Origin of the sequence: Streptomyces sp. NPDC053048 (assembly GCF_044547045.1) — a bacterium.
Lineage (GTDB): Bacteria > Actinomycetota > Actinomycetes > Streptomycetales > Streptomycetaceae > Streptomyces.
Genome location: NZ_JBITZS010000003.1, coordinates 464318 through 579660 on the forward strand (window position 1 = coordinate 464318; position 115343 = coordinate 579660).

Below are 115343 nucleotides of genomic sequence, written 5' to 3' on the forward strand. Positions count from 1 at the left end.
GAGCAGACCGGCGGCGACTGCGCCCGCTCCAGCGTCAACTACCCCGCGCTGACCGCCAAGAGCGTGCACCAGACGTCGTTCAAGGACGTCAGCTGCAGCGGAGCCACCACGGACGACATGTGGCGCGCGCAGGGCGAGAACCAGCCGCAGCTCAACGCCCTCGGCAAGCAGACCAGGCTCGTCACCGTCGGTATCGGCGGCAACGACATAGGCTTCGGCAGCATCATCGGCACCTGCGCCCAGCTGTCGGCCGGCGACCCGGCGGGCGCCCCCTGCAAGAAGCAGTACACGGCGCCCGACGGCACCGACCAGCTCACCACCCGCATCAACGAGGCGGCCCCCAAGATCGCCCGGGTGCTCAAGGCCGTGCACGAGCGCGCCCCGTACGCCAAGGTCGTGCTCGTCGGCTACCCGACGATCATGCCGGACAGCGGCGTCGGCTGCTTCCCGGCCGTGCCCATCGCGGCCGGTGACGCCCCCTACCTGCGGGACACCGAGAAGCGGCTGAACGCCATGCTCAAGGAGCAGGCCCGCAAGGCGCACGTGCGCTACGCCGACACCTACACCCCGACCGTCGGCCACGACGTGTGCACGCCCGCCGCGGACCGCTGGGTCGAGGGCGCCAGCCCCGAGAGCCCCGCCGCCCCCTTCCACCCCAACGCCAAGGGCGAGCAGGCCATGGCCGGTTCGGTGCTCGCACAGCTGCGCGCGTCCTGACCCGGGGCCCTGTCGGCGGGCGGGCTCCGCGAGTAGGCTCCGGGGCCCGTTCGTCCGACATGGAGGCACCATGGCGCTCGCGAGACCGACCATCCACCGGAGCCTGCCCGTCCTCGCCGCGACGGCCGCGCTGGTGGCCGGAACGCTGACGGTGCCCGCCGCGGCCGCGGGCCCCGGGCCCGCGGCCGCCCGCGCGCCGGGCAAGGCTCCGGTCGCCGTCGGTCACGGCGGCGCGGTGGCCAGCGTCGACGCCGACGCCTCGGCCGCGGGCATCGAGGTGCTGCGCAAGGGCGGCAACGCCGTGGACGCCGCAGTGGCCACGGCCGCCGCCCTCGGCGTCACCGAGCCCTACTCGGGGGGCATCGGCGGTGGCGGCTACCTGGTGTATTACGACGCGAAGACGCGCAACGTCTCCACGATCGACGGGCGCGAGAGGGCCCCGCTGAGCGCCACGAAGGACCTGTTCCTGGAGAAGGGCCGGCCCGTCCCGTTCGCCGACGCGGTCACCAGCGGCCTGTCCGTCGGCACCCCGGGCGTCCCGGCCACCTGGGACACCGCCCTGCGCGCCTGGGGCAGCCGCTCGCTGGGCGACGTGCTGAAGCCCGCGCAGAAGCTGGCCCGCGACGGCTTCACCGTCGACGCGACCTTCCGCAAGCAGACCGCCGACAACGAGGCGCGCTTCAAGGACTTCCCCGCCACCGCCAAGCTCTTCCTGCCCGGCGGCAAGCCCCCCGCCGTGGGCTCGACCCTGAAGAACCCCGACCTCGCCCGGACCTACGGGCTGCTGGCCCGGCAGGGCGTCGACGCGATCTACCGGGGCGCGGTGGGCCGCGACATCGTCCGCACCGTCCGCAAGCCCCCCGTCGACCCCGCCTCCCACCGGGTGGCCCGGCCCGGCGACCTGACGGAGCGGGACCTGCGCGCCTACGGCGTGCGCAAGCAGGCGCCCACCCGCGTCGCCTACCGCGGTCTGGACGTCTACGGGGTCGCGCCGTCCTCCTCCGGCGGGACCACGGTCGGCGAGGCGCTCAACATCCTGGAGAACTCCGACCTGAAGCGGCTGGACCGCACGACCTACCTCCACCGCTACATCGAGGCGAGCCGGATCGCCTTCGCGGACCGCAACCGCTGGGTCGGCGACCCGGCGTTCGAGAAGGTGCCCGTCGACGGGCTCACCTCGCAGCGCTTCGCCGACTCGCGCGCCTGCCTGATCAAGGACGGCGCCGTGCTGACCAGCCCGCTGCCGCCCGGCGACCCGCGTCATCCGAAGCCCTGCGCCCACCGCGGCGCGGCCGCGCCCACCCCGTACGAGGGCGAGCACACCACTCACCTGACGGTCGCCGACAAGTGGGGCAACGTCGTCGCCTACACCCTGACCATCGAGCAGACCGGCGGCAGCGGCATCACCGTGCCCGGCCGCGGGTTCCTGCTCAACAACGAGCTGACCGACTTCTCCTTCACGCCCGTCAGCCCCGGTGTCCACGACCCCAACCTGCCCGGTCCGGGCAAGCGCCCGCGCTCCTCGCTGTCGCCGACGATCGTCCTCAAGGACGGCAGGCCCGCCTTCGCGCTCGGCTCACCCGGCGGCTCGACGATCATCACCACCGTGCTGCAGACGCTCCTGAACCACGTGGACCGCGGGATGCCGCTCGTCGAGGCCATCGCCGCGCCGCGCGCCAGCCAGCGCAACGCGGCGGCCACGGAGCTGGAGCCGGGACTGTGGGACAGCCCGCTGCGCGGGCGGCTCGAGGCCAAGGGGCACGTCTTCAAGGCGAACCCGGAGATCGGCGCGGCCACGGGCGTCCAGCGGCTGCCGGACGGCCGGTGGGTGGCCGCCGCCGAGACGTCACGGCGCGGCGGCGGCTCGGCGATGGTGGTGCGGCCGGCGGGGAAGCCACCGGTGCGCTGACGCGCGGGTGCGCCGGATCGCCGGTGTGCTGATCGCCCGTGTGCCGGATCGTTCGCGCGGGTGGGGTCCGGGCCGGCGCCGTCGCGTCGGCCCGGCGGCGGTTTTCCACAGGCCGTGCGATGGTCTTGCCACGGGGAGTGACGGGACCTACGGTCGCATGCACACGCGGATCTTCGCGGGTCCGCCGCCTTGCTCACGCCCCGGCAGAGGAGCAGCTCATGGCCAACGTTGTGCGCGCCGCACTGGTCCAGGCGACCTGGACGGGTGACACCGAGTCGATGATCGCCAAGCATGAGGAGCACGCCCGCGCGGCCGCCGCGCAGGGGGCCGAGGTGATCGGCTTCCAGGAGGTCTTCAACGCCCCCTACTTCTGCCAGGTGCAGGAGAACGAGCACTTCCGCTGGGCCGAGCCGGTCCCCGACGGCCCGACCGTGCGCCGGATGCGCGAGCTGGCCCGCGAGACCGGCATGGTGATCGTCGTACCGGTCTTCGAGGTGGAGGCGTCCGGCTTCTACTACAACACCGCTGCCGTCATCGACGCGGACGGCAGCTACCTGGGCAAGTACCGCAAGCACCACATCCCGCAGGTCAGAGGCTTCTGGGAGAAGTACTACTTCAGGCCCGGCAACCTCGGCTGGCCCGTCTTCGACACCGCCGTCGGCAAGGTCGGGGTCTACATCTGCTACGACCGCCACTTCCCCGAGGGCTGGCGCTCGCTCGGCCTCGAGGGCGCCCAGCTCGTCTACAACCCCTCCGCCACCTCGCGCAGCCTCTCCTCCCACCTGTGGCAGCTGGAGCAGCCCGCCGCGGCCGTCGCCAACGAGTACTTCGTGGCCGCCATCAACCGGGTCGGCCGGGAGGAGTACGGCGACAACGACTTCTACGGCACCTCGTACTTCGTCGACCCGCGCGGCAGGTTCGTCGGTGACGTCGCCAGCGACACCAAGGAGGAACTGCTCGTCCGTGACCTGGACTTCGGCCTGATCGAGGAGGTCCGGCAGCAGTGGGCGTTCTACCGGGACCGCAGGCCCGACGCCTACGACGGGCTGGTGCGGCCATGAGCCCCCTGCAGCCCTCCCTGCGCGCCCGCCACCGCGCCGTCATGCCCGAGTGGCTCACCCTCTACTACGACGAGCCGCTCGAGCTCACGCACGGCGAGGGCCGGTACGTGTGGGACGCCGAGGGCCGGCGCTACCTCGACTTCTTCGGCGGCGTCCTCACCACGATGACCGCCCACGCCCTGCCCGAGGTCACCAAGGCCGTCACCGAGCAGGCCGGGCGCATCCTGCACACCTCGACCCTCTACCTCCACCGGCACATGGTGGAGCTGGCCGAGCGCATCGCCGCCCTGTCCGGCATCCCCGACGCCCGGGTCTTCTTCACCACCTCCGGCACCGAGGCCAACGACGCGGCCCTGCTGCTGGCCACGACCCACCGGCGCTCCAACCAGATCCTGGCCATGCGCAACAGTTACCACGGCCGCTCCTTCTCCGCCGTCGCCGTCACCGGCAACTCCGCCTGGTCGCCCACCAGCCTCTCGCCGCTGCAGACGCTCTACGTGCACGGCGCCGTCCGCACCCGGGGCCCCTACGCGCACCTGTCCGACGACCGGTTCATCGAGGCGTGCGTCGCCGACCTGGAGGACACCCTCGGCCAGGCGCACGGCAACGTCGCCGCGCTCATCGCCGAACCGGTGCAGGGCGTCGGCGGGTTCACCGCCCCGCCCGACGGCCTCTACGCGGCCTTCCGCGACGTCCTCGACCGGCACGGCATTCTATGGATCAGCGACGAGGTGCAGACCGGCTGGGGCCGCACCGGCGACCACTTCTGGGGCTGGCAGGCCCACGCCGACAGCGGTCCGCCGGACCTGCTGACCTTCGCCAAGGGCATCGGCAACGGCATGTCCGTCGGCGGCGTCGTCGCCCGCGCCGAGATCATGAACTGTCTCGGCGCCAACTCCATCTCCACCTTCGGCGGCAGCCCCGTCACCATGGCCGCCGGCCTCGCCAACCTCGGCTACCTGCTGGAGCACGACCTGCAGGGCAACGCCCGGCGCGTGGGCGGCCTGCTCATCGAGCGGCTGCGCGCCATCGCCGCCGGACTGCCGGTCGTCCGCGAGGTGCGCGGGCGCGGCCTGATGATCGGCGTCGAGCTCGTCGAGCCCGACGGCTCGCCCTCGGCGCGCGCGGCCGGCCTCGCCCTCGAACACGCCAGGGAACGCGGCCTGCTGGTCGGCAAGGGCGGCCGCGAGGGCAACGTCCTGCGCATCGCCCCGCCCATGACGCTCACCATCGCGGAGGCGGAGGAGGGCGCGGCCGCCCTCGAGGAGGCCCTGCGGCGCGCCCAGCACGCCATCGGCGAGAAGGAGCGGCCATGAGCACCACGATCATCAGCGGCGGCCTGGTCGTCACCGCGGCCGAGGAGGTCATGGCCGACGTCCTCGTCGAGGACGGCAAGGTGGCGGCGCTCGCCGCGTCCGGCAGTTCCTGGGCCCGCTCCTGGACGGCCGACCGCACCATCGACGCCACGGGCAAGTACGTCGTCCCGGGCGGCGTCGACGCCCATACGCACTTCGACTTCCCCTTCGGCGGCACGTCGTCCTCCGACACCTTCGCAACGGGCACCCGCGCCGCCGCGTGGGGAGGCACCACCACCGTCGTCGACTTCGCGGTCCAGTCGCGAGGCGGCGCCCTGCGCGAGGGGCTGGACGCCTGGCACGCCAAGGCCGACGGGCAGTGCGCCGTCGACTACGCCTTCCACATGATCCTCTCCGATGTGAACGAGGGCTCGCTCAAGGAGATGGACCTCCTGGTGGCGGAGGGCGTCACCTCGTTCAAGCTGTTCATGGCCTACCCGGGCGTGCTCTACAGCGACGACGGGCAGATCCTGCGGGCGATGCAGCGGGCCGCCGGAAACGGCGGGTTGATCATGATGCACGCGGAGAACGGCATCGCCATCGACGTGCTCGTCGAACAGGCCCTCGCCGCCGGGAGGACCGACCCCCGCTACCACGGCGAGGTCCGCAAGGCGCTGCTGGAGGCCGAGGCCACCCACCGGGCCGTCCAGCTCGCCCGCGTCGCGGGCAGCCCGCTCTACGTCGTGCACGTCTCCGCCCAGGAGGCCGTCGCCGAGCTGGCCCAAGCCCGTGACCTGGGCCTTCCGGTCTTCGGCGAGACCTGCCCGCAGTATCTGTTCCTGTCCACCGACAACCTCGCCGAGCCGGGCTTCGAGGGCGCCAAGTACGTGTGCTCCACGCCGTTGCGCCCGCGCGAGCACCAGGCCGCGCTGTGGCGCGGGCTGCGCACCGACGACCTGCAGGTGGTCTCCACCGACCACTGCCCGTTCTGCTTCTCCGGCCAGAAGGAGCTGGGCCGGGGCGACTTCTCGAAGATTCCCAACGGCCTGCCGGGCGTGGAGAACCGGATGGACCTGCTCCATCAGGCCGTCGTGGACGGCCACATCTCCCGCCGCCGCTGGATCGAGATCGCCTGCGCCGCCCCCGCCCGGATGTTCGGCCTCGCCCCGCACAAGGGCACCATCACCCCCGGCGGCGACGCCGACATCGTCGTCTACGACCCGCACGCCCAGCAGACGCTCTCCGCCGCGACCCACCACATGAACGTCGACTACTCCGCCTACGAGGGCAAGCGCGTCACCGGCCGGGTCGAGACCGTCCTCTCGCGCGGCGAGACGGTCATCGACCGGGGGACGTTCACCGGACGGGCCGGACACGGCAGGTACGTCCCGCGCGCCACCTGCCAGTACCTCACGTAACTCGAGCACCTGTGCAACCTGTGCACCCCGTGCGACTCGTGTAAGGAGCACCCCGCACCGTGGATTTCGGCCTCGTCCTCCAGACCGACCCGCCCGCCTCGGCCGTCGTCGAGCTGATGCGCCGCGCCGAGCGCGCCGGCTTCCGCTACGGCTGGACCTTCGACTCCGTCGTGCTGTGGCAGGAGCCCTTCGTCATCCACAGCCGCATCCTGGAACACACCGAACGCCTCGTCGTCGGCCCGATGGTCACCAATCCGACCACCCGCAGCCCGGAGGTCACCGCCTCCACCTTCGCCACCCTCAACGACATGTTCGGCAACCGCACCGTGTGCGGCATCGGACGCGGCGACTCGGCGATGCGGGTGGCCGGGCGCAAGCCCAACACCCTCGCCACCCTCAGCGAGGCGATGCGGGTCATCCGCGACCTGGCCGAGGGCCGCGAGACGGACATGGACGGCACCGTGCTCCGGCTGCCCTGGGTGCGCGAGGGCAGGCTGCCCGTCTGGATGGCCGCCTACGGTCCCAAGGCCCTGGCGCTCGCCGGCCGCGAGGCCGACGGCTTCATCCTCCAGCTCGCCGACCCCTACCTGACGGAGTGGATGGTCAAGGCCGTCCGCACCGCCGCCGCCGACGCGGGCCGCGACCCGGCGTCCGTCACCATCTGCGTGGCCGCGCCCGCCTACGTCGGCGACGACCTGGACCACGCCCGCGAACAGTGCCGCTGGTTCGGCGGCATGGTCGGCAACCACGTCGCCGACCTGGTCACCCGCTACGGCGAGCACTCCGGCGTGGTCCCCGAGGCCCTGACCGACTACATCAAGCAGCGCGAGGGCTACGACTACAGCCACCACGGCCGGGCGGACAACCCCTCCACCGGCTTCGTCCCCGACGCGATCGTCGACCGCTTCTGCCTGCTGGGCCCGGCGGCCGCGCACCTCGAGCGGCTGGAGCACCTGCGGGAGCTGGGCGTCGACCAGTTCGCGCTCTACGCCATGCACGACGCGAAGGAGGCGACGATCGACGCCTACGGCGAGCACATCATCCCGGCCCTGGGCGGCTGAGGGAGCACCGGACGGGCCGACGGGCCCGTCCGGCTCCGGCACCCGCGGACACGGCCTACGGAACGCGCGCCGTCCACTCCCGCGACGAGAACTTCGTCGCCGCCAGCTCCTCGGCCCGTGCCATCTCCTCCGGCGTCACCGCGCCCCGCTTCAGCCCGTAGCGCCCCCGGAACGACTCGATCATCTTCTCGATGACCGCCGACCGCGGCAGGCCCGTCTGCCGCCGCAGCGGATCCACCCGCTTCTTGGCGCTCTTCGTGCCCTTGTCGGACAGCTTCTCCTTGCCGATGCGCAGCACCTCGAGCATCTTGTCCGCGTCGATGTCGTAGGCCATGGTCACGTGGTGCAGCACCGCGCCGTCCGTGCCCACCAGCCGCTTCTGCGCCGCACCCGCGATCTTGCCGTGCTCGGTGGCGATGTCGTTCAGCGGCTGGTACCAGGCCTTGACACCCATGCCCTCCAGCGCGCCGAGCACCCAGTCGTCCAGGTAGGCGTAGCTGTCGGCGAACGACAGCCCCTGCACCAGGGCGTCGGGCACGGACAGCGAGTAGGTGATGGTGTTGCCCGGCTCGATGTACATCGCACCGCCGCCGCTGATCCGGCGCACCACCGTCATGCCGTGCCGCTCGGCGCCCTCGGGGTCCACCTCGTTGCGCAGCGACTGGAAGCTGCCGATGACCACCGCGGGCGCACCCCACTCCCACACCCGCAGCGTCGGCGGCCGCCGCCCCGCCGCGACCTCGGCCGTCAGGACCTCGTCCAGGGCCATGTGCAGGGCGGGGGACTGGGGCCCGTCGTGGATCAGCTCCCAGTCGTAGTCGGTCCAGTCGGTGGCGTTCGCCAGCGCCCGGCGCACCGCCACGCCCACGGCCTCGGAGGTGAAGCCGAACATCACCGTGCCCTCGGGCAGCGCCGCCTCGACGCGGGCGGCCAGCTGCGGGGCGGGGGTGTCGGCGGGGGCGCCCTCGAGCGCCCGGTCGATGTCGAGGAGCGCCTCGTCGGGTTCGAGGAAGAAGTCCCCGGCCACCCGCACATCGCGCAGCACCCCGTCCGCGACCTCCAGGTCGACGACGACGAGCTTGCCGCCCGGCACCTTGTATTCACCGTGCACGGCGCATCCTCCAGCGTGTTCTCCTCCCGTCGGCGCACCCGGCCGACGGCGCATCCCACCGTAACTCTGCTCTCCCGCACTCATGTGCCCTTGTGCGACGGCCCGGGGATCTGCCTTCCTGGGCGTCATGTTCACCACGCGTCCCACCCTCCAGGGCACCTTCGGCATGGTCTCCTCCACCCACTGGCTGGCCTCGCAGTCGGCGATGGCCGTGCTGGAGGGCGGGGGCAACGCCTACGACGCCGCCGTGGCCGCCGCCTTCGTGCTGCACGTGGCCGAGCCGCACATGAACGGGCCCGCGGGCGAGGTGCCCGCCCTGATCGCCCCGGCCGGCGGCCCGGTGCGGGTGCTGTGCGGCCAGGGACCGGCGCCCGCCGGGGCGAGCACCGGGCACTACACCTCGCTCGGCCTCGACCTCGTCCCCGGCACGGGCCCGCTGGCCGCCGCCGTGCCCGGCGCGTTCGACGCCTGGATGCTGCTCCTGCGCGACCACGGCACCCGCACGCTCGCCGACGTCCTCTCCTACGCCATCGGCTACGCCGAGCACGGGCACGCCCCCGTCGAGGGCGTCGGCGAGACGGTGCGGGCGGTGCGCGCGCTGTTCGAGAAGGAGCCGGAATGGGCGGCCTCCGCCGCGCTCTACCTGCCCGGTGGCCGCCCGCCCGCGCCCGGACGCCTGATGCGCAACCCCGTGCTCGCCGCCACCTGGCGCCGGCTGCTGGCCGAGGCCGCGGCGGCGGGGCCGGGCCGCGAGACGCGGATCGAGGCCGCCCGCCGGATCTGGCGCGAGGGCTTCATCGCCGAAGCCCTGGTACGCGCCGCCGCCCGCCCCACCCTGGACACCTCCGGGGAACACCACGCCGGCACCCTCACCGGCGACGACCTCGCCCGCTACCGCGCCGGCTACGAGGACCCCGTCACCTACGACTGGAACGGCTGGACCGTCTGCAAGCCGGGCCCCTGGTCCCAGGGCCCGGTCCTCGCGCAGCAGCTCGCCCTCCTGCCGGCCGAGCCGCCCGAGTACGGGACGCCCGACCACGTCCACCTCCTGATCGAGAACAGCAAGCTCGCCATGGCCGACCGCGAGGCCTGGTACGGGGACGCCACCGGCGACGTCCCCGTGCGCACCCTGCTGTCCGACGACTACAACGCGGCCCGGCGCGCCCTCGTCGGCGACGACGCCTCCTACGAGCTGCGCCCCGGCAGCCCGGACGGCCGCACCCCGCGCCTGGCCCGCCACCGCGACGCCAAGCGGGGCGACGGGCGCCGCGAGGGGCCCGGCGAGACCTGGGTGGTCGCGGCGACCGGCGAGCCGACCGTCGCCGCGAACGGCGCCACGGCCGGCGACACCTGCCACATCGACGTCGTCGACCGCTGGGGAAACATGATCTCCGCGATGCCCAGCGGCGGCTGGCTGCAGTCCAACCCCGTCGTCCCCGAGCTCGGCTTCCCCCTCGGCACCCGCCTGCAGATGACCTGGCTCGAGCCCGGCCTGCCCAACTCCCTCACCCCCGGCCGCCGTCCGCGCGCCACCCTGTCCCCCTCCCTCGCCCTGCGCGGCGGCGAGCCCGTCATGGCCTTCGGCACGCCCGGCGGCGACCAGCAGGACCAGTGGCAGCTGCACTTCTTCCTCGCCGTCGCCCTGCGCCCGCCCGTGCGCGGCGGCCTCGACCTGCAGGGCGCGATCGACGCCCCCAACTGGCACCAGGAAGGCTTCCCCGCTTCCTTCCATCCCCGCACCGCGCGCCCCGGCAGCGTGACCGTCGAGTCCCGGATCGGGGAGCGGACGATCGGCGAGCTGCGGCGGCGCGGGCACGACGTGACCGTCGGCGGCCCGTGGACGGAGGGCCGGCTGTGCGCGGTGGCCCGCGACCCGGAGACCGGGCTGCTCTCCGCGGCGGCCAACCCGCGCGGCATGCAGGGGTACGCCGCCGGGCGCTGAGACGCCCCCCACGGGCGTTCACCTGTGCGTCGCCGTGAGGCCATCGCCACACCACCGAATGTCGGTGCGACGTGGTTCGATGTCCATATGGCTCACACGGTGCACACGCTCGACACATTCCTCGCGGGCGATCTGAACGAGGTCGAGGAGGCCGTCCGCAAGGCCGCCGCGGCGGAGATCCTGCCGCGCTTCCGGCAGCTCGCCGCCGACGAGATCGTCGAGAAGAACGGCCCCCACGACCTGGTGACCGTCGCCGACCGCCGCGCCGAGGAGCACCTGACGGCCTCGCTCACCGCCCTGCTGCCCGGCTCGGTCGTGGTCGGCGAGGAGGCCGTGCACGCCGACCCGGCCCTGCTGGGCGCCCTGACCGACGAGGCCCCGGTGTGGATCGTCGACCCCGTCGACGGCACCCGCCAGTTCGTGGCGGGCGACCCCGGCTTCGCCACCCTCGTCTGCCTCGCGCACCGCGGCGAGCTCCTCGCCTCCTGGACGTACGCGCCCGCCCTCGAGCAGATGGCCGTCGCCCGCCGCGGCGCCGGGGCGACGCTCAACGGCGTGCCGCTGCGCTCCGGTTCGCCCGAGCCCGGCCGCGACCTGGACGTGGCGATATCCCACTACGACTTCACCACCGACGAGGAGAAGCGCGTCCTGGCGGCGCTGCTGACCGACGGCGTGACGCCGCGCCCGTGCGGCTCGGCGGGCCTGGAGTACCTGCGGGTGGCCCAGGGCCTCCTCGACGGGCTCGCCTTCTCCTGGGAGAACCCCTGGGACCATGCGGCGGGCCTGCTGCTGGTCGCCGAGGCGGGCGGGGCGAGCGGGACGGTGGCCGGCGAGCCGTTCCGGATCGCCGGAGGCAACGCCCTGCCGTTCAGCGCGGCGCGGGACGAGACGACCTTGCGGCATATCCTGGACCTGCTGGCATCCGCCGGCTGATCCGCGGGCGCCCCTGACGGCCTGACGGTTCATGAGGCGACGAGGGGAGTCCGTCCGGTGGCCGGCATGCTCGACGTGGTTGTCGTGGGAGCGGGGCCCAACGGGCTGACCGCCGCCGTCGAACTCGCCCGCCGGGGCCTGTCCGTCGAGGTGTACGAGGCCGCCGACGCCATCGGCGGGGGCGCCCGCACCGAGGAGCTGACCCTCCCCGGCTTCCGCCACGACCCCTGCTCCGCCGTGCACCCCCTCGCGGTGCGCTCGCCCGCGCTGAGCGCCATGCCGCTCGGCCGGCACGGCCTGGAGTGGCTGCACCCCGACCTGCCGATGGCGCACCCCTTCGACGACGGCACGGCCGCCGTCCTCTCCCGCCGCGTCGGGGAGACGGCGTCCTCGCTCGGCCCCCGTGACGCGGGCGCCTACCGGCGGCTGGTGGCGCCCTTCCACGGCAAGTGGGACACCCTCGCCGCCGACTTCCTGCGCACCCAGTGGGACGGGCTGCCCGCCGACCCCCTCACCTACGCGCGCTTCGGCCTGGTCGCCGCCCAGTCGGCGGCCCTGCTGACGCGCACCCGCTTCCGTGACGCCAAGGCCCGGGGCCTGTTCGCGGGGCTCGCCGCCCACGGCATCGCGCCGCTCAGCGGCTTCGGCATCGGCGGCATGGCCCTGATGTTCGCCCTGGCCGCCCACGAGTGCGGCTGGCCCGTGCCGCGCGGCGGCTCGCAGTCCATCGCCGACGCCCTCGGCTCGTACCTGCGCGAGCTGGGCGGCACCCTCCACACCGGCTTCGAGGTCAAGCACCTCGACGACCTGCCGCCCGCCCGCGCGTTCGTCTTCGACACCTCGCCGACCGCCCTGGCCCGCATCGCCGGACTCGGCAACGCCTACCGGCACTTCCGCTACGGCCCCAGCGTCTTCAAGATCGACTACGCGCTGTCCGGCCCCGTGCCCTGGACCGCCGAGGCCGCCCGCCGGGCCGGCACCGTCCACATCGGCCCCACCTACGAGGAGATCGGCGCCGCCCTGGACGCGGCCACCGCCGGCCACGACCCGAGCGTGCCGTTCCTCATCACCGCCCAGCCCAGCATCGTCGACCCCACCCGCGCCCCGGAGGGCAAGCACACGTTCTGGGTGTACGGGCATGTGCCGAGCGCCTGGGAGGGCGACGCCACCGAGGTGATCGAGCGCCAGATCGAGCGCTTCGCACCCGGCTTCCGCGACCTCGTGCTCGCCCGCGCCACGGCCGGCCCGCCGGAGCTCGCCGCGCGCAACGCCAACTACATCGGGGGCGACATCGCCACCGGCTCGGTGGCGGGCCTGCGCCTGCTCATCCGCCCCCGGCTGGCCCGCGTCCCCTACGCCACGGCGCACCCCGCCGTCTTCCTCTGCTCGTCGGCCACCCCGCCGGGGCCCGGGGTGCACGGGATGTCGGGGCACCACGCCGCCAAGGCGGTGTGGCGGCGGCTGCGCGGCATGTGACGGCCCGCCCGGGGTGACGGCTGCCGGAGGGAAATCACCATGTCCGAAAACTGCCAGTCACCCCGGCCTCGAAGCGTCATCCTTGAACCATGCGCACCGATTCACCCCGCGTCCACACCGTCATCGACAGCCCCTATGGACCCCTGACCCTCGTCGCGACCGACGGCGTCCTGTGCGGCCTCTACATGACCGGCCAGCGCCACCGGCCGCCCGAGGAGAGCTTCGGCGAGCGCGCCGACGACGGGCCGTTCCCCGAGGCCGCCCGTCAGCTGGCTGCCTGGTTCGCGGGCGAGTCCACCGGCTTCGACCTGCCGCTGCGCCTGGAGGGCACGCCGTTCCAGCGCCGCGTCTGGGAGGGCCTGCGGGAGATCCCGTACGGCGAGACGGTCACCTACGGCGAGCTGGCCGAGCGCATCGGCGCCCCCGGCGCCTCCCGCGCGGTGGGCCTGGCGAACGGCAAGAACCCCATCGGCATCATCGTCCCCTGCCACCGCGTCATCGGCGCCAACGGCAGCCTCACCGGCTACGGCGGCGGCCTGGAGCGCAAGCGGCAGCTGCTGGCCTTCGAGAGCGACAGCACCGACCGCCTGTTCTGAGCGCCTGAGCAGGCACTACGGGGCCGACGTCCCCGCCAGCCGCTCCAGCAGGGCCGGCAGGGCGGTGCCGATCGGCTCGCGGACGATCTCGTCGGCGCGGTCGTCGTACGGCGTGGGCTCGGCGTTGACGATGATCAGCCGGGCGCCGTGGTCGGCGGCGAGGCCCACCAGCGAGGCCGCCGGGTGCACCGTCAGGCTCGTACCGACCGCGATGAAGACCTGGCACGCCTTGGTCACGGCCAGCGCCTCGCCCAGCACCACCGGGTCCAGGCCCTCGCCGAACATCACCGTCGCCGACTTCAGGATCCCGCCGCACGCCTCGCACGCGGGATCCGGATCGCCCGCCGCCACACGCTCCAGCGCCCGGTCCATGTCCGAGCGCGCCTTGCAGCGCGTGCAGACGACCCTGCGCGCGGTGCCGTGCAGCTCGAGGACCTTGCGCTCCGGCATCCCGGCCAGCTGGTGCAGCCCGTCGACGTTCTGCGTGATCACGCGCACGGGCGTGCCGGACCGCTCCAGCCGCACCACGGCCTCGTGCGCGGCGTTCGGCCGGGCCCGCAGGGTCGGCGCGTCGCGCCGCATCAGCCAGGAGCGGCGCCGGATGTCGGGGTCGGACATGTAGTACGCGTAGGTGACGAGCTTCTCCGCCTCCGGGTCGCGCCGCCACACCCCGTTGGGGCCGCGGTAGTCGGGGATGCCGGAGTCCGTGGAGATCCCGGCACCGCTGAGGACGGCCACCAGCGGCCGGGCGGAAGTGCTGTCCGTCATGCCGCGAGCGTACGCGCGGCCCGCCGCACGGTCACCGGGATTTCCGGATCGGTCGGACGGGGTTCGCCCGCAGCCAGTCGAGGACCTGCCGGGCGTGCCGGTCCGGCGGGAAGACCGGGTGGAAGACGTGCTCGATCACGCCGCCGCGGACGATCAGCGTCAGCCGCCTGAACAGCGTCCTCCCGCCGGCCTCGAACGTCGGCAGGCCCAGTGCCCCGGCCAGCTCCAGCGCCGGGTCCGAGAGCATCGCGAACGGCAGGCGCAGCCGCTCGACGACCTCCCGCTGGTAGTCCGTGTCCTGGCTGGACAGCCCGAACACCCGCGCCGCCCCCGCCTCGGCCAGCTCCTGGTGGTGATCGCGGAAGTCGCACGCCTCGGCGGTGCAGCCACGCGCCCCCGGGATGGCCTCCCAGCCCTGCGGCAGGTCGGCGTCCGGCCGGCCGGTGAGCGGATACACGTAGAGCACGGTGCGCCCCTCGACCGGCTCGCCGAGGCGCAGCGCACCGCCCGAGGTGTCCGGCAGCTCGAGGGCGGGAAGCCGCAAGCCGGGCAGATGGCGGGCGGCGCCGTCGTCCTCGGGGACGGGCAGGCCGGCGGGCAGTACGGACAGGTCGCTCATCGTTTCCCCCTGGCAGGCGGTGCTGTTGCGGTAGGCGGCGTCGCGCAGCTGCGCGGTCAGCGCGGCACGGCGGGCGGTGAGTTCGGCTATGCGGCGCGACAGATCGTCGATGGCCTCGCGGTAGCCGGCCAGCGAGGCTGGGCAGTCGTCGGCGTGCGCCCGGCCCGCCGTCAGGCAGTCCAGGAACGGCCGGGTCCGTTCCACCGGGATGCCCAGCCGGTTCAGCGCCCTGATCTCGCCGATGAGCCGCACGTCGTGCTCGTCGTAGTCGCGGTAGCCGTTGGCCAGCCGGTCCGGCGCGATCAGGCCCAGCGACTCGTAGTACCGCACGGCCTTCGTCGTCACCCCGGCCCGGCGCGCCACTTCCCCGATCCGCATGACCCTCCCCACCCCCGCTCGTCCTGCGGCGAGGCTAGACCCTGCCCCGGGGGGCAAGGTCAAGCACGTCCTCCGCCGGGCCCGCCGCTCTCGTCCCCCTCCTCGCCGCGCTCGCGCGCGCTCTCCGCCACCCGGCGCAGCCGGGGGTGGCGGACCGGGCCGCGCTCGGTGAGCGCCTCGCCGACCATGGTGCGCAGCGCGTCGCCCAGCCCGTGCAGCGCGTGGTGCCGCGCAGGGCCCGCGCCGGGGTCCTCCCGCAGCTCGGAGATCAGTGACCAGCACAGGGCCAGCATCACCAGCACGAACGGCAGCGCCACCAGGATCGTCGCCGACTGCAGCGACTTCAGCCCGCCCGCCACCAGCAGGACGGCCGCCACCGCGGCCATCAGCACGCCCCACACGACCACCAGCCAGGTGCGCGGGTGCAGGGCGCCCCGGCTGGAGAGGGAGCCCATCACCAGCGAGGCGGAGTCCGCGCTGGTGATGAAGTACGTCATCACCAGCGCCATCGCGATCCACGAGGCGAGCGTGGCCAGCGGCAGGGTGTCCAGCAGGGCGAACAGCGAGGCCTCCGCGCCCTCCTTGACGGTCCCGGCCATGTCGGCGGCACCGGTCATGTCCAGCCGCAGCGCGCTGCCGCCCATCACGCAGAACCACACCACCGTCGCCCCGCTGGGCACCAGCAGGACGCCGATCAGGAACTCGCGGATCGTCCGGCCGTGGGAGATGCGGGCGATGAACGTGCCGACGAACGGGGCCCAGGACAGCCACCACGCCCAGTAGAAGATCGTCCACGCGCCCAGCCACTGGGAGTCGGTGAACGCGCCGGTGCGGGTGGCGAGGGTGAGCAGGTCGTGGAGGTAGCCGCCGGTGGCCGCCGGGATGGTGTTGAGCACGAAGACGGTGGGGCCCAGGAGGAAGACGAAGAGCATCAGGCACCCAGCGAGGGCGATGTTGAGGGTGCTCAGCCATTTGACGCCCTTGTGCAGCCCGGAGAAGGCGGAGAGCACGAAGGCCGCCGACAGCGACGCGATGATGATCAGCTCCAGCGAGGTGGAGTCCTGCACGCCGGTCGTGATGTTCAGCCCCTTGGACACCTGCAGGGCACCCAGGCCCAGGCTCGTCGCGGTGCCGAAGACCGTCGCGAAGACGGCCAGCAGGTCGATGGCCCTGCCCGGCCAGCCCGCCGCCCGCTCGGCGCCGATCAGCGGCACGAAGGCCGAGCTGAGGCGGTTGCCGCGGCCCTTGCGGAAGCCCGCGTAGGCCAGGGCGAGGCCGGCCATGCCGTAGATCGCCCAGGGGTGCAGCGTCCAGTGGAAGAACGAGTACTCGAGCGCCGTGCGGGCAGCGGCCGGCGAGCCCGCCGACACGCCGCTGCCCGGCGGCGGGACGACGAAGTGCTGCAGCGGCTCGCCCACCCCGTAGAACATCAACCCGATGCCCATGCCGGCGCTGAACATCATCGCGATCCAGGCGAGATTGCCGAACTCCGGCTGCGCGTCGTCCGCCCCCAGCCGGATCCGCCCGAACCGGCTGACGGCGATGACCGCGCACAGCACGAGGAACACATCGGCCGCGATCACGAACAACCAGGCGAAGTTGGACAGCACCCAGCTCAGGGCCGCCGTCGACACGCGGTCGAACGAATGCCTGCCCAGGGCCGCCCAGGCCACCACCGCGAGGACGGCCGCCCCGCCGACGGCCACGAGGGGCAGGTCCGGAGGCTCGTCCCCCTGGGTACGCACGTCGGTGCTCTCGGTGCTCATGACGCCCCACTATGGCCGGGAACAACCGGATCGGCCGGGCTGGCACGCCGCCACCGGCCCCTGGGCGGCGCCCATGTCCCCCGGGTAGGGTCACCGCGGCGCGACCGACCCGGAAGCGAGGGGATGCACGGTGACGCAGACGGCACGTGGACGGCGCGGGCGCGCGGCGCGCGTAGTGATCGCGGCGGACAAGTTCAAGGGATCGCTGACGGCCGTCGAGGTCGCTCGGCACGTCGCGGCGGGCCTCCGGCGCGCCGCCCCGGACGTGACGGCCGTCGCGCTGCCGGTCGCGGACGGCGGGGACGGCACGGTGGCCGCCGCGCTGGCGGCGGGCTTCGAGCGGCGCCTGGCACGGGTGACCGGGCCGCTGGGGGAGCCGGTCGACGCCGCGTGGGCCCTGCGGCCGGCCGACGGCACGGCGGTGGTGGAGATGGCCGAGGCTTCCGGGCTGCGGCTGCTGCCCGGCGGCGCCCTCGCCCCGCTGACCGCCACCACCTACGGCACCGGCGAACTGCTGAGGGCCGCGCTGGACGCGGGGGCGCGCGACGTGGTGCTGGGCGTGGGCGGCAGCGCCACGACCGACGGCGGGGCCGGGATGCTGGCCGCGCTGGGGGCGCGGCTGCTGGACGGGCGGGGGCGCCCGGTGGGGCCCGGCGGCGGGGCCCTGGCGGCGCTGCACAGCGCCGATCTGTCCGGCCTGGACGCGCGGCTCGCACGGACGTCCGTCGTGCTCGCCAGTGACGTCGACAACCCGCTGACGGGCCCGCGGGGCGCGGCCGCGGTCTACGGGCCGCAGAAGGGTGCCTCGGCCGACGACGTGGCGGTGCTGGACGCGGCGCTCGCCCACTACGCGCGCGTGCTGGACGGCGGCGCCCTGGCGGCGGCCCCCGGCGCCGGGGCGGCGGGCGGCCTGGGCTACGGCGCCCTGGCCGGGCTGGGCGCCGCCTTCCGGCCGGGCATCGAGGTGATGCTCGAGGTCCTGGGCTTCGAGGCCGCGCTGAAGGACGCCGACCTGGTGATCACGGGGGAGGGCTCGCTGGACGAGCAGACGCTGCACGGCAAGGCACCGGTGGGAGTGGCGCGGGCCGCGCGTGCGCGCGGAGCGCGCGTGGTGGCCGTGTGCGGGCGCGTCTCGCTGGGCCCGGACGCCCTGGCGGCCGCGGGCATCGAGCGCGCGTACGCACTTACGGACCTGGAGCAGGATGCCGCGCGGTGCATGAGGGAAGCCGGCCCGCTCGTGGAGCGCCTCGCCGAGTCCATCGCGCGCGACTGCCTCGCCTGAGGTCAGAGCCTCTCCCACCCACCCGCCCGTTGCCCGGCATCGAACGGGGAGAAAGCCCCGCGCAGCGGGGTCCGCGACGCCGAACGGCGTGGGGCCCCGGGCAAGATGCCCAGGGCCCCACGCCGTCGTTCAGTGCCGCGCTCCGCGCGGCTACGGCAGCTGCGCTGCCCGCGCCTCGCGGCGGTTGTCGCGGAACGTGTTCACCCGCCGCGCCGTCGCGAAGAGCGGGATCACCGCGCCCAGGACGACCTGCAGCGCGCAGCCCGTCTGGAGCAGCAGCTCGCCGCCCGGCGCGTCGAACGCCCACGCCGCCAGCAGGCCCATGCTGAGCATGATCCAGCCGAGCATGGCCACCGCCAGGGGACCGCGCGGCTTGGGGTACTCCACGCGGCTCACCATCAGCCACGCCACACCCATGATCGCCAGCAGGGTCGGCACGAAGGGCAGCTCGAGCAGCACGATCGAGACCACCGTCAGCGCCCCGAAGGGGCTCGGCATGCCCTGGAAGATCCCGTCCCGCAGCTGGACGCACGAGAAGCGCGCCAGCCGCAGCACCACCGCGAGCAGCACCACGATCGCGGCGACCGCCGAGACCCGCTGGTGGGCGTCGTCGGCGACCATGCCCCAGACGACCACGAAGTACGCGGGCGCCAGGCCGAAGCTGATCAGGTCGGAGAGGTTGTCCAGCTCCGCGCCCATCGCCGAGCTGCGCAGCTTGCGCGCCACGAGCCCGTCGAAGAGGTCGAAGACCGACGCGAGCAGCATCAGTATCACGGCCGTGGCCGCGCTGTGCCGGGCCATGCCGCCGTCCTCGTTCCCCGTGAGGTGGGGGATGAGGACGCCGGTGGTGGTGAAGTACACCGCCATGAAGCCGCAGATCGCGTTGCCCAGGGTGAGGGTGTCCGCTATTGACAGCCGGGTGGACAGCGGCATGTCGTCCGTGTCGTCGGTGTCCGCTTCGGGAACCCAGGAGGCCTGTGTGTCCGGCTCAATCACGGTCAAGGCGTGTCACCCCCGCAGTGGTGGCCTGGCCGACCTCGACCGCGACCTCGACGCCCTCGGGGAGGTAGATGTCGACGCGCGAGCCGAAGCGGATCAGGCCGATCCGGTCGCCCTGTTCCACCTTGGTGTCCGCGTCGATGTACGGCACGATGCGGCGGGCGACGGCACCGGCGATCTGGACCATCTCGATGTCACCGAGCTCGGTGTCGAAGTGCCAGACGACGCGCTCGTTGTTCTCGCTCTCCTTGTTGAAGGCGGGAACGAAGCCGCCGGCGATGTGCTCCACCGACGTCACCGTGCCGGACATCGGCGCGCGGTTGACGTGGACGTTCAGCGGGCTCATGAAGATCGCGACGCGGGTGCGTCCGTCCTTCCACGGCATGATGCTCTGCACCACACCGTCGGCCGGGGAGATGACCCGGCCCTTGGCGATCTCACGGTCGGGGTCGCGGAAGAACCACAGCATGCCCGCCGCGAGCGCGGTGGCGGGCACGGCCAGTGCCGCCCAGCGGCCGGAACGGCGGGCCTGGGTGAGACTGACCGCCGCCGTGGCGACGGTCGGCAGGAGCCACGGCGATGCTCCGCGCGCGAGGCGTACGCCGCGGAGGCTGACGCGAGGTGCAGAGGAAGAGCTGTGGGGCATGGGTGACCTTCGTAGCGGAGGGTGCCGCGTAACGATCGGGGGACGGCGGCTTTCCGGGGATGCTATCGGTTGCGGGCGGCAACTGGCTAAGCGCCAGGGCCAGTCGATGGCCGAACAGTGATGACAGTGTGTGATCTTCTTCTCTGTTATATCGCCGTCAAATCGCTCCAAACCGGACAATTACCCCTGGATTCGGTACTCCTCGAGTAGCCGGCGGCCGATGATCATTTTCTGGATCTCGGCCGTACCTTCACCGATCAGGAGCATCGGCGCCTCCCGGTAGAGCCGCTCGATCTCGTACTCCTTGGAGAATCCGTACCCGCCGTGGATGCGGAAGGCGTCCTCGACGACCTCCTTGCAGTACTCGGAGGCCAGATATTTGGCCATTCCGGCCTCGAGGTCGTTGCGCTGACCCGAGTCCTTCTTCCGCGCGGCATTCACCATCATCGCATGCGCCGCTTCGACCTTTGTCCCCATTTCAGCCAGCTTGAACTGAATGGCCTGATGTTGGGCGATGGCTTTTCCGAAGGTGTGACGCTGCTGTGCGTAGGAGACGCCCAGTTCGAACGCACGCTGCGCGACGCCGCAGCCACGCGCCGCGACGTTGACCCGGCCCACCTCGACGCCGTCCATCATCTGGTAGAAGCCGCGGCCGGTGGTCCCGCCGAGCACCCGGTCGGCCGGGACGCGCAGCCCATCCATGATCAACTCGGTGGTGTCGACGCCCTTGTAGCCCATCTTCTCGATCTTGCCGGGGATGGTCAGTCCGGGCTTGACCTGGCCGAATCCCGGCTCCTTCTCGATCAGGAAGGTGGTCATCGACTTGTGCGGGGCGGTGCCCGCCGGGTGGCCCTCGTCCGTCCGGCACAGCACCGCCACCAGGGTGGAGGAGCCGCCGTTGGTCAGCCACATCTTCTGGCCGGTCAGCACGTAGTCGTCGCCGTCCCGTACCCCCTTGGATGTGATGGCCGACACATCGGAGCCCAGCCCCGGCTCCGACATCGAGAACGCGCCCCGGACCTCGCCGGTGGCCATCCGCGGCAGGAAGTACTCCCGCTGCTCGGGCGTGCCGTGCTGCTTGAGCATGTAGGCGACGATGAAATGCGTATTGATGATTCCCGACACACTCATCCAGCCCCGGGCGATCTCCTCGACGCACAGCGCGTATGTGAGAAGGGACTCACCCAGGCCGCCGTACTCCTCCGGGATCATCAGGCCGAACAGCCCGAGTTCCTTCAGGCCCTCGACTATTCGCGTGGGGTACTCGTCGCGGTGCTCCAGCTCGGTCGCGACCGGGATGATCTCCTTGTCGACGAATTCACGAACGGTGGCGAGGATTTCCCGCTGGACGTCCGTCAGCCCGTCCGTCTGCGCCAGGCGGCTCATGCTCACTTCTCCCGGATGATCGGCTCGGGGCGGCCGGGCATCTCCCCGCCGCGCTCCGTGATGTATGTGGCGGTGGGGACCATCACCTTGCGCCGGAAGACGCAGACGACGGTGCCGTCCTGCTTGTAGCCGATGGTCTCCACGTGCACGATCCCGCGGTCGCTCTTCGACTTCGACGGCGTCTTGTCCAGCACCCTGGTCTCGCCGTAGATGGTGTCGCCGTGGAAGGTCGGCGCTATGTGGCGCAGCGACTCGACCTCGAGATTGGCGATCGCCTTGCCGGAGACATCGGGCACGGACATGCCCAGCAGCAACGAGTAGATGTAGTTGCCCACTACCACGTTCCTGCCGAAATCGGTGGTCTTCTCGGCGTAATTGCTGTCCATGTGCAGCGGGTGGTGGTTCATGGTGAGCAGGCAGAAGAGGTGGTCGTCGTATTCCGTGACCGTCTTCCCGGGCCAGTGCTTGTAGACGTCGCCGACGGTGAACTCTTCGTAGGTACGGCCGAACTGCATCTCGCTCACGCCTCCGGAATCTCGAAAGCGGACTTGCGGACCATGCCGGCGGCGCGGCCCTTGCCGGCGATCACCAGGGCCATCTTGCGGCTGGCCTCGTCGATCATCTCGTCGCCGAGCATCGCGGAACCCTTCTTGCCGCCCGCCTCGGAGGTGAAGTAGTCGTACGCGTCCAGGATCAGCTCGGCGCGGTCGTAGTCCTCCTGCGAGGGCGAGAAGACCTCGTTGGCCGCCTCCACCTGGCCGGGGTGCAGCACCCACTTGCCGTCGAAGCCCAGCGCCGCCGCGCGGCCCGCGACCTCGCGGTAGCCGTCCACGTTCTTGATCTGCAGGTAGGGGCCGTCGATGGCCTGCAGGTCGTGGGCGCGGGCGGCCATCAGGATGCGCATGAGGATGTAGTGGTAGGCGTCGGCCGGGTAGCCGGGCGGCTGCTCGCCGACGACCAGGGACTTCATGTTGATCGAGGCCATGAAGTCGGCCGGGCCGAAAATGATCGTCTCCAGGCGCGGCGACGCGGCGGCGATCTCGTCCACGTTGACCAGGCCCTTGGCGTTCTCGATCTGCGCCTCGATGCCGATGCGGCCGACCTCGAAGCCCATGGTCTTCTCGATCTGCGTCAGCAGCAGGTCCAGGGCGATCACCTGCTGGGCGTCCTGCACCTTGGGCAGCATGATGCAGTCGAGGTTGGGGCCGGCGCCCTCGACGACCGTGATCACGTCGCGGTACGTCCAGTGCGTGGTCCAGTCGTTGACCCGCACGACCCGGGTCTTGCCCGTCCAGTCGCCGTTGTTGAGCGCGTCGACGACGGTGTGCCGGGCGCCCTCCTTGGCCAGCGGCGCGCACGCGTCCTCCAGGTCCAGGAAGACCTGGTCGGCGGGGAGGCCCTGGGCCTTCTCCAGGAAGCGGGGGTTGCTGCCGGGGACGGCGAGGCAGGAGCGGCGCGGGCGAAGCCGATTGAAAGGTGCATGCGCGGAGCGCATTCCGGCCGGGGTGGTGGCGGGCGACGGGTGGGCGGGGGTGGAGCCGGTCATGCGGAGACCTCCAGGGGGTCGAGCTGGTTCGCTGTGCGGATCTCGTCGACGATACGGCCGATGATCTCCGTGATACCGAAGTCCTTCGGGGTGAAAACCGCGGCGACGCCGGCCTCCCGCAGGGCGGCCGCGTCGGCGGACGGGATGATGCCACCGACGATGACGGGCACGTCCTGCGCCCCCGTCCCGCGCAGCCGGGCCAGGACGTCCGGCACCAGCTCGGCGTGCGAGCCGGAGAGGATCGACAGGCCCACGCAGTGCACGTCCTCGGCCACGGCTGCCGAGACGATCTGCTCCGGGGTGAGCCGGATGCCCTGGTAGACCACCTCGAAGCCGGCGTCGCGGGCCCGTACGGCGATCTGCTCGGCGCCGTTGGAGTGGCCGTCCAGGCCCGGCTTGCCCACCAGCAGCCGCAGCCTGCCGACGCCCAGCTCCTCGGCGGTACGGGCCGCCTTGGCCCGTACCGCGGCGAGCGGCGTGCCCGCCTCGGCCGCGACGGCCAGCGGGGCGCCGCTGACGCCCGTGGGGGCGCGGAACTCGCCGAAGACGTCGCGCAGCGCCCAGGACCACTCGCCGGTGGTGACGCCGGCCCGTACGCACTCCAGGGTGGCGGCCATCAGGTTCTCCGAGCCCGCCGCGGTCTTCTTCAGGACCGACAGGGCCTCCTGGGCGCGGGTCTCGTCGCGGTTGTCGCGCCAGGAGTGCAGGGCCGCGACGACGCGGGCCTCGTTGGCGGGGTCGACGGTCATGATGGCGGTGTCGAGGTCGGCGGTGAGCGGGTTGGGCTCGGTGGACTCGAAGCAGTTGACGCCGACGATCCGCTCCTCGCCCGCCTCGATTCGCGCCCGCCGCTCGGCGTGCGAGGAGACCAGCTGGGACTTGAGGTAGCCGGACTCGACGGCCGCCATCGCCCCGCCCATCCGCTCGATGCGCCCGATCTCGGCCATGCACTCCTCGACCAGCGCGTCCACCTTGGCCTCGATGACGTGCGAGCCGGCGAAGATGTCCTCGTACTCCAGCAGGTCGCTCTCGTGCGCGAGGACCTGCTGGATGCGCAGCGACCACTGCTGGTCCCAGGGGCGGGGCAGACCCAGCGCCTCGTTCCAGGCGGGCAGCTGCACGGCGCGGGCGCGGGCGTCCTTGGAGAGGGTGACGGCCAGCATCTCCAGGACGATGCGCTGGACGTTGTTCTCCGGCTGGGCCTCGGTCAGGCCGAGCGAGTTGACCTGGACGCCGTAGCGGAAGCGGCGCTGCTTGGGGTTGTCGATGCCGTAGCGCTCGTGGGTGACGCGGTCCCAGATGCGGCCGAAGGCGCGCATCTTGCACATCTCCTCGATGAAGCGGACGCCGGCGTTGACGAAGAACGAGATGCGGGCGACGACGTCGCCCCTGCGGTCCTCGGGGACCTGGCCGGAGGCGAAGACCGCGTCGAGCACGGCGATCGCCGTGGACATCGCGTACGAGATCTCCTGGACCGGGGTGGCCCCCGCCTCCTGCAGGTGGTAGCTGCAGATGTTGATCGGGTTCCACTTGGGGATGTGGTTCACCGTGTAGGTGATCATGTCGGTGGTCAGCCGCAGGCTGGGGCCCGGCGGGAAGACGTGCGTCCCGCGCGAGAGGTACTCCTTGACGATGTCGTTCTGCGTCGTCCCCTGCAGCGCGGCCACGTCGGCGCCCTGCTCCTCCGCGACCACCTGGTACATCGCCAGCAGCCACATGGCGGTGGCGTTGATGGTCATGGAGGTGTTCATCCGCTCCAGCGGGATGTCCTGGAACAGCCGTCGCATGTCACCGAGGTGGGCGACCGGTACCCCGACCCGCCCGACCTCGCCGCGGGCCAGGACGTGGTCGGGGTCGTAGCCGGTCTGCGTCGGGAGGTCGAACGCGACCGAGAGACCGGTCTGGCCCTTGGCGAGATTGCGCCGGTAGAGCTCGTTGGACGCCTCGGCCGTGGAGTGCCCGGCGTAGGTCCGCATCAGCCACGGACGATCCTTCTGACGCTCAGTCATATCAGGTGTTCTCACACATTCCTGAAGCGGTTGATGGCATCGATGTGCTGGTCGCGCAGTTCGTGGTCGCGCACGCCCATGCCCTCCTCCGGCGCCAGGCAGAGCACGCCGACCTTGCCCTGGTGGAGGTTGCGGTGGACGTCGTACGCCGCCTGCCCGGTGTCGGCGAGGGCGTAGGTCTTCGACAGCGTGGGGTGGATCTTCCCCTTGGCGATCAGGCGGTTGGCCTCCCACGCCTCACGGTAGTTGGCGAAGTGCGAGCCCACGATGCGCTTGAGCGACATCCACAGGTAGCGGTTGTCGTACTCGTGGTTGTAGCCGGAGGTCGAGGCGCAGGTGACGATCGTGCCGCCCTTGCGGGTGACGTAGACCGAGGCGCCGAAGGTCTCGCGGCCCGGGTGCTCGAAGACGATGTCCACGTCCTCGCCGCCGGTCAGCTCACGGATGCGCTTGCCGAACCGCTTCCACTCCCGCTGGTCCTGGTGGTGCTCGTCCTTCCAGAACCGGTAGTCCTCGGCGCTGCGGTCGATGATGGCCTCCGCGCCCATCCTCCGGCAGATCTCCGCCTTCCGGTCGCTGGAGACCACGCAGATCGGGTTGGCCCCGCCGGCGAGCGCGAACTGGGTGGCGTACGAACCCAGTCCGCCGCTCGCGCCCCAGATCAGGACGTTGTCGCCCTGCTTCATCCCGGCGCCGTTGCGGGAGACGAGCTGGCGGTAGGCGGTGGAGTTGACCAGCCCGGGGGCCGCGGCCTCCTCCCAGCTCAGGTGCCTGGGCTTGGGCATCAGCTGGTTGGACTTCACCAGCGCGATCTCCGCCAGGCCGCCGAAGTTGGTCTCGAAGCCCCAGATCCGCTGCTCGGGGTCGAGCATGGTGTCGTTGTGCCCGTCGGCGGATTCCAGTTCCACCGACAGGCAGTGCGCGACGACCTCGTCCCCGGGCCGCCAGGCGTTGACGCCGGGCCCGGTGCGCAGCACCACGCCCGCCAGGTCGGAGCCGATGACGTGGTACGGCAGGTCGTGACGCTTGCCGAGCGGGGAGAGCTTGCCGTAGCGCTCGAGGAAGGCGAAGGTCGGCAGGGGCTCGAAGATGGAGGTCCACACCGAGTTGTAGTTCACGGAGCTGGCCATCACGGCCACGAGGGCCTCGCCGGGGCCCAGTTCGGGCACCGGCACCTCCTCCACGTGCAGTGACTTGCGCGGATCCTTCTCCCGGGTGGTGAGGCCGGCGAACATCTCCGCCTCGTCCTTGTGCACGGTGACCGCGCGGTAGGACTCGGGGAGCGGCAGGGCGGCGAAGTCCTGGGGGGTGCTGTCCGAAGCGAGGACGGCGTCGAGTATCTGGTTCACGGATTGCCTCCGGCGAAGCACGTCGTGGAACGGGCTTGAGGGAACGTCGGGGGTGGTGAAGCGGTGGTGCCGTCGGTTCGGCGGGTGGTGCGCGGTGGTGCTCGGCGGCGCGGGTGAGCGCTCGAGTGGCCTGGTGACGCAGGCATCCGGGCGCACAAGTACTTGTGGGGACAGCCGGCGCGCGACGGTTTCGGTCTGCGCGCCGGCCGCCCGGACACCCACAAGGTATGGCACCGCGTGCCACTCGACAAGACACTGGGTGCCAACAATTTCTCTCAGATGTCATCCGGAGGGCACGTATGAGCAACATCGGCCACCCTGGAGGGGTGGCCGATGTCTGTTGATATCCGGTTATGTCCGTGTGTTTGACGCGGTGCTTGAAGCGCTAGCTCTTCTTGAGTGCCTTCTCGATCGCCCGCATGACCTCGTCCAGCGGCGCGTCCGTGCGGGCCACCGTCACCAGCACCTCGCCCTCGGCGCGCGCCGCGGCCGCCGGGCTCTCCCCGGCCTCCGGGCGGCCCGCGCCGATGCCCGCGCCGAACGTCTCCCGCACGATGGCGAACGCGTGGTCGAGCTGTGTCTCGACATCGCCCTGGCCACCGCTGCGCAGCCAGCGCCGCAGCACATGGTTGTGCGCGGTGACCACCGCCGAGGCCGCGACCTCGGCGAGCAGCGGGTCGTCGTCGCCGACGTGGTGCGCCGTCTCGTCGAAGTGCCCCAGCAGGTACCGGGTGAACAGCCGCTCGTAGCGGGCCACCGAGGCGATCTCGCGCTCGCGCAGCGCCGGCACCTCGCGCGTCAGCCGGTAGCGCTCGACGGAGACCGCCGGGGAGGCCGCGTACATCCGCATGACCTCCTTGATGCCCCGGCAGACCGTGTCCAGCGGGTTCTCGTGCGGCGGCGCGGCGTCCAGCACCCCCGCCGCGCGCACGAGCGTGTCGTCGTGGTCGGGGAAGATGGCCTCTTCCTTGGAGCGGAAGTGCCGGAAGAACGTCCGCCGGGCGACCCCCGCCGTGGCCGCGATCTCGTCGACGGTGGTCGCCTCGTACCCCTTCGTCGCGAACAACTCCATCGCGGCCGCGGCGAGTTTGCGGCGCATGGTCAGCCGCTGGGCGGCGGCGCGGCGGGAACCGGCACTCTCGGGGCCGGTCCCCTTCGGGGCGTTCGATGCCTTCGGGCCCTTGGCTCCCCTGGAATCGGTGGTGGCGGCCCCGCGTGACGAGCGGGCGGACTTGGCGGGCTGGGACATGTGGGGAACGTAACACGCGTCCGTATGGGCGTGCCGGGCCGGACGTGGCCCGGCTCCCGGCGGGAGGCCTCCCCCCGCCGGTTCGAGCAGCCCGCCCCAGCCCGCCCGCTCTGCGGGCACGGGCGCTCAGGACTTCGCGTACTCGCGGAACCCGCGCCCGGTCTTGCGCCCCAGGCAGCCCGCCGCCACCAGGTGCTCCAGCAACGGCGCCGGGGCCAGGCCCGGGTCGCGGAACTCCCGGTGCAGCACCCGCTCGATGGCCAGCGAGACGTCGAGCCCGACGACGTCCAGCAGCTCGAAGGGCCCCATCGGATAGCCGCCGCCCAGCTTCATCGCGGCGTCGATCTCGTCCAGCGACGCGTAGTGCTCCTGCACCATCTTCACGGCGTTGTTCAGGTAGGGGAACAACAGCGCGTTGACGATGAAGCCCGCCCGGTCCCCGCAGTCCACCGCGTGCTTGCCGATCCGCCCGCACACCGCGCGGACGGTGGCGTGCACCTCGTCGGCCGTCAGCACCGTGCGGACCACCTCGACGAGCTTCATCGCGGGCGCCGGGTTGAAGAAGTGCATGCCGACGACGTCCTGCGGCCGCGAGGTGGCGCGGGCGCAGGCGACCACGGGCAGCGAGGAGGTGGTGGTCGCCAGCACCGCGCCCGGCCGGCAGACCTTGTCGAGGGTGGCGAACAGCTGCCGCTTGACGTCCAGGTCCTCCGCCACCGCCTCGACGGCCAGGTCCACCTCGGCGAACGCGTCGAGCGTCCCGGAAGGCGTGACGGCCGCCAGTGCGGCGTCCCGCTGCGCCGCCGTCAGCCTGCCCTTGTCCACCGAGCGCGCCAGCGACCTGGCGATGCGCGCCTTGGCGGCCTCCGCCTTCTCCGGCGAACGCGCCGCCAGCACCACCCGGTACCCGGCCTTGGCGAACACCTCCGCTATGCCGCTCGCCATCGTCCCCGAGCCCGCGACCCCCACCGACCGCACCTCACGGACGCCCGCGCCCTCCTCGGCGGGGCGCGGGGTCCGCGCGTCCTCGACCACGGCGGCCGAGCCCGGCGCCCGGTACGTGTAGAAGCCGCGCCCCGCCTTGCGGCCGGTCAGGCCCGCCGCCGCGAGCTGGCCCAGCACCGGCGCGGGCGCGTGCAGCCGGTCGTGCGAGGCGGCGTACATCGCCTCCAGGACCGTGCGCGCCGTGTCGATGCCGATCAGGTCCAGCAGCGCCAGGGGGCCCATCGGCAGGCCGCAGCCCAGCCGCATCGCGGCGTCGATGTCCTCACGGGTGGCGTAGCGCGCCTCGTACATCGCGGCCGCCTGGTTGAGGTAGCCGAACAGCAGTCCGTCGGCCACGAAGCCCGGCCGGTCGCCGACCGCGACGGTCTCCTTGCCCAGTTCGTGGGCGAGCGCGGTGACCGCGCCGACCGCGTCCGGCGCGGTCAGCACGGAGGAGACCACCTCGACGAGCTTCATCGCCGGCGCGGGGTTGAAGAAGTGCAGGCCCAGGACGCGCTCGGGGCGGGCGGAGTCGGCGGCCAGCCGGGTCACCGACAGGGCGTTGGTGCCCGTCGCCAGGATCGCCTCGGGGCGCACCACGGCGTCCAGGGCGGTGAACACCTCGTGCTTGAGGTCGTAGTCCTCGGGCACGACCTCGATCACCAGGTCGGTGTCGGCGGCCGCGCTCAGGTCGCGGGCGGTGCGGAAGCGGGCCAGCGCGGCCCGGCGGTCGGCCTCGGTGATCCGGCCCCGCTCGACGGCGCGGGCGGTGGCGGCCTCCAGCGCGGCGCCGGCCCGCAGCGCGGCGGCGTCACTGATGTCGACGCCGATGACGTCGCGGCCGGACAGGGCGAGCACTTCGGCGATGCCGGTGCCCATGGTGCCGAGGCCGATCACGGCCACGGTGCGCAGGGAGGAGGCGGTGCGGGGAGGGGACGGCTCAGAGGCGGAGGTGCGGTCCATCGCGAGACTCCAGACAATGTCCCCCGGACGGTACGCGCGCGGGGGAGTCGGCGGTTGGCGGCCCCGGGCAGGGGGCGGCGACGATGAGTTTCCGGGGTTTCCGGGGACGGGTAAGGGGCGTCCACGGAGAAGGAGTTGAGCGACCGGCGGGGCCCTGTCCCGGGGCCGTGCCGTACTCGGTGCCGAACCGACGAACCGACGAGGAGCGTCACCACTGCGGCGGCCGCGTCACCGGCCACCGAGCGGGGGTGCCGCTCTTGCCGGGGAGAGTAACCCACGGGTAACCAAGAGCGCCAGAGTCAGGGGGCGTCCTGGTGCGCGCACTTACGATGTGGCCCAGGCCACTCGGGAGGAGAGCGGACGATGGAAGAGGAATTCCGCGCACTGCTGAAGCGGGTACGGGCCGAACTGGTCTCCCCGGCGGAGTTCTCGGCCTACGAGAAGCTGCTCGCACTCGTGCGCGCCGACACCCGCCCAGCCCGCGACGAACTCGCCGGCGTCCTGGTCGCCGCCGAACAACCGCTGTGGGCGCGCGAGATCGCCGCCTTCGCCCTCGGCAGCAAGGGCGACCGCCGCGCCTTCGAGACCCTCGTCCTCCTCCTCAACTACCGCGAACCCGTGCGCTGCGCCACCGCCGCCCACGCCCTGGCCCGGCTCCGCGACCCGCGCACCGCCCGCGCCGCGGCCGCCCTCGCCACCAACCCGCTGCGCACCGCCTACGCCCTGTACCCGGTGCGGCTGCTCAGCGAGCTCCGCGCCCCCGAGTCCGTACCGGCGCTGCTGTCCACCCTGGAGCGGCTGCTGGCCGCCCGCGACCACTGCTGGCCCGTGGCCCGCGCCTGTGTCGAGGGCCTGGGCGTCCTCGGCGACCGCCGCGCCGAGGCCACGCTCGTCGCCGCCCGCGAGCACGAACGGCTGCGCTCCGCCGCCGTCGTGGCCCTGGCCCGGCTGACGGGCCGCGGCCCCCGGAGCGGCGGGCCTCAGGGCCCGGGGAGCGGATCCAGCACGTAGCGCACCTCGGGTACGGGCGTGCCGTCGATGTCGTCGAGGCTCTCGGCCCCGTCGGGCGCCCAGCCGGCGTGCTCGTAGAAGCGGCGGGCGCGGGCGTTGCCCTTCAGCACCCACAGCGTCATGCGCGCGTAGCCGCGCCGCCGCGCACCCCCGAGCGCCGCCTCCCACAGCGCGCGCCCCACACCGGTGCCGATCAGCTCCGGATGCACGTAGAGCGCGTACAACTCGCCCGAGCCGGCGGGCGGGCCGGCGTCGCGGCAGGGTCCGTAGCAGACCCAGCCGACGACCTCCCCGGCTCTCTCGGCGACCTCGTGCACGACCGTGTCGTCCGTGTCGTCGCCGCGCGCCCGCAGTGCGCGGTGGCGGGCCGCGTCGGCGGCGGCGTCCATGGCGTCCAGGTGGCTCCGCGGCACCAGTCCGGCGTAGGCGCTCCGCCAGCCGGCCACCCGGAGCGCGGCCACCGGCTCGAGATCGTCGTCCGTCATCTTCCGGATCCGCACCATGGGTGAACGGTAGCCCGCGCGGTCCGACCGAAAGAAGAACGTATGTATGTACGTAAAAGGTGCGACCCCGGATTTGGGCGGGTGTGCCGATGGTGGTTGGCTTTGCCCGCACACGCAGTTGCGGCAAACAGCACGACGAACCACGACGAACACAGCACAGCGTTTTTTCACAGTCCCGGAGGGCAATGCCATGGGCCAGGTCGAGGCCACCACGGAGCGGATCATCGCGGCGGGCGCGGAGGACGTCTTCGACGCGCTCGCGGACTACAGCGGCACCCGGGCCAAGCTGCTGCCCGAGCACTTCAGCGAGTACGAGGTGCGCGAGGGCGGCGACGGCGAGGGCACGCTCGTGCACTGGAAGCTGCAGGCCACCAGCAAGCGCGTCCGCGACTGCCTGCTCGAGGTCTCCGAGCCGTCCACCGGGCAGCTGGTGGAGAAGGACCGCAACTCCTCCATGGTGACCACCTGGACCGTCACCCCCGCCGGCGAGGGCAGCTCCAAGGTCGTCGTCACCACCACCTGGACGGGCGCCACCGGCATCGGCGGCTTCTTCGAGCGCGCCTTCGCGCCCAAGGGCCTCGCCCGCATCCACGACGCCGTACTGGCCCGCCTCGCCGCCGAGACCGAGGGCGGGCCGAGCGCGGGCTGAGCCGGTGGGCCGCCCGGACCGCACCGGTCCGGGCTCACCGGTTCGAGTGGTTTTCCCGGCGCCGCGGCGCTGTGCCCAAACCGCCTCCCACCGGCAGAAAGTGCCTCGTTCGGCGCTCCCGCACAAATCGTCGCGCTTGCTGGCCGTTGTCGCGTAATGCGAGAAATGGGCGGCAACGCAGGCGCGACGAGGGGAGTTGTACGTGGGCGGGTCCACCTTCGAGACCACCTTGGAGAAGAGCGACAGGACGCTCGACCTGCCCCCGTCAGCACCCGCCCCGGCCGACCGGCGCCCGCCGCCGCCCGGACCGGCCAGAGTGCGGCTGGTCTTCGCCGGCCTGATGCTCACGCTGCTGCTCGCGGCGCTCGACCAGACCGTGGTGGCCACCGCCCTGCCGAAGATCGTGGGCGAACTGCACGGCCTGGAACGGATGTCGTGGACGGTCACCGCCTACCTGCTGACCTCCACCGTGGTCCTGCCGCTCTACGGCAAGCTCGGCGACCTCTCCGGCCGCAAGGCCGTCTTCGTCTTCGCCGTCCTCGTCTTCATCGCCGGCTCCGCGCTGGCCGGCTGGTCCCGCACGATGGACCAGCTCATCGTCTTCCGCGCCGTCCAGGGCATCGGCGCCGGCGGGCTGCTCATCGGCGTCCAGGTCATCATCGGCGACATCGTCCCCGCCCGCGAACGCGGCCGCTACATGGGCGTCATCAGCGCCGCCTACGGGCTCGCCTCCGTCGCCGGGCCGCTGCTCGGCGGCTTCCTCACCGACCACGCCTCCTGGCGCTGGTGCTTCTACCTCAACGTGCCCTTCGGCCTCCTCACGCTCGCCGTCGTCGCCGTCGGCCTCAAGCTGCCCAGGCCGCCGCGCCGGGCCCGCTTCGACGTGCTGGGCGCGCTGCTGCTGACCGCCTCCTCCACCTGCCTGGTGCTGCTGACCACCTGGGGCGGCACCGAGTACGCCTGGACCTCCCGGACCATCCTGGGACTCGGCGCCGGAGCGGTCGGCACGGCACTCCTCTTCATCGTCGTCGAGCACTTCGCCGCAGAACCGATCATCCCTCCGCACCTCTTCCGCGACCCCGTCTTCACCGTCACCGCGCTGGTCGGAGCCGTCGTCGGCGTCGCCCTCTTCGGCGCCGCCAGCTATCTGCCCACCTTCCTGCAGATGGTCGACGGCGTGGACGCCACCGCCTCCGGACTGCTGATGCTGCCGATGATGGGAGGCATCACCGCCGCCTCGCTCGTCGCGGGCAACCTCATCAGCCGGACAGGCCACTACAAGCTCCTGCCCATCCTCGGCGGCGCGCTCTCCGCCGAGGGCATGTACCTGCTGTCCCACCTCGACGCCCAGACCGGCCGGCTGGTCTACAGCCTCTGGATGGCCATCCTCGGCATCGGCATCGGCCTCGCCCTGCCCGTCCTCGTCCTCGCGGTGCAGAACTCGGTGCACCCCTCGGACCTCGGCACCGCCACCAGTGCCCACAACTACTTCCGGCAGATCGGCGGTTCCCTCGGCGCCGCGGTCTTCGGCACCCTCTTCGCCCACCGCCTGACCGCCGCGCTCGCCGCCGAACTGCCGCCCCGCTCGGGGCTCCCGGCCCCCGACTCCATCACCCCGCAGCTGGTGCACGCCCTGCCCGCGACCCTGCGCGACGGCTATGTCCGGGCCTACGCGGACGCCATGCCGCGGATCTTCCTCTATCTCGTACCGGTGCTCATCGTCGGCTTTCTGCTCGCCTTCCTGCTGAAAGAGAAACCACTGGTGTCCCACAACGCCCCCGAAGCCACCGCCATCCCGTCCGTGCGCACCGCACCGCCGGCCGAACCGGCGGCCGGGGCGGTCGCCGCCGCGCCCTTCGTCGCCGGCATCCCCGTGACGGGCGCCGTCCAGCACCACGACGGCACCATCGTCCCGCGCGCCGCCCTGACCCTCATCGACATCCAGGGCCGCCAGATCGGCCGCGGCGCGAGCGGCGACGACGGGCGGTACGCGCTGAGCACGCCCGGCACCGGCTCCTACGTCCTGATTGCCGCCGCCGGCGGGCACCAGCCGCAGGCCGTCACCGTCACCGTCGGCGAGCGGCCCGTCGAGCTCGACGTCATCCTCGGCGGCGCCGGACGGCTGGCCGGGACCGTGCGCACCGCCGACGGCACGCCCGTGCGCGAGGCGCTGGTGACCCTGACCAATGTGCACGGCGAGGTCGTCGCCTCCACCCGCACCGGGCACGAGGGCGGCTACGTCATCGACGAGCTCATCGCCGGCGAGTACACCCTCGCCTCCAGCGCCCCCGCCTTCCGGCCCGCCGCGCTGCCGGTGACCGTCCAGTCGGGCCGCGAGACCCGGCAGGACATCGAGCTGGCGGGCGGCGCGGTGCTGCGGGGGACGGTACGGGCCGGGGGCGGCCGGCCGGTGGAGGACGCCCGGGTGACGCTTCTGGACGCCGCCGGCAACGTCGTGGACTCCGCCATCACCGGGGCCGACGGCACCTTCCGCTTCGTGGACCTGTCGGCGGGGGAGTACACGGTGGTCGCCGCCGGATACCCGCCGGTGGCCACGGTGCTGCAGGTCGCCGGCGGCGGGCGCACGGAACGCGACCTCCAGCTGGGGCACGCGGACTAGGGGGTGCTTGTGTGCCCGTCCGGGCGCATTCGGGGAAGGCCGCACGCAGGGCCCCGCCGGGGCCCTACCGTGGTAACGGTGGCTCAGATCCTGGCGCGAAGGGGCAACCACTCATGGACCGTGGCACGTCCGACCCCGCAGTACCCCGGCAACGGCCCGGCGTCCCCGGCCGGGTTCCCCTCGCCATGGTCGTGGTCGGCCCCACCGGAGCGGTGACCCACTGGAGCAGCGGCGCGCGCCGGCTGTTCGGCCGCACCCCGCAGGAGGCGGTGGGCGCGCCGGCCGCCGATCTGCTGCCGATGGGCGGGGCGTTGAGCGACTACGGCGACGGCGTGGGCGGCGAGGCGGAGTACATCCCGCCCATGGTGGGCTTCGCCCGATCGGGCCGCGCGCGCAGCGCGCGGGACGTGCCCGCCGACGTGCTGTGGTGGGCGTACCCGCTGTCCGGTCCGGGCCCGGCCCGGCTGCTCGTCCTCGCCACCGACGCCACCCGCCTGCCGAGGTCCGCCCGCGAGCGCGTCCTGCCCGCCTTCGCCCCGCACACGGACTCCCCCTGCACCGAGCGCCTGGCCGGCCGCCTCCCCGCCCTCCTCCCCGGCCTGGGCCGGGCCCAGAGCCGCCGCATCGTCGCCCGGGTGGCCGAACTGGGCTACCCGGTCCTGGAAATCAGCGGGCACGCGCGCGTGTCGGGGGCACTGCCTCCGGCTTGATCCGTCCGGAGTTCGCGGAGGACGCGGAGTTCCACCGGCGTTGCCGGCGGGAGGCGCAGCCAGGGGTACTTCCAGGGGCCGCTGGTGCTGTTGAGCCACCCGGGTTGACCTTCGGGGGGACGGTTCTCCGGAGTTATCCACAGGCCTGGTCCGGGGGGCCGTCGGCGCGTAGCGTGACGAGGCATGAAGATCCTGATCTCCGCGGACATGGAAGGTGCCACCGGCGTCACCTGGCCCGGTGATGTGCTGCCCGGCGCGTCGCAGTGGGAGCGGTGCCGTCATCTGTTCACGTCGGACGTGAACGCGGCCGTCGCCGGGTTCTTCGACGGGGGCGCCGATGCCGTGCTCATCAACGAGGCGCACTGGAGCATGCGCAATCTGCTGCTCGAGAAGCTGGACGAGCGGGCCCAGATGCTCACCGGGAAGCACAAGCCGCTGAGCATGGTCGAGGGCGTGCAGCACGGGGACGTGGACGGCATCGCGTTCGTGGGGTACCACGCCGCGGCCGGCGCCGAGGGGGTGCTGGCGCACACGTACCTGGCCAACTCGCTGACGGGCGTGTGGGTGGACGGCACGCGAGCGAGCGAGGGGTTGCTGAACTCGCTGGTCGTCGCCGAATACGGTGTTCCGGTGGTGCTGGTGACCGGGGACGACCGGACGTGCGAGGACGCCGCGCGCTACGCGCCGGCGGCGCGGTCGGTCGCGGTGAAGGACTATGTGTCGCGGTACGCGGCCGTGTGCCGCACCCCGGCCCGTACCGCGGCCGACATCCGGGCCGCGGCCGAGGCCGCCACGGCGATGGCCGTGCGGCACGAGCCCGTGCGGGGCGGGCCGTTCACCCTTGAGCTGGAGTTCGACGCCGAGCATCTGGCCGGGGCCGCCACGGCGGTCCCAGGCGTCGAGCAGAGTGGTGAGCGGCGGGTCGCCTACACCATGCCGACCATGTACGAAGCGATCCGCTGCTTCAAGGCGGTCACGACCGTCGTCTCGGCGGCGGTGGAGGACCAGTATGGGTAACACCGTTGACGACCGGGCTCTCGAGGAGGTGGTGGCGTTCACCTCCGACCTGATCAGGATCGACACCACCAACCGCGGCGGCGGGGACTGCCGGGAGAGACCCGCCGCCGAGTATGTCGCCGAGCGGCTCGCCGGCGCGGGCCTCGAGCCGGTCCTGCTGGAGAAGGACGGTGGGCGGACCAACGTCGTCGCCCGGATCGCGGGCACGGATCCGGGGGCGGACGCCCTGCTCGTCCACGGGCACCTGGACGTGGTGCCCGCGGACCCCGGTGACTGGAGCGTGCACCCCTTCTCGGGCGAGGTCCGCGACGGGGTGGTGTGGGGCCGCGGCGCCGTCGACATGAAGAACATGGACGCGATGGTGCTGGCCGTCGTACGGGCCTGGGCCCGTGCCGGTGAGCGGCCGCCCCGCGACATCGTGCTGGCCTTCACCGCGGACGAGGAGGACAGCGGCGTCCCCGGTGCCGGATTCCTCGCCGACGAGCACGCCGGGCTCTTCGAGGGCTGCACGGTGGGCATCAGCGAGTCCGGGGCGTACACCTTCCACGCCGACGGCGGCGTGCGGCTGTATCCGGTGGGGGCGGGCGAGCGCGGTTCGGCCTGGCTGAAGCTGACCGCGCGCGGCACCGCCGGGCACGGATCGAAGGTCAACCGCCGCAACGCGGTGACCAATCTGGCCGCGGCCATCGCCCGGATCGGCGAGTACCGGTGGCCGGTGCGGCTCACACCGACCGTCAAGGCCGCCCTGCGACGGATCGCCGCCGTGCAGGGCATCGAGGTCGACCCCGACGACCCCGGGCTCGACCTGGACGAGCTGCTGGGCAAGCTCGGCAGGGCCTCGGCGCTGCTCGCGGCCACGGTCCGCAACAGCGCCAACCCCACGATGCTGGACGCCGGGTACAAGATCAATGTCATTCCCGGGCGGGCGGTCGGCTTCGTCGACGGGCGGACCGTTCCGGGTGGTGAGGAGGAGTTCCGCACCACCATGGACCAGCTCACCGGGCCCGACGTGGAGTGGGAGCGCTTCCATGGGGGCTCGGCACTGCAGGCGCCGGTCGACGGGCCGGAGTTCGCCCGGATGCGCGCGGCCCTGGAGCGCTTCGACCCGGAGGGGCGGGTGGTGCCGTTCTGCATGTCCGGCGGGACCGACGCCAAGTACTTCTCCCGCCTGGGCATCGTCGGCTACGGCTTCTCCCCGCTCAAGCTGCCGCCCGGCTTCGACTACCAGGCGGTCTTCCACGGCGTCGACGAGCGGGTGCCCGTCGACGCGCTGCACTTCGGTGTCCGGGTGCTCGATCATTTCCTGATGGACCGTTCCGAGGAGGCATGACGATCATGGTGTCCACGACCCCCTACGGGGCCTGGCAGTCCCCGATCGACGCGGCGCTGGCCGTATCGCACGACATCAGGCCGGACTTCGTGGGCACAGTGGGCGACGAGGTGTGGTGGGTGGAGCCGCGCCCGTGCGAGGGCGGCCGGCTGACGCTGGTGCGGCGGCGCCCCGGCGCCCCGGAGGCGTCCGTGCTGGACGCGCCGTGGAACGTGCGCAGCCGGGTCTTCGAGTACGGCGGGCTGCCGTGGGCGGCGGTGCCCCGGGAGACCGGCGGGCCACTGGTGGTGTTCGCCCACTTCCCCGACCAGCGGCTGTACGTGTGGGAGCCGGACGATCCGGCCGGCGGCGGGCCGCGGCCGCTGACCCCGGTCTCGGCCGTGGGGGGCGGGCTGCGCTGGGCCGACCCGGTGCTGCTGCCCGAGCGGGGCGAAGTGTGGTGCGTGCTGGAGGAGTTCACGGGCGAGGGGCCGGGCGACGTGCGGCGGGTGCTCGCCGCCGTGCCCCTGGACGGATCGGCCGCCGGCGACCGGGGCGCGGTGCGTGAGCTGACCGACGACGGGCACCGCTTCGTCACCGGGCCCCGGCTCTCCCCGGACGGGCGCCGGGTGGCGTGGATCGCCTGGGACCACCCGCGCATGCCGTGGGACGGCACCGAGCTGAAGACCGCCGAGGTCGGCGCGGACGGCCGCCTCACCGGGACGCGGACGGTGCTGGGCGGCCCGGGGGAGGCCGTGGCGCAGGTGGAGTGGGCCGCGGACGGATCGCTGCTGGCGGCGACCGACCGCACCGGGTGGTGGAACCTGCACCGGGTCGACCCGGCGAGCGGGGCGTGCGTCAATCTCTGCCGCCGCGAGGAGGAGTTCGCGGGCGCGCTGTGGCGTCCGGGGACACGCTGGTTCGCGCCGCTGGCCAATGGCCTGATCGCCGTCGTGCACGGCCGGGGCGCCATGGTGCTGGGCATACTCGACCCCGAGACCGGGGAGCTGGTCGACGCGGCCGGGCCGTGGACGGAGTGGGCCGCGACGGTGGAGGCGAGCGGCAGCCGGGTGGTGGGCGTGGCCGCCAGCCCCCGCAGCTCGTACGAGGTGGTGGAGCTGGACACCGGCACCGGCCGGGCGCGGGCGATCGGTTCCCGGCACGTGGACGTGGTGGATCCCGCCTACTACCCCGAGCCGCTGATCCGCACCTTCACCGGGCCGGACGGCCGGGAGATCCACGCCCACGTCTATCCGCCGCACAGCCCCGACCATCTGGCCCCGGCCGACGACCTGCCGCCGTTCGTGGTGTGGGCGCACGGCGGTCCGACGGGCCGGGCGCCGCAGGTGCTGGACCTGGAGGTCGCCTACTTCACCTCGCGGGGCATCGGCGTGGCGCAGGTCAACTACGGCGGTTCTACGGGCTACGGCCGGGAGTACCGCGAGCGGCTGCGGGAGCGGTGGGGGATCGTCGACGTCGAGGACTGCGCGGCCGTGGCCGAGGCGTTGGCCGAGGAGGGCACGGCCGACCGGGCGCGGCTGGCCATCCGGGGCGGCAGCGCGGGCGGCTGGACGGCGGCGGCGTCGCTGGCCTCGACGGAGCTGTACGCCTGCGGCACCATCGCCTACCCGGTGCTGGACCTGCTGACCTGGGCCGAGGGCGGCACCCACGATCTGGAGTCGCACTATCTGGAGAGCCTCGTCGGCCCGTTCGCCGAGGTCCCGGACCGCTACCGCGACCGCTCGCCGCTCACCCGCGCGGACCGCATCTCGGTGCCCTTCCTGCTGTTGCAAGGCCTCGAGGACCCGGTGTGTCCGCCCGTGCAGAGCGAGCGGTTGCTGGAGGCGATGGCCGGGCGCGGGGTGCCGTACGCCTACCTGGCCTTCGAGGGCGAGGGGCACGGCTTCCGGCGCGCCGAGTCGATGGTCCGGTCGCTGGAGGCGGAGCTGGCGCTGTATGCCGGGGCCTTCGGGGTGGAGGTGCCGGGCATACCCGTCCTCGAGCTCGCCAAGTGACCGGCGCGGGCGCGCGGCCCGCCGCCTGACCTCGGGTCAGGCGGCGGGGGCCGCCGCCGCTACGGGCACCGCGGCGGCGGTGCGGGCGGCGGGGACGACGACGGGGGAGCCGTCGCCGGGGGCGGCGAGGACGTCGGCGTCGATGCCGTAGAGCTCACGGACCAGGGCTGCGTCGACGACCTCGCGGGAGGGGCCGTGGGCGACGATGCGGCCGTCGCGCATGGCGACGATCACGTCCGCGTAGCGGGCGGCGCTCGCCAGGTCGTGCAGCACCATCATGACGGTGCGTCCGGCCGCCGCCACCTCGCGGACGAGTTCCAGGACGTCGACGGCGTGCCCGAGGTCGAGGGCGCTGGTGGGCTCGTCCAGCAGCACGATCGGCGTCTCCTGGGCGAGGACCATGGCGAGCCAGCAGCGCTGGCGCTGGCCACCGGAGAGCTGGTCGAGTCGGCGCCCGGCCAGGCCGGCGGTGCCGGTGGCCTCGAGCGCCCGGCGTACGGCGCGTTCGTCCTCGCGCGACCACTGGCGGAAGAGGCCCTGGTGGGGGTGGCGTCCGTAGCGGACGAGCCCTGCGACGGTCACGGCCTCGGGCGCCTGCGGGGACTGGGGCAGGAGGGCGATGCGGTGCGCGGCCCTGCGCGGGGTGAGACCCCAGATGTCGGCGTCGCCGATCCTGACCGTGCCGGAGTCGGGCTGATGCAGCCGGGCGATGGACCGCAACAGGGTGGACTTGCCACAGCCGTTGGGGCCGACGACGGCGACGACCTGTCCCTCGGGGACGGTGAGGTCCACGCCGTGCACGACCGGGTGGCCGGGGTATCCGGCGGTGAGCTGTTCGACGACGAGTCGCATGAGGTTAGCCTAACCTAATGGTCGCCCGCTTCCGATTCACGCGCGGTGCTTTTCCCGTTCCCATTGGCTTTTGACGCATCGACCAAACGTTCGCTCGCACGTCAATTCCCTTCGGACGGGTGTGTCATGTAAGGTAAGCCTTACCTTAATTCAAGCGGAATGGGGGAAACCGCCGTGGAGCAGTCCGAACTCGCCGGCCGTATCGCGCTGGTCACCGGCGCCGGACAAGGCATAGGCGAGGCCGTGACCCGCGCCCTCGTCGCCCGGGGAGCGCGCGTCGCGGCCCTCGACGCGACGGCAGACGGCATCAAGAAGCTCGAAGTGGAATTCGGTGCCGGTGCCGTCACCCACTACGCCGCCGACGTCTCCGACAGTGCCGCCGTCGAAGCCGTCGTCGACGACGTGGAGAAGAACATCGGACCGCTCGACATCCTCGTCAACGTCGCCGGAGTGCTGCGCACTTCTCCCGTGGTCGAGATCAGTGACGAGGTGTGGGAGCGCACGTTCGCCGTGAACTCCACCGGCGTCTTCAACACCTCCCGCGCCGCCGCCCGCCGGATGAGCGAGCGCCGCGGCGGATCGATCGTCACCGTCGGCTCGAACGCCGCCGGGGTGCCGCGCACCAGCATGGCCGCGTACGCGGCCTCGAAGGCCGCCGCCACCATGTTCACCAAGTGCCTCGGGCTTGAGCTGGCGCGCAGCGGGGTCCGCTGCAACGTCGTCTCGCCCGGCTCCACCGACACCGCGATGCAGCGCTCGTTGTGGTCGGGCGACCAGGTCCCGGACCGCGTCATCGACGGCGACCCCGCCTCGTACCGCGTCGGCATCCCGCTCGGCCGCATCGCCGAGCCGTCGGACGTCGCCGACGCCGTCCTCTTCCTGGTCTCCGACCGGGCGCGGCACATCACGATGCACGACCTGTACGTGGACGGGGGCGCGACCTTGCGCGCCTGACGGCGCCGGCGGCGCCCCACGGCGCCTCAAGTGCCGGGTGCGCTCGGGCTCGGTGCGGTCGGCAGCACGGGACGGCCGGGCTCCGCCCGGCGCCCCGGCGGCGCCGGCGGCGTTCGGTCGCCCAGCGCCTCCAGCCTGGGCGAACCGCCGGACGGCAGACCGCCGGATGGCGCGGCCCGATGGGGCGGCCCCGGTGGGGCGGTCCCGGTGGCGCGGCCCCGGTGGGGCAGCTCGGCCCGGCGGGGCGGAGCGGCCCGGCCCGGCGGCCGGACCCGACCTCCGGCCCGGCGGCCGGACCCGACCTCCGGCCCGGCGGCCGGACCTGACCTCCGGACCTGACCTCCGGACCCGGCGGCCGGACCCGGCGGCCGGACCTGACCTCCGGACCCGACGTCCGGACCCGACGTCCGGCCCGGCAGTCGGTCCGGCTGCCGGACCCGCCCGCCCGCACCCAACGCCCCGTCAGACCCCTTGCGCCCGCGCCCTCCTCGTCCGAACATCGTCAACCGGTCCGCCCGTCAGGACGGACCATCGCAGCAACCAACGGCCCGCCAGGGCCACCGGGTAGCCGCCCGTCAGGGCGGACCACCGCAGTAACCAACCGGCCCCCCAGGGCCACCCGGCAGCCGCCCGCCAGGGCGGACCCGCCGAGCCGTCGCCGCCAACGGCGGCCAGGGCGGCCACGCCCCACCGGGCCGGCCGTCCGGGTCCTGCCGGACGTCAGGTGCGGCCCTACCGGGCCGGCCCGTCGAATCGATTCTTCACCCCATACCCGGTGCGATCCACCGGGGGAACGGAGCAGCAGGTGACCACCGCTCACCACGTCGCCGACCGGCCGAGCGAGCCCGGTGCGCGCCCGGACGTCCGCCCCGCGGCGGACGCGGCGGCCGCCCGTGACGCCGTCGGAGCGGCGACCTCGCTGCTCGACGCCTACGAGCCCGGCCGCGGCCGGTTCTTCGCCTCGCCCACCCGCACCCTCCTCGCCCACGGCGTGCGGGCCGAAGTGCCGCACGGCGAGGCCCCCCTGGCCCGGCGGGTGACCGAGACGCTGGAGGCCGAGCTGCTCGCGGGCAACCCGGCGCCCGTCGTCATAGGCACCGTGCCCTTCCACCACGACGCCCCCGCCGCGCTCGCGGTGCCCGAGACCGTCCGCTGGGCGCCCCCGCTCGCCACCGACCCGCTCGTCGCCCTGCCCGCCGCCGCGCCCGCCGCCGCCGACTGGGACGTGCGGCCCGAGCCCGAGCCCGGCGTCTACGGTGCCGCCGTCGCCGAGGCCGTGCGCCGCATGAAGCGCGGGGACTTCAGCAAGGTCGTCCTCGCCCGCACCCTGCGCCTGACCTCCTCCCGCGACCTCGACCTGCCCGGCCTCCTCCAGCGCCTGGCCCGCCGCGACCCCTCCGGCTACACCTTCGCCGTGCCGTCCGGCCCCGGCCGCACCCTGCTGGGCGCAAGCCCCGAACTCCTCGTCTCCCGCCGCGGCGGGCGCCTGGTCGCCAACCCGCTGGCCGGCTCCACCCCCCGCAGCGCCGACCTCGCCGAGGACGTGCGCCGCGCGGCGGCCCTGCTGGAGTCCGCCAAGGACCTGCACGAGCACGCCGTCGTCGTGGACGCCGTCCGCGAGGCCCTGGCCCCCTACTGCCGCACCCTCGAGGTGCCCGAGCGCCCCACGCTCGTCCGCACCGCCACCATGTGGCACCTGTCCACCACCGTGACCGGCGAACTCGCCGAACCCGCCGTCTCAGCCCTGGAACTGGCCTGCGCCCTGCACCCCACCCCGGCCGTGTGCGGCACCCCCACCGCCATCGCCCGCGACGTCATCGGCGAACTCGAGCCCTTCGACCGGGGCGCCTACACCGGCATGGTGGGATGGGGTGACGCCAACGGCGACGGCGAATGGGTCGTCACCATCCGTTGTGCGGAGGCCGAGGAGCGCACGCTGCGCCTCTTCGCCGGCGCCGGCGTCGTCGAGCAGTCCTCGCCGGAGGCGGAGACCGCCGAGACCGGCGCCAAGTTCCAGACGTTCCTTCAGGCAGTGGGGGTAGACCAGTGACAGTGCCGACCATCGACGCGCCGGGGTACCCGGACGGGTTCGCCGAGCGCTACCGCGCGGCGGGCTGGTGGCGCGGTGAGACGTTCGGCCGGATGCTGCGCGACCGCGCCGCCGCCCACCCGGACCGGGTCGCGATCGTCGACCCGGCGGGCGCCGGCCGGCGCTGGACGTACGGCGAGCTCGACGAGCGCGCCGACCGGCTGGCCGCCGGGTTCCTGGCCCGGGGCATCGGCAAGGGCGACCGCGTCGTCGTCCAGCTGCCGAACGTCGCCGAGTTCTTCGAGGTGGTCTTCGCCCTCTTCCGCATCGGCGCCCTCCCCGTCTTCGCGCTGCCCGCGCACCGCGAGACCGAGATCCGCCACTTCTGCTCCTTCACCGAGGCCCGCGCCTACGTCGTCGCCGACGTCGCCGAGGGCTACGACTACCGGGTGCTGGCGGACAGGATGCGCGCCGAGGTGCCCACCCTCGAGCACGTCTTCGTCGTCGGCGAGCCGGGCGGGCACACCGCCCTGGCCGACGTCCCCACCGAGCCCGTCGCCGTCGAGGACGCCCCCGAACCCCACGAGCTGGCCTTTCTCCAGCTCTCCGGCGGCTCCACCGGCGTCCCCAAGCTCATCCCGCGCACCCACGACGACTACATCTACTCGCTGTGGGGCTCCAACGAGATCTGCGGGGTCGACGAGAACAGCGTCTACCTCTGCGCCCTGCCCGCCGCCCACAACTTCCCCCTCAGCTCGCCCGGCACCCTCGGCGCGCTGTACGCGGGCGCCCGCGTCGTGCTGGCCCCCCGGCCCAGCCCGGACGTCGCCTTCCCGCTCATCGAGCGCGAGGGCGTGACCATCACCGGCCTGGTGCCGCCGCTGGCCCTGGTGTGGACCGAGGCCGCCGCGGCCGGCGGGCACGACCTCTCCAGCCTCGATGTCCTCCTCGTGGGTGGCGCCAAGTTCAGCGAGGAGGCGGCCCGCCGGGTGCGGCCCGTGCTCGGCTGCACCCTGCAGCAGGTCTTCGGCATGGCGGAGGGCCTGGTGAACTACACCCGGCTCGACGACCCCGAGGAGACCATCGTCACCACCCAGGGCCGCCCCATCTCGCCCGACGACGAGATACGCGTCGTGGACGACGAGGACAACGACCTGCCCACCGGCGCCACCGGCCACCTGCTGACCCGCGGCCCCTACACCATCCGCGGCTACTGGCGGGCGCCCGAGCACAACGCCGCCTCCTTCACCGCGGACGGCTTCTACCGCACCGGCGACGTCGTACGGCTGACGGAGACGGGCCACATCGTCGTCGAGGGCCGGGCCAAGGACCAGATCAACCGGGGCGGCGAGAAGGTCGCCGCCGAGGAGATCGAGAACCACATCCTCGCCCACCCCTCCGTCCACGACGTCGCCGTCGTCTCCATGCCCGACGACTACCTGGGCGAGCGCACCTGCGCGTACGTCGTGCTGCGCGAGGGCGCCGAACCGGTGAAGTCCATCGCCGTCAAGAAATTCGTCCGCGAGCGCGGCCTGGCCGCCTTCAAGGTGCCCGACCGGGTCGAGTTCGTCGACGCCTTCCCGCAGACCGGCATCGGCAAGGTCTCCAAGAAGGACCTCCGCGCGGCCATCGCCGCCCGCCTCCGCGAAACCGCCGCACCGGCACAGCACTGAGAAAGGCCCCACACCACCATGGCGCTCCCTGCCATCGCCCCCTATGCCATGCCCACCGCGGCCGACCTCCCGGCGAACAAGGTCTCCTGGACGGTCGACCCGGCCCGTGCCGTGCTGCTCGTGCACGACCTGCAGAACTACTTCCTCGACGCCTTCCAGGGCGACGCCTCGCCCGTCACCGAGCTGCTGGAGAACGTCGCGCGGCTGAAGAAGGACTGCGAGCGCCTGGGCGTGCCCGTCGTCTACTCCGCCCAGCCCGGCGGCCAGAGCCCCGCCGAGCGCGGCCTGCAGCAGGACTTCTGGGGACCGGGCCTGCCCGCCGACCCGCGCGCCCGCGCCATCGCCGACGCGGTCGCCCCGGGCGACGGCGACACGGTCCTGACGAAGTGGAAGTACAGCGCGTTCGTCCGCACCGACCTCGCGGAGCGAATGGCCGCACAGGGCCGCGACCAGCTGGTCGTCGTCGGCGTCTACGCCCACATCGGTGTCATGATGAGCGCCTGCGACGCGTGGATGCGGGACATCCAGCCGTTCCTCGTCGCCGACGCCGTCGCCGACTTCTCCGCCGAGGACCACGCGATGGCGCTGCGCTGGGCGGCCGCCAAGTGCGCGGTCGTCACCACCACCGACCGCGTCTTCGAAGGGAAGTAACCCCATGGCCCTCACGCTGGAACAGATCCGTGCCGACGTCGCCGACGTGCTCGGCGAGGACCCCGCCGACATCCCCGACGACGAGAACCTGGTGGACTACGGCCTCGACTCGGTGCGCATCATGACGCTCGTCGAGCGCTGGCGGCGCGACCACGGCACCGAGGTCACCTTCGTCGACCTCGCCGAGAAGCCGGCCATCGAGCAGTGGGCGCCCCTGCTGGGGGCCCGCACATGACCGTCACCGCGACGGCGCGGCCCGTCAGCGGCACCCCGGCCCGGTCCTCCGGGCCGGAGGGGCTGCCGCTGACGGCCGCTCAGGCGGGCATGTGGTACGCCCAGGCCCTCGATGCGGGCAGCCCCGCCCTCAACACCGCCGAGTACCTCGAGATCCACGGCGACATCGACCCGGTCCGCTTCGCCGAGGCCCTGCACCGCACCGTCGGCGAGGCCGACGCCCTGCGCGTCCGTCTGGTGGACACCCCGGCCGGGCCCCGCCAGCTGCCCGTCGAGATCGAGCCGCCCGGCCACGGCTTCCCTCTGCACGCCGCCGACCTTCGAGACCAGGGAGACGTCGAAAAGGCAGTTGCGACCGCCCTCGCCTGGATGCGCGCCGACCTCGCCGTCCCCTTCGACCTGGCGAGCGGCCCCCTCTTCGCCCACGCCCTCTTCCGCGTCGGTGAGCGGCGCTGGCTGTGGTACCAGCGCGTCCATCACGCCGTCCTCGACGGCTACGGCTACTCGCTGGTGGCCCGCCGCGTCGCCGAGGTCTACACCGCCCTCGCCGCCGGCGACGACCCCGGCCCCAGCCCCTTCGGGCGGCTCGCCGCGCTCGTCGAGGAGGACGCCGCCTACCGCGACTCCGCCACGTACGACCGCGACCGCGAGCACTGGACCGGCCACCTGGCCGGCCGCCCCGCCGTCCCCACCCTCTCCGGCCGCGCCGCCCTGCCCTCGCGCACCACCCTGCGCCACACCGCGCACCTCGGCCCCCAGGCCGCCGCCCGGCTGCGTGAACTCGCCGCGTCCGTGCGCGCCACCTGGCCCGACGTCCTCTTCGCCGCCCAGGCCCTCTACCTGGCGCGCGCCACCGGCAGGCGGGACGTCGTCCTGGGCCTGCCCATGATGGGCCGCATGGGCTCGGTCGCCCTGCGCGTCCCCGGCATGGTCATGAACGTGCTGCCGCTGCGCATGACCGTCGCCCCCGACGCCACCTTCGCCGAGCTCACCCGCCAGGCCGACCTCGGCATCCGCGCCGCCCGCCGCCACCAGCGCTACCGCTACGCCGACCTGCGCCGCGACCTCGGCCTGCTCGGCGAGGGCGGCGCGCTCGTCGGGCCGCTGGTCAACGTCATGCCGTTCGACTACGGGCTCACCTTCGCAGGGGCCCGATCCGACGCCCACAACCTCTCCGGCGGGCCCGTCGACGACCTCACCGTCAACATCTACGACCGCGCCGACGGCACCGGCCTGCGCATCGACTACGACGCCAACCCGGCCTCCTACGGCGACGACGAACTCGCCGCCCACCAGCGGCGCTTCCTCGACCTGCTGACCCGCATCGCCGACAGCGACCCGCACGAGCCGCTGTCCGCCCTCTCCCTCGCCACCGACGAGGAGCGCGAGCAGGTGCTGGTGGAGTGCAACGACACCTCGGTGGACGTGCCCCCGACCACCCTCATCGGCCCCATCGAGGCCCGCGCCGCCCGCACCCCGCACGCGCTCGCGCTCGTCGCGGGCGAAGCGCGCCTGACCTACGCCGAACTGAACACCCGGGCCAACCGGCTCGCCCGCCACCTCATCGGACTCGGCGTGCGCCCCGGCACCCTCGCCGCCGTCGCCCTGCCGCGCTCCGCCGAACTCGTCGTGGCCCTGCTGGCCGTCCTCAAGGCGGGCGGCGCCTACGTACCGCTGGACCCCGGGCACCCGCGCGAGCGGCTGGCCCTCGTCCTGGCGGACGCGGACCCGGTGTGCGTGGTGACGGACACCGCCACGCGCGCCGCGGCCCTGCCGGACGCCGCGCCGCGGGCCGTGCTGCTGGACGACCCGGCGCTGGCCGCCGAGCTGGACCGGCACCACCCCACCGACCCCGGACGGCCGCTGACGCCCCAGCACCCCGCCTACGTCATCCACACCTCCGGCTCCACCGGACGCCCCAAGGGCGTCGTCGTCCCGCACTCCGCGATCGACAACCGGCTGCGCTGGATGCAGGGCGAGTACGGGCTGACCGTCGAGGACAGGGTCCTGCACAAGACGCCCGTCGGCTTCGACGTCTCGGTGTGGGAGCTGTTCTGGCCCCTGCGCGAGGGCGCCACCCTCGTCCTCGCAGGTCCGCAGGACCACCGCGACCCGGCGGCACTGGCCCGAACGGTCCGCGAACACGGCATCACCACCGTCCACTTCGTGCCGTCCGCGCTGCCGCTCTTCCTGGACGAGGCGGAGGACGGCCTCCCGCTGCGCAGGGTCTTCTGCAGCGGCGAAACGCTTCCGCGCGAGAGCGCCGACCGCTTCCACCGCACGCTCCCGGGCGTCGGGCTGCACAACCTCTACGGGCCCACCGAAGCGGCCGTCGACGTCACCCACCACCGGTGCGAGCCGGGCGGGAAGGGCCCCGTACCGATCGGCCGGCCCGTGTGGAACACCCGGCTGTACGTCCTCGACGCCGCCCTGCAGCCCTGCCCGCCCGGCGTCACCGGCGAGCTGTACATCGCCGGCGCCCAGCTGGCCACCGGCTACCTCGGACAGCCCGCGCTGACCGCGGAGCGCTTCGTACGCGATCCCTTCGGCGCGCCCGGCGAGCGCATGTACCGCACCGGCGATCTGGCCCGTCGGCGCCAGGACGGCGAGCTCGAGTACCGCGGCCGCACCGACCGGCAGGTCAAACTCCGTGGTCAGCGTGTCGAACTGGGCGAGGTCGAGGCGGCGTTGAGCGCCGACGCCCGCGTCGGCGCCGCCCGCGCCATGGTCCGCGAGGACCGCCCCGGCGACCGCCGACTTGTCGCCTATGTGACTCCGGCCTCGGTGGATGCCGCCACCGAGGCCGGTCCGGCCGACCCCCGGGAGCTGCGGGCCGCGCTCGCCGCGCGGCTGCCGGAGGCCATGGTGCCGAGCGCCGTCGTGGTGCTCGACGCCTTCCCGCAGGGCCCCAACGGCAAGCTGGACCAGGCGGCGCTGCCCGCGCCGGCGGCGGCCGTCGGCGACCGGGCCCCGCGCGGCCCCCGGGAAGAGACCCTGACCCGGCTCTTCGCCAAGGTGCTGGGCCTGACGCGGCCGGCCGGTGTCGACGACGGCTTCTTCGACCTGGGCGGCGACTCGCTCCTGGCCATGCAGCTCGTCGCCCGCGTACGGGCGGTGCTCGGCACCGGCCTCGAGCTGGGCGAACTCTTCCGGGCCCCCAGCCCGGCCGCCCTGGCGGCCCGCCTCGGCTGTGACGGCACAGGCGCGGGCGCGAGCTCCGGCCCCGGTGACTCCCTGGGCCCGCTGCTGCCGCTGCGCGCGTCCGGGCTGCGCACCCCGCTGTTCGCGTTCCACCCGGCGGTGGGACTCGGCTGGTGCTACGCGGGCCTGTCGGCCCGGCTCGGCGCCGAACAGCCCGTCCACTGCCTGCAGGCACGCGGCCTGACGGGCGACGAACCGCTGCCCGCCACCCTCGAGGAGGCGGCGCGGGACTGCCTCGCCCGCATCCGCGAGGTCCAGCCGTACGGTCCCTACCGGCTGCTGGGCTGGTCCTTCGGCGGCAACCTCGCGCACGCCGTCGCCGTGCTGCTGCAGAACGCGGGGGAGAAGGTCGAACTGCTCGCGCTGCTCGACTCCTACCCCGGCGACGTCTGGCGCGAGCGCCCGGCACCGGCGGAGGCCGACGCCTTCGCGGAACTGCTGCGCATGGCCGGCGACGAACCGGACGGCGACGCGCCCGTGACGCTCGAGCGCGTCATGACGGCGCTGCGCGCGGAGAACGGCGCCCTGGCCGCCCTCCCGGAACGGACCGTTTCCGCCATGGCCCGCATCGCCCTCAACAACGCCGCGCTGACCCGCCGTCACCGGCCCGGGGTCTTCGAGGGCGACGTCCTCTTCTTCACGGCGGCGGCGCCCCGTGCGGAAGCCCGGCCGAGCCGGGAGGCCTGGCGCCCGTACATCACCGGGGAGCTGGCCAACCGTGACGTCGACTGCGCGCACGCCGCCATGACCCGGCCCGAGCCGGCCGCCCTGATCGCCGAGGCGCTGGCCGGACACCTGGGGGAGAGGGGCTGATGCGCCCGACACCCCGGGTGCTGGGACGCGACCCGCTGCCCGGACCGTGGCGTCCGGGCGGCGGCGTCCCGCACGTCTGGCTGCTGCCCATACCCGACGGCGGCGCGCCCTGGCCCCAGGACGACCTCGACGCGGGGGAGCGGGCACGGGCGGCCGGGTTCGTCCGGCCCCTGCACCGCGACCGCTACGTGGCGGCCCACGCCGGGCTGCGCCGGCTCCTCGGCGCCTACCTGGGGCGGCCGCCGGCGGCGGTCGAGCTGACGCGCGAGCCGTGCCCCGGCTGCGGCGAGCCGCACGGCCGGCCGGCCGCCGCCGGAGCCGCGTTCCACTTCAGCCTCTCGCACGCCGGCGAACGGGCGCTGTTCGCCTTCGCGGACGCGCCGGTGGGCGCCGACGTGGAGGAGGTGCAGCCCCCCTCGGTGGTCGCCGAGGTGGCGCGGATGCTGCACCCGACCGAGACCGCCGAGCTGGACGTCCTCCCCGAACACGCCCGCCCGGCGGCCTTCGCCCGCTGCTGGACCCGCAAGGAGGCCTACCTCAAGGGCACCGGCACGGGCCTGGCGGAGAGCCCGTCGGTGACGTACGTCGGCTCGGGCCCGTCCCCGGCGTCCCCACCCGGCTGGACGATCGACGACGTCGAGGCGGGGACGGGGTACGGGGCGGCGATAGCGGTGGCGGGCTCCGGGACGTGATCCCGGGCTGCGACGGCCGGCGTTTCGCCGGCCGCACGATGGCCGACGTTTCGCCGGCCCCAGCCCCCGCACGATGGCCGGCGTTTCGCCGGCCCCCGCCCCGGCTGCGGCCGCCGGTGGCCTTCGCCCCGGCGGGGGCGCGGCGCGCGGTGACGCCGTGCCGGGCACCGTCCGCGTCGGCGGAGGCGGGCCCGGCGGCCCGCGCGACGGCGGGCGGTTCGGGATGACCGGTCGCGACGTCGCGGGCTGGTGCTGCCGCCGGCCCGCGCGACGGCTGGCGGTTCAGGACGACCGGTGGCGACGTCGCGGGCCGGTGCTATCGCCGGCCCCCAGCGGCCTGCGCGACGGCCGGCGGTGCGGGGTGACCGGTCGCGATGTGGCCGGCCCGTCCTACAGCCTGCCCCGGCGGCCCGCGCGACGCCCGGCCGTCCAGGACGACCCGGCGCCACCTCGCGATCCCGCCCTACCACCGGCCCACGGCGGCCCGTCGGAGCGGCGGGTGCTCGGCCCGCCGCCCCCGCGCCCTGCCGCGCCCGGCGTCCCGGGCCCGCCGTCCCCGCTCGTACCGGTGGAACACCGCCCTGCACGCCAGCAGTGCCACCGCGAACGCCGGCAGCCAGGTCAGCCGGGCCGCCACCCAGTCCGGCCCGTCCGGCACGGTGTGCAGGCCCGGCAGTGGCCCGTCGGCCGCCAGGGCCGCCGCGGTCACCGCCATCATCGCCGTCTGGTGCCAGAGGAAGATCGTCATCGCGGACAGGTTCACCAGCGCCACCGCCGCCCACGCGGCCGGCCGCCGCAGCGCCCGGCGCAGTGGGCCGAGCAGCAGCAGGGCCGCTCCGCACTGGGCCAGCCCGAAGGTGACGGCCGCGAGGGTGGGCGGGTTGAGGTTGGAGATCGCGGCGCCCGGGACGCCGACCATGGCGGCCGGGTAGCCGGCCCACCGCACGAGCGCGGCCGTGGCCGCGGCCCCGCCGAGCAGCAGAACCCAGCCGCTCCAGCGGCTGCGCGCCTCGCCCCGGGAGCGGGCCGCGCCCAGGCAGTACGGGACCAGCCAGCCGGCCGCCACATTGACCCAGCCCAGCCAGGCCGGCCCGCCCAGCCCGAACCGGGCGACGTCGATGTGCAGCACCACCGTCAGCGGCCACAGCGGATGCAGCCGGGCCACCAGCGGAGTCGCCGCCGTCAGCCCCGCGAGCACCAGCAGGAACCACAGCGGGGACAGCACCAGCCGGACCAGCGTCTGCACGGTCACCGCCCCCACACCCGACGCCACCAGCGCGCCCGTCACCACCGCCCACACCGCGAGCAGCGCGGCCACCGGCCCGAACAGCCGGCTCAGCCGCCCGCCGAGCCACCGCCCGTACGACGTCCCCCGCGCGCGGGCGGTCGCGTAACCCCTCGCGGTCACCTCGCCGCTCACCAGGAAGAAGACGGCCAGCGTCTGGAACACCCAGGACACGGGCGTCAGGACGGGCAGGTGCCGCAGCGGACTCGCGCCGCGCAGCGTGCCGCCGTCGGCGACCAGGGCGGTCACCAGCCAGTGGCCGAGCACCACGCCGAGGATGGCGAAGGCCCGCAGGGCGTCGAGCGCCCGGTCGCGGCCCGCTGGTGTCGCGGCATCGATCCGCCGGATGAGTTCACGCATGGGCGGATGGTCGGCCCGCGACCGGGCGCCCCGCGTCCCACCGGAGAGCCCTCTCGCCCGTGCTACCGGAGTACTACGGGTATCGGGCGGGGCGTGGCTTTGCCCGGCGGACTGGGCAGGATGCCGGCATGACGACCACCCTCCGAACGCCCCGACTGACGCTGCGCCGTTGGCGCGAGGACGACGTCGCCCCCATGGCGGCCATCAACGCCGACCCGGAGGTGATGCGCTGGATCGGCGACGGCTCCGTGTGCGACCGGGCGCAGACGGAGGCCGGGATCGCCGGGTGGGAGCGGGAGTGGCGGGAACGGGGAGTGGGACTGTTCGCGGTGGAGTGCCGGGAGACACGTCAACTGGCCGGATTCGCCGGGTTGTCGGTGCCCGCCTTCCTGCCGGAGATCCTGCCGGCCGTGGAGATCGGCTGGCGGCTCGGGCGGTCGTTCTGGGGACAGGGGCTGGCCACCGAAGCGGCGCGCGCCGTCCTGGACTTCGCGCTGCGCGACCGCGGGCTGGCCAGAGTCGTCGGTGTGCACACCGTCGGCAACGCCGCAGCCGAGGCGATCATGCGCCGGCTGGGGATGCGGCCGGAACGCGAGACGACCCACCCGGCGTACGGGCTGCCCTTGCGCGTGCACGTCATCGAGGCACGCTCGTAGTGTGCCGGTGGACATCACCTGGTGGGGGCACGCGACAGCACGCGACCGTGACCGTCGCGGACCGCGGCGTGCGTGCCCTGACCGCCCCCCTGCTCGCGCCCCGCCTGGCGCGCTGAGATCGCGCGGTCACCTGTTCGGCGGCACCGCAGGTGCCGGGCCCCGTGCCGGGCACCAGCGTGGAGGGCAGCGCGCCGACCGAGGAGGGCCCATGCCCGTGCACTTCGCCGAGCGGGAATCGCACGACCCGGCCGAGGACCCGCTCGCCTCGCCGCGCGGCGGGCGGCTGCGGGCCGCCGGGCTCGATGCGCACGGGCAGGTCCGGGACGTTCTCCGGCAGGCGGAGGGAGCGACGGTCTCGGCCGTCGCCGCCGGTGACCACCACAGCCTGGCCGTGACCGACGACGGCCGGCTGCTGGCCGCCGGGATCGACGACTACGACCAGGTGTCCGGCATCCTCGCGGCGGCGAGCGGCAGGTCCGCCGCCCTCGCGGCCGCCGGCAGCTTCCACAGCCTGGCCGTCACCCGCGACGGCCGGCTGCTGGCGGCCGGCAAGGACCGCAACGACCAGGTGTCGGGCATCCTCGCCGCGTCCGCCGGCAAACGGGTCACGGCGGCCGACGGCGGCACCGTGCACTCCGTGGCGGCGACCGACGACGGGGAACTGCTGGCGGCCGGACACGACGGCGACGGGCAGGTGTCCGGCATCCTCGCCGCCGCCGGGGGACAGCGGATCGCCGCGGTCGCCGCCGGGGACTTCCACACCCTCGCCGTGACCCGGGACGGCCGGCTGCTGGCGGCGGGCCGTGACGAGGACGGGCAGGTGTCCGGGATCCTGGCCGCGGCCCGCGGCAGGAAGGTCGTCGCCGTCTCCGCCGCCGCCCTGCAGAGCCTGGCCCTGACCGACGACGGACAGTTGCTCGCCGCCGGCCGGGACGGCAACCACCAGGTGTCGGGCATCCTGCGCGAGGCCCAGGGACGGCGCGTGGCCGCCGTCGCCGCCGGCAACCTGCACAGCCTTGCGGTGACCGTCGACGGCGTACTGCTGGGGGCCGGCAAGGACGCCGACCGGCAGGTCTCCGGCATCCTCGAGGCCGTGCGGGAGCGGCACGTCACGCTGGTCGCCGCCGGGGGCTTCCACAGCCTGGCCGCGGTGGCGCCCGACGGGCCCAGGGGCCGCGCGGCCGGCGTCGACTTCCACCGGGCCGGCGGGCCGCAGGAGACGTACTCGCTGCGCTTCCAGCGGCCGCCCCGCGACGGCCTCGACGGCGTCGACGTCCGCCTGGAGGCCGGCGCCGGCGCCCGCGAGTTCGAGGTCAGGGAGGGAGCACCGGTGGGCGTGGTCGTCCGGGAGGGCGAGGAGGTACTGGGGGAGGGGTCGGTGTGCTTCACCTACGACGAGATCACCGGCGTCGTCGGCGTGGACACCAGGGCCAGCCGGTTCCCCTCGCACCTGACGTGCACCAGCCACGGAGCGAACCGGTTCACGTTCACATGGGGCAGGTGAGCGTCCGCGACGCGCCCACCGGCAGGTCCCACAGGTCCTGCCGGGGCCGCCCGGCGGCCCGCCACGCCGCCCGCACCCGGCGCAGCGGTTCCAGCGGCGGCTCGGCCGAGAGCAGGAACGTCGCCCAGTGCATGGGGGCCATCACCCGCGCCCCCAGGTCCTGACAGGCCCGCACGGCCTCCTCGGGGTCCGTGTGCACCGGGCCCAGCATCCACCGCGGGTCGTACGCGCCGATCGGCAGCAGCGCGACGTCGATCCCCGGATAGCGTTCGCCGATGCGCCCGAACCAGTGGCCGTAGCCCGTGTCCCCCGCGAAGTACAGCCGCGGCCCGCCCGGCGCGGTGAGCACCCAGCCGCCCCACAGCGAGCGGCAGGTGTCGGTCAGCGTGCGCTTGCTCCAGTGGTGGGCCGGCACGAAGTCGAAGCGGACGGGGCCGGCCGGTCCCGGCAGCTCCACGGCCTCCCACCAGTCCAGTTCGGTCACCCGGGTGAAGCGGCGGCGGCGCGCCCAGGGGGCCAGGCCGGCCGGCAGCAGCAGATGGGTGTCGCGCGGCAGCCGCTTGAGGGTGGGGGCGTCGAGGTGGTCGTAGTGGTTGTGGCTGATGACGACGGCGTCGACGGGCGGCAGGTCCTCCCAGCGGACGCCGACCGGCGTCACCCGGGGCGGGGTGCCCAGGATCCGGCGCGACCAGACGGGGTCCGTCAGCACCGTGAGCCCGCCCGCCCTGATCACCCAGCTCGCGTGCCCCGCCCAGGTCACGGCCATCGCCCCGGCACCGACCACCGGCAGCGGACCCGGCTCCACCGGCAGTCCGGACAGCTCCCGCAGCGAGTCGGCGCTGGGCCGCAGCCGTCCCTCGCGCGCCAGGCGGGCCAGGGCTCTGACGCCGGGCAGCGGCGCGGTCAGACGGTCGGCGAACGACCGGGGCCAGGTGCGGATCTCGCCGGGCGGGCGCGGTTCCGCGAGGGGGCGCTCGGTCTGTTCGGTCATCTGGGGCTCCATTCGTGGGGAACCGGAACCAGGGGGCGCGACGCGCCGGGCGCGGCCGCGCGCTCCCCGACCGACGGTAGATCAGGAACCGGCCAGTTCACTGAACGCCGATCCAAAAGTGGACAACGCCTCCGCGACATCCGGCTCCAGGAGCGGGTCGGGCGCGTCGAGCGCCCGCTGCCGCCGCTCGTCACCGGCCCCGAGCAGCGGCGGCGTGGACAGCCGCACCCGCAGGCTGTCCGGGGCGTCACCGAAGCGGTGGCCGCCGGGGACCGGATGGCCCAGCACCGCCGTCAGATGGGCCTCCAGCTCGACGGAGTCGGTGATGTCGCGCGTGGCCAGCGACTCGCGCAGCTCGCCGAGGTCGGCGTACAGGTGCGGGCCCGTGCGCGGCGGGCGGCAGAGCACCCCGGCCGCGTCCAGCCGCTCGCGGGCCGCGGTGCCCAGCACGCCGTACAGCCGGGCGGTGGCGGCCGTGCGGGCGCGCACCGGCTCGGGCTCGGCCAGCGCGTAGCGCACGGCGGCGGCGACGGGGGGCGCGAGTTCGGCGCGTACCGCCGTCAGCAGCGACGCCGCGCGGCCGAGCAGGGCCGGCCCCGTGCCGCCTGCCGGGAAGCGGGCGACGGCCGCGGGCCAGGCGGCGGGCGCGAAGGGCCCCGCGAGGTCGGTGAGGACGACGACCCGGTCGGGGTACATCTCGGCGGGGCTGACGAAGACCGTGTCGTGCGGGTCGTGCAGCGTGTCGCGCCACGTCTCGTCGCTGACGACGGTCAGCTCCTCGGCGGCCGCGGCCTCGCACACCTCGTGCAGGATCTCCGGCGGGGCGACGGTGCCGGTGGTGTCGTCGGCGACGGACAGCACCAGGAAGCGCGGCCGCCCGCCCTCCGCCCGGATCCTGCCCACCGTCTCCAGCAGCGCGAACGGATCGGGCACGCCACCGCACTCGGCCGGCACGGGCACGTGGTACGCCAGCCGGCCCGCCAGGCGAGCGAGCGGGCTGTACGAGGCGGCACAGGGCCGCGTCAGCAGCACCTCGCCGCCCGCCGACGCGAACAGCGCCAGCAGCAGCGGCTGGGCGCCGGGAGCGGCGACGACGAGGTCGGAGTCGCAGGGCAGCCCGCGCCGCGCCCAGTAGCCGCAGGCGGCCGCGCGCAGCTCAGGACCGCCACCCACCGGCTCGGGAACCGACCGCCGGGCCGCCGCCGCCAGCCGCGCGGCGAGCTCCGGCAGGACGGGCAGCCCGCGCTCGGGCGCCGGGAGGGCGGGGAGCGCCGCAGGAACCCGCTGCATCCGCACGTACCTCCGTACCCTCACCCGGTCTTCCGTCCACCTTGGCAGATCTTGGGGCGCTCGGGCGGGCCGACACGGGCGGCACGGAAGCGTTCGTCCCGGATGACGGGACGGGGCTCTCGCGATGCGGGAGGCGGCGTACGGTGAGGACGGCCGGCCGTCACGACGGAGCGAAGGGACCACCATGCCCGAGGCGCACACCGAGCGGAAAGGCCCGAACGAGCCGGAGGAGCCGGGCGGGAGCGGCGTCTACATCCACGGCCACCACGAGTCCGTGCTGCGCTCGCACGGCCGCCGCCGGGCGGCCGACTCGGCCGCCTACCTGCTGCCCCACCTCGAACCGCACCACCGGATCCTGGACATCGGCTGCGGCCCCGGCAGCATCACCGCCGACCTGGCGGCCCTGGTGCCGCACGGGCATGTGACCGGCCTCGACGCGGCGGAGGACGTCCTCGCCCACGCGCGCGTGGCCGCCCGCCAACGCGGCGTGCGCAACGTGGACTTCACCACCGGTGACGTCCGCGCCCTCGGCTTCCCCGACGGCTCGTTCGACGTCGTCCACGCACACCAGGTGCTCCAGTACCTCCCCGACCCGGTCGGCGCGCTGCGCGAGATGCGCCGGGTGTGCCGCCCCGGCGGGATCGTCGCCGTCCGCGACGTGGTCTACACGGCCATGTCCTGGTACCCGCGCGTCGCGGGCCTCGAGGACTGGCAGCGCCTGTACGTCGGCGTCGCCCGCGCCGGCGGCGGCGAACCGGACGCCGGGAGCAGGCTGCTGTCCTGGGCCCGCCGGGCGGGCCTGACGGACGTCACCAGCACGGCGGGCGCCTGGTGTTACTCGGGCGCCGAACAGCGCGCCTGGTGGAGCGGCCTGTGGGCCGACCGCACCCTGTCCTCCCCCTACGCCCGGCTGGCCGTCGAGGGCGGGCACACCGACCGGGCGGGCCTGGAGGCGATCGCGGAGGCCTGGCGCGCATGGGGGCGTCACGAGGACGCGTGGTTCTCCGTGCTCAACGGCGAACTGCTCTGCCGCGTCAACTAGCCTGGTTTTCATGAACATTCTGGGGACTTCGCTACGGGTGTGCGTCGGTGATCTGGAAGCGTCCATCGCCGTCTACGAACGGCTGACCGGGGAGGAGGCGCTGCGCTTCCGGCGCGGCGGGGTGTCCGTCGCGGCGGTCGGCTGCTTCTTCCTGATGAGCGGCCCGGAGGCGGAACTGTCCGTGCTGCGCAGGATCACGGCGACGATCGCGGTCACGGACGTGGACGAGGCACTCGTCGATCTCCAGGCGGTGGGGGCGGACATCATCGCGGGGCCGGTGCCCACGCCCATCGGGCGCAACCTGGTGGCCCGTCACCCGGACGGCTCGGTGTTCGAGTACGTCGACCGGAAGGCGGGCTGACCGCTTCCCTAGGCGGCGGCCGCCGGGGCCGCCCGGTCCTCCAGGGCGGCGCGCAGCCAGCCGTGGGCGGCGCCCGGAGTCGGCTCCGGCGCCGAGCCCGGCGGGGCGTTCACCTCGGCGGTGAGCTCCCAGTAGTGGTCGATGTAGCGGTCGGCGGCGAGTTCGCGGGCGAGGCGGCGGCGGAAGTCGGGCGTGTCCCGCGCCCCGCACGACCGGGCGTAGGCGGCGACGAAGCAGTCGAGCGCCTCGCCCGCGTGCGGCGCCCGCCCCGCCCGCAGGTCCGGTGCCGCCAGGGCGAAGGCCTCGAGGAGGCCGTCGTAGAGGACGGCCGGCCGGTAGCCCAGGTCCGTCCGGTGCGCCGCGGGCTGGTAGCGGTCACGGTCCGGGCAGCCGCCGGAGACGAAGTCGTGCAGCCGGGCGAAGGCCAGCACCTGGGAGGGGGACGGGTCGGCCGGGGGCTGCGGCACCGCCTCCTCGAGAATGGCGGAGACCAGCCGGGCCGGGAGCCGGGCCGGCAGCCAGCTCCGCCAGAAGCGCGCCAGCGCTGCCGTGCTGGGCGGGGCGGTCACGGCGCCGACCAGGCGCAGCCGGTCGGCCCGCTCCGCGGGGTCGCAGTCCCGCAGCAGCTGGAGGGAGGCCTCCCGCCAGCGCAGCGCGGCCATCCGCGAGCCCAGCTCGCTCAGTTGGCCCGCGATCAGGTCCTCCAGCGCCTCCTCCCGCTCCAGGACCCGGCCCACGTCCGGGACCGGCAGGTCCAGGGCGCGCAGGGAGCGGATCAGGCGGAGCCGGTCCAGGGCCTCGGGGCCGTACCGGCGGTGGCCGCCGGCGCTGCGGCCGGCCTCGGGCAGCAGACCGCGATCGGAGTAGAAGCGCACCGTCTTGACGGTGACGCCCGCGCGCTCGGCGAGCTCTCCGATGCTCCACATGCCGTCAGGGGACATGACTTGAACCTCCCTCAGGGGGAGTTCCTACCGTACCGGCGAGCGCGGACGGGCCGGTCGGCCGGTCCCGCGGACCACGACGTGCGGAGGAGAAGCCGATGACGGCGTTCGTTCTGGTGCCCGGTGCCCACACCGGCGGTTGGATATGGGAGGACGTGGCCGCCCGGCTGCGCGAGTCGGGGGCCGAGGCGCACGCGGTCACGCTGACCGGCATGGGCGACCTCCGGCACCTGGCCGGACCCGGCACGGACCTGGAGAGCCACATCCAGGACCTGCTGCGGGTGATCGACCGGGCCGACGCGCCGGAGGTGGTGCTCGTCGGGCACGGCTACGGCGTCCACCCCGCGCTCGGCGCCGCCGGCCGGCGCCCGGAGCGGGTCGCCCGGATCGTCCTCGTGGACACGGTCCCGCCCCAGGACGGCGACCCGGCCCTGCGGCAGATCCCCGACCAGGCGCTCCGCGAGCGGTTGGAGCACGGGACGGGGGACGACTGGCGGATCCCCCCGCCGCCGGCCGCGGAGTGGCAGCGCCAGGGCAGCGTCGCCGGCGTGCCCGCCGACGCGCTGGCCCGGCTGGCGGACCTCGCCGCACCGCAGCCGCTGGGTACGCTCACCCAGCCGCTGAGGCTGTCCGCGGCAGCCGGCGAACTGCCGACGACGGGCGTCCTGTGCGGCGGCAACGGCTCGAGCATCGCCCTCCTCGAGACGCTGATGGGACTCGGGGATCCCCGGCTGACGGCGCTCGCCGAGCCCCGGGTCACCTTCTTCGAACTCGCCACCGGGCACTGGCCCATGCTCTCCCTGCCCGACGAGCTCGCCGAGGTCCTGCTGAAGGCCGCGGCGGGAGAGGGCCACCGGCTGTCCCCGGCGACGTACGAGGAGCCCGCCCACCTGAGGCCGTTCCTCCTGGACGTACCGGAACGGCCCCGCGAGCGCGTGGGCCGGGTCGACCTCCACCTCCCCGACGCCGACGGCCCCCGGCCGGCCGTGGTCTTCGTGCACGGCGGCCCGGTTCCCGAACAGGCGCGGCCGACGCCCCGCGACTGGCCTACCTATGTCGGCTACGGGCGGTACGTGGCGCAGCAGGGAGCGGTCGGCGTGACAGTCGACCACCGGCTGCACGACCTCACCGACTACGACCGCGCCGCCCAGGACGTGGCCGACGCGGTCGAGCTCGTACGGGCCGATCCGCGCGTGGACGGCGACCGCGTCGCGCTGTGGTTCCTCTCCGGCGGCGGGCTGCTGTCGGCGGACTGGCTGGCCGCGCCGCCGCCGTGGCTGCGGTGCCTGGCGGCGACCTACCCCATCCTCGCGCCGCTGCCGAACTGGGGCCTGGCCGACTCCCGGTTCCGCCCCGCGGCGGCGGTCCGCGGCGCGGGACGACTGCCCATCGTGCTCACCCGGGTGGGGCTGGAGATGCCGGAGATCGCGGCGACGGTCGAGGAGTTCGTGACCGCCGCCGAGGACTGCGGGGCCGCGCTCGAGGTGATCGACGTACCGCTCGCCCACCACGGGTTCGAGACGATCGACCGCACCGAGCAGACGCGCGAGGCCGTGCGGCACGCGGTGCGGTCCGTCCTCGGACACCTGCGAAGCTAGGGGGTGTCCGATGGGTCAGCACGGGCCTGCGGCGCCCGGCACGGCGCCTCGCCGCGTTGTCGCATCAGCCAAGGACGCCCAGTCCGAGGCCGATGCTCCGCCTTGCGATCCACCGCACCGGACACCGCAGGACCCGCGCCGACCCATCGGACACCCCCTAGCCCTCGCTCCCGCCGAAGTCGTAGCGGTCCGGCAGCGGATGCAGCTCGCGGGCACGCGCGCGTACCGCCTCCGTGACGGGCCCGTCCCCGGCCACGAGCCGTTCGGCGACGGCGAACCATACGTCGGCGACCGTCAGTTCCCCTTCGCGCAGGTCGTCGACGTCGAAGCCCTCGTCGAACACCGCCCGTGCCGCCGCGGCGTCCCCCCGCGCCAGCAGGACCCGCGCCCGCAGCAGCCGGAAGCGGCCGTGCGCCCGGGTGGCGGGGTGCGCCCCGGCCAGGACGTCCGCCGCGGCGTCCGGGCGCCCGGCGGCCAGCAGTGCCGTGACCGCCTCGTGGGCGAGCGCGGCCAGCGCGGGACGCGACGCCCGTGCCGCCCGCGCCTCGGTGACGGCGGCCGCGTACCGGTCGGCGGCCCGCTCGGGGTGGCCGCCGGCCCGGTCCGCGGCGGCCAGACAGCGCAGCGCCGGCCACGTCAGGCCGGCCCGCAGGGCCCGCTCCCAGCTGCGCACGGCCTGCGAGCGGTCTCCGGCGTGCCACTGGGCGACGCCCAGGTGGTAGGCGGTGTACGGGCCGGGCTCGGCGGACTCCAGCAGTTCCCGCCAGCGGGGGGAGACCAGGGAGGGGCCGGGCTCGGTCCCTCCCTCGGTGAGGGTGCCCGTGCGCAACAGCTCCCGCCACGGCCGCTGCTGGTCGCCGAGCGTCTCCGCCGGGAACGGCGTACCGCTCAGCACCAGGCCGCCCCGCTCGACCTCGAGCGCGCCCCAGCCCGAGCCGGTGGCCAGGACCTCCTTGGGCTCGTGGTCGGCGTACGGCCGCCAGGCCGCGTACGCCGCGTCCACCGCGGCCCGCGGCAGCGCCGCCTCGAGCCGGCCGGCGACCTCGGCGCGCGCCGCCCGCCAGTCGGTGTCGTGCACGCGCGCGGGGTCGGCGGCCAGCGGCCCGTACGCCTCCAGCCAGGCGAACTCCCCGCCCGCCTCCAGCGGTACGTGCTCGAGCTGGGTGCGTGCCAGCCCGGCCTGGATCTCGGCGTAGCCGCCCGTGCCCGGCTCGGTCAGCCACCGCTGCCAACGGCGGCCGGAGGGGCCCGCGCCCCACAGGAACAGCTTGCGGCCGCGCAGCAGATCGGTGGAGGTCTGCACGAGCCCGTGCCCGCCCTCGTCCAGCGAGGCGATCCAGCGCCGTTCGCCGTCGGGCACGTCGTAGAAGTAGTCGGCGTGCCGGTCGCCGGCGAGCGGGTACGAGCGGTCGGCGCCGTCGAGGTGAGGCACCGTCACGCGGCGCAGCGAGCGCCGGTAGTCGAAGTGCCAGGCCGACTCCGCGGGGGCGAGGACGCGGGTGCCCGGCGCCTCGGGGACGGCGGTGTTGGACCACCAGTACACCGGCGCCGGGCGGTCGTGCGGATTGCGCACGCGCACGGCGGCGTAGAGGAAGTCGGAGCCGTCGGGCAGCCACAGGTCCACCTGGAACGGCAGGTCGCGCAGCCGCTCCCATTCCCACAGCCGCAGCATCTCGCCGCCGTCGGGCGCCGGGACGCGGGCGGCGTGCAGCGGGGCGACGGAGAGCGGGGAGTGGCCGGTGGCGCCGGTGTTCCATTCGATGCCGCCGGAGAACCAGGCGCCGTTGAGGGCGAACCCGGCGGGCTGCAGCACGGGGTTGGTGTACAGCAGCGGGCGGCCGGACGGCTTGTGCTCGAGAGAGTGCACCCGGCCGCCCAGCGAGGGCAGGACCGTGGCGCGCAGCCGGTCGTTCTCGATGACGATCGCGTCGAGGTCGGTGGTGACACGCCGGCGCGTGTAGTCGTCGCGGCGGCGCACCGGCAGCAGCGAGCGCAGCGGCGCGTAGCGCATCTGCCGGGCCATGTCCGCGGGGAAGTCGTCGAGCCCGCCGGGCCCGAGCCGGTGGACGTCGCCGAAGGACCCCAGCGGAGGCAACGGGTTCTCCGGGCCCAGCGGCGCGGCGGGCAGCGTCAGGACGGTGCGGCGGATGGTCGTGGCCACGGCAACCTCAGCTCCTCGTACGGGCCGCCGTACGCCCGGCGCCCCCCTCGTGACTCCTCGTGTTCCGGCGGACGACGTGTCCGCGCGGACAACGGACTGCTTCCCCGCCCCACCGGCCGGTACCCGGCCGCCGGCTCACCCTCTTCCCGGGCGGCCGGCCGCTTGATCATTCTCAGAGTGTGGCACTGGGTGTCAGCCTCTGGGAAGAGGGCCGCCGGGGCAGCATCGGGCCCGCCACCAGCGCCCGCAGGACGTTCGGGGGCGCGCTCGCCAGCCCGTTGATCAGCTGCTCGTCCGTCAGCAGCACCCGGGTGATCTGCCGGCTGTAGCGCTCCACCGACGCGCGCCCGAACCCCAGCAGCGGCCAGCCCCACACGGAGGCCAGGTACACGCCGTGCTTGACGAGATAGGGATCGGCGGGATGGGTGGACTCGACGATGGGCTCGACGGCCGTCCGGTTGGTGGCACAGCCGCCCACGAGGTCGACGACGACCGCGCCGGGCCGCAGGACGGACCTCAGGTCCTCGTCGGTGACGAGGTAGCTGGTGCCACGGAGGCGGGGCTCCAGCTCGGCGCCGTTGACGACCAGGTCGGCGGCGCGCAGGTACCGGCCGACGCCGGGCCGCGCCGTGGCCCGCTTGGTGAGCACGTCGATCTCCCGGACGCCGTGGCGCGCACACTCGTCGAGGGCGCCGAAGGCGACGTTGCCGTAGCCCAGGACGCACACCCGCAGGTCGGCCGCCTCCCGCGGGCCGTGGCCGTGGAGCAGCGCCAGCTCGACCCCGAAGCGCGCGCCGGCCCGGCCGGTCTCGTGCAGGCAGTGGATCCGGCGCTTGCCGTAGGGACGGAGGGGGAGTTCGGCCCGGTGCGCCGCCACGCGCTCCGGCGCGACGGCGCGGGCGGCCGCGTCCAGTTCCGCGAATTCCACCGACATCGTCGCGGGCGCGGCCGGGCGGAATCGCAGGATGCGCAGCGAACGCGGCCGGCAGCGCGCGGCGTACTGGACGGCCCCGAATCCTTCGGGGGAGAACCCGAGCAGGGCCACGGAGAGGCCGTCGATGGGGTGGTCCGGTGTCCGGGCGAAAGCGTCGTGCATGGCCAGGCGGCTGCGCAGATAGGAATCCGTGAGGATTTCCGGGCTTTCCCTTATCAGCTCCATCGCGATGACGTTGACGCGACGCTCGTCGGCCACCACGACCCTTCTCGGTATCGACCGCACATGCGCCATGCAAAGAATCGAGGAACCGGGATCCATACGCGAGAGGTCATGATGGGCCGGGCCCTTGAGTTTGATGACCAGATCCTTGTCCCGGTAAATCTCGTCCCGGGTTTCCAGGAGGGCTCCGGCCTTCGCGTACGACGCGTCGGGAAATCCCGTCGCGGTGCCCGCACCGCGCTCGACGCCCACCTCGCAGCCGTGCCCGACCAGCGCCGCGACCGCCTCGGGGGTCAGTGCGACCCTGACCTCCGAGCCGTCCGGATTCTCGGGGGATTCGTGTTCGGCGGCGAGTCCTATGCGCCGGAACGGCCTGTGCATCCGTGCCGCGTCAAAGCCTGGAGTCATCGTCGAGGCCTTTCTGTGCGGCCCCCTGCCCATGGTGGCAGAGCCCGTGCGCACCCGCCCCCGCGGAGCTACGATCTTCAGAACTCCGCCGAGGGTGCGGGAGGCGCCGTGAACGTTTCCGTCCGGGCACTGCTGGTCGACATCAACGGCACGGTCTTCGACCACGGATCCGCCGTCGGCGGCGCGGCACGCGCGGTCGCTCTGCTGCGGGACGGCGGATATGTTCTTCGGTTTCTCACCAATACCGAGTCCAAGACGGTCGAGGACACCCTGGACAGCCTGCGTGCCTGTGGCATCGACATCGCTCCGGAGGAACTCTTCACACCGGTCGTCGCGGCCCGGACGCTGCTGGCCGAATATCCCGGTGCCCGCGTTCTCCCGCTGATGTCCGGGGCGCTGGGCCGGACGTTCCACCCGATGGACGCGGACACCGGGCACACCCACGTGGTCGTCGGCGACTGCCAGGAGGTGCTGGACTACGCCCTCCTCAACCGCGCCTTCCGGGCCGTCCGCGCCGGCGCCGAGCTGATCGCACTGCAGCGGGGGCCGTTCTACCGGACGCCGGACGGGCAGGAGTTCATCAACACCGGCGCGATCGTGGCCGCGCTCGAGTACGGCACGGGGACCTCGGCCCGGCTGCTGGGCAAACCCTCGGCCGAGTACTTCGCGCTGGCCGCCGGCTCCACGGGCGTCCCGCCCGCCGAGACGGCCGTGATCGGCGACGACCCCACCACGGACGCCGTGGGCGGCAGGAGCATCGGGGCGACCACCGTCCTGGTGCGCACCGGCAAGTACGCGGCCCTGGCGGCGGAGGGAGCGGGCGCGGACGCCGACCGCACGGTCGACTCCATCGCGGACGTGCCCCGGCTGCTGGAGGGGCTCCGGGGACAGGGCGTGTCCGGGACCGGCCCCTACCGCCGGCGCCCCAGTGACACATAGCGACCGAGCAGCCACCCGATCACCAGCATCGCCGCCAGCGCCAGCCACAGCGGCACCAGCACCTCCGGGACGATGAGCCGGATCCTGACCTGCCGGGTGTTCTCGACGATGAAGACGAACGCCAGGACCGCGACCACCAGCAGCACGACGCGGCCGGCCGTCGCCGCCTCGCGCAGGCGGCCGCCCCGGGTGCCTTTGGCCCGCGGGGCCTTGGTTGTGCGACTCATGCCTTCACGATCGCAGCGCGGCCCGCCGGTGGGCGGCGCTGCTGCTCCGTTCGGCCGCCCTGCCGCTCCGTTCGGCGGCAGCGCTGCTCCGTTCGGGTGACGTCGGCCGTCCGCCCGGCACGAGCGCCGCCCGGGTCTACGCTGGGAGCCGGTGAGCGAACACGACTACCCGCCCGAATCCGAGCCGCACGGCAGGACGTGCCAGTGGTGCCACGGCTCCGGATATGTGACGCGGGCCCTGGCCTACAGCCCCGGCCCCGACCCCTTCACGGGACCGGCCGAGACCGTCCACCGCGCGGGCCAGTGCAGGCACTGCCGCGGATCGGGCGACTACGACTCCGACCTCGACCCCACCCTCTGAAGCCTCGCGAGGCGCGTGGGCGTCCGCAAATACCGGCCGGGCCCGTTGCGGGCGCTGTGATTCCGCTTGATCCGGCGGTGCTGGACGAATCACGGTCGTCGGCCCCGATCGCGCAACCTTTTGCGGCCGGTGGCCGGCCTCCGCGGGACAAAAAAATCCAATTTGGCGGCCGGAACCCCGCCGGTCAATATGTGCTGTCGCACATACCTGTGCTCTTGCACAGGAGTGCGCCGTCGCCCCAGAATCGGCGACCGGCCCGCAGCACGAGAGGTGCAACCACCCCATGCACGAAACCGACGGCACACCCGCACGCCGTTTCGGCCTCCCCACCGCCATCACCCTGGTCATGGGGAACATCATCGGCGGTGGCATCTTCATGCTGCCCGCCTCGGTCGCGCCCTACGGCACGGTCAGCCTGCTCGCCTTCGGCGTGCTGACGCTCGGCGCGATCGCGCTCGCCCTCGTCTTCGGCCGGCTCGCCGGGCGCTTCCCGCGCACCGGTGGACCGTATGTCTATGCACGCGAGGCCTTCGGTGACTTCGCCGGCTTCCTGTCGGCGTGGTCGTACTGGACGATGACCTGGGTGAGCAACGCCGCCCTGGCCGTCGCGGGCGTCGGATACCTGCACGTGCTGACCGGCACCCAGTCCAAGGGGCTGGACCTCACCCTGGCCCTGGCGCTGCTGTGGCTCCCGGCGCTGGCGAACCTCGCCGGCACCCGCTGGGTGGGCGCGGTCCAGCTGGTCTCCACGGTGCTGAAGTTCCTGCCCATGCTGTTCGTGGCGGTCGTCGGCCTCTTCTTCTTCGACCCGGACAACCTCGGTCCCTTCACCACCGACGGCGGCGGCGACTGGATCGGCGGCCTGACCGCCTCCGCCGCGATCCTGCTCTACAGCTACGTCGGCGTGGAGTCGGCCGCGATCAGCGCGGGCGAGGTGCGCGACCCCGAGCGCAACGTCGGTCGCGCCAGCGTCATCGGCACGATCGGCGCCGCCGTGGTCTACCTGCTGGGCACCCTCTCGGTCTTCGGTACCGTCGCGCACGACAAGCTGAAGGACTCCACCGCGCCGTTCTCCGACGCCGTCGACGCGATGTTCGGCGGGCACTGGGGCGGCACCCTGATCGCGCTCGCCGCCGTGATCTCCATTACCGGAGCGCTCAACGGCTGGACCCTGATGAGCGCCCAGATGCCCTACGCGGCCGCCAAGGACGGGCTGTTCCCCGCCGTCTTCGGCAAGAAGCGGCGCGGTGTGCCGACGGCCGGCGTGATCGCCGCCGCGGTGCTGGCCTCGGCGCTGACGATCGTCAACTACACGGTGGGTGTCGCCGGGGTCTTCGAGATCCTGGTCCTGATCACCACCTTCTCGGCCACCGTCCCCTACCTGCTGGCCACCGCCGCGCAGGTGTACTTCCTGCTCACCGGGCAGCGCGACAAGGTCCACGCGGGCCGCATGACCCGCGACATGGTCCTCGCGCTCGGCGGGTTCGCCTTCTCCTTCTGGCTGGTGGCGGGCGCGGGCTACGCGGCGGTCTACCAGGGCACGCTGTTCCTGTTCGCCGGGATCATCGTCTACGTGTGGATGGTGGCCCGCCGCCCCTCCGCCGCCGGGCGGCCGGAGGAGGAGCGGCAGGCCACCGAGAAGGCCCCGGAGCTCGTCGCCTGATCCGTCAGGCCGTGATGCCGCCGTCGAGCACCAGATCGGTGCCGACGGCGTACCCGGCCTCGTCGGAGGCCAGGTGGAGCACGGAGGCGGCGATCTCCTGCGGGGTCGCCGCCCGCCCCGCCGGGACCTGCTCGCGCAGCCGCTCGGCCTTCTGGGCGGCGGACTCGCCGGGACGGCTGGACATCGGGGTCTCCACGGGACCGGGGCTCACGGCGTTGATCCGGATGCCGTCGCCGATGTGGTCCAGGGCGGCGCTGCGGGTGAGCGCCGTGACGGCGGCCTTGCTGGTGGCGTAGGCGCCCAGGCCCGGCAGGCGGTTGTGGGCGCCGAGGACGGACGAGACGTTCACGATGGCGCCGCCGCCGTTGGCCCGCATGTGCTCGATCTCGTGCTTCATGGACAGCCACACGCCCGTGAGGTTGGTGTCCAGGGTGGCCTGCCAGTCCTCGTCGGCGATGTCGGCGACCTTGACGCCGCCCGCCGCGAGCATGCCGACGTTGTTCACGGCCACGTCGAGGCCGCCGTACCGGGCCACCGTCCGCTCGACCAGGGCCCGTACGTCCTCGGAGCGGGTCACGTCGGCGGTGATCGCCGCGGCCTCGCCGCCGGCGGCCTCGATCAGCACCACGGTCTCCTTCAGCGGTTCCTCGCGGCGGCCCGCGACGACCACACGGGCGCCCTCCCGGGCGAAGGCGAGCGCGATGCCCCGGCCGATGCCGGTGCCGCCGCCGGTGACGAGGACGGTCCTGCCGGTGAAGCGTGCGGTCATGTCGGTGACTCCTCGGAGATGTCGGTGGGGGTCTTGATATGAGAACGATCGGTCTTGAATTCGGGCATGGCGAGGCCCGTCACGGCGATGCCCAAGTCCGGTGGTGGTGAAAGGAGTGCGGCCGGGGGTGTCTCAGCCCAGGAGGGTGAGCGCCTGTTCGGCCGCGTCCCGCAGTCGGCCCGGGTCGGGGTCGGCCTTGCCGACCACCCGCAGGCCCTGCAGGAGGACCAGCAGCATCCGGGCGAGCGCCGTCATGTCGGCCACGTCGCGGTCCGCGGCGAACTCCCCTTGTGCCCTGGCCCGGATCAGTGCCGAGGTCAGCGCCGTCTCCAGGCTCCGCCAGGCCTCCTCGACCCGGCGCGCGCACTCCGGGTCGTGCGCGGCGAGCTCCACCGCCGTGTTGGTGACGAAGCAGCCGCGCCGCAGCGCGTCGCGGGACGCCTCCTCGGCGAACCGCATCACCAGCGCCCGCACGGCCGGCAGCACCGGCCCCGGCTGCGAGAGTTCCTCGACGACGGTCGGACCGCACTGCTCGCCGTAGCGCTCCAGCGCCCTGAGGTAGAGCTCGCGCTTGCTGCCGAAGGTGGCGTACAGGCTCGCCCGTGCGATGCCGAGGTGTTCCACGAGGTCCGCCATCGACGTCGCCTCGTAGCCGCGCCGCCAGAACAGCTCGAGCGCTGACTGCAGGGCGGCGTCCGGGTCGAATTCCTTGGTCCTTGCCACGTTGTCGATCTTAGGCGTATCTGGAACGACCGGTCAAGAAAGAAGAGGGAAAGCGAGCCGGGCCGCGGCGGACGCCGCGAACCCGGCCCCGTGGGGCGGACGCCCGCTACGCGCCGGCGCCCAGAGTGTGCTGCAGGACGTTGTAGGGCGCGTACAGCACCGCCGGGAAGGCCGTGACGAGCCCGCCGACGGCCACGATCACCACGGGCAGGCTGCGCCTGGCCCGCAGGACCTTGACGACGTAGCCGATGAGCACGAAGAAGGCCAGGGTCACCACGACCCCGGCCGCAAGCCAGACAGATGAGTTCGGATCCATGTTGGGCGCTCTCCTCGCGACCGTGCCTAGTCCGACGTACCGGCGCACGGGCGGGGATCCTGGTGCGGGCCCTGGTAGGGGGGCCCGGATCGCGCTCGCGTGACGGTGATGAAGACCGTATCCCAAGTGTGCGTCGCGAAGCGAGAGTTGATGGATGGCACAAGCAACACCGGCCGTTTCTCCACAACTTCGCGGGAATGGCCTCATGAACAGGGCAGGGCCCACCCGGGCTACCACCCCCGGGCACGGCCCTGCCTGAGCCGGTACCGGACTAGGCACGTCGCGGAAGGCTGTTCCGAGATAGTGACAGGCGCGGATAAACGAATGATCTCCAATAACTCTCTCTTCACTCGCCTGTCGCTTAACGTCGGCTGAATGCGCTGCTACCGTGGACGACGGTTGCCAAGGGGGGTGGGGACAACGGGACTTCGGTTCGGTCTTCTGGGTCCGGTGATCGCCGTTCACGAGGGCCGGGGCCTGTCCCTGGGCCCGCCGCAGCGGCGCACGGTGCTCGCCCTGCTCACGCTCGCCTCCGGGCGGGCCGTGACGGTCGACGCGCTCCGGCAGCGGATCTGGGACGGCACGCCGCCCGCCTCCGCCACCTCCGCCATCCAGGTGCACGTGCACCACCTCAGGCGCGTCCTGGCGAAGGCCGCCGGCGGTGCCGCCGGGGAGCGCGCACCCCGCCTCGTCACCCACCCCGGGCAGCCGTCCGGCCGGGTGAGCTACGCGCTGCACGTGCCGCCGGACTGCGTCGACGTACAGCGCTTCCGGGCCCTGGCCGGGGAGGGCGAGGCCGCGGCCGCCGCGGGCGACATGAGCGGCGCGATCCGGTGCTTCGACGCGGCCCTCGCACTGTGGCGCGGCGAACCGCTCCTGGACGCACAGGACTCCGACTACATCGACAACGCCCGGCACAGCCTGCGGGACCTGCGGCTCGACGTCGGCAAGCGGCGGGCGGGGGCCCTGCTGAGCATAGGCGCCGCGGCCCGTGCCGCGACCGATTTGTGGGAACTGCACGCGGAGCATCCGGCGGATGAGACGGTCGTCGTCCAGCTGGCCAGGGCCCTGTGCGCCTCGGGCGCGACGGGCCGCGCCCTCGAGCTGGTCACCGGCGAACTCGACCGCCGGCAGCGGGAATACGGGCTGCAACCGGCGGCGCTCGTGCGGCAGCGGGAGAGAATCCAGGAAGGATCGGGGTGGCGCGATGAGAGTTGAGGCGCGCGTCCTGGGGCCGCTCGAACTGCTGGTCAACGGCGTGGACGTCACCCCCTCGGCCGCCCGTCAGCGCACGCTGCTCGCCGCGCTGCTGCTCGCCTGCGGGCACGCCGTACGGCCCGAGATCCTCGCCGGTGACATCTGGGGGGCCGACGCGCCCCGCGCCGCGCTGGTGCGGCTGCAGAACTACGTCCACCTGCTGCGCAAGCGCATCGACGAGGCCGCCGGACCGGGCGCCGGCAAACGGCTGCTGGAGCTGCACCCCGGCGGCTACGCCCTCGGCGGCGACGGGGTGACGGGGGTGATCCTGGACTCCGCCCGGTTCACCGCCGCCCTGGACCGGGCCCGCCACGCGATGGCCGAGGAGCGCTACGACCGGGCGAACCGGCTGCTCGCCGAAGGGCTGGAGCTGTGGCGGGGCGAGGTGCTGACGGGCGTGCGGACGGGCAGCGCGTCCATGGCGACGCAGGCCCGGCGGCTGGAGGAACAGCGCCTGGAAGCACTCGCCCTGCGCATAAGATCCGCCGTCGGCCTCGGCCACGACGACCAGGTGATCCCCGAACTGCGCCTGCTCGTCAGCGAGCACCCCCGGCACACCGGCTTCCGCGCCCAGCTGGCGCAGGCGCTCTCCCGCACCGGCAGGGTGACCGAGGCCGTCCGGGTCGCCGAGGAGGCCCAGCGCCTCGAACCGGCCGTCCGCGACCCGCACCCGGCCATGACGCGCAAGCCGGCGCCGCGCCCGGTGCTCACCGGACGCGCCCGCCTCGGCCATCTCCGCCAGGCGCGGGACACCGCGCCCTCGCCGCGCACCGCCTCCCACGCCGCGCCGCCGCAGCCCCCGCCGGCCGGCGGGAAGCCGCGCTTCACCGTGCTCGGGCCGGTACGGGCCCGTCGTGGCGCCGACGCGCTGCCCATCGGATCGCCCCAGCAGCGGGCCCTGCTCGCCGCCCTGCTGCTCCGGCGCGGACGGAGCGTCAGCGCCGCCGAACTCGTCGACGCCCTGTGGGGCGAGGAGGCCCCGCACGCCGCCCTGGCGGCACTGCGCACCTACGCCGCCCGGCTGCGCAAGGCACTCGGCCAGGACGCCGACGCCCTCGTCAGCGAGTCCGGAGGCTACGCGCTGCGCGTCGACGACGACACGTTCGACCTGGGACGGGCCGAACGGCTCGCCGCCGACGCCGACGAGGCGGCCGCCGCCGGCGACCGGGCGCGGGCGTGCGAGCTGCTGGACCAGGCGCTGGCCCTGTGGGACGGCGTGCCGCTGGCCGGAGTGCCCGGCCCCCACGCCGAGACCCAGCGCATCCGGCTCACCGAGTGGCGGCTGGAGTTGCTGGAGAGCCGCGTCGCGATGCGCATCGAACTGGGCCGGCACGCCGAGGCCGTCTCCGAGCTCACCGCACTGACGGCCGAGCATCCGCTGCGCGAGCGGCTGCGCGAGCTGCTGATGCTCGCCCTGTACCGCAGCGGCCGGCAGGCCGAGGCGTTGGCCGTCTACGCGGACGTACGCCATGTGTTGGTCGACGAGCTCGGCATCGAACCCAGCGCGGACCTGGCGGCGCTGCACCGCCGCATCCTCATCGCCGACCCCTCCCTCGCGCCGATGCCCGTCTCCCCGGAGGAGAACGTCGTCTTCGCCCAGCAGGTGGTGGCACCGCCGCCCCCCGCCCAGCTGCCGGCGGCCCTGCCCGCCTTCGTCATCCGCTCGGCCGAACTCCACCAGCTCGGCGAGGTGCTGTCCGACGACAGCACCATGGTGGTCTCCGTGATCAGCGGCATGTCCGGCGTCGGCAAGTCGGCGCTCGCCGTGCAGGCCGCCCACGCGCTGCGCTCGCGGTTCCCCGACGGCCAGCTGTACGCCGACCTCGAACGCACGGGGCGCGGCGGCCCGGCGGAACCGGAGTCGGTGCTGGGCGAGTTCCTGCCGGCCCTGGGTGTGGAGCCGGCCAGGGTGCCCGACGGCCTCTCCGGACGGTCGGCGCTCTTACGCTCCATGCTGGCGGGCAGACGGGTCATGGTCGTCCTCGACGGCGCCCGGGACGCCGCTCAGGTGCGGCCGCTGCTGCCGGGAACGCCCGGGTGCGCCGTGCTGATCACCAGCCGGGCACGGATGGCCGACCTGATGGAGGCGCACCAGATCGACCTCGACGTGCCGGACACGGACTCCGCCCTGCGGCTGTTCGCCGCCATGGTGGGCGCCGAGCGGGTGGCGGCCGAGCCGGAGGCCGCACGTCAGGTGGTCGACGCGTGCGGGCGCCTGCCGCTGGCGATCCGCATCGCCGCTTCCCGGCTGCTGGCCCGGCCCTGGTGGAGCGTGCGGGAACTCGCCGGGCGGCTCGCCGACAAGCGCCGCCGGCTGGACCAGCTCAAGGTCGGCGACCGGACGGTGGAGAACATCCTCGAGCTCGGCTACTCCCGGCTCGAGGCGGACCAGGCCCGCGCCTTCCGGCTGCTGAGCCTGGTCCCGGGCCCGGACATCCCCCTGGCCACCGCCGCCGCCTCGCTCGGTCGCGACATGGACGACGCGGAGGAGCTCCTCGAGTCGCTCGTCGACGCCAGCTTCCTCGAATCACCCGCTCCGGGCCGCTACCGCTTCCATGAACTGCTGCGGCTCTACGCCCGGCGGCTGGCCGAGCAGGACGAGTCGATCCCCTCGCGGGCCCGCGGGTGAACCTCAGGCCGGCGCCGTCCGCTACCCCAGGTCGAAGACGTTGCGCAGCCCGAGGCGGTGGCGGACGTCGTCCTGCCGCTTGAGGTCCGCGAACTCCGGCGCCCGGTACAGCGGGGTGATCGCGCAGCGCCCGGCCGCCGAACCCGTCTCGTCCAGCAGGGCGTTGACCGCGGCACGTGCGGAGGCGTTGGCCCCCTCCATGGTGGCCAGGTCGATGTCGACGGCCACGTAGTCGCCGGCGAGGAAGAGGTTGGGGATCGCGGTGCGGGCCTCCGGGCGGTTGTACCAGGTGCCCGTGGGGTGGATGAGGAGCTGCTCGTCGTTGGTGGCCTCGGAGCCGCCGAGCTCGACGGCCGGGTCCAGGAACCAGGAGTGCAGCGTGGAGTCGCGCAGCACCGCGCGGCCGGTGTCGTTCAGGCCCGCCTTGAGCTGTGCCCACACCTCGCGGGCGACCTCCTCGCGGGTGCAGTGCTTGGCCGTCTTTCCGTAGAGGATGCCGGGCCGGTCCCACTCGGAGACGTCCACCGACAGGCAGTCCGCCACCCGGCCGTCGCCGTAGTCGCGCCGGAAGTCGCGGCCCTTCCAGTACTGGGCCTGGGCCACGGAGGTCAGTGACCAGGGCGAGTCGATGTGGTTGATGTGGCCGTGGATGATCGGCGTGGGCTCGGTCAGATAGAACTGGATGCCCGTCATCCAGTCGGTCTCCAGGCCGTCGCAGCGCGCCAGGCGCGGGTCCGCCGCACGGACCTGGGCGTTCCAGGTCCGGCGGGCGTGCTCGACCGGCATGGCCGAGACGAAGTGGTCGGCGGTGACGGACCGGCGGGCGCCGCTCGCGTCCTCGAGTACGGCCTCGGCGATCCGGCCGCGGCCGAGCCGCAGGTCCCGTACGCCCCAGCCGGTGTGGAACTCCACGCCCAGCGAGCGCAAATGAGCCACCCACGGGTCGATCCAGGCTTCGTTGGTCGGGGCGTTGAGAACCCGGTCGGGCTCGCCGTCGGCGCCCCGGCCCAGCGCGTTGAAGAGGAACGCCTCGATGCAGGTGGCGACGGTCTTGGTACTGGCCACCTCGGCCTTCGTCGCCACGATGTTGCGGGTGATGCCGATGGCCAGCAACTGCTGGTAGTTCGCCGACATCCGGGCGGCCTTGGTGAACTCGAACCACGGCACCCGCTCCCAGGTGCGCGTCCGCCGCTGCTCACCGCTGGTGAACCAGACCAGCAGCCGCCCCGCGAAGTAGGCGATCTCGTGCGCGGGCAGCTTGGCGAAGGTCTCGAAGAAGGCGGTGAGCATCCGCAGGAACGCGTCCGGGGTGAGGACGGGCGGCGGCTTGCCGATGGAGGCGAACGGGATGCGGATGTCCTCGCGGCCGCCGGTGCGGGCCAGCATCACCTCGCTGGAGGCGACCAGGTTGTCGTGGCAGCCGTTGCGGTTGCCGGGGAAGGGGATGCGCCGCAGGGTGTCCGGGAGGTTGCGGTAGAAGCCGGGGATGAAGCGGAAGCCGTGTTCCCCCGGCAGGGGTCTGCGGCCGCCCTTGGCGCTGCCCGGCACGTCCATGCTGCGCGCCTTGCCGCCGAGGGCGGACTTGCGCTCGTAGACCGTCACCTTGAAGCCGCGCTCGGCGAGTTCGTGCGCGGCGGTCAGCCCGGCGACGCCGCCGCCGAGCACCGCGACCTCGCGCCCGCCGGACCGTCCGCCCGCTCTCGCGGTGCGGGGCGCGGCGTGCGCCGCCCGGCCGCCGAGCGCGGCTGTCGCGGCGACGGCCGTGGCGCCGCCGACGAACCCCCTGCGTGTGCTGCCGTCCGTGCCGTCCGTCATGACCACAGCCCCCTACCGCCGGTAACTTGTCATGTTCGGCGCAGGAGCATAGGAGGGTCCCCCTCACCCCGGAAGGCCGTCGCCGACGCGCCGGGGCGCGGGGCGCACATTGGCGCGAAAGCGCCCCCGCCCCATGGGACGCTTGCCTCACGGATGCTCGTGAGGACTCGAACCGACGCGACGAGACGCAGACGAGACGCAGACGAGACGAAGGGGACGCGTGATGGCAGTCGAACCGCTCTCGCAGAAGGACGTGGAGGACCGCCTCAAGGAGCTGCCCGGCTGGACCACCGACGGTGAGCGGATCACCCGCCGCTACTCCTTCGACGGGCACTTCCAGGCGGCGGCCATGGTGATCCACATCGCGCAGATCCAGGAGGAGCTGAACCACCACTCCGACCTGACGCTCGGTTACAACACCGTCGGCCTGGCCGTGAACACCCACAGCGTCGGAGGCAAGATCACCGGTCTGGACGTGGAGCTGGCCCGCCGTGTCGAGGCGGTCGCCCAGGGGCACGGCGCGCACTGAACCGGGCCCCGGGGCTCGCTGCCCCGGGGCCTCGGTTCTTCACCCGTCCGGCGCCGCGCGCCGGAGCCGGGTCAGCTCCAGTCGAACTCGTCCGGGTCCGGGCCCAGCCGGGTGCCGGTGTCGAGGCCGGCGATCGCGGCGAGGTCGTCGGCGTCCAGCTCGAAGCCGGTGACGTCGATGTTCTCGCGGATGCGGGAGGGCGTCACCGACTTGGGGATGACCACGTTGCCCAGCTGCAGGTGCCAGCGCAGCACGACCTGGGCGGGCGACTTGCCGTGCTTGGCGGCGATGCGGGCGAGCGTCGGGTCCTCGAGCAGGCCGCGGCCCTGGCCCAGCGGGGACCACGCCTCCGTGACGATGCCGTGCCGCTCGTGGAAGGCGCGCAGCTCGGCCTGCGGGAAGTTCGGGTGCAGCTCGACCTGGTTGACGGCGGGCACCACCGAGGTCTCGGCGATGACGCGCTCGATCTGGGGCTGCTTGAAGTTGGAGACGCCGATGGCCTTGGCGCGGCCGCTCTCGGCGATCTCCACCAGGGTGCGGTAGATGGTCACGTAGTCGTCGCGCATGGCGCGCGGCCAGTGGATGAGGTAGAGGTCCACGTAGTCGAGGCCCAGGCGGTCCAGGGACGCGTCGAACTCGCGCAGGACGCCCTCGCGCGTCCAGGTCTCGGAGGCGCTGTTCCACAGCTTCGTGGTGACGAACAGCTCGTCACGCGCGATGCCCGAGGTGGTGAGCGCCTTGCCCGTGCCGACCTCGTTCTCGTAGATGGCGGCGGTGTCGATGCTGCGGTACCCCGCTTCGAGGGCGGTGGTGACGGCGGCCGTCGCCTCGTCGTCGGGGACCTGCCACACACCGAAGCCGAGCTGCGGCATCACGACGCCGTTGTTGAGGGTGATGGACGGGACGTTGCTCACGGGCAATCGATCCTTACTTCCGTCGAGGGGTGCTTGCCACCGGGTCAACCGGCATCCTCCGCTTTGCATTCCCGGTACACCCATCATTGCCCGTCATTCGTCGTAAAGCGCCTCGACCTCCCGTGCGTAGGCCGTTTCGATCGCCTTCCGCTTGAGCTTGTGGGTGGGCGTCAGCAAGCCGAGCTCCTCGGTGAACCGGCCGGCCAGGATGCGGAAGGTGCGCACCGGCGCGTCCCGGGGCGCGAGGTCGTTCGCGGCCAGCACGGCCCGGCCGATCTCGTCCTCCAGCTCCGGATCGTTCACCAGTTCGGCCGGTGCGGGCGGGGGCCTGTCCCGCATCGCCAGCCAGTGCGCCACCGCCTCCTGGTCGAGCGTGACCAGCGCGGCGAGGTAGGGGCGCCCGTTGCCGACGACCACGCACCGCTCGACCAGCGGATGCGCCCGCACCCGCTCCTCCAGGGCCGCCGGCGAGACGCGGGTGCCGCCGGACGTCACCAGTGTCTCCCGCTTGCGCCCGGTGATCGTCAGATAGCCGTTGCCGTCCAGCTCGCCCAGGTCCCCGGTGGCCAGCCAGCCGTCCCGCAGCACCGCGTCGGTGCCCCGCCGGTCGCCCAGGTAGCCGGCGAAGACCTGGCCGCCGCGCAGCCACACCTCGCCGTCGTCGGCGACGCGCACGCTCGTGCCGGGCACGGGCAGGCCCACGGTGCCGAACCGGGTGCGCTCGGGAGGGTTGGCGACGGCCGCGCCGCTGGTCTCCGTCAGCCCGTACCCCTCCACTATGGTGACGCCCGCGCCCGCGAAGAACAGCCCCAGCCGCCGCTCCATCGCCGAGCCGCCCGACATCGCGTACCGCATCCGGCCGCCCAGCGTCTCGCGGAGCCGGGCGTAGACCAGCTTGTCGAAGACCTGGTGCTGGACCCGCAGCGCCGTGCCGGGTCCCGCGCCCGTGCCGAAGGCCCGCTCCTCCGCCGCCAGGGCGTACCGCACCGCCACGTCCACCGCCTTCTCGAACGGCCGGCCCCGCCCCTCCCGCTCCGCCGCGCGCCGGGCCGCCGCGAACAGGGCCTCGAACAGCGAGGGCACCGCGAGCACGAACGTCGGGCGGAAGGCGCGCAGGTCCGGCAGCAGATCGGCGGGGGAGGGCGTCTCCCGGTGACCCAGCTTGACCCGGCCGCGGACCGCCGCCACCTGGACCATCCGCCCGAAGACATGGGCCAGGGGCAGGAAGAGCAGCGTGGCCGCCTGCTCACCGGGGCGGGAGCGGAAGGCCTGCTCGTAGCGGCGCACGACGTTGTCGGCCTCGGCCATGAGGTTCGCGTGCGTCAGCACACAGCCCCGGGGACGGCCCGTGGTACCCGAGGTGTAGATGACCGTCGCCGGGGCCTCGGGGGTCAGCGCCCTGCGATGGCGGTGGACGACGTCGTCGTCGATCACGGCCCCGGCCTCGGTCAGCTCGCCGAGGGCGCCGGCGTCCAGCTGCCACAGGCGGGCCAGGCGCGGCAGCCGGTCCACCACCGACCCGATGGTCATCGCGTGGTCCTCGTGCTCGACGACACAGGCCGAGACCTCCGCGTCGTGCAGCATCCGGAAGACCTCCTCGGGGGAGGACGCCGGATGCAGCGGCACGGGCTGGGCGCCGATGCACCACAGCGCGAAGTCGAACAGCGTCCACTCGTAGCGGGTACCGGACATGATCGCGACCCGGTCCCCGAACCGCACGCCCTCCGCCAGCAGGCCCTTGGCCAGGGCCAGCACCTCGTCCCGGAAGGCGCCGGCGGTCACGTCCCGCCACTGGCCCTCGCCGGTCCTGCGGCCCAGCGCCACCCTGCCGGGGTCCTCGTCCGCGTGCTCGAACACGACGTCCGCCAGTCCTCCGACGGGGGGCGCCGTCACCAGGGAAGGGACGGTGAACTCGCGCAACTCTCGCTCCTCGCGACGCTCCGCACAGCGACGGGACCGTACCCGGTCCTGTCCCGGCCCGAACCCACCCCGGGCGTGTCCGTCCGTCAGCGCCCGTCCCGGCCCACCCGGTCCAGCGGCAGCCACAGCACCGTCTCCTCCGGCCGCGGCGGCGCGGGGAACCCTTGGGGCCCGGCGAGTTCGGCGTCGGTCAGCGCCCGCGCGTACACCCGCACCTCGTCCAGATCCCCCGTCAGAAAGGACCGCCCGTCCGGCTTCTGCCCCAGGTGCACCCCGAAGGCGGAATTGCGGCTCACCGTCCCCGGCACGCCGGGCACGGACGTGGAGGTGCCGTCCACGGTCAGCGTCAGCCGGCCGCCCGACCGGCGCAGTGCCAGCCGATGCCACCGCCCGTCGGCGTACGCGCCCGCCGAGCGCACCGTCGCCGTCCGCGACGGCCCCGGGCCCGCGGTCCGGGCGGTCAGCTGCCCGGTGATCCGCCCCGAGTCCGGCTCCCCGCGCAGCGCCACCTGCGGTGCCCCGCCGACGCCGCCCATCCACAGGAACGGCTGCTCGCCGGCGCCGGCCCGGGGCCGGTAGCGGAACCACAGCACCGCCGTGAAGTCCCGCGCCCCGAGCGGCAGCGACCCCCGGTAGGGCAGGCGCACCGCGTCGTCCACGCCGTCGAAGCGCAGCGCGCCGCCGAACCGGCCGGCCACCGGCCGCGCGCCGCCCAGCACGGCCGCGCCCCGGCCGCCCGGCGCCCGGTCCGGCGTCACCGGGTCCGGGCCGCGCCGCGGCCCGAGCCAGTCCTCGGTGAACCGGGCGAACCGGATCTCCTGGCGGGCATCGCGCTCGCCCGCCTCGTAGAGCAGCGCCGTCGTGCCGTCCCCGGCCACCGCCATGTCCGAGTAGCCGGACCAGTCGGACGTCACCCGCCGGCCGCGCTCGGCGCCCTCCCAGGTGCGCCCCTGGTCCCAGGAGGAACGGATGGTCAGCGTGCGCCGCCGGTCGGGGTCGGCGGGCGCCGAGAACAGCCAGCGCCCCGGGCGCGGCGCGGCCACCGCCGCCTGCACCATGGGGGAGTACAGGCCGGGCAGGGCCCGGAACGGCGCGGCGAAGCGCGCCCCGCCGTCCACGGCGACGGCGTCGTCCCGGTTCCCGAGGTCGGTGCCGTCCTGCTCGCGCCCGCCCACGTACACCGTCCCGTCGTCGCGCTCGGCGAGCGTCAGCTCGGACGGCTTCTGGCGGTAGGTGCCGTCGGGCAGGTAGCGGTGGGTGTCCACCGCGCCCAGCCGCCAGTGCTCACCGCCGTCGTCGCTGAGCACCAGCGCCGCGTGGTTGGCGGACATCCGCGTGCCGTCGTGGCTCTCGGCGTTGACCCCGACGACCAGGCGGCCGCGGTGCGGACCGTGCGAGAGCTGGATGCCGTGCCCGGGGCCCGTCGCGTACCAGGAGTTCCAGCCGGCGGGCCGGATCGCGTCCGTCAGGTCGCGAGGGACGGACCAGCCGAGGCCGTCGTCGTCGCTGTACTGCGCGTGCGGGGTGCGGTCGCAGGGCACGTCGCAGTTCCCGTCGTCCTCGCGGCCCTCGTTGTACGTGGTGAGCAGCGTGATCCGGCCGGTGCGGCGGTCCACGACGGGGGCGGGGTTGCCGTGGGTGTCGCCGTGGCCCGCGTCGACGATCCGCAGCGGCTCCCAGCTGCGGCCGCCGTCGGTGGAGCGCTTGACGACGAGGTCGATGTCGGTGGCGTCCCCGCAGTTGTCCTTCCTGCCCTCGGCGAAGGCCAGAAGGGTGCCGCGGGTGGTCGTGACGATCGCCGGGATGCGGTAGCAGGCGTGGTCGTACCCCGGTTCCCGGCCGGCCCGGAACAGCACGTGCTCCTCGAAGCCGCCGCGCGGCGGCCCATCGGGCCCGGTCGCCGCCCCGGCGGGCGCCGGGAGACACGCGAGGGCGAGCAACGCGCAGCACAGCGCGGCTCTCACGAGCCGTCTTCCGGTGAGGTCCGCAGGATGCGCCGCCATGACCCGCCCCCTTCGCGCCGGGGCCGTCGCGGCCCCACGTGTCCGGTGGGCCAACGTACGGGGCGGGTGTTCCTCCCACAAGGAACACGCGACCGATGCCGCCCCGCTCACCCGCGTGGTCGAGGACGACGACTGAACTTCCCGCGAAATCCGGGGCAACGGCCCATCGGATCTGGTGGGATGTCACTCGATGTAAGGAAGAGAAGAAACAGGACGCGGGCGAGAGGGGAGTCGGATGTATCTGCAGCAGCTGCACTACACCTCCACCGCCGTCGCCCCCGGCCCCAACGGCTCCGGCTTCCGCTTCACCGCCGCCAGCCCCGAACTGCCCATCACCCTGCTGGGCGAAGCCGAGCAGCTGATCGTCTATGAGCCGCCGAGCGACGCGCCGGGCTGCCCCTCCAGCGAGGAACTCTCCGAATTCCCCGTGGCGTTCAGCCACAACCGGCTCTCCGACGGCAGCCGCCTGCTGTGCCGCACCGTCCGTACCGGCCCCGGCCGCGTCGGCCGGCACGGCAACTTCCACGCGCACGCCGTGCGGCTCCCCGAGGGCGGTGGCCTGCCCGGCGGGCTGCTGCCCATCGAGGCCTGGGAGTCGCCCTCCTGGGCCGACCGCACCCCCGACGGCGGCATTCCGCAGCCGCTCCCCTCGCTCGTCCCCGCCCGGCGGATCGACAAGGCCGGCCTGTTCGACTTCGTCCACTCCCGGGCCGAGCGCCTCGAGCCGTTCCTCACGGACGTACGGACCCTCTTCCGCACCCCCGACGCCCAGCAGCTCCTCGTCATCGAGCGGGACAGCGCCCACACCGCGTACTGGATCGCCGTCGCCAGCGCCGTCCTGCCCCGCGACCTCGCCGACCGGCTGACCTTCACCACCTACACCCGGCGCCCCATGCTCGCCCGGCAGCAGATCGTCGGCGTCTTCCCCGACGCCGACTTCGACTATGTCTCCGCCGCCGCCCAGCACCGCTACCGCGTCCACGACTGCACCGGCGGGACGTCCAGCCCCGCCCGCGCCGAACGCGACCCGTGGGCCGCCGTCGCCGCCCGCATCTGGCTGGCCGGCCGCCCCGCGCTGTTCGCCGAGGCCTCCCGCCGCACCGGAGTCGGCCCCGACACCGGCGACGAGGCCGACCGCCTCGCCGCCCTCGCCGCCCGCGAGGGCATCGCCCTCGACTCGAACGGGCGCACGGCCGCCGCCCGCTGGACCCGCGACCGGGCCCCGCGCGGCGACCTCGACCCGGGCGTACGGACCCGGCTGCTGACCACCCTCGCCGCCGGCGGCACGGACCGTACGCCGGAGGAGTGGACGCTGCTCGCCTCGCTCGCCGACGAGTTCTCCCGCGCCACCCCCCGCACCGCCGTCGCCCCCCTCCGGCGCGACCTGCGCGCCGAGCTCGCCCGCGCGGCCGAGACCCCCGCCACCCCCCTCGTCCGCTTCCTCACCCTCCTCCGCCTCGCCAAGGCGCTGCGCGTCGACCACGCCTCCGTCCTGCCCGTCCTCACCGCGCGCCTCACCGCCGTCCTGCTGGACGACGCGGCGCCCGACCGCAAGGTCGTACGGGCCGCCATCGACGCCCACGACGAGCTGCGCACCGCCGTCCTCGACGGGCTCGACCACACCGCGGCCACCGGCGACCCCCGGCCGCTCACCCGGGTGCTCTCCGCCGAACTGCCCGGCGCCGACCTCTCCGGCCGCCCCCACCTGCGCATGGCCGCCGCCATGGACGGCCGCCCCGCCCCCGAGGGCTACGACCGCCCCTCCCTCCTGCACACCCTCGTCAAGACCGCGGGCTCCGAGCACCAGGAGACCCCGTCCGTGCTGCGCACGGCCTTCCGCCTCATCTGGGGCGACGAACCGCTCACCGCCGCCGAGGCCGACGCGCTGCTCTCCTCGCTCCCGGAGAACTGGCACCAGGCGGAGGGTCTGGACGAGGCGTTCGTCCGGGCCGCCCTCGACAGCGCCCGCGACGACCCGGTGGCCCCCCACCTGGCGAAGAACCTGCTGAAGTCCCTCCTGGCGGGCGGCGTGGAGCTGACCGCCAGGAGGCGGGCCGCCCTCATGCTGCTCGAGCAGGCCGGCGACCTGGCGGCGGGCGAGGAACTGCCGGGGTGCACGGCACGGGTGATCACGCTGCGCCGGCAGGCGGCCCCGATCGAGCCCGGCGTCGACGAACGGCTGACCGACGCCCTCGCCCGGCGGCTGCTGTCCCTGGACCCGCCCCCCGGCCCCGGCGAACTGCCCGACCTCATCCACTCCGACGACGAGCACCTGCTGAACGCCTACGCGGACGAGGCCCACGGCGAGGCCGTGGCCGAGCTGCTGCGCACCCCCACCTACGCCGCCGTCTGCTTCGTCGCCTGGCACACCGCGCCCGGCGTGAGCGCCCTGTGGGACGACATCCGCGGCGAGCTCCTGTCCTCGGTGCTACGGCCCGAGGTGCGCCGGATGTCCGCCGACGACATCGAGGAGATCCGGCACTGCCTGCGCCAGGTCGGCGGACCGTGGGCGGAGATGTTCCACGAGTGGGACCGTTTCGGGGTGCTCGGCAGGCTCGGCGGCCGCTGGCGCGGCTTCGGCCGGCCCGGCTGAGGCGCGCTGTCCCGTTCGGTATCCCGTTCGGTATCCCGTTCAGTCCAGGACGACGCGCCGCTCTCCCGCGTACACGTTCATCGACGCGCCCCGCAGGAAACCGATCAGCGTCATCCCTGTCTCCACGGCCAGGTCGACCGCCAGCGACGACGGCGCCGAGACCGCGGCCAGCACCGGGATCCCGGCCATCGCCGCCTTCTGGGCGAGCTCGAAGGACGCGCGGCCCGACACCAGCAGCACCGTGCCGGACAGCGGCAGCAGACCCTGCTGCAGCGCCCGGCCGACGATCTTGTCGACCGCGTTGTGCCGGCCCACGTCCTCACGCACGTCCAGCAGCTCGCCGTCCGGCGAGAACAGGGCCGCGCCGTGCAGGCCGCCGGTGCGGTCGAAGACCCGCTGCGCCTCGCGCAGCCGGCCGGGCAGCTCCGCGAGCAGGGCGGGCTTCAGCCGCAGGGGCGAGGGCCCGTCGGCGACGGGCCAGCGGGCGGTGGTGCGCACCGCCTCCAGGCTCGCCTTGCCGCACAGGCCGCAGGAGGAGGTGGTGTAGACGTTGCGTTCCAGGCTGACGTCCGGGACGGGCACGCCGGGCGCCAGGCGGACGTCGACGACGTTGTAGGTGTTCGAGCCGTCGTCGGTCGCACCCGCGCAGTAGACGATGTTGCCCAGCTCCCCGGCCTCGCCCAGCACACCCTCGCTGACCAGGAACCCGGCCGCGAGCGCGAAGTCGTCGCCGGGCGTGCGCATGGTGATGGCCAGCGGCTTGCCGTTGAGCCTGATCTCCAGTGGCTCCTCGGCCACCAGCGTGTCGGGCCGGGTGCCCACGGCCCCGTCCCGGATGCGGATGACGCGGCGGCGTTCGGTGACCCGTCCCATGGCGATCAGTCCCGGAGGTGAAGGCGGCAGTGTCGAGGGGAACGGTCTCACGCCGCCGGTGCGGGCGGTGACGCAGCCCTGGTCAAAGGCACTCCGAAACCTTGATAGAGTTATCCATGTCGCCGCGGGGAACACCTCGCGGAGACAGACACCTGGTCCGGGTGGCGGAATGGCAGACGCGCTAGCTTGAGGTGCTAGTGCCCTTTATCGGGCGTGGGGGTTCAAGTCCCCCCTCGGACACAACGAAAAACCCCAGCTGAGCTGGGGTTTTTCTGTGTGTGCCGAACTATTCAGAGATCCATTGAGGCATGAACGTTTCCCCCACCGATCGCGCCGACCGCGCTGCTGGTGACCTGTCCGCCGCCGACGCTCCGGGACGCCGTCCCGTCCGCGTGGCCGTGCTCGTCACCGCCCTCCTGGCGGCCTGCATCGCCTTCCAGCTCAACGCCAGCATGCTCAGCCCCGCGCTGAAGAGCATCGAGGACAGCCTCGGTGCCGACTCGGCCGAGATCGGGCTCACCCAGACCGCCTTCTTCACCTCGGCGGCGCTGTTCTCGCTGTTCCTGCCCCGGCTCGGTGACATCATCGGCCGGCGCAAGGTGCTGGTGGGCATGCTGGCCCTGATGGCGGTCGGCTGTGTCGTCGCCGCGCTCGCGACGAGCGTGCCCATGCTGTTCGCCGGCCGCGTCATCCAGGGCGTCTCCGGCCCGACCGTGCCGCTGTGCCTGATCATGCTGCGGGTCGAGATCACCGAGCCGAAGCGGTACGGCACCCTGCTGGGCGTGATCACCGCTGTCAACGGCGGCATCGCCGGCGTCGACTCGCTCGCCGGCGGGTTCCTCGCCGACAACCACGGCTTCGAGTCCGTCTTCTGGGTCATGGCCGTCGTGGCCGCCGTCGCCACCGTGCTCGTGGCCACCCTGACCCCCGAGACCAAGGTCCGCGCCGCGGACCGGATGGACTGGCCGGGCGTGGCTCTGCTCGTCGTCTCGGTCGGCTCGCTGCTCATCGCGCTCAACGAGGCCGGCAAGCTCGGCGCCGCCCGCTGGGGCATGGTCGCCGCCCTCACCGTGCTCTCCGCGGCCGCCTTCGCCCTGTTCTGGCGCACCGAGGACCGCAGTGCCCACCCGCTGGTCGCCACCCGGCACCTCAAGCAGCGCGGCACCTGGGCGACGCTGCTGACGACCGTGCTCACCATGACGGGCGTCTTCGCCGTGATGAACGGGCTCATCCCCGCCTTCGCCCAGGACGCGCAGGCCGGCCTCGGCATGTCCGCCGAGGAGTCGGCGTGGTGGACCCTGACGCCCTACGCCCTCGCCGGCCTGGCCATGGGCCCGGTCGCCGGGCGCCTGGCCGCCACGTTCGGCTACGGCCGCGTGCTGCGGCTGGGGCTCGTGGGCTCCGCCGCGTCCGTCGTCCTGATGATCCTCACCGTCCCGGCCCACTCGCGCGCCCTGCTGCTGGTGGCCTCGCTGCTGGTGGGCATCACCTACGCGGGCGTGGCGAACATCGTCCTCAACGGCCTGGGCATCGTGCTCTCCCCGAAGGAGAACCCGGGCTTCCTCCCCGGCCTGAACGCCGGAGCGTTCAACCTCGGCGCGGGCCTGAGCTTCGCCCTGCTGTACGCGGTCAAGACGGCGACCGCCCCGGCGGACGCGTCCTCGCACAGCGGCTACACCGCGGGCATGATCGCGGGCGTGGTCATCATGGCCGCGGCCCTGGCGACGTCCTTCCTGATCCCCAAGCCGGTGTCGGCGGAGGCACGGGCGCAGGACTGAGCCGTGCGCGCCGCCTGAGGCGGACACAGCAGCGGAGGACCCCGGCCCGGCCGGGGTCCTCCGCTGTTCCGCGTCCTCTGCGTCCTCCGCTTCCTTCGAAGTGGCGTGCGTATTTATCCCCCAAGTCCTGACGATCCGCCGCCTCCGAAGGCAAGGTGGAAGGGCATGAGCCGCACACGAGGGGGAGAGTGCAGTGAAGGACTTCCGGGACGACGTGGACGTCGTCGTCGTAGGCGCCGGGCCCACCGGCCTCGCGCTCGCCATCGGGTTACGGCAGTACGGCCTGGACGTGGCCGTCGTGGAGAAGGAGGCGCGCGGCAAGCGGGAGGCGCGGGCGGGGATCGTGTGGCAGCGGGCCCTGGAGGTGCTGGGGGACCTGGGCTGCGCCGAGGAGATGCTGGCCGAGGGGGTGCCGCTGCGGCGGGTGGAGGTCTTCGCCGAGGGCCGGCGGGTCGGCGCCATGCGGTTCGGGTGCGGCGGGACGGCGTTCCCCTACCCCCTGTCGATCGAGCAGGACGCCGTGGAGAGGCTGCTGGGGGAGCGGCTGGCGGCCGTGGGGGGCGTGGTGCGCTGGTCCACCGAGGCGCTGGCGGTGCGCACGCGCGACGACGGGGCCGAGGTCGACCTGCGGCTGCCGGACGGCGGTACGGCGACCGTGCGCTGCGGCTGGGTCGTCGGCTGCGAGGGGTCGCACAGCCTGGTGCGCCGGCAGCTCGGCATCCCCTTCGAGGGGGAGCGGCGGCCGAACCTGCAGTGCGTGCAGCTCAACGCCGAGGCCGACTGGAAGCACCCCTACCACCGTGACCGCAGCTACTTCTTCCTCGAGCGCGGGGCCTCGCTGGGCGTCTCGCCCCGGCCGGGCGGCGGCTACCGGTTCTTCTGCTTCCGCACCGACCCCGAGCCGGAGCTCCAGCGGCCGCCCGGCCTGGAGGAGATGCGGGAACTGGTGGCCCGCACCGCCCACGACCCCGGGGTGCGGCTGACGCCCACCGATCCGCCGTGGGCCAACCGGGCCCGCTTCCAGGACCGCCTCGCCCGGACGCTGCGCTCGGGCCGCGCGCTGCTCGCGGGGGACAGCGCGCACCTGTGGGCGCCCATCGGCGGGCACGGCCTCAACACCGGGCTGCGCGGTGCGCACAACCTCGCCTGGAAGCTGGCGTCCGTGCACCGCGGCTGGGCCGTCGACGCGCTGCTGGACACCTACGGCACCGAACAGCGGCTCACGGCGCAGAAGGTGATGCGGGAGATGCGCCACAACCTCCTCGAGCTGCCGCCGGATCCCCTGACGCTGCTGGGCATCCGGCTCGCCGGGCCCCGGCTGATGGGCAGTGAGCGCTTCGCGGAGCGCATCCGCACCACCCTCAGCGACCTGGCCATGGGGCACCGCGAGAGCGCCCTGTCGCAGGGCGGGGCGGGGGACCGGCTGGCGGATCCGCCGGTCACGGTGGCGGGGCGGCGGCGCCGGCTGCACGACCTGCTGGCGTACGGGCGCTGGACGCTGCTCGTGGCCCCCGGCGCCCGGCTCGACGACGACCGCCTGCGGGCCGCGGTGCACGGCTGCGCCATGCCGGTGGAGATCTTCCGGCCGCGGCTGGACCCCGGGATGGAGCGGCGGCTGCCCGGCCCGGCGCTGGTGCTCGTACGTCCCGACCGCCACACGGGGCTCAGTACCGACCGCGTCGAGGTGCTGGAGGCGTACATGCGCAGGTGGTTCGTACGAAATAGCTAATATCGGAGAATAGCCGCCTATTGAACCCCCGCCTCTTCATCCCGGACCATAAACATGGGGACGAGGGGGAAACCGGGGGGACATCATGAGCGACGACATCGGCCGGGACGTCCTGGTCATCGGAGGCGGCCCCACCGGGCTCGCGCTCGCCGTCGCGCTGCGCCAGTACGGGCTGGACGTGGCCGTCGTGGACAGGAAGCCCAGCACCCAGCGCGAGGTGCGGGCCAGCGTCATCTGGCAGCGGGCACTGGAGATCCTGCGCGACTTCGGGTGCGGGGAGCGCTTCGTCGAACACGGGCTGCCCCTGCGCGGGGCCGAGATGTACGTGCGGGGGCGCCGCATCGGCGGGCACGACAACACCATGCCGCACACGCCGTTCCCGCGGCCGCTGGGCATCGAACAGATCGCCATGGAGAGCCTGCTGGCCGAACGGCTCGGCGAACTGGGCACCGACGTCACCTGGGAGACCGAGGCGGTGGCCGTGCGGCCGGGCAGCGGCGGCGCCGAGGTGGACGTCCGGGGACCCGACGGCCGGCTGCGGACGATCGCCTGCCGCTGGGTCGTGGGCTGCGAGGGCGCCCACAGCCTGGTGCGCAAGACGCTGGACATCGCCTTCGAGGGCGAGCGCCGCGCCGACCTGCAGGCCCTGCAGATCAACGCCCTGCCCGAGTGGAAGTACCCCGTCACGCCCGACGTCACCTACTTCTTCCTCGAGCGCCGCGTCTGCCTCATCGCCTCGCCCCGGCCGGGCGGTGGCTACCGGTTCTTCAGCTTCTGCCAGGACCCCGACCCCGCGCGCGTGGAGCCGCCGTCCGCCGAGGAGATGCGGGAACTGGTGGCCAGGGCCGCGCACGACGCGGACACCCGCCTGACGCCGACGGAGCCGCAGTGGCTCAACCGCGCCCGCTTCCACGACCGCGTCGCCGCCTCGCTGCGCGAGGGGCCGGTCATGCTCGCGGGCGACAGCGCCCACATGTGGGCGCCGGTCGGGGGACGCGGACTGAACACCGGGTTCCGGGGCGCGCACAACCTCGCCTGGAAGCTGGCGTCCGTGCACCACGGGTGGGCCGTCGACGCGCTGCTCGACACCTACTCCACCGAACAGCGCCGCACCGCACACGAGATCATGCGCCAGATGCGGCGCAATCTGCTCGAGCTGCCGCCCGCCCCGCTCACGCTGACCGCCATGCGCCTGGTGGGGCCGGTGCTGCTGGGCAGCGAGCGGTTCAACCGGCGGGGGCGGGCGCTGCTCAGCGAGCTCCTCCGGCACCATCGCGCCAGCGAGCTGTCCACCGACCGGGCCGGGCGCGGTCCGCTGCGGGCGGGTGACCGGCTGCCCGACCTGCCGGTCACCGACTGCGGCGGGCGCCGCCGGGGCCTGCACGGGCTGCTGTCGTACGACCGGTGGACGCTGCTGGTCGTCCCCGGCCGGGCGGCGGGCAACGACCGGGAGGTCGGCCGGCTGAGCCGGCTGGTCGGCCGCTACTCCTTCCCCGCCGAGGTGTCCGTGCTGCGGGCCGGGCAGCGCGAGGGCAGGTCGCTGCCCGGGGGCGTGATGGTGCTGGTGCGGCCGGACGGGCACATCGGGCTGCGCGCCCGGGTGACCGACCACCGGGCGCTGGAGGAGTACCTGGGGAAGTGGTTCGTGCCCAAGGCCTGATCCCCGAGGCCTGACCCCCGCGCCCGGGGCCCCGGGTCAGGCCGTGCGCACCACCATCCGTGACGGCCCGTGGAAGACCAGGTCGTCGGCATAGCGCACCGGCTCGTCCGACAGGGCGAGCCGGGGCAGGCCGCGCAGCAGCTCCAGGAGACCGATCTCCGCCTCCGCGCGGGCCAGCGGGGCCCCCACGCAGTAGTGCACCCCCATGCCGAAGCCGGAGTGGCGGCGGGCGTCGCGGTGGATGTCGAGGCGGTCGGGGAAGGCGAAGTGCGCGGGATCGCGGTTGGCCGACCCCAGCACCAACGTCGTCCGGTCGCCCTTGGCGATCGCCCGTCCGCCGATCACGTCGTCCTCGTACGCCCACCGGCTGATCATCTGCACCGGTGAGTCGTAGCGCACCAGCTCCTCCACCGCGCCCGGCATCAGCTCCGGCCGGGCGCGCAGCTCGGCGAGCCGGGCGGGGTGGGCGAGCAGCGCGAGCAGGCCCTTGGCCACCAGGTTGGTGGTCGTCTCGTGGCCCGCCGTCAGGAGATGGATGCAGGTGCCCACCAAGGCGTCGTCGCCCAGCGGCAGTTGCTCCTCCGCCCGGAGCATCGCCCCGATCAGATCCGCGTCGTAGCGGCTCTGCCCCGCCCGGCGGCGCGCCAGTTCGGCCCGGAAGTACGCGTCGAGCTCGCGCGCCGCCGCGTCCGCCACCGCGAAGGCGTCGGCCCGGCGCGCCACGCGCGAGCTGGTGGCCTGCTGCAGGTCCACCGCCCGCTCGCGGAACCAGGGCCGGTCCTGGCCGCGCACGCCCAGCAGTTCGCTGATGACGAGGATGGGGAAGGGGGCGGCGAAGCGGTCCACCAGATCGGCCGTCGGCGTCGTGCGCAGCTCCGCGACCAGGCCGGACGCCAGCTGCCGGATGCGCGGCCGCAGGCCCTCCACGATGCGCGGAGTGAAGCTCTTGGCCACCAGCGCGCGCACGCGCGTGTGCTGCGGCGGGTCCATGAAGACCATCCAGTTGGCGGTCGTGCGCCGCAGGTGCGGGCACTGCTCGGGCAGCCGGGCGGGCAGCCCGCCGCGCCCGTAGGCCCGGCTGGTCAGCACCCGCGCCACGTCGTCGTGGCGGAAGAGCACCCACCCGTCGGCCGCGCGGTGCACCGGGTCCTGTTCCCGGTAGCGCCGGTAGAGCGGGTACGGGTCGGGGACGTGGACGTCCGCCGTGCGGAACGGGGGCAGGCCCGGGGCGCTCATCGCGCGCCCCGGACGGTGTCCGCCAGTTCCCCGGGGTCGGCCGGAGGCGCGGTGCCCCGCCAGGCGACGTGGCCGTCCGGGCGCACCAGGACGCACAGACCGCGACAGTGCTCCGGAGCCCGCTGTTCGTCCCAGTGCGTGGTCTCCAGCGGCACCCCCCGCCGGGCGAAGGCGGCCTCGAACTCCTTCAGCCCGGCCTCCTCCGCCTGCGTGCCGCACAGCAGGTGGAAGCCGGGCCCGAACAGGTCGAGCGTGGAGCGCCCCGGAGCCAGCCACGCGTGCGGCGCGCGGCCGCCGGGCAGGGCCGAGTCCCGCCAGTCGCCGGCCTGCCCGGCGCCGCCGGCGATCAGCGGCGAGTCGTACCGGTAGCCGAAGTGCACGTCCGGCGCCGCGAACTCGCGCCGTACCGGGCTGCGTTCCAGTGCCGCCGACAGTTCCGCGCGGGCCCGTGCGCCCTGCGGCGTGTCCTGCGTGATCTCCTCGGGCAGCTCGCGGCGCACGGTCCGCACCAGGTTGGCGTTGGCCTCCTCCAGGCTGCGCATGGCCACCGGGCGGCGCTCGGTGTCGTACGCGTCGAGCAGCCCCGGGCCCGCCCAGCCCGCCAGTTCGCCCGCCAGCTTCCAGCCGAGGTCGGCGGCGTCGACGATGCCGGTGTTCATGCCGAAGCCCCCGGAGGGCGACAGGGTGTGGGCGGCGTCGCCCGCGAGCAGCAGGCGCCCGTCGCGGTAGGTCTCGGCGACGCGGTGGGTGAGGTACCAGACGTTCTCGGAGACGATCGTCAGCGGGATGTCGAAGGCGATCGCCGAACGGACCAGGTCCAGCGCCTCCCCGTCCAGGACCTGGCTGCCGCCCGCAGTGAGCCGGTACAGCTCCCGGCCGTCCATCGAGCGCAGCGGGAAGCGCAGCGCACCGGGCTGCGTCAGGAAGTGGACCAGGGCGCCCCGGTCGCCCAGCAGTTCGCGCAGGCCCGGCGCCCGGAAGAGGATGTTGCGGTAGACCTGGGTGGCGTGCCGGGCCGGAGCCGCGATGCGGGCGGCCTTGCGCAGCGGCGAGGACGCGCCGTCGCAGGCCACCACGTAGCGCGCCCGGACCGTCAGCCGCGTCCCGTCGCCCAGGTCGGTCACCGTCACGGTCACCCCCTCGGCGTCCTGCCGCGCGCCCTCCGCGCGGCAGCGGCGCCGCAGCGGGCCGTCCGGGTGGACCCCCACCCGTCGCGCCAGCAGCGGCGACAGCCAGTGCTGGGGGCACACCTGCTCGGGCTCGGGCGTGTAGGGGAGCTCGGGGCGGGTGGCGGCCGTGCCGAAGTCCAGGCGGTGGATCTCGTGGCCGCCCAGCGCGGTCACCCAGGCGATGTCCAGCGGATGGTCCGCCGGCCAGCCCGCCGAGCGGATCTCGCCCGCGACGCCCCAGCGCCGGAACAGCTCCATCGACCGCGGTCCCACCGTGCCCACCTTCGGATGCGGAACGCTCCCGTCCGAGGCCTCCACCATCATGAAGTCGACGCCCCGGTAGCGCAGATCGAGAGCGAGCGCCATGCCGACCGGGCCCGCTCCCACGACCAGCACGTCGGTCTCGTAGTTCCTCATGCCCTCTCCTCACTCGGCCCGGCGGAAGAAGTCGGCGTAGAAGGCCATCATCTCGGCGACCTGACCGGGCACCGGCTCGCACTTGCGCGCCGCCGCCGACAGATGGTCGAAGCGCAGGGCCAGCGAGCGCCGCGCCACATCGGGGCGGGGCGTGAAGGCGGGCGGGGCGTCCAGCTCGAAGGTGGGGCCCGCCGTCCGGCCGCGCCGCCCCGACTCCATCGTCACCAGCAGCTCCGCCAGCGGGCGCATCATGCCGGTCATCACGTCGATCGAGGCGTTCATCAGCCGCGAGCGGCGCAGGCTCCCGTCCGGGCTCTCGCCGAAGTGCTGCGCCATCAGCTGCAGCATCAGGTGGTACGAGCGGTTGAACAGCCGCCCCACCGCCCGCGCTTCCGGATCGGTGATCGCGTCCTTCGCCCCGCCGCCCGCCCCCAGGGTCGGGTTGCGCAGCACCGGATAGGCCGGGCTCCACGGCACCAGCCGCCCGTACGGGCCCGGCACCCGCTCGCCGGCCAGCACCTCGCCGATCCGCAGGAAGCTGTGGAAGTGCGAGGAGTCCGAGGGGGCGGCGCCGCCCAGCACGCCGCCCTCGCCCTGCTCGGTGATGAAGTCCACGGCGAACAGGGCGCTCGAGAGGTCGTCGACCTCCAACTGGTAGTCGGGGTGCGCGGTGTTGACCGACTCCCGCATGAACAGGTGGTGCTCGCCGCCGCCGCGCCCCTTCTCCACCAGGAACACGTCCGGCACCCTGCGCAGCCCCTCCCGGATGCCCGCGTACAGCTCGCTCACCGAGCCCCAGGTGAAGCCGAGCGGCCGCACGGCGGCGCCGCGCGGGCCGCCGCCCTCCCGCCGCACCTCCGGGACCAGGCCGGCCGGCTGCTCGATGGCCACGTACCGCTGCACGCTGCCGGTGCTCAGCCCCTCCAGCGCGAAGTCCAGCGGCACCGGCAACTCCTCGCCGATCGTGGCGAAGTCGATCAGCGGGATGTGGAACGGCTCGCCCATCGCCGTGATGATGTTGTTGACCAGCAGGAAGTGGATCATCTCCTCGCGCGCCACGTTCAGCAGGACGCCCCGGATCCCGTCGTCGAGGGTCGCCCCGCCGTGGCCGCACGCGATCTCCAGCTGCTCCGCCGTCCACTGCCCCCGGCGCACGTACTCCCGGCCCGCGCCGTGCGTCGGCACGGAGAAGGCCGCGTACAGGTACTGCAGCATCACCGCCAGCTCCAGCGCCGCCGCCTGCTGCAGCACCCGGTACAGCTCGCCCCGGGTCGTGATCGCCGGCTCCCCGCCGAGCACGGCCGGGGCGGTGACCGGCGGGCGCGAGCGCGCCTGCTGGTTGCGCAGGTACGCCAGCAGCAGGCGCGCCTTGGGGTCGGTCAGGTCGCGCGTGGGCGGCATGTAGTACGTCTTCTCCTTGTTGCGCGGATCGCACATCTGCCACACCAGCTCCGCGTACGTCTCCACCTTGCAGCGGTCGGCGAGGCTGAAGACCTCCGAGCGCATGAAGGAGGAGACGTGCTCGTAGAAGGCGAAGACCTCCCGGTGCAGCAGCGCGAAGTCGACGTCGGAGCGGGGCACCCGGTCCAGGTGCCAGTCGTCGGGCAGCACGCGCACGGCCAGCCAGCCCGCGCCCGCCCAGAAGCCGAGCGCGTCCTCGTCGTCGTACGCCGCGCGGGCCGAGCCCGGCGCGGCGGGGTCCACCGGCGGTAGGTCCGCCGGGTCGGTGGCGAGCAGCACGCGGCAGGTGCCCGCCCGTTCGCCGCGCAGGGTCAGCAGGCCCCGCCCGTGCTCGTCGGTCGCCACCACGCAGTCCGCCGCGTACGGGCCCTCGTCGCGCATCCCGAGGACGACCGCGTCGCCGCAGCGGGCCGGGGCGGCCCCGGCGACCGGGTCGGCGGGCAGGGCGCGCGGGTTGAAGTACTGCCGGACGTGGATGCCTTCGACGCCCGCCGGGCGGCCGCGCACGAACGAGCGCAGCGGCACGCCCACCGCGTGGTCGCGGTCCCCCGCGCGGTCGCGGTGGTGCAGCACGAGCAGGGCGTCGTCGGTCTGGACGTGCGTCTCGCGCTCGGTCAGCAGCGCCACCCGCCCCTGGGCGCCGGGTGGGGTGCCCGTCAGGCACAGCGCCTCGTCCGCCGCGGCCTCCCAGCCCGGCTCGGCGGCCACCGTCACGATGCCCGACGTGGCGTCGGAGGGGTACGTTCCCGCCGGCACCCGCGCGATCAGCCTGCCGGAGCGGGCCGTCCGCAGCTCCAGGTCGCCGGCGTCCAGCGGCGGCCCGAGCCGGTGCAGCGGCCCCGGGCCCGCCTCGCGGGCCCGGGAGGTGACCGGCACGGCGGAGATCATGTCGAAGCAGGCCCGGTCCCGGGCCACCTCCACCGTCATGTGGTGCAGCGTGCCGTCCGCCCCCGAGGCCGGGACGAGCAGCCTGCCGGCCGGGTAGCTGCGCAGCTCCCCGGCGTGCCACGGCGCGATGGTGCCGCGCACCCGCCACTGGCCGGGGGCATTGGGGGCGGGCGGCGAGGCCATATTGTCCAGCGCGAACCGGACGACCAGCCCGTCGGCGCCGCCCTCCACGGCCTCGCGCAGCGCGCCGACGGCCGGCGACAGGTTGCTGTCGGGCAGCCAGCCCAGGGCGTGTCCGGTGGGTCGGTGCGGGTCCTGCGGCGTCTGGTGCTGGGGGCACCTCCCAGCGGTAGCTGGGGGAGGATCGCAAGGCGGAGCATCACCCGCGTACTGGGCGTACTCGGGTGATGCGACAACGCGGCGAGGTGCCGTGCCAGGCGTCGCAGGGCCCGTGCCGACCCACCGGACACGCCCTGGTCCCGCCGGGCCGCCCGGCGGGGTGACGACGAACTGGTGGACGGCGCAGTAGCCCAGCTGCCGGGCCAGGGCGTGCTCGCCGACGTCCAGGACGCGGCCGAAGTCCACCCAGCGCGGCGGCTGGAGGCCGTGGACGGCGCCGGTGAGCATATAGCCGTCGTCGTGCGAGCGCCCCAGCCGCCCGAAGCCGAACTGGCCGATCATCAGGGCCGTGGTCCACGCCGAGGCCGGGTCGAGGTCGAAGACGCGGGCGCGGTTGACGGTGGTGCGCAGGTACTCGTTGTAGTGGCCCCAGAAGTCCACGGCGCGGCCGACCACCGGGTCGGCGGTGTCGGGCGGGGCGTCGGGCCGGCTGCGCGGCCCCTCCACCGACACCACCTCGGCGGTGATCCAGAAGTGCCCGTTGCCGTCGAAGTTCCAGCCCTTGGCGGCGCTGAACTCCCCGTCCGGGCGGGCCCGTCCGGAGGCGTCGAAGTGCGGCCCGCGTCGCTGCAGCCAGTCGTGGTACTCGGTGGCGGGCCGCTCGGCGGGGAAGGGGCCGTCGTCGGTCAGCGCCCGGCCCGTGGCCAGGTCGACCAGCCCGCCTCGCGGGCCGGTCGGCGGCTTGGCCGTGGCGACGCCGGCGAAGTGCAGCCTCGGCAGATCGAACACGCTCATCACAGGGCTCCCGCGGGGTCGTGGCGGTCGGCGGCGGCCGCCGGGCGGTGGACCGGCTCGTAGCGCTCGACCGCTTCGACGGCCCGCAGGGCGGACTCGATCCCTCCCTCGATCCACGCGGACGCCGCCGAGCAGTGCTCGCCCGCGAAGAACAGCCGGCCCACGGGACGGAAGGCGCGGCGCAGTTCCTCCTCGCACACCGCCGCGCTCTTGCCCCAGCGGTAGGCACAACCGCCGCCGCTCCAGGGAACATTGCCCCAGGCGACGCTCGTCATGTCCAGCACCATGCCCGGAGTCATCAACTCCGGGTGCATGACGCTGAGTTCGTCCAGGACGAGACGGTGGCGGCGGCGGACGGACATCCGGCCGAGCCGGGCGGCCTCGTCACCGATCGTGTAGCTGGCCAGGAGGGCGGCCCCGCGCCCCGGATCGCCGTCGGGCACCGGATAGTACGTCTGGCGGACGCGCCCGCCGGTGAACGAGGCCCCGCCCCGGATGCCGCCCTCCCGCCAGAACGGCTCGCGGCAGTGGACGGCCACCTTGGTGGCGGGGCAGTACTCCACCTCCCGCAGGACGCTCAGCTTGTCGGCGTCCAGGCCGCGCAGCCGCATCCGGCGCACGGCGGGGAAGGGGGCGGTGCACACGACCAGGTCCGCGCGCCTGACCAGCGTGCGGCCGCCCGCGCGGACGGTGACCAGGACGTGCTCGTCGCGCACGTCGATGCCGGTGACCCGGTGGCCGAGGGCCACGGGGTCGCGCAGCCGGGCGGCCAGGGCGTGGGTGAGCCGGTCCATCCCGCCCCGCAGGCGCAGCAGGTCGGGGCTGGTCTCGGCGAGGATGTCGTCGAGGAAGCTGTTGAGCCGGGCGCTGCAGCCGGCCCGGATGCCCGGGTGCGCGGCGAACAGCGAGTGCAGGTCGACCCGGTCGCCGTCCGCCCCGCGCAGGTGCGGGCCCATCTCGACGCGGGCGACCAGCTCCAGCAGCCGGCCGCGCAGGTCCGCGCGCAGTGCCTCGCGCAGGTCGGGCGGGGCGATGGCGTCGACGATGGCCGTGAGCCAGGCGCCGAAGACGACCGTGCCGTCGTCGGCCCGCCCGGGGCGGTCCCGCTCCAGCTCCCGCCGGAAGTTCTCGCGCAGCGGGCGGGCCGCGTCCCGGATGCGCAGGAAGCCGTCGCCGGTCCGCAGGTAGGCGTTCTCCTCGGACAGGAGCGTGGTGAACGCGCGGAGTTCGCCCTCCAGTCCCATCCGGCGGACGTATTCCAGCGTGTTGTGGTGGTGGGCCGGAATGCGCATGGCGCCGAGTTCCACGGACGGTGCGCCGGGGCCGTCGCCGAACCGGTGGGTGTGGATGCGCCCGCCGATGCGGTTGTTGCCTTCCAGTACCTCGACCCGGCAGCCGAGCCGTTCCAGCTCGTACGCTGTGACGAGGCCGGATATCCCGGCCCCTATGACGGTGACGCGACGCCCGGCCTGTTCGATGTTTTCGAATGTGTGAGCATGCCAATCCTGCGGTGCGGCATCCATCGGTTTCCCCCCGTGACCTGCCCTGATGCCTGTTCAAGCCCTCATAGAGTTTTCATATGTTCGGGCTTGCGGCAATGGTAATTCAGGTCACCGGCATTCTGTCGGCGGCTTTTTCGGGAGCGTCGACAAAGGTTTAGACGGCATACGCAAAAATGCGCGCCAGGATCATTCGGATATCCCAGCCGGTAATGCGCCGGATAATGCCGGTGATGCTTGACGTCCGTCTCATGGTGCGCCCTGCCGCTCAGCCGCCACCCTGGCGTACTCCCTGAGGAGTAGGGAAAAGCCCGTACTCAAGTACGACGCCCGCGCCGCCCGCCGGAGGCATCGTGGAGGGTATGGATCACCAGGGGACGCAGATCGGGGAGACGACGGGCCGCCGGCCCCGTCCGGGCTGCGAGGGAGGGCCGTGAGCGCGTTCGCTACGGCAGTCGTACTGTGCCTGGTGTCCGCGGTCTGCTACGCGGGAGCGGCGATCGCGCAGGAGCGCGTCGCCGCCACGAGCGGACCCGGCCTCACCTACGCGCCCCTGCGCCGCGCGGGCTGGTGGGGGGCGGTGGCCCTCACCGCCCTGGGCGCCGGGCTGCACGTACTGGCGCTGGCCTTCGGCCCGCTGAGCCTGGTGCAGCCGCTGGGCGCCCTGACGATCGTCTTCGCGCTGCCGATGGCCGCGCTGTTCGCCCACCGCCCCGTGGGGCCGGCCGGCCGGCGCGGCGCGCTGCTGGCCACGGCCGGCCTGGCCGCACTGCTGAGCCTGACCGGGCCGCCGCGCGCCGAGTCCCTCGCCGCCGAGCGGCGGCCGCTGCTGGCGGCCGCGGTGCTGGGCTTCGTCGTGGTGGTGGCGCTCGTGGCGCGCCGGATGCGCCGGCCGGTCGTGCGGGGCGTGGTGCTGGCCACCGCCGCGGGCGCGGCCTTCGGCATGGCCTCGGTCTTCACCAAGGCCGTCACCGAGGACTGGACGTCGCACCGAGGCGTGACGGCCGTGCTGCCGGACCTGGGCGTGACGGCCCTGCTCGCCGCGGCCGGCCTGCTGCTGTCGCAGGCCTCCTACCGGGGCGCGGGCCTGGCCGCACCACTGGCCACGGTGACCGTCGTCAACCCCGTGGTGGCCGCGGCCGTCGGCGTCCTCGCGCTCGGCGAGGCCTTCCGCTTCGGGCCCGCCGGCGGGCTGCTCGCGGGCCTGGCCGGGCTGGTGGCCGCGGCCGGGGTGGTGACACTGACACTCCACGGCGGTGCGCGACCGGCGCGTGAGAGCCCGGCGGCGGCGCGGGTCGCGCCGGATGCCGGGGCCCGCGGCGGGACGTGCGCCGCGGGCGGCCCGCCGCCGCCCCGGACGGGGCCGGACGGCCGGTGTCTGGTTTCCACCCCTTCGGGGCCCACAGCGGAGTGAGGGACGGGGCGCACGGGGGACCGGGCTCCCGCCGACGCGCCATGGCGCGCGCGGGGCGCCAGGCCCCACCATGGTGATCCGCCGCCTCTTTCCGGAGGAGCCCCCATGGACTTCGACGTCGTCGTGGAGATCCCGCAAGGCAGCCGCAACAAATACGAGATGGACCACGAGACCGGGCGCATCCGGCTGGACCGGATGCTGTTCACCTCGACCCGCTACCCGGCCGACTACGGCTACATCGACGGCACCCTCGGCGCCGACGGGGAGCCGCTGGACGCCCTCGTGCTGGCCGGCGATCCCACCTTCCCCGGCATCGTCATCCGGTGCCGCGCGATCGGGCTCTTCCGGATGCGCGACGAACGGGGCAAGGACGACAAGGTGTTGTGCGTGCCCACCGGCGACCCCCGCCACGAGCACCTCAGGGACCTCAGACACCTGCCGGAGTTCGACCGGCTGGAGATCCAGCACTTCTTCGAGGTCTACAAGGAGCTCGAACCCGGCAAGACCGTCGAACACGCCCGCTGGGCAGGGCGCGACGCCGCCGAGACGGAGATCGTCGCCTCCCGGGTGCGCGCCGAGCGGGCGGGGGACGAGGCGCTCTGGTGAGCGGGGAGGCGCGGGGCCGGCCGCCGGAGACGGGGCGTGTCCGACGGGCCGGCCCCCTCCCCCCTCAGGCCTGACGCAGGAGCGCCGCCAGGTCGCCCTCCACGTCGAGGTGACCGCCCTCGCCGCCCACCGGCACCAGCGTGTACGTACGCGCCAGGAAGGAGCGCAGCTCCGGGGTGTCGATCTGCACCATGGCCACCCCCTCCGGCGCGTGGAACTCCAGGACCGTGCGGTGCGGGCCGCACGGCCACACCCGTACGTCGCCGCCGCCCGCCGAGCGCAGCAGGCCCCGCGCCAGCAGCTGCCGGGCGAAGGCCCACTCGACCTCCGCGCCGTCGAGCGAGGCCACCGGGGGGAAGGCGACCCGCACGGCGAAGGGGTCGGAGCGCTCGTACAGCAGACGCGCGGGAACCGTCCGCGAGGGCGGGGCCGACGTGATGATCCGTGCCTGGACAGCCTGTTCGATGACAGTGGACAACGCCAGCTCCCTTGCGGTTGTTTTCCGGGTGGTGCTCTTCCGTGCCGCTACGACTTCCTCGACTGGTGAGACGAGTGAACGATCGTCGTAGTGCACATGATTCGAGCGTGAGCTGTATCACTGCCCTTTTAAAAGAAGACATTTGCCTTCTACGTCAATGAACTTGAAGGAATGTCCGGAGGATGGGCGGAATCACGCGTCGCCCCCGCCCGCTGCCGCACCGGCAGCACCGCCCGTACCTCCGTGGACGCCCGTCCGGGCCTCCGCTAGCTTCCCCCCTCATGAAGCGGATGGGAAAGACGTTACGAACGCTGCTGGCGGGGGCCTGCGGGGCCGCCCTCGCCCTGGCCGGGACGGCACCGCAGGCGCACGCCGCGCCACCCCGCCCGCCCCGCCTCTCCTGGGAGGCCGGGGACAGCGGCACCGACGCCCGCTTCCGGGGCCTCGCGGCGGTCGGCCGCACCACGGCATGGCTGGCCGGCACCAAGGGAACCGTCCTGCTCACCCGGGACGGCGGCCGCACCTGGCGCGACGTCTCGCCCCCGGGCGCCGCCGGGCTGGAGTTCCGCGACGTCGAGGCGTTCGACGCACGCCACGCGGTCGTCCTGGCCATCGGCGAGGGCGAGGCCTCGAGGATCCTGCGCACGGACGACGGCGGCACCACCTGGACCGAGACCTTCCGCAACACCGACCCCAAGGCCTTCTACGACTGCGTCACCTTCTTCGACCGGCGCCACGGCATCGCGCTCGGCGACCCCGTCGACGGCAGGTTCCGCGTCCTGGCCACCGGCGACGGCGGCCGCAGCTGGCGGGTCCTGCCCGCCGCCGGTATGCCCGCCGCCCTGCCCGGCGAGGCCGCCTTCGCCGCCAGTGGCCAGTGCCTGGTCAGCGCGGGCCCCCGCGACGCCTGGATCGCCACCGGCGGCGCCACCACCTCCCGCGTGCTGCACTCCGCCGACCGCGGCCGCACCTGGACCGCCACCGGCACCCCCGTACCCGCGGGCGACCCGGCGCGCGGCGTGTTCGCCCTCGCCTTCCGCGACCGCGCGCACGGGCTGGCCGTCGGCGGCAACTACCGCGCCGGAGCGCCGTCCCCGCACGCGGCGGCCGTCACCGGTGACAGCGGCGCCCACTGGACGGAGGCTGCCCGGCCGCCGGCCGCCTACCGCTCCGGCGTCGCCTGGCTGCCGCACAGCCGCACCACCGCCCTGGCCGTCGGCCCCACCGGCAGCGACGTCAGCACGGACGGCGGCCGCCACTGGCACCGCTTCGACACCGGCTCCTACGACACCGTCGACTGCGCCCCCGGAGCCTGCTGGGCGGCCGGGGAGAAGGGACGCGTCGCCCGCCTCGCCACGGGGCCGGGCTCACCGCACGCTCAGGACGGCAGCTCCTGGCGGTAGGGCTCCATCGCCGCGGAGGTCTTGGTCGGGACGAACTCCGTGATCGTGTACTCGCACACCCCCGCCACCGTGAACGGGTCGCTCTGCGCGATCTCCTCGATCTTCTTCCGGTCGTCGCCGAGGGCCAGGATGATCCCGCCGTCCCGCGGCACCTTGCGGCCGGAGGCGATGAAGACACCGGACGCGTAGTGCGCGTCCAGCCAGGCCACATGCTCGGCCAGGGCCGCGTCGATGCGCTCGATGGGGGCGATGTAGGTCAGCTCCAGTACAAACATGATCGACAGGCTACGCCGCCGTCCCCGCGCCCGGCGGCGCCCGGCCACGGGCGCGGCGGGCGTGTCCCGTAGCCTGGGCGCCACCATGACCGACGCACCGCACACCCCGCCGCCCGACTGGCCCGCCACCGAGGCGGAAGCGACCGCCGTCCAGAACGAGTTGCGGGGCCGGGTGGTCCTGGACGAGCCCGGCCCCGCCCCGGGCACGCCCCTGGTGGCCGTCGGCGTGGACGTCGCCTACGACGACGAGCGCGACGTCGTCGCCGCGGCCGCCGTCGCCCTCGACACCACGACGCTCGAGGTCGTCGCCGAGGCGACGGCTGTCGGCCGGGTCGCCTTCCCCTACGTCCCCGGCCTGCTGGCGTTCCGCGAGATACCCACCGTCCTCGCCGCTCTGGAGCGGCTGGCCGTCACCCCGGACCTCGTCGTCTGCGACGGCTACGGGCTCGCCCACCCCCGCCGCTTCGGCCTGGCCAGCCACCTCGGGGTGCTCACCGGACTGCCCACCATCGGTGTCGCCAAGAACCCCTTCACCTTCTGCTACGAGGCGCCCGGCCCGCACCGCGGCGACACCTCGCCCCTGCTGGACGGCGAGGAGGAGGTGGGCCGCGCGCTGCGCACCCAGGAGGGCGTCAAGCCGGTGTTCGTCTCCGTCGGCCACCGGACCGGCCTCGACCAGGCGTGCGAGCACACGCTGCGGCTGGCCCCGCGCTTCCGGCTGCCGGAGACCACACGGGCGGCGGACGGGCTGTGCCGGCGGGCGCTGGCGAGCAGCACGCGCCCTTGACACCTCCCCGGGCGTACGCCAGATTCGGCGACTGTGATGCCGTTGCCCGTACCGCTGTCCGGCGTCGTCCCCCCGCTCTGCACGCCCCTCACCGCCGACGGTGAGGTCGACACCCGCTCGCTGGCCTCCCTCGTCGAGCACGTCCTGGCGGCCGGGGCGCACGCCGTCTTCGTCCTCGGCACCAGCGGGGAGAGCGCCTACCTGAACAACGCACAGCGGTGCGCCGCCCTGGCGGCCGCCCTGGAGGCCGTCGACGGCCGGGTGCCGGTCCTGGCCGGGGTCATCGACATGACCGCGCCCCGCGTCCTGGACCACGCCCGCGCGGCCGCCGCGATGGGCGCCGACGCGCTCGTGGTCACCGCGCCCTTCTGCACCGGCACGCACCCGGCCGAGGTCGCCGACCACTTCCGGCGCGTCCGCGCCGGTGCCGGGCTGCCGGTGCTCGCCTACGACAACCCCGCCACCGTGCACAGCAGGATCGCGGCGCCGACCCTGCTCGAGCTCGCCCGGGACGGTACCCTCGCCGGCCTCAAGGACAGCACCGGCGACCTGGGCGGGCTGCGGCGCCTGCTCGTCGCGCTGCGCGAGCAAGGGCTCGCGGACGGGTTCGCGGTCCTGACCGGCTCCGAGCTGACGGTCGACGCCGCCCTGCTGGCGGGCGCCCACGGCGTCGTCCCCGGGCTGGGCAACGTGGACCCGGCCGGCTACGTACGGCTCTACGAGCACGCCCGCGCGGGCCGCTGGGCCGAGGCGGCCGCCGAACAGGACCGGCTGACACGGTTGTTCGCCCTGGTGGACGCGGGGGACACCACGCTGATGAGCGGCACCGCCGCGGCCCTGGGCGGGTTCAAGGCGGCGCTGCACGCCCTCGGCGTCATCGACTGCGCCGCGACCGCCGCACCCCAACGGCCCCTGCCCGACGAGGCGGTGGTCCGGGTGCGGCGGCTGCTGGCCGAGGGCGGGCTGCTGTAGCTCCGGAGGGGGCTCAGCGCTCGGTGAGCCGGCCCTCCGCCACCTCGATGCGCCGCGTCGTCGAGACCGACTCGAGCATCCGGCGGTCGTGCGTGACCAGCAGCAGCGTCCCGTTGTACGACGCCAGCGCCGACTCCAGCTGCTCGATGGCCGGCAGGTCGAGGTGGTTGGTCGGCTCGTCCAGCACCAGCAGGTTCACCCCGCGCGCCTGCAGCAGCGCGAGCGCCGCCCGGGTGCGCTCGCCGGGCGAGAGCGTGACGGCCGGGCGCAGCACATGGGCCGCCTTGAGGCCGAACTTGGCCAGCAGCGTGCGCACATCGGCCGGCGGCAGATCCGGAACGGCCGCGCCGAACGCCTCCAGCAGCGCCTCGCCGCCGAAGAACAGCGCCCGCGCCTGGTCCACCTCGCCGACGACCACGCCCGGCCCCAGCGACGCGCTGCCCTCTGCCAGCGGCAGCCGGCCCAGCAGGGCGGCGAGCAGGGTGGACTTGCCGGAGCCGTTGGCGCCGGTGACGGCGACCCGGTCCGCCCAGTCGATCTGCAGGTCGGCCGGGCCGAACGTGAACGCGCCGCGTCGCACGACCGCCCCGCGCAGGGTCGCCACGACCGCGCCCGAGCGGGGCGCGGCGGCGATCTCCATGCGCAGCTCCCACTCCTTGCGGGGCTCCTCGACGACGTCCAGCCGCTCGATGAGGCGCTCGGTCTGGCGGGCCTTGGCCGCCTGCTTCTCGGTCGACTCGGTGCGGAACTTGCGGCCGATCTTGTCGTTGTCGGTGGCCTTGCGACGGGCGTTCTTGACGCCCTTCTCCATCCAGTTGCGCTGGGTGCGGGCGCGGGCCTCGAGGGAGGCGCGGGTGTCGGCGTACTCCTCGTACGCCTCGCGGGCGTGCCGCCGTGCGGTCTCCCGCTCCTCCAGGTACGCGGCGTAGCCGCCGCCGTAGAGGTTGACCCGCTGCTGGGCGAGGTCGAGCTCGAGGACCTTGTCCACGGTGCGGGCCAGGAACTCGCGGTCGTGGCTGACCAGTACCGTTCCGGCGCGCAGCCCGGTGACGAACTCCTCCAGGCGGGCCAGCCCGTCCAGGTCGAGGTCGTTGGTCGGCTCGTCCAGCAGGAAGACGTCGTAGCGGCTGAGCAGCAGCGAGGCGAGGCCGGCGCGGGCGGCCTGGCCGCCGGAGAGGGCGGTCATGGGCCGGTCCAGGCCGACGGTCAGGCCGAGCGAGCCGACGACCTCCTCCGCGCGCTCGTCGAGGTCGGCGCCGCCGAGGTCCAGCCAGCGCTCGAGGGCGACGGCGTAGGCGTCGTCGGCGCCCGGGGCGCCGTCGACCAGGGCCTGGGTGGCGGCGTCGAGGGCGGTCTGCGCGGCGGCGACGCCGGTGCGGCGGGCGAGGAAGGCCCCCACCGTCTCGCCCTCGCGCCGCTCGGGCTCCTGCGGCAGGTGGCCGACGGTCGCCGTGGGCGGGCTGAGCCGCAGCGTGCCCTCCTCGGGCGTGGCGAGGCCGGCGAGCATCCGGAGCAGGGTGGACTTGCCCGCGCCGTTGGCTCCGACGAGACCGATCACCTCGCCGGGCGCGACGACGAGGTCGAGCCCGGAGAAGAGGGTGCGGTCGCCGTGCCCGGCGGCGAGATCCTTGGCGACGAGGGTGGCACTCATGAGACCACCGACTCTAGCCGGTGCCCCACGCCCGTCCGAACCGGTTTTCCACCCGCCCGCCGCCCCTCCGCCGGCCGCCGCTCATGCGCACACGCGCGTGACCAGCACATGCCCGTAGGTGCGCGCCACGACGAACGCCACCCGCGGCCCCAGCGGCACCCGGTGCGAGCCCGGCTCGAGCCGCCCGTCGAACAGCTCGAGCACCCGGGTCCCGCGCAGCCGACCCGCCCGGTAGCCCGTCACCCGCACCCGGCACGCGGTGGCCGTCTCCACCCGGGCCTCGCCGGGGACCGCGCTCAGCCCGGTCAGCCGCCGCTCACCGCCGGGCGGGTGCTGCAGCGCCTGCTCCAGCCGCGCGACCAGCACAGCGGCGACCGGCGCCGGCGCCTCGACGAACGCGGCCGTGCCGCCCGCCGCCGCGAACGCCGCCCGGACCGCCGCCCGCTCCTCCTCGCCCACCGTGCGGTCGAACGCCACCGCCGCGTACGTGCGTAGCTCGTCCGCGTGAGCGCCCGCCGCGTCGCGGGTGATGTCGGCGCCGATGCCGGTCGCCCGCAGCCCGGCCGCGGCACGGGCGAGCAGGGGGACGCGCGGGCCGACGAGCAGCACCCGCCGGGCGTCCGGCGGCGGGCCCGCGGCCAGCAGCTCGCCGAGTGCGGCCCGGTACTCGCCGGCCCGGAAGCGGAAGGGCCCGATGCCCGGGTAGCCGTCGCGGGCGGCATCCATGGGCTCGTCGGTCTGCCAGGCGAAGTCCCGCCAGAGGAAGTCCTCGCCGTCGCGCTCGACGACGGCGGTGACCACCCCGCACTCCAGCCGGGCGCACTGGGGGCAGGCGTAGAGCACGTAACGCCCGCCCTCCAGCGGCGGATCGCCGTCCCCGTCCTCCAGCAGCAGCGCCCGCGCGTGCGAGGTGAACGGCGAGGGGGCGAGGTCGGAGGCGAGCGGCGAGACGCCGTCCGCCTCGGCCAGCCGCGACAGCAGGGGTCTGCCGTCCACGACGAAGTCCCGGAGCTCCTGGCGCACTTGGCAGGCGCCGCCGGGCGGATCGGGTTCGGCGCGGGGCGCCGGTGCCAGGGCGAAGGACGCGTACTCCACTGCCATGAACGCTCTATTCCCCCCTGTGCGCGGCTTCCAGCCCGGCGCCCTCGATTTCGCCTGTACCGTCACCCCCATGGCAAGCGATGTGATCGTGGTCGGCGCCGGGGTCATCGGCCTGACCAGCGCGGTCGTGCTGGCGGAACGCGGGCGCGGCGTCAAGGTGTTGACGCGCTCGCCCTCCTCGGAGACCACGTCGGCGATGGCCGGCGGGCTGTGGTGGCCCTACCGGATACAGCCTCAGGAGGCCGCCGGGCGCTGGGCGTTGCGGTCGCTGACCGTGATGGCCGGGCTGGCGGGGCAGCCCGAGACGGGGGTGCGCATGGCCGCCGGCACGCACGCGGGCACCAGCCCCGCCGAGCTGGGGCCGTGGTCGGCGCGGGTACCGGGGCTGCGGGCGGCGCGGGACGAGGAGCTGCCCCGCGGCTACGACCGCGGGGTGCGCGGCCGCCTGCCGCTGCTCGACATGACCGCGCATCTCGCCTATCTGCAGCGGCGGCTGGCGGCGGCGGGCGGCACCGTCACCGTCCGCGCGGTGCGCTCGCTGGCCGAGGCGGGCCAGGGGGCCGCGGCGGTGGTCAACTGCACGGGCCTGGGCGCCCGCGATCTCGTCCCCGACGCCTCGGTCCACCCCGTGCGCGGCCAGCTGGTCGTGGTCGAGAACCCGGGGATCGACGAGTGGTTCACCGCCGTCGACGACCACAAGGGCGACACCGTCTACGTCTTCCCCCAGCCCTACGGCGTGGTGCTGGGCGGCACCGCCCGCGAGCACGTGTGGGACCGCACGCCCTCGCCGTGCGCCGCGCAGGCCATCATCAGCCGCTGTTCCCGCGTCTTCCCCCGGCTCGGCCGGGCGAGGGTGCTCGGACACCGCGTGGGGCTGCGCCCGGCGCGACCGCGCGTGCGGCTGGAGGCCGAGCGGCTGCCGGGCGGCACCCGCCTGGTGCACAACTACGGCCACGGGGGCGCCGGCATCACGGTCTCCTGGGGCTGCGCCCTGGAGGCCGCCGACCTCCTGGAGAGGTAGGGGGGTGTCCGATGGACACCCCCCTGACGGTCAGCGCAGCAGCCGCCCCGGGGAGGGGGCGCGCAGCCCCGGCAGAGGCGCCGTGGGGCGCTCGTAGGCGGGGTCGGCGCCCCGGGTGGCGCGGACGAAGGCCGCGAAGCCGCCGACGAGCGGCAGGCTCGCCTGGCTGGCGCGCAGGTCGACCGTCAACCGGGGTGTGGTGGAGGCCGGTTCGATCAGGCGCGCGTCGGTGCCGGCGACGATCAGGGCCAGGCGGTGGCCCGCCGGGACGACGTGGTCGGCGGCGGCCAGGTCGAGGGTGATGGTGTAGGGGCGGCCCGGGGTGAGCGGTTCGCCGTGGGACAGGCCGGCGTGGTGGCCCAGGTCGGCCCACCCGCGGCTGAAGACCGTGTGGCGCACGTCCGCCGGGTCGGCCGCGGTGCGCTTGAAGCAGCCGGTGTCACCGGAGGTTCCGGCGCCCCAGCAGTCGCGGTCGGCGAGAGTGGTGATGCCCTCGCCGCTCGCCGCGTAGTTCCGGATCGTCGCCGGGCCGAGGTCGACCAGGACGGCCGACAGGTGGGCGGAGGCGGTGGAGGGGGTGACGGTCAGCCGCACCGTCGAGGAGCCCGACAGCCGCAGGTCGCGCGTCAGCGGCGGCGTGGTGAACCCGGCCTTGGCCGGCGTGCTCTCGTCGATCCGGGCCGCCCAGTCGCCCTCGCCCAGCCGCGGGTCGTCGGTGAACCGTTCGACGGCTCCCGGCGGCGCGGGCGCCAGGCCCAGCGTGCCCACGCCCGGCGTCCGGCCGGGGGCGGGGCGCAGCGTGGTGGCGGCGGTGGCACGGGGCGGCCAGACGCGGTCGGTCGACCACTGGCCGGGGGCGCGCTCGACGTCGGCCATCGGCTCGCGCTCGACGCCGTTGTCGTAGCCCAGCAGGTAGTGGTCGAACCAGCGGTGCAGCGTGGCCACCCAGGCCTCGCGGCGGAAGTCGAAGGGGTCCACGTGCCCGGCCTGGGAGAGCCAGACCTTGCGCTCCACGCCCTGCTCGGCGAGCGCGTCCCACCACTGCCCGAAGTGCTTGGTGCGGACGTTGAGGTCCTGCATGCCGTGGACGGCCAGCACGCTCGCGCGGACCTTGTGGGCGTCCTTGAGGTAGTCGCGCTCGCTCCACAGCGGTGTCCAGTCGCCGTTGCGCGGCGCCCCCTCGACGAGCCTGCGCTGGACGTCCTGGCAGCGGCCGCGCGCCTCGGGGCTCCCGACGCGGTCGGCGAGCCCGTCGGGGCCGCTGCCGAAGAGGGCGGCGCCCTTGGCGAAGTAGTAGTCGTACCAGGAGCTGATGGCGCCGATGGGCACGATCGTCCGCAGGCCCGGGACGCCGGTGGCGGCGACGCCGTTGGCGACGGTGCCGTCGTAGCTCTTGCCGATCATTCCCACGGCCCCGGTGGACCAGTCGGCCCTGGCGGCGGCCCGTCCGGTGCGCGAGGCGTAGCCGCGGGCGCGGCCGCCCAGCCAGTCGACGACGGCCTTGGCGGACTGGATGTCGGAGCGTCCGCCGACATCGACGCAGCCATCGGAACGGTTGGTTCCGGCGAGGTCGACCAGCGCGACGGCATAGCCGCGCGGTACGAAGAAGTTGTCGTAGTACAAGGGGAATTGAACCGGTCTCCCCTGGGCGTCGTACGTCTTGCGCTGGCTCTCGTTGCCGCGCCCGCAGCAGGAGTAGTAGGGGCTCGCGTCCATGATCACCGGCACCTTGCGGCCCTGCTCGGCGGCCTCGCGGGGGCGGATGATGTCCACGGCCACCCGGTCGGTGCGGCCGTCGCCGTCGCCGTCAACCCGGGTGTCCACCCAAACGGATTCACGTACGGCACGGTCGTAGGAGTACACCGGTCTGCTCTCGTCCGGCGCTTTCACGCCGTTCGCGGCGGGTCCGGCGGCCGCGGCGAGCGGGGCCGGGAGGAGAACGGAGATCAGGGCGATCAGGGCCGCCAGTAAGGGCGTTGTCCAGGGGATGCGGGTGTTCCGCGTGTGTATCGGCACGGCCGGACGGTAGCGCGGGTGACTGCTGGGCAGAAGGGGGTGGACGGGGTGGCCGGGAGCCTCGCATGTCGGCAGCGTGTCGATCACATGTCGGAACGCACCATGGACATGGCCCTTCCATCGATGAGTACATAGGCTCCGATTGATCGTTCGCCCCCTAAGAGTTGGAGTGACTCGTGCGTCACAGACTCATCGTTCCGAGCGCGGCCGCCGCCTGCCTGCTGCTGGCGATCCCGGCGTCGGCCGCCGACGCCACGCCCGGCGCGCCGGGCGCCGGAGACTCCTACTACCCGGCGTCCGGGAACGGCGGCTACGACGTCTCCCACTACGACCTGCGGCTGAAGTACGAGCCGAAGTCGGACAAGCTGGACGGGACGGCGACGCTCACGGCCACCACCACCCAGGCGCTCTCCCGCTTCAACCTCGACTTCGCCCTCAATGTGAGCGAGGTGCTCGTCAACGGCAGGCCCACGCCGTTCGCCACGTCGGGCGACCACGAGCTGGAGATCACCCCGGCCACGCCGCTGCCGCAGGGCAAGGAGATCACGGTCGTCGTCCGCTACAGCGGCATCCCCTCGCAGGTGAAGATCGGCGGCTACTCGGCCTGGCAGCGCACCCCGGACGGGGCGGTCGTGGCCAACGAGCCGGAGTCGGCCGTCTGGTGGTTCCCCAGCAACGACCACCCGCGCGACAAGGCCACCTACGACATGTCGGTCTCGGTGCCGGACGGCCTGCAGACCGTCAGCAACGGCGAGCTGAAGTCGCAGTCCTCCCGGCTCGGCTGGACGCGCTACAACTGGCGCGCCACCAAGCCGCAGGCCAGCTACCTGACCACGCTGGCCATCGGCAAGTTCGACATCACCACCGACAAGACGGCCGACGGCCTGCCCGTCCTCAACGCCTACAGCAAGGACCTGGGCGACAACCTCGCCTCGGCCAAGGCGAGCATCGGGCGCACCACCGAGATCATCGACTGGGAGAGCAAGGTCTTCGGCCCCTACCCCTTCAACGCGATCGGCGGCTACGTCCCCAACGTCAGGACCGGCTACGCGCTGGAGACCCAGACCCGGCCGTACTACAGCCCCTCCGGCTTCGCCAACGGCGCGAACACCTCCCTGGTCGTCCACGAGCTGGCGCACCAGTGGTTCGGCGACAGCGTCTCGGTGAAGAACTGGCGCGACATCTGGGTCAACGAGGGCTTCGCCACCTACGCGCAGTGGCTGTGGTCGGAGAAGGAGGGCGAGGGCACCGCCCAGCAGCTCGCCGACTACATCTACACCGGCGTCCCGGCCGACAACGACTTCTGGAAGGTCAAGCCGTCCGACCCGGGCGCGGACAAGCAGTTCCACACTGCCGTCTACAACCGCGGCGCGATCGCCCTGCAGGCGCTGCGCAACAAGGTCGGCGACCAGGCCTTCTTCGCGCTCCTGAAGGACTGGACGAAGCAGAACCAGTTCGGCAACAGCTCGGTCGAGGACTTCGTGACGTTCGCCGAGAAGGCCTCCGGCAAGCCGCTGCGGCAGCTGTTCGACACCTGGCTGAACACGGCCTCCAAGCCGAGCGCGGCCGCCGCCGCCAAGGACGGCATCGGCAAGCCGGCCGCCGGCGCCGCCAAGGCGGGCAAGACCCTCAAGGCCCCCCAGCCCAAGTCCTGGAAGAAGATCCAGGAAGCCCAGCGGGCCCACCGGCACTGAGCCGCCGCACACCCTCCCGAGGGCCCGTCGCCACCGGCGACGGGCCCTCGCCCGTGCCACCGCCCCGGCACCGGCGAGGTTTCACAGCGGTGGTGGCACAGCAATACTGTTGAACCGAAAGGGCGCGACAGAGAGCGAGGCACCGCGGATGGCCGCAGACACCGGGGAAACGGCGGAAGCGAACCTCACCGTCGACGAGTTGGCGGCCCGCGCCGGAGTGACCGTGCGCACGGTCCGCTTCTACGGCACCCGGGGGCTGCTGCCCCCGCCCGAGATCGGCCCCCGCAGGGTCGGGCGCTACGGGCCGGGCCACCTCTCCCGGCTGGCGCTGATCGAGGAACTGCAGCACCAGGGGCTGACGCTGGCAGCCATCGAACGCTACCTGCGGCGCCTGCCGGACGACCTCAGCGCCCACGACCTGGCCATCCACCGCGCCCTGGTGGCCTCCTGGACCCCCGACAAGGCCGAGCAGACCCCGCGCGCGCAGCTCGAGCGCCGCGCCGGGCGCGCCCTGAGCGAGGAGGACATCGACCGCCTCGCCGCGATGAACGTCCTGGAGCGCACCGAGGGCGACGCCGGCACCTTCCGCGTCGACCCGGGCCTGCTGGGGCTGGGCGTCCAGCTGCTGGACGTGCCGATCGCGCTGGAGACGATACTCGCGGCCCGCACCGTCCTGATCGAGCACGCCCGCTCCACGGCCCGCGAGCTCACCCGCCTCTTCCACGACGAGGTGTGGGGGCCCTACCGCGAACGCGAGAGCGACCCGGAGGAGGTCGAGGCCATGAAGTCGCTGTCGGCCCATATGCAGCCGATGGTGGTGCAGGCGCTGGTGACGGCCTTCCAGCGGTCGCTGAAGCAGGAGCTGAGGGCCACCTACGGGGGCTGAGCGGCCGGGCCCCCGTACGCGGCCCCCGGGCCGGGTCAGTCCCTGAAGGTCTCGCCCCGCTCCGCCTTCTCCACCAGCAGCGCCGGGGGCGCGAACCGCTCGCCGTACGCTGCCTCGAGCTCGCGGGCGCGCGCCACGAAGCCGGGCAGGCCGCCCTCGTAGCCGTTGACGTACTGCAGCGCACCGCCCGTCCAGCCGGGGAAGCCGATGCCGAGGACCGAGCCGATGTTGGCGTCGGCCACGGAGGTCAGTACCCCCTCCTCCAGGCAGCGGACGGTGTCCAGCGCCTCGGAGAAGAGCATCCGCTCCTTCATGTCGGCGAACGGGATCCGGGCGTCCGCCCGGCCGAAGTGCTCCGCCAGCCCCGGCCAGAGCCCGGCCCGCCGGCCGTCCTCGTAGTCGTAGAACCCGGCCCCGCCGCTGCGGCCGGTGCGCCCGAACTCCTCCACCATCCGGTCGATGACCGCGTCGGCCGGGTGCGGGGTCCAGGTGCCGCCGGCCTCCTCCACCGCGCGCCGGCCCTCCTCGCGGATCTTCCGGGGCAGCGTGAGGGTCAGCTCGTCCATCAGGGAGAGCACCTTTGCGGGGTAACCGGCCTGGGCGGCGGCCTGCTCGACCGACGCGGCCGGGACGCCCTCGCCGACCATGGCCACGCCCTCGTTGATGAAGCGCCCGATGACCCGCGAGGTGAAGAAGCCGCGCGAGTCGTTGACCACGATCGGCGTCTTGCGGATCTGCCGCACCAGGTCGAACGCGCGGGCAAGGGCCTCGTCGCCGGTCCGCTCGCCCTTGATGATCTCCACCAGCGGCATCTTGTCGACGGGCGAGAAGAAGTGCAGCCCGAGGAAGTCGGCGCGCCGCTCGACGCCCTCGGCCAGCAGCGTGATGGGCAGCGTGGAGGTGTTGGAGCACAGCAGCGCGTCCGGCTCGACGATGTGCTGGATCTCCTGGAAGACCTTGTGCTTGAGCGCCGGGTCCTCGAAGACGGCCTCGATCACCGCGTCGCAGCCCGCCAGGTCGGCCGCGTCGGCGGTGGGGGTGATCCGGGCCAGCAGCTCGTCCCGCTCGGCCTCCGTCGTACGGCCCTTGGCCAGCGCCTTGGCCAGCAGGCCCTCGGAGTAGGCCTTGCCCTTGCGGGCGTTCTCGAGCGAGACGTCCTTGAGGACGACCTCGATGCCGGCCCGCGCGCAGGAGTAGGCGATGCCCGCGCCCATCATGCCCGCGCCCAGCACGGCCACCTTGCGCACGGTGCTCGGGGCGACGCCCTGGGGGCGGCTGCCACCGGAGTTGACCGCCTGCATGTCGAAGAAGAACGCCTGGATCATGTTCTTGGCGGTCTGCCCCGTGACCAGCTCGGTGAAGTAGCGGGCCTCGATCACCTGGGCGGTCTCGAAGTCCACCTGGGAGCCCTCGACGGCCGCGGCCAGGATGTTGCGCGGCGCCGGGTAGGGGGCGCCGCCCGTCTGCTTCTTGAGATTGGCGGGGAAGGCCGGCAGGTTCGCCGCGAAGCGCGGGCTCGCCGGGGTGCCGCCGGGGATCCGGTACCCCTTGACGTCCCAGGGCTGCTGGGCGCTCGGGTTGGCGGCGATGAAGGCACGGGCCTTGGCCAGCAGCTCGTCGGCGTCGGCCGCCACCTCGTGCACCAGCCCGGCCTCCAGCGCCCGCCGGGGGCCGTACTGCGTGCCCTGGAGCAGCACCTTCAGCAGCGCGTCGGTGATGCCGAGCAGCCGCACGGTACGGGTGACGCCGCCGCCCCCGGGCAGCAGGCCGAGCGTGACCTCGGGCAGGCCGATCTTCGAGCCGGGCGCGTCGAGGGCCACGCGGTGGTGGCAGGCCAGCGCGATCTCGTACCCACCGCCCAGGGCCGCGCCGTTGATCGCGGCGACGACGGGCACCCCCAGGGTCTCGATGCGCCGCAGGTCGCGCTTGACGGTCATGCTCGCGTCGAAGATCCGCTGCGCGTCGGCGGGGGTCGCGGCGATCAGGTCGCGCAGGTCGCCGCCCGCGAAGAAGGTCTTCTTCGCCGAGGTGACGATGATGCCGCGCACGGCATCCTTCTCCGCCTCCAATCGGTCGGCGACGGCCGTGAGGGAGGTCTTGAAGGCGTCGTTCATGGTGTTGGCGGACTGCCGGGGATCGTCGAGGACGAGGGTGACGACGCCGTCGCCGTCCTGCTCCCAGCGGATGGTGGTGGGCTCGCTCATGTCCGGGGTCTCCAGAGGTCGGTGGGGTGGCCGGGCGGGCGTTGGAGGGGCGGGGCTAGACGCGCTCGATGACGGTCGCGACCCCCATCCCGCCGCCCACACAGAGCGTGATCAGCCCGTACCGCTTGTCCTGCCGCTCGAGCTCGTCCACGAGCGTGCCCAGCAGCATCGCCCCGGTGGCGCCCAGCGGATGGCCCATCGCGATGGCGCCGCCGTTGACGTTGAGCTTCTCCAGACCGACGCCCATCTCCTCGGCGAAGCGCAGCACCACGGCGGCGAACGCCTCGTTGATCTCGATCAGGTCGATGTCGTCGATGGTCAGACCGGCCTTGGCCAGCGCCTTGCGGGTGGCGGGCGCCGGCCCGGTCAGCATGATCGTGGGGTCGGAGCCGGAGACCGCGGCCGAGACGATCCGGGCGCGGGGCCGCAGCCCGTACCGCTCGCCCGTCTCTCGGTTGCCGATGGCCACCAGCGCGGCACCGTCGACGATGCCGGAGGAGTTGCCGGCGTGGTGCACATGGTCGATCCGCTCCACCCAGTGGTACTGCTGCAGCGCCACGGCGTCGAAGCCACCCTGCTCGCCGATGGCGGCGAAGGAGGGCTTGAGGCCGGCCAGCGTCTCCACGGTGGTGCCGGGGCGGATGTGCTCGTCGCGGTCGAGGACCACGAGGCCGTTGCGGTCGCGCACGGGCACCACGGAACGGTCGAAGCGGCCGTCCTTCCAGGCCGCGGCGGCCAGCTCCTGGGAGCGGGCGGCGAAGGAGTCGACGTCGGTGCGGGAGAAGCCGCCCAGCGTGGCGATCAGGTCGGCGCCGATGCCCTGGGGGACGAAGTTGACGTCGAAGTTGGTCATCGGATCGGCGAACCAGGCGCCGCCGTCGGAGGCCATGGGCACCCGCGACATCGACTCCACGCCACCCGCCAGCACCAGGTCCTCCCAGCCGGAACGGACCTTGGCGGCCGCGAGGTTGACGGCCTCCAGGCCCGAGGCACAGAAGCGGTTCTCCTGGACGCCCGCCACACTGTCCGGCAGCCCGGCGGCGATCGCCGCGATCCGGGCGATGTCGGAGCCCTGGTCGCCGACCGGGCTGACGACGCCCAGCACGATGTCGTCGATGGCCGCCGGGTCGAGCTCCGGCAGCCGCCGCCGCAGCTCGTGGACGAGACCGACGACGAGGTCGACGGGCTTGGTGCCGTGCAGCGCGCCGTTGGCCTTGCCGCGCCCTCGCGGGGTGCGGATCGCGTCGTACACGTACGCTTCGGTGCTCACGTCGTCAGCCTTTCGGGTGAAACGGCGGGTGGGCCCCGCCGGAGGCAGGGGGAGGGTCAGGAGAGCAGGGAACGGCCGATGATCTCCTTCATGATCTCGGTCGTGCCGCCGTAGATCGTCTGGATCCGTCCGTCGGTGAAGGCCCTGGCCACCGGGTACTCGGTCATGTAGCCGTACCCGCCGTGCAGTTGCAGGCACCGGTCGGCGACGCGCTTCTGCAGTTCGGTGGCCCACCACTTGGCCATCGAGGCGTGCACGGCGTCGAGCTCGCCCCGGTCGTGCTCGGTGACGCAGCGGTCGACGAAGGTGCGGGTGACGGCGCACTCGGTGGCCATCTCGGCGATCTCGAAGCGGATGTGCTGCAGCCCGGCCAGCGGCCGCCCGAAGGCCTCGCGCTCCTTGACGTACCCGGTGGTGGTCTCCAGCAGGTGCTCGGCCGCCGCGATCGCGGTGACGGCGATGCTCAGCCGCTCCTGCGGCAGGTTGGCCATCAGGTGGCCGAACGCTCCGTGGAGCGTGCCCAGCAGGTTCTCCTTCGGCACCCGCACGTCGTGGAAGAACAGCTCGGCGGTGTCCTGGGCCTTCTGGCCGATCTTGTCCAGGTTGCGGCCCCGCTCGAAGCCCGGCATGCCCCGCTCGACGACGAACAGGCTCAGCCCCTTCGCCCCGCCCTCGGGCGTCGTCCTCGCCACCACGACCACCAGGTCGGCCAGGATGCCGTTGGAGATGAAGGTCTTGGAGCCGTTGAGCAGCCAGTGGTCGCCGCGGTCCTCGGCCGTCGTGCGGATGCCCTGCAGGTCCGAGCCCGCGCCCGGCTCGGTCATGGCGATCGCGCTGATCGTCTCGCCCGTGCAGAAGCCGGGCAGCCAGCGGCGCTTCTGCCCGTCGGTGGCCAGCCCGGTCAGGTAGGGGCC

The 115343-nt window shown here is 73.8% G+C and carries 90 protein-coding genes, 1 tRNA gene and 2 pseudogenes (2 of these 93 running past the window's edge); 51 read left to right on the forward strand and 42 right to left on the reverse strand.

The window, feature by feature from the left end:
* The 6 genes from ACIG36_RS10295 to ACIG36_RS10320 all read left to right on the forward strand — a co-directional run.
* A protein-coding gene (locus ACIG36_RS10295) for an SGNH/GDSL hydrolase family protein (RefSeq protein WP_399925062.1) crosses the window boundary here: on the forward strand, positions 1–717 show its 3' portion. It extends 171 nt beyond the left edge of the window; 717 of the gene's 888 nt are visible here — the last part of the coding sequence; the start codon falls outside the window, past its left edge; the stop codon is at positions 715–717.
* 70 nt (positions 718–787) lie between these two features.
* Positions 788–2626 carry a gamma-glutamyltransferase gene (gene ggt, locus ACIG36_RS10300; RefSeq protein WP_399925064.1) on the forward strand — a complete coding sequence of 613 codons (1839 nt, stop codon included), beginning with the start codon at positions 788–790 and terminating at the stop codon, positions 2624–2626.
* Between the two features lie 218 nt (positions 2627–2844).
* Positions 2845–3687 carry a nitrilase-related carbon-nitrogen hydrolase gene (locus tag ACIG36_RS10305; RefSeq protein ID WP_399925066.1) on the forward strand — a complete coding sequence of 281 codons (843 nt, stop codon included), beginning with the start codon at positions 2845–2847 and terminating at the stop codon, positions 3685–3687.
* On the forward strand, positions 3684–5003 hold the full coding sequence (locus tag ACIG36_RS10310) for an aspartate aminotransferase family protein (RefSeq protein WP_399925068.1): 1320 nt from the start codon (positions 3684–3686) through the stop codon (positions 5001–5003). Before ACIG36_RS10305 ends, ACIG36_RS10310 begins: the two co-directional genes overlap by 4 nt.
* Positions 5000–6400, forward strand: coding sequence for a dihydropyrimidinase (gene hydA, locus ACIG36_RS10315; protein WP_399925071.1), 1401 nt, complete (start codon positions 5000–5002; stop codon positions 6398–6400). The genes ACIG36_RS10310 and hydA overlap by 4 nt, the downstream gene beginning before the upstream one ends.
* Positions 6401–6459: 59 nt before the next feature.
* Positions 6460–7461: a TIGR03842 family LLM class F420-dependent oxidoreductase gene (locus ACIG36_RS10320; protein ID WP_399925073.1), complete on the forward strand. Its 1002-nt coding sequence runs from the start codon at positions 6460–6462 to the stop codon at positions 7459–7461.
* A 55-nt stretch (positions 7462–7516) separates the two neighbouring features.
* Here ACIG36_RS10320 and ACIG36_RS10325 read toward each other — a convergent pair whose 3' ends face one another.
* Complete coding sequence (locus tag ACIG36_RS10325) at positions 7517–8572, reverse strand: biotin/lipoate A/B protein ligase family protein (RefSeq protein ID WP_399925075.1); 1056 nt, start codon at positions 8570–8572, stop codon at positions 7517–7519.
* A gap of 127 nt (positions 8573–8699) precedes the next feature.
* Between ACIG36_RS10325 and ACIG36_RS10330 the strand changes: the two genes are divergently transcribed.
* The 4 genes from ACIG36_RS10330 to ACIG36_RS10345 all read left to right on the forward strand — a co-directional run bounded on the left by ACIG36_RS10330 (position 8700) and on the right by ACIG36_RS10345 (position 13519).
* Complete coding sequence (locus ACIG36_RS10330) at positions 8700–10514, forward strand: gamma-glutamyltransferase family protein (RefSeq protein WP_399925077.1); 1815 nt, start codon at positions 8700–8702, stop codon at positions 10512–10514.
* Between the two features lie 87 nt (positions 10515–10601).
* Complete coding sequence (locus tag ACIG36_RS10335; RefSeq protein ID WP_399925079.1) at positions 10602–11447, forward strand: inositol monophosphatase family protein; 846 nt, start codon at positions 10602–10604, stop codon at positions 11445–11447.
* A gap of 66 nt (positions 11448–11513) precedes the next feature.
* Positions 11514–12923, forward strand: a complete 1410-nt coding sequence (locus ACIG36_RS10340) for a phytoene desaturase family protein (RefSeq protein WP_399925081.1) — start codon at positions 11514–11516, stop codon at positions 12921–12923.
* 89 nt (positions 12924–13012) lie between these two features.
* Positions 13013–13519, forward strand: a complete 507-nt coding sequence (locus ACIG36_RS10345) for a methylated-DNA--[protein]-cysteine S-methyltransferase (protein WP_399925083.1) — start codon at positions 13013–13015, stop codon at positions 13517–13519.
* 15 nt (positions 13520–13534) lie between these two features.
* On the opposite strand, the gene ACIG36_RS10350 is transcribed toward ACIG36_RS10345, so the two are convergent.
* The 3 genes from ACIG36_RS10350 to ACIG36_RS10360 are packed head-to-tail and all read right to left on the reverse strand — an operon-like array spanning position 13535 to position 17050.
* Positions 13535–14287 carry an SIR2 family NAD-dependent protein deacylase gene (locus ACIG36_RS10350; RefSeq protein ID WP_399925085.1) on the reverse strand — a complete coding sequence of 251 codons (753 nt, stop codon included), beginning with the start codon at positions 14285–14287 and terminating at the stop codon, positions 13535–13537.
* Positions 14288–14318: 31 nt separating this feature from the next.
* Entirely contained in the window at positions 14319–15284 is a 966-nt protein-coding gene (locus ACIG36_RS10355) for a MerR family transcriptional regulator (protein WP_399925087.1), read from the reverse strand.
* Positions 15285–15343: 59 nt separating this feature from the next.
* Entirely contained in the window at positions 15344–17050 is a 1707-nt protein-coding gene (locus tag ACIG36_RS10360; protein ID WP_399925089.1) for a BCCT family transporter, read from the reverse strand.
* A 130-nt stretch (positions 17051–17180) separates the two neighbouring features.
* On the opposite strand from ACIG36_RS10360, the gene ACIG36_RS10365 reads away from it, so the two are divergent.
* Entirely contained in the window at positions 17181–18332 is a 1152-nt protein-coding gene (locus ACIG36_RS10365) for a glycerate kinase (protein ID WP_399925091.1), read from the forward strand.
* Between the two features lie 150 nt (positions 18333–18482).
* On the opposite strand, the gene pssA is transcribed toward ACIG36_RS10365, so the two are convergent.
* The 9 genes from pssA to ACIG36_RS10410 all read right to left on the reverse strand — a co-directional run bounded on the left by pssA (position 18483) and on the right by ACIG36_RS10410 (position 29463).
* Positions 18483–19334 (reverse strand): CDP-diacylglycerol--serine O-phosphatidyltransferase, encoded by an 852-nt coding sequence (gene pssA / locus ACIG36_RS10370; RefSeq protein ID WP_399925093.1) that lies wholly within the window; start codon positions 19332–19334, stop codon positions 18483–18485.
* Positions 19321–19977: a phosphatidylserine decarboxylase gene (locus tag ACIG36_RS10375; protein ID WP_399925095.1), complete on the reverse strand. Its 657-nt coding sequence runs from the start codon at positions 19975–19977 to the stop codon at positions 19321–19323. The genes pssA and ACIG36_RS10375 overlap by 14 nt, the downstream gene beginning before the upstream one ends.
* A 180-nt stretch (positions 19978–20157) precedes the next feature.
* The gene (locus ACIG36_RS10380; protein ID WP_399925097.1) at positions 20158–21363 is read right to left on the reverse strand and encodes an acyl-CoA dehydrogenase family protein; all 1206 of its coding nucleotides are present in this window, start codon (positions 21361–21363) and stop codon (positions 20158–20160) included.
* A gap of 2 nt (positions 21364–21365) precedes the next feature.
* Entirely contained in the window at positions 21366–21878 is a 513-nt protein-coding gene (locus ACIG36_RS10385) for a MaoC family dehydratase (protein WP_399925404.1), read from the reverse strand.
* A 5-nt stretch (positions 21879–21883) separates the two neighbouring features.
* Complete coding sequence (locus tag ACIG36_RS10390; RefSeq protein ID WP_399925406.1) at positions 21884–22858, reverse strand: HpcH/HpaI aldolase/citrate lyase family protein; 975 nt, start codon at positions 22856–22858, stop codon at positions 21884–21886.
* Between the two features lie 47 nt (positions 22859–22905).
* Complete coding sequence (locus ACIG36_RS10395) at positions 22906–24918, reverse strand: protein meaA (protein WP_399925099.1); 2013 nt, start codon at positions 24916–24918, stop codon at positions 22906–22908.
* 11 nt (positions 24919–24929) lie between these two features.
* Complete coding sequence (gene ccrA / locus ACIG36_RS10400) at positions 24930–26267, reverse strand: crotonyl-CoA carboxylase/reductase (RefSeq protein ID WP_399925101.1); 1338 nt, start codon at positions 26265–26267, stop codon at positions 24930–24932.
* A 385-nt stretch (positions 26268–26652) separates the two neighbouring features.
* Positions 26653–27516 (reverse strand): TetR family transcriptional regulator, encoded by an 864-nt coding sequence (locus tag ACIG36_RS10405; protein ID WP_399925103.1) that lies wholly within the window; start codon positions 27514–27516, stop codon positions 26653–26655.
* Between the two features lie 126 nt (positions 27517–27642).
* On the reverse strand, positions 27643–29463 hold the full coding sequence (locus tag ACIG36_RS10410; protein ID WP_399925105.1) for a 3-hydroxyacyl-CoA dehydrogenase family protein: 1821 nt from the start codon (positions 29461–29463) through the stop codon (positions 27643–27645).
* Between the two features lie 363 nt (positions 29464–29826).
* On the opposite strand from ACIG36_RS10410, the gene ACIG36_RS10415 reads away from it, so the two are divergent.
* Positions 29827–30474 (forward strand): HEAT repeat domain-containing protein, encoded by a 648-nt coding sequence (locus ACIG36_RS10415; RefSeq protein WP_399925107.1) that lies wholly within the window; start codon positions 29827–29829, stop codon positions 30472–30474.
* Here ACIG36_RS10415 and ACIG36_RS10420 read toward each other — a convergent pair.
* Complete coding sequence (locus tag ACIG36_RS10420; RefSeq protein WP_399925109.1) at positions 30444–30977, reverse strand: GNAT family N-acetyltransferase; 534 nt, start codon at positions 30975–30977, stop codon at positions 30444–30446. The two genes, ACIG36_RS10415 and ACIG36_RS10420, sit on opposite strands and share 31 nt — an antisense overlap.
* A gap of 190 nt (positions 30978–31167) precedes the next feature.
* Between ACIG36_RS10420 and ACIG36_RS10425 the strand changes: the two genes are divergently transcribed.
* The 6 genes from ACIG36_RS10425 (at position 31168) to ACIG36_RS10450 (ending at position 39297) form a co-directional block, all read left to right on the forward strand.
* Positions 31168–31626, forward strand: coding sequence for an SRPBCC family protein (locus ACIG36_RS10425; RefSeq protein WP_399925111.1), 459 nt, complete (start codon positions 31168–31170; stop codon positions 31624–31626).
* A 256-nt stretch (positions 31627–31882) separates the two neighbouring features.
* Positions 31883–34246 carry an MFS transporter gene (locus tag ACIG36_RS10430; RefSeq protein WP_399925408.1) on the forward strand — a complete coding sequence of 788 codons (2364 nt, stop codon included), beginning with the start codon at positions 31883–31885 and terminating at the stop codon, positions 34244–34246.
* Between the two features lie 113 nt (positions 34247–34359).
* Positions 34360–34956, forward strand: a complete 597-nt coding sequence (locus ACIG36_RS10435; protein WP_399925113.1) for a hypothetical protein — start codon at positions 34360–34362, stop codon at positions 34954–34956.
* 183 nt (positions 34957–35139) lie between these two features.
* The gene (locus ACIG36_RS10440; RefSeq protein WP_399925115.1) at positions 35140–35973 is read left to right on the forward strand and encodes a M55 family metallopeptidase; all 834 of its coding nucleotides are present in this window, start codon (positions 35140–35142) and stop codon (positions 35971–35973) included.
* On the forward strand, positions 35966–37303 hold the full coding sequence (locus ACIG36_RS10445; RefSeq protein ID WP_399925117.1) for a M20/M25/M40 family metallo-hydrolase: 1338 nt from the start codon (positions 35966–35968) through the stop codon (positions 37301–37303). Before ACIG36_RS10440 ends, ACIG36_RS10445 begins: the two co-directional genes overlap by 8 nt.
* 5 nt (positions 37304–37308) lie before the next feature.
* Positions 37309–39297: a S9 family peptidase gene (locus tag ACIG36_RS10450; protein ID WP_399925119.1), complete on the forward strand. Its 1989-nt coding sequence runs from the start codon at positions 37309–37311 to the stop codon at positions 39295–39297.
* Positions 39298–39333: 36 nt separating this feature from the next.
* Here ACIG36_RS10450 and ACIG36_RS10455 read toward each other — a convergent pair whose 3' ends face one another.
* Positions 39334–40149 (reverse strand): ABC transporter ATP-binding protein, encoded by an 816-nt coding sequence (locus ACIG36_RS10455; RefSeq protein ID WP_399925121.1) that lies wholly within the window; start codon positions 40147–40149, stop codon positions 39334–39336.
* Between the two features lie 159 nt (positions 40150–40308).
* On the opposite strand from ACIG36_RS10455, the gene ACIG36_RS10460 reads away from it, so the two are divergent.
* The 7 genes from ACIG36_RS10460 (at position 40309) to ACIG36_RS10490 (ending at position 50396) form a co-directional block, all read left to right on the forward strand.
* Positions 40309–41103, forward strand: coding sequence for a 2,3-dihydro-2,3-dihydroxybenzoate dehydrogenase (locus tag ACIG36_RS10460; protein WP_399925123.1), 795 nt, complete (start codon positions 40309–40311; stop codon positions 41101–41103).
* An 805-nt stretch (positions 41104–41908) separates the two neighbouring features.
* On the forward strand, positions 41909–43153 hold the full coding sequence (gene dhbC, locus ACIG36_RS10465) for an isochorismate synthase DhbC (protein ID WP_399925125.1): 1245 nt from the start codon (positions 41909–41911) through the stop codon (positions 43151–43153).
* Positions 43154–43155: 2 nt separating this feature from the next.
* Positions 43156–44805, forward strand: coding sequence for a (2,3-dihydroxybenzoyl)adenylate synthase (locus tag ACIG36_RS10470; RefSeq protein ID WP_399925410.1), 1650 nt, complete (start codon positions 43156–43158; stop codon positions 44803–44805).
* Between the two features lie 18 nt (positions 44806–44823).
* The gene (locus ACIG36_RS10475; RefSeq protein ID WP_399925128.1) at positions 44824–45456 is read left to right on the forward strand and encodes an isochorismatase family protein; all 633 of its coding nucleotides are present in this window, start codon (positions 44824–44826) and stop codon (positions 45454–45456) included.
* Positions 45457–45460: 4 nt separating this feature from the next.
* On the forward strand, positions 45461–45691 hold the full coding sequence (locus ACIG36_RS10480; protein ID WP_086575018.1) for a phosphopantetheine-binding protein: 231 nt from the start codon (positions 45461–45463) through the stop codon (positions 45689–45691).
* On the forward strand, positions 45688–49704 hold the full coding sequence (locus ACIG36_RS10485; protein WP_399925130.1) for an amino acid adenylation domain-containing protein: 4017 nt from the start codon (positions 45688–45690) through the stop codon (positions 49702–49704). Before ACIG36_RS10480 ends, ACIG36_RS10485 begins: the two co-directional genes overlap by 4 nt.
* Positions 49704–50396, forward strand: a complete 693-nt coding sequence (locus ACIG36_RS10490) for a 4'-phosphopantetheinyl transferase family protein (protein WP_399925132.1) — start codon at positions 49704–49706, stop codon at positions 50394–50396. The genes ACIG36_RS10485 and ACIG36_RS10490 overlap by 1 nt, the downstream gene beginning before the upstream one ends.
* A 463-nt stretch (positions 50397–50859) precedes the next feature.
* On the opposite strand, the gene ACIG36_RS10495 is transcribed toward ACIG36_RS10490, so the two are convergent.
* On the reverse strand, positions 50860–52041 hold the full coding sequence (locus ACIG36_RS10495) for an acyltransferase (RefSeq protein ID WP_399925134.1): 1182 nt from the start codon (positions 52039–52041) through the stop codon (positions 50860–50862).
* A gap of 128 nt (positions 52042–52169) precedes the next feature.
* Here ACIG36_RS10495 and ACIG36_RS10500 point away from each other — a divergent pair, with 128 nt between their 5' ends.
* Both ACIG36_RS10500 and ACIG36_RS10505 read left to right on the forward strand, forming a co-directional pair.
* Positions 52170–52697, forward strand: a complete 528-nt coding sequence (locus tag ACIG36_RS10500; protein WP_399925136.1) for a GNAT family N-acetyltransferase — start codon at positions 52170–52172, stop codon at positions 52695–52697.
* Between the two features lie 208 nt (positions 52698–52905).
* Complete coding sequence (locus ACIG36_RS10505; protein WP_399925138.1) at positions 52906–54201, forward strand: RCC1 domain-containing protein; 1296 nt, start codon at positions 52906–52908, stop codon at positions 54199–54201.
* Here ACIG36_RS10505 and ACIG36_RS10510 read toward each other — a convergent pair.
* Positions 54185–55192 (reverse strand): MBL fold metallo-hydrolase, encoded by a 1008-nt coding sequence (locus ACIG36_RS10510; RefSeq protein WP_399925140.1) that lies wholly within the window; start codon positions 55190–55192, stop codon positions 54185–54187. The genes ACIG36_RS10505 and ACIG36_RS10510 overlap by 17 nt on opposite strands.
* An 81-nt stretch (positions 55193–55273) precedes the next feature.
* Positions 55274–56482 carry an aminotransferase class I/II-fold pyridoxal phosphate-dependent enzyme gene (locus ACIG36_RS10515; RefSeq protein WP_399925142.1) on the reverse strand — a complete coding sequence of 403 codons (1209 nt, stop codon included), beginning with the start codon at positions 56480–56482 and terminating at the stop codon, positions 55274–55276.
* Positions 56483–56666: 184 nt separating this feature from the next.
* Between ACIG36_RS10515 and ACIG36_RS10520 the strand changes: the two genes are divergently transcribed.
* Both ACIG36_RS10520 and ACIG36_RS10525 read left to right on the forward strand, forming a co-directional pair.
* Positions 56667–57524, forward strand: a complete 858-nt coding sequence (locus ACIG36_RS10520) for a class I SAM-dependent methyltransferase (RefSeq protein ID WP_399925144.1) — start codon at positions 56667–56669, stop codon at positions 57522–57524.
* 10 nt (positions 57525–57534) lie between these two features.
* The gene (locus ACIG36_RS10525) at positions 57535–57885 is read left to right on the forward strand and encodes a VOC family protein (protein ID WP_399925146.1); all 351 of its coding nucleotides are present in this window, start codon (positions 57535–57537) and stop codon (positions 57883–57885) included.
* Between the two features lie 8 nt (positions 57886–57893).
* Here the strand turns inward: ACIG36_RS10525 and ACIG36_RS10530 are convergent, their stop codons facing one another.
* Positions 57894–58826, reverse strand: coding sequence for a MerR family transcriptional regulator (locus ACIG36_RS10530; RefSeq protein WP_399925148.1), 933 nt, complete (start codon positions 58824–58826; stop codon positions 57894–57896).
* 98 nt (positions 58827–58924) lie between these two features.
* Between ACIG36_RS10530 and ACIG36_RS10535 the strand changes: the two genes are divergently transcribed.
* Positions 58925–60424: an alpha/beta fold hydrolase gene (locus ACIG36_RS10535; RefSeq protein ID WP_399925150.1), complete on the forward strand. Its 1500-nt coding sequence runs from the start codon at positions 58925–58927 to the stop codon at positions 60422–60424.
* Between the two features lie 157 nt (positions 60425–60581).
* On the opposite strand, the gene ACIG36_RS10540 is transcribed toward ACIG36_RS10535, so the two are convergent.
* A complete protein-coding gene (locus tag ACIG36_RS10540; protein WP_399925152.1) occupies positions 60582–62585 on the reverse strand; it encodes a DUF5107 domain-containing protein in 2004 nt (667 codons plus the stop codon).
* Between the two features lie 172 nt (positions 62586–62757).
* Positions 62758–64122, reverse strand: a complete 1365-nt coding sequence (locus tag ACIG36_RS10545; protein ID WP_399925154.1) for a hypothetical protein — start codon at positions 64120–64122, stop codon at positions 62758–62760.
* Between the two features lie 135 nt (positions 64123–64257).
* On the opposite strand from ACIG36_RS10545, the gene ACIG36_RS10550 reads away from it, so the two are divergent.
* Positions 64258–65088, forward strand: coding sequence for an HAD hydrolase-like protein (locus ACIG36_RS10550; protein ID WP_399925156.1), 831 nt, complete (start codon positions 64258–64260; stop codon positions 65086–65088).
* Here ACIG36_RS10550 and ACIG36_RS10555 read toward each other — a convergent pair.
* Positions 65061–65315, reverse strand: a complete 255-nt coding sequence (locus ACIG36_RS10555; protein ID WP_399925158.1) for a DUF1049 domain-containing protein — start codon at positions 65313–65315, stop codon at positions 65061–65063. The genes ACIG36_RS10550 and ACIG36_RS10555 overlap by 28 nt on opposite strands.
* A gap of 151 nt (positions 65316–65466) precedes the next feature.
* On the opposite strand from ACIG36_RS10555, the gene ACIG36_RS10560 reads away from it, so the two are divergent.
* Complete coding sequence (locus tag ACIG36_RS10560) at positions 65467–65676, forward strand: hypothetical protein (RefSeq protein ID WP_399925160.1); 210 nt, start codon at positions 65467–65469, stop codon at positions 65674–65676.
* Between the two features lie 283 nt (positions 65677–65959).
* Positions 65960–67339 (forward strand): amino acid permease, encoded by a 1380-nt coding sequence (locus tag ACIG36_RS10565; protein ID WP_399925161.1) that lies wholly within the window; start codon positions 65960–65962, stop codon positions 67337–67339.
* 4 nt (positions 67340–67343) lie between these two features.
* Here the strand turns inward: ACIG36_RS10565 and ACIG36_RS10570 are convergent, their stop codons facing one another.
* The 3 genes from ACIG36_RS10570 to ACIG36_RS10580 all read right to left on the reverse strand — a co-directional run bounded on the left by ACIG36_RS10570 (position 67344) and on the right by ACIG36_RS10580 (position 69147).
* Entirely contained in the window at positions 67344–68108 is a 765-nt protein-coding gene (locus ACIG36_RS10570) for an SDR family NAD(P)-dependent oxidoreductase (RefSeq protein ID WP_399925163.1), read from the reverse strand.
* A gap of 132 nt (positions 68109–68240) precedes the next feature.
* Complete coding sequence (locus ACIG36_RS10575) at positions 68241–68831, reverse strand: TetR/AcrR family transcriptional regulator (RefSeq protein ID WP_399925165.1); 591 nt, start codon at positions 68829–68831, stop codon at positions 68241–68243.
* Between the two features lie 106 nt (positions 68832–68937).
* Positions 68938–69147, reverse strand: a complete 210-nt coding sequence (locus ACIG36_RS10580; RefSeq protein ID WP_399925167.1) for a hypothetical protein — start codon at positions 69145–69147, stop codon at positions 68938–68940.
* Positions 69148–69597: 450 nt separating this feature from the next.
* On the opposite strand from ACIG36_RS10580, the gene ACIG36_RS10585 reads away from it, so the two are divergent.
* The 3 genes and pseudogenes from ACIG36_RS10585 to ACIG36_RS10595 all read left to right on the forward strand — a co-directional run.
* Positions 69598–70365 (forward strand): BTAD domain-containing putative transcriptional regulator, encoded by a 768-nt coding sequence (locus ACIG36_RS10585; RefSeq protein WP_399925169.1) that lies wholly within the window; start codon positions 69598–69600, stop codon positions 70363–70365.
* Positions 70366–70720: 355 nt separating this feature from the next.
* Positions 70721–70987: pseudogene (locus ACIG36_RS10590) on the forward strand (BTAD domain-containing putative transcriptional regulator); the annotation flags it as partial.
* A 93-nt stretch (positions 70988–71080) separates the two neighbouring features.
* Positions 71081–73018: pseudogene (locus ACIG36_RS10595) on the forward strand (AfsR/SARP family transcriptional regulator); the annotation flags it as partial.
* A gap of 36 nt (positions 73019–73054) precedes the next feature.
* Here ACIG36_RS10595 and ACIG36_RS10600 read toward each other — a convergent pair.
* Positions 73055–74848 carry an FAD-dependent oxidoreductase gene (locus ACIG36_RS10600; protein ID WP_399925171.1) on the reverse strand — a complete coding sequence of 598 codons (1794 nt, stop codon included), beginning with the start codon at positions 74846–74848 and terminating at the stop codon, positions 73055–73057.
* 223 nt (positions 74849–75071) lie between these two features.
* Here ACIG36_RS10600 and ACIG36_RS10605 point away from each other — a divergent pair, with 223 nt between their 5' ends.
* Positions 75072–75377, forward strand: a complete 306-nt coding sequence (locus ACIG36_RS10605; protein WP_399925173.1) for a 4a-hydroxytetrahydrobiopterin dehydratase — start codon at positions 75072–75074, stop codon at positions 75375–75377.
* Between the two features lie 71 nt (positions 75378–75448).
* On the opposite strand, the gene ACIG36_RS10610 is transcribed toward ACIG36_RS10605, so the two are convergent.
* From ACIG36_RS10610 to ACIG36_RS10620, 3 genes are all read right to left on the reverse strand, one after another.
* Complete coding sequence (locus ACIG36_RS10610; protein ID WP_399925175.1) at positions 75449–76291, reverse strand: aldo/keto reductase; 843 nt, start codon at positions 76289–76291, stop codon at positions 75449–75451.
* Between the two features lie 93 nt (positions 76292–76384).
* Positions 76385–78211 (reverse strand): AMP-dependent synthetase/ligase, encoded by a 1827-nt coding sequence (locus tag ACIG36_RS10615; RefSeq protein ID WP_399925177.1) that lies wholly within the window; start codon positions 78209–78211, stop codon positions 76385–76387.
* Between the two features lie 86 nt (positions 78212–78297).
* Positions 78298–80214 carry an exo-alpha-sialidase gene (locus tag ACIG36_RS10620; RefSeq protein ID WP_399925179.1) on the reverse strand — a complete coding sequence of 639 codons (1917 nt, stop codon included), beginning with the start codon at positions 80212–80214 and terminating at the stop codon, positions 78298–78300.
* On the opposite strand from ACIG36_RS10620, the gene ACIG36_RS10625 reads away from it, so the two are divergent.
* Both ACIG36_RS10625 and ACIG36_RS10630 read left to right on the forward strand, forming a co-directional pair.
* Positions 80213–80350 (forward strand): hypothetical protein, encoded by a 138-nt coding sequence (locus ACIG36_RS10625; protein ID WP_399925181.1) that lies wholly within the window; start codon positions 80213–80215, stop codon positions 80348–80350. The genes ACIG36_RS10620 and ACIG36_RS10625 overlap by 2 nt on opposite strands.
* A 99-nt stretch (positions 80351–80449) precedes the next feature.
* Complete coding sequence (locus ACIG36_RS10630) at positions 80450–82807, forward strand: GTPase-associated protein 1-related protein (RefSeq protein ID WP_399925183.1); 2358 nt, start codon at positions 80450–80452, stop codon at positions 82805–82807.
* A 39-nt stretch (positions 82808–82846) separates the two neighbouring features.
* On the opposite strand, the gene fdhD is transcribed toward ACIG36_RS10630, so the two are convergent.
* Entirely contained in the window at positions 82847–83680 is an 834-nt protein-coding gene (fdhD, locus tag ACIG36_RS10635) for a formate dehydrogenase accessory sulfurtransferase FdhD (RefSeq protein WP_399925185.1), read from the reverse strand.
* A 155-nt stretch (positions 83681–83835) separates the two neighbouring features.
* On the opposite strand from fdhD, the gene ACIG36_RS10640 reads away from it, so the two are divergent.
* The 4 genes from ACIG36_RS10640 (at position 83836) to ACIG36_RS10655 (ending at position 88847) form a co-directional block, all read left to right on the forward strand.
* A tRNA-Leu gene (locus tag ACIG36_RS10640) sits at positions 83836–83920 on the forward strand.
* A 68-nt stretch (positions 83921–83988) separates the two neighbouring features.
* Positions 83989–85458, forward strand: a complete 1470-nt coding sequence (locus ACIG36_RS10645) for an MFS transporter (protein WP_399925186.1) — start codon at positions 83989–83991, stop codon at positions 85456–85458.
* A 193-nt stretch (positions 85459–85651) separates the two neighbouring features.
* Positions 85652–87187 carry an FAD-dependent oxidoreductase gene (locus tag ACIG36_RS10650; RefSeq protein ID WP_399925188.1) on the forward strand — a complete coding sequence of 512 codons (1536 nt, stop codon included), beginning with the start codon at positions 85652–85654 and terminating at the stop codon, positions 87185–87187.
* Positions 87188–87272: 85 nt separating this feature from the next.
* Positions 87273–88847: an FAD-dependent oxidoreductase gene (locus ACIG36_RS10655; RefSeq protein WP_399925190.1), complete on the forward strand. Its 1575-nt coding sequence runs from the start codon at positions 87273–87275 to the stop codon at positions 88845–88847.
* Positions 88848–88883: 36 nt separating this feature from the next.
* Here the strand turns inward: ACIG36_RS10655 and ACIG36_RS10660 are convergent, their stop codons facing one another.
* The 4 genes from ACIG36_RS10660 to ACIG36_RS10675 are packed head-to-tail and all read right to left on the reverse strand — an operon-like array spanning position 88884 to position 96675.
* Positions 88884–90083: a cytochrome P450 gene (locus ACIG36_RS10660; protein ID WP_399925192.1), complete on the reverse strand. Its 1200-nt coding sequence runs from the start codon at positions 90081–90083 to the stop codon at positions 88884–88886.
* On the reverse strand, positions 90080–91669 hold the full coding sequence (locus tag ACIG36_RS10665) for an FAD-dependent monooxygenase (protein ID WP_399925194.1): 1590 nt from the start codon (positions 91667–91669) through the stop codon (positions 90080–90082). The genes ACIG36_RS10660 and ACIG36_RS10665 overlap by 4 nt, the downstream gene beginning before the upstream one ends.
* A 9-nt stretch (positions 91670–91678) precedes the next feature.
* The gene (locus tag ACIG36_RS10670; protein WP_399925196.1) at positions 91679–95152 is read right to left on the reverse strand and encodes a ferritin-like domain-containing protein; all 3474 of its coding nucleotides are present in this window, start codon (positions 95150–95152) and stop codon (positions 91679–91681) included.
* Complete coding sequence (locus ACIG36_RS10675; RefSeq protein ID WP_399925198.1) at positions 95152–96675, reverse strand: flavin monoamine oxidase family protein; 1524 nt, start codon at positions 96673–96675, stop codon at positions 95152–95154. Before ACIG36_RS10675 ends, ACIG36_RS10670 begins: the two co-directional genes overlap by 1 nt.
* A 409-nt stretch (positions 96676–97084) precedes the next feature.
* Between ACIG36_RS10675 and ACIG36_RS10680 the strand changes: the two genes are divergently transcribed.
* Positions 97085–98065: a DMT family transporter gene (locus ACIG36_RS10680; protein ID WP_399925200.1), complete on the forward strand. Its 981-nt coding sequence runs from the start codon at positions 97085–97087 to the stop codon at positions 98063–98065.
* Positions 98066–98170: 105 nt separating this feature from the next.
* Positions 98171–98671 (forward strand): inorganic diphosphatase, encoded by a 501-nt coding sequence (locus ACIG36_RS10685; RefSeq protein ID WP_399925202.1) that lies wholly within the window; start codon positions 98171–98173, stop codon positions 98669–98671.
* A gap of 64 nt (positions 98672–98735) precedes the next feature.
* On the opposite strand, the gene ACIG36_RS10690 is transcribed toward ACIG36_RS10685, so the two are convergent.
* Positions 98736–99149, reverse strand: coding sequence for an SsgA family sporulation/cell division regulator (locus tag ACIG36_RS10690; RefSeq protein WP_399925204.1), 414 nt, complete (start codon positions 99147–99149; stop codon positions 98736–98738).
* 281 nt (positions 99150–99430) lie between these two features.
* Here ACIG36_RS10690 and ACIG36_RS10695 point away from each other — a divergent pair, with 281 nt between their 5' ends.
* On the forward strand, positions 99431–100552 hold the full coding sequence (locus ACIG36_RS10695; protein ID WP_399925206.1) for a WD40/YVTN/BNR-like repeat-containing protein: 1122 nt from the start codon (positions 99431–99433) through the stop codon (positions 100550–100552).
* On the opposite strand, the gene ACIG36_RS10700 is transcribed toward ACIG36_RS10695, so the two are convergent.
* The gene (locus tag ACIG36_RS10700) at positions 100528–100827 is read right to left on the reverse strand and encodes a YciI family protein (protein ID WP_399925207.1); all 300 of its coding nucleotides are present in this window, start codon (positions 100825–100827) and stop codon (positions 100528–100530) included. The genes ACIG36_RS10695 and ACIG36_RS10700 overlap by 25 nt on opposite strands.
* Positions 100828–100912: 85 nt before the next feature.
* Between ACIG36_RS10700 and ACIG36_RS10705 the strand changes: the two genes are divergently transcribed.
* Positions 100913–101614 (forward strand): endonuclease V, encoded by a 702-nt coding sequence (locus ACIG36_RS10705; RefSeq protein WP_399925209.1) that lies wholly within the window; start codon positions 100913–100915, stop codon positions 101612–101614.
* 36 nt (positions 101615–101650) lie between these two features.
* Positions 101651–102586 carry a dihydrodipicolinate synthase family protein gene (locus ACIG36_RS10710; protein WP_399925211.1) on the forward strand — a complete coding sequence of 312 codons (936 nt, stop codon included), beginning with the start codon at positions 101651–101653 and terminating at the stop codon, positions 102584–102586.
* 13 nt (positions 102587–102599) lie between these two features.
* Here the strand turns inward: ACIG36_RS10710 and ACIG36_RS10715 are convergent, their stop codons facing one another.
* Both ACIG36_RS10715 and ACIG36_RS10720 read right to left on the reverse strand, forming a co-directional pair.
* The gene (locus ACIG36_RS10715; protein WP_399925213.1) at positions 102600–104237 is read right to left on the reverse strand and encodes an ABC-F family ATP-binding cassette domain-containing protein; all 1638 of its coding nucleotides are present in this window, start codon (positions 104235–104237) and stop codon (positions 102600–102602) included.
* An 81-nt stretch (positions 104238–104318) separates the two neighbouring features.
* Positions 104319–105338: an oxidoreductase gene (locus ACIG36_RS10720; RefSeq protein ID WP_399925215.1), complete on the reverse strand. Its 1020-nt coding sequence runs from the start codon at positions 105336–105338 to the stop codon at positions 104319–104321.
* A 70-nt stretch (positions 105339–105408) separates the two neighbouring features.
* Between ACIG36_RS10720 and ACIG36_RS10725 the strand changes: the two genes are divergently transcribed.
* Positions 105409–106359, forward strand: a complete 951-nt coding sequence (locus tag ACIG36_RS10725) for an FAD-dependent oxidoreductase (RefSeq protein WP_399925217.1) — start codon at positions 105409–105411, stop codon at positions 106357–106359.
* A 30-nt stretch (positions 106360–106389) separates the two neighbouring features.
* On the opposite strand, the gene ACIG36_RS10730 is transcribed toward ACIG36_RS10725, so the two are convergent.
* On the reverse strand, positions 106390–108375 hold the full coding sequence (locus tag ACIG36_RS10730) for a Xaa-Pro dipeptidyl-peptidase (RefSeq protein WP_399925219.1): 1986 nt from the start codon (positions 108373–108375) through the stop codon (positions 106390–106392).
* A 176-nt stretch (positions 108376–108551) separates the two neighbouring features.
* Between ACIG36_RS10730 and ACIG36_RS10735 the strand changes: the two genes are divergently transcribed.
* Both ACIG36_RS10735 and ACIG36_RS10740 read left to right on the forward strand, forming a co-directional pair.
* Entirely contained in the window at positions 108552–110069 is a 1518-nt protein-coding gene (locus tag ACIG36_RS10735) for a M1 family metallopeptidase (RefSeq protein ID WP_399925221.1), read from the forward strand.
* A gap of 148 nt (positions 110070–110217) precedes the next feature.
* Positions 110218–110955, forward strand: coding sequence for a MerR family transcriptional regulator (locus tag ACIG36_RS10740; RefSeq protein ID WP_399925223.1), 738 nt, complete (start codon positions 110218–110220; stop codon positions 110953–110955).
* Positions 110956–110990: 35 nt separating this feature from the next.
* Here the strand turns inward: ACIG36_RS10740 and ACIG36_RS10745 are convergent, their stop codons facing one another.
* The 3 genes in view from ACIG36_RS10745 to ACIG36_RS10755 are tightly spaced (at most 56 nt apart) and all read right to left on the reverse strand, a layout consistent with a single transcriptional unit that may run on beyond the window.
* The gene (locus ACIG36_RS10745) at positions 110991–113159 is read right to left on the reverse strand and encodes a 3-hydroxyacyl-CoA dehydrogenase NAD-binding domain-containing protein (protein WP_399925225.1); all 2169 of its coding nucleotides are present in this window, start codon (positions 113157–113159) and stop codon (positions 110991–110993) included.
* Between the two features lie 55 nt (positions 113160–113214).
* Positions 113215–114429, reverse strand: a complete 1215-nt coding sequence (locus ACIG36_RS10750; RefSeq protein WP_399925227.1) for an acetyl-CoA C-acetyltransferase — start codon at positions 114427–114429, stop codon at positions 113215–113217.
* A 56-nt stretch (positions 114430–114485) separates the two neighbouring features.
* Positions 114486–115343, reverse strand: the 3' portion of a protein-coding gene (locus ACIG36_RS10755; RefSeq protein ID WP_399925229.1) for an acyl-CoA dehydrogenase family protein. The gene runs 285 nt beyond the window's last position; the window shows 858 of its 1143 coding nt (coding positions 286–1143); the start codon falls outside the window, past its right edge; the stop codon is at positions 114486–114488.

Coding starts and splice junctions, on each gene's coding strand:
- ggt (WP_399925064.1), top strand. CDS start 788: ATGGCGCTCGCGAGACCGACCATCCACCGGAGCCTGCCCGTCCTCGCC.
- ACIG36_RS10305 (WP_399925066.1), top strand. CDS start 2,845: ATGGCCAACGTTGTGCGCGCCGCACTGGTCCAGGCGACCTGGACGGGT.
- ACIG36_RS10310 (WP_399925068.1), top strand. CDS start 3,684: ATGAGCCCCCTGCAGCCCTCCCTGCGCGCCCGCCACCGCGCCGTCATG.
- hydA (WP_399925071.1), top strand. CDS start 5,000: ATGAGCACCACGATCATCAGCGGCGGCCTGGTCGTCACCGCGGCCGAG.
- ACIG36_RS10330 (WP_399925077.1), top strand. CDS start 8,700: ATGTTCACCACGCGTCCCACCCTCCAGGGCACCTTCGGCATGGTCTCC.
- ACIG36_RS10335 (WP_399925079.1), top strand. CDS start 10,602: ATGGCTCACACGGTGCACACGCTCGACACATTCCTCGCGGGCGATCTG.
- ACIG36_RS10340 (WP_399925081.1), top strand. CDS start 11,514: ATGCTCGACGTGGTTGTCGTGGGAGCGGGGCCCAACGGGCTGACCGCC.
- ACIG36_RS10345 (WP_399925083.1), top strand. CDS start 13,013: ATGCGCACCGATTCACCCCGCGTCCACACCGTCATCGACAGCCCCTAT.
- ACIG36_RS10350 (WP_399925085.1), bottom strand. CDS start 14,287: ATGACGGACAGCACTTCCGCCCGGCCGCTGGTGGCCGTCCTCAGCGGT.
- ACIG36_RS10355 (WP_399925087.1), bottom strand. CDS start 15,284: ATGCGGATCGGGGAAGTGGCGCGCCGGGCCGGGGTGACGACGAAGGCC.
- ACIG36_RS10360 (WP_399925089.1), bottom strand. CDS start 17,050: ATGAGCACCGAGAGCACCGACGTGCGTACCCAGGGGGACGAGCCTCCG.
- ACIG36_RS10375 (WP_399925095.1), bottom strand. CDS start 19,977: ATGCCCCACAGCTCTTCCTCTGCACCTCGCGTCAGCCTCCGCGGCGTA.
- ACIG36_RS10380 (WP_399925097.1), bottom strand. CDS start 21,363: ATGAGCCGCCTGGCGCAGACGGACGGGCTGACGGACGTCCAGCGGGAA.
- ACIG36_RS10385 (WP_399925404.1), bottom strand. CDS start 21,878: ATGCAGTTCGGCCGTACCTACGAAGAGTTCACCGTCGGCGACGTCTAC.
- ACIG36_RS10390 (WP_399925406.1), bottom strand. CDS start 22,858: ATGCGCTCCGCGCATGCACCTTTCAATCGGCTTCGCCCGCGCCGCTCC.
- ACIG36_RS10395 (WP_399925099.1), bottom strand. CDS start 24,918: ATGACTGAGCGTCAGAAGGATCGTCCGTGGCTGATGCGGACCTACGCC.
- ACIG36_RS10405 (WP_399925103.1), bottom strand. CDS start 27,516: ATGTCCCAGCCCGCCAAGTCCGCCCGCTCGTCACGCGGGGCCGCCACC.
- ACIG36_RS10410 (WP_399925105.1), bottom strand. CDS start 29,463: ATGGACCGCACCTCCGCCTCTGAGCCGTCCCCTCCCCGCACCGCCTCC.
- ACIG36_RS10415 (WP_399925107.1), top strand. CDS start 29,827: ATGGAAGAGGAATTCCGCGCACTGCTGAAGCGGGTACGGGCCGAACTG.
- ACIG36_RS10420 (WP_399925109.1), bottom strand. CDS start 30,977: ATGGTGCGGATCCGGAAGATGACGGACGACGATCTCGAGCCGGTGGCC.
- ACIG36_RS10425 (WP_399925111.1), top strand. CDS start 31,168: ATGGGCCAGGTCGAGGCCACCACGGAGCGGATCATCGCGGCGGGCGCG.
- ACIG36_RS10435 (WP_399925113.1), top strand. CDS start 34,360: ATGGACCGTGGCACGTCCGACCCCGCAGTACCCCGGCAACGGCCCGGC.
- ACIG36_RS10440 (WP_399925115.1), top strand. CDS start 35,140: ATGAAGATCCTGATCTCCGCGGACATGGAAGGTGCCACCGGCGTCACC.
- ACIG36_RS10445 (WP_399925117.1), top strand. CDS start 35,966: ATGGGTAACACCGTTGACGACCGGGCTCTCGAGGAGGTGGTGGCGTTC.
- ACIG36_RS10450 (WP_399925119.1), top strand. CDS start 37,309: ATGGTGTCCACGACCCCCTACGGGGCCTGGCAGTCCCCGATCGACGCG.
- ACIG36_RS10455 (WP_399925121.1), bottom strand. CDS start 40,149: ATGCGACTCGTCGTCGAACAGCTCACCGCCGGATACCCCGGCCACCCG.
- ACIG36_RS10460 (WP_399925123.1), top strand. CDS start 40,309: ATGGGGGAAACCGCCGTGGAGCAGTCCGAACTCGCCGGCCGTATCGCG.
- ACIG36_RS10475 (WP_399925128.1), top strand. CDS start 44,824: ATGGCGCTCCCTGCCATCGCCCCCTATGCCATGCCCACCGCGGCCGAC.
- ACIG36_RS10480 (WP_086575018.1), top strand. CDS start 45,461: ATGGCCCTCACGCTGGAACAGATCCGTGCCGACGTCGCCGACGTGCTC.
- ACIG36_RS10485 (WP_399925130.1), top strand. CDS start 45,688: ATGACCGTCACCGCGACGGCGCGGCCCGTCAGCGGCACCCCGGCCCGG.
- ACIG36_RS10490 (WP_399925132.1), top strand. CDS start 49,704: ATGCGCCCGACACCCCGGGTGCTGGGACGCGACCCGCTGCCCGGACCG.
- ACIG36_RS10495 (WP_399925134.1), bottom strand. CDS start 52,041: ATGCGTGAACTCATCCGGCGGATCGATGCCGCGACACCAGCGGGCCGC.
- ACIG36_RS10500 (WP_399925136.1), top strand. CDS start 52,170: ATGACGACCACCCTCCGAACGCCCCGACTGACGCTGCGCCGTTGGCGC.
- ACIG36_RS10505 (WP_399925138.1), top strand. CDS start 52,906: ATGCCCGTGCACTTCGCCGAGCGGGAATCGCACGACCCGGCCGAGGAC.
- ACIG36_RS10510 (WP_399925140.1), bottom strand. CDS start 55,192: ATGACCGAACAGACCGAGCGCCCCCTCGCGGAACCGCGCCCGCCCGGC.
- ACIG36_RS10515 (WP_399925142.1), bottom strand. CDS start 56,482: ATGCAGCGGGTTCCTGCGGCGCTCCCCGCCCTCCCGGCGCCCGAGCGC.
- ACIG36_RS10520 (WP_399925144.1), top strand. CDS start 56,667: ATGCCCGAGGCGCACACCGAGCGGAAAGGCCCGAACGAGCCGGAGGAG.
- ACIG36_RS10525 (WP_399925146.1), top strand. CDS start 57,535: ATGAACATTCTGGGGACTTCGCTACGGGTGTGCGTCGGTGATCTGGAA.
- ACIG36_RS10530 (WP_399925148.1), bottom strand. CDS start 58,826: ATGTCCCCTGACGGCATGTGGAGCATCGGAGAGCTCGCCGAGCGCGCG.
- ACIG36_RS10535 (WP_399925150.1), top strand. CDS start 58,925: ATGACGGCGTTCGTTCTGGTGCCCGGTGCCCACACCGGCGGTTGGATA.
- ACIG36_RS10545 (WP_399925154.1), bottom strand. CDS start 64,122: ATGCACAGGCCGTTCCGGCGCATAGGACTCGCCGCCGAACACGAATCC.
- ACIG36_RS10555 (WP_399925158.1), bottom strand. CDS start 65,315: ATGAGTCGCACAACCAAGGCCCCGCGGGCCAAAGGCACCCGGGGCGGC.
- ACIG36_RS10565 (WP_399925161.1), top strand. CDS start 65,960: ATGCACGAAACCGACGGCACACCCGCACGCCGTTTCGGCCTCCCCACC.
- ACIG36_RS10570 (WP_399925163.1), bottom strand. CDS start 68,108: ATGACCGCACGCTTCACCGGCAGGACCGTCCTCGTCACCGGCGGCGGC.
- ACIG36_RS10580 (WP_399925167.1), bottom strand. CDS start 69,147: ATGGATCCGAACTCATCTGTCTGGCTTGCGGCCGGGGTCGTGGTGACC.
- ACIG36_RS10600 (WP_399925171.1), bottom strand. CDS start 74,848: ATGACGGACGGCACGGACGGCAGCACACGCAGGGGGTTCGTCGGCGGC.
- ACIG36_RS10605 (WP_399925173.1), top strand. CDS start 75,072: ATGGCAGTCGAACCGCTCTCGCAGAAGGACGTGGAGGACCGCCTCAAG.
- ACIG36_RS10625 (WP_399925181.1), top strand. CDS start 80,213: ATGACCCGCCCCCTTCGCGCCGGGGCCGTCGCGGCCCCACGTGTCCGG.
- ACIG36_RS10620 (WP_399925179.1), bottom strand. CDS start 80,214: ATGGCGGCGCATCCTGCGGACCTCACCGGAAGACGGCTCGTGAGAGCC.
- ACIG36_RS10630 (WP_399925183.1), top strand. CDS start 80,450: ATGTATCTGCAGCAGCTGCACTACACCTCCACCGCCGTCGCCCCCGGC.
- fdhD (WP_399925185.1), bottom strand. CDS start 83,680: ATGGGACGGGTCACCGAACGCCGCCGCGTCATCCGCATCCGGGACGGG.
- ACIG36_RS10645 (WP_399925186.1), top strand. CDS start 83,989: ATGAACGTTTCCCCCACCGATCGCGCCGACCGCGCTGCTGGTGACCTG.
- ACIG36_RS10655 (WP_399925190.1), top strand. CDS start 87,273: ATGAGCGACGACATCGGCCGGGACGTCCTGGTCATCGGAGGCGGCCCC.
- ACIG36_RS10660 (WP_399925192.1), bottom strand. CDS start 90,083: ATGAGCGCCCCGGGCCTGCCCCCGTTCCGCACGGCGGACGTCCACGTC.
- ACIG36_RS10665 (WP_399925194.1), bottom strand. CDS start 91,669: ATGAGGAACTACGAGACCGACGTGCTGGTCGTGGGAGCGGGCCCGGTC.
- ACIG36_RS10670 (WP_399925196.1), bottom strand. CDS start 95,152: ATGAGCGTGTTCGATCTGCCGAGGCTGCACTTCGCCGGCGTCGCCACG.
- ACIG36_RS10675 (WP_399925198.1), bottom strand. CDS start 96,675: ATGGATGCCGCACCGCAGGATTGGCATGCTCACACATTCGAAAACATC.
- ACIG36_RS10685 (WP_399925202.1), top strand. CDS start 98,171: ATGGACTTCGACGTCGTCGTGGAGATCCCGCAAGGCAGCCGCAACAAA.
- ACIG36_RS10695 (WP_399925206.1), top strand. CDS start 99,431: ATGAAGCGGATGGGAAAGACGTTACGAACGCTGCTGGCGGGGGCCTGC.
- ACIG36_RS10700 (WP_399925207.1), bottom strand. CDS start 100,827: ATGTTTGTACTGGAGCTGACCTACATCGCCCCCATCGAGCGCATCGAC.
- ACIG36_RS10705 (WP_399925209.1), top strand. CDS start 100,913: ATGACCGACGCACCGCACACCCCGCCGCCCGACTGGCCCGCCACCGAG.
- ACIG36_RS10710 (WP_399925211.1), top strand. CDS start 101,651: ATGCCGTTGCCCGTACCGCTGTCCGGCGTCGTCCCCCCGCTCTGCACG.
- ACIG36_RS10715 (WP_399925213.1), bottom strand. CDS start 104,237: ATGAGTGCCACCCTCGTCGCCAAGGATCTCGCCGCCGGGCACGGCGAC.
- ACIG36_RS10720 (WP_399925215.1), bottom strand. CDS start 105,338: ATGGCAGTGGAGTACGCGTCCTTCGCCCTGGCACCGGCGCCCCGCGCC.
- ACIG36_RS10725 (WP_399925217.1), top strand. CDS start 105,409: ATGGCAAGCGATGTGATCGTGGTCGGCGCCGGGGTCATCGGCCTGACC.
- ACIG36_RS10740 (WP_399925223.1), top strand. CDS start 110,218: ATGGCCGCAGACACCGGGGAAACGGCGGAAGCGAACCTCACCGTCGAC.
- ACIG36_RS10745 (WP_399925225.1), bottom strand. CDS start 113,159: ATGAGCGAGCCCACCACCATCCGCTGGGAGCAGGACGGCGACGGCGTC.